Here is a 115,343-nt window from a genome sequence, read left to right on the forward strand (position 1 = left end):
GCACCTCGATCCAGACGACATCCTTGCCCGGTACAAGCTCGTTCACGGTCCAGTTCGGCGTCCAGGTATAGAAAAAGATCGATTCGCCGTTCCCGTAGGCCGCAACCGCATCCGCCATCGAGGCGGAGTAACCGGCCTTGATGGGGTTCACATGGTCGCGCAATTCATAGGCGTCCAGGTGATGCTCGATGTTGATTTCGCAGCCCCAGCCCGGAGGGCAGGCGACCATGTCCGCACGTCCGTCGCCGTCCCGGTCAAAGGCGGCCTTCACCTCGTCGCGCTTGAAATCGTCAAGCGAGGTGATGCCCAGCTCGTCGGCGGTTTTCTTGTCGACGAGATATCCTTCGAGCGCGCCCCCCTTGGCCACCGCACCGACGATTTCCGCCTTGCCCTCGAAGGTCGGGCGATAGGTGTTGTGCAGCGGGAACCACCCATCCACCCAAAGCGCGACATCCCCATAGGCGACGGATTCGTAGAACACCGGGTTGTCCAGCGTCAGCGTGTCCGACACAGCATATCCCAGTTCCTCGATCATCTGGCGATAGATCTCGGTATGAAACCAGCCGGTGTCCCAGGTCGGGCGCGCCATCTTCAGCGTGACCCCCTCGCCGGGCGCGTCCTGAGCCGCGGCGGCCCCGGCGATGACCATAAGCGCTGCGCCGATGGCGCCTGCGGCGACGGTCGTCTTGAATTTCTTCATGATCAGTCTCTCCCTCTGATATGGTGCTTGGCAGGTGTGGTTCAGCCGGCCTTTGCCCCGTCAGCCCGTGATGCGGCGCGAAAGAACCCGGCCAAGGTGCGCGTCAGCGACGGCGCGGCCCCAAAGCCCTTTTCGCCCAGGCCTTGCGTGATCCGGTCAAGGACGATGGCAAGGATGACGATCCCGATGCCGCCCGAGGTGGCCTCGCCCACATTCAACCGTCCAAGGCCCGTGTTGACGACCAGGCCCAGCCCGCCCGCACCGATCAGGGCCGCAATGACGACCATCGACAAGGCCAGCATCAGGGTCTGGTTCAGCCCGGCAAGGATGGTGCGCATCGCCATGGGCAACTGCAAGTCCCAGAGCATCTGCCAGCGGGTCGAGCCGAAGGACTGCGCCGCCTCTATCAGGTCATGGCGGACGCCCCGGATGCCCAGGTTGGTCAGGCGCACGATGGGCGGGATGGCAAAGATGATCGTCGCGATGATCCCCGGAGTCATCCCGACCCCGAAAAGCATCACGATGGGGACCAGATAGACGAAGGACGGAATGGTTTGCATGATGTCGAGGACAGGCCGGATGGCGCGCCATGCCAGGTCGCTTCGGGCGGCAAGGATGCCCAGCGGGATGCCGATGACCGCGCAGAACAGGACCGAGGTCACGATCATCGCAAGGGTGGTCATGGTTTCCGGCCAATAGCCGATCATGTCGATGAAGGCGAAACCGACCAGCGTGAAGATTGCCGTGCCCTTGCCCGCCCATCGCCACGCGGCCAGCGCAAAGCCAAGGGTGGTCACCAGCATCGGCACCCATAGCATGAAGGCGTTCAGCGTGTTCAGCACGGAGGAGATCGGCACCTGCGCGGCGCGGAAGAACGGGCGGAAGTTCGGCACCAGCCAGCCGCGCACGAAGCTGTTCATCCAGTCGTCGAAGGGGATGGTGACAAGGTCAGCCGGGCTGAGCATCCAGACGCTCCATCTGCTGATATTGCGTGGGCATCGGTCCGCCGGCAAGGCAGGCGAAAAGGTCGTCCAGCTCGACAACGCCGGCAAGCGCGCCGCCATCGTCAAGCATCGCGATGGGAAGCCCCTGCGCCGCAGACGCGTAAAGCTCGTGCAGCTTCACCCCCCGCGCGGTGCTGGGAAACGGCCGAAGCAGCTCGCGCGGCGCCCCGCTGTCACGGACCAGATCCTCGTGGCGAACGATGCCCGCGATGCGGTCCGCTTCCAGCACGAAAAGCGCGTTGCGGCCAAGCTGCTGCATCCGGTCCAGGGCGCGCTGGCGACTGTCGTCCAGGTGCAGCACCTCGGGCGGGCGGGCAATGTCGGCCGCACGGAAGACGCGGCCGCGGTCGATGTCGCCGACAAAGGCGGCAACATAATCATCGGCCGGATTTGCCACGATCTCTTGCGGGGCGCCGACTTGGACAAAGCGGCCGTCGCGCATGATCGCGATGCGGTCGCCCAGCAGCAATGCCTCGTTCAGGTCGTGGGTGATGAAGACGATGGTCTTCTTCAGCGTCTTCTGCAGGATCACAAGCTCGTCCTGCATCTCGCGGCGGATCAGCGGGTCGAGGGCACCGAAAGGCTCGTCCATGAGCAGGATCTGCGGCCCCGTGGCCAGGGCGCGCGCCAGTCCCACGCGCTGCTGCATCCCGCCCGAAAGCTGCGGCGGCAGGGCGTCCGCCCAGGCAGCAAGGCCGACCTGATCCAGTGTTTCCAGCGCCGTCGCGCGCCTTTGCGCAGCGGGTATCCCCTTGACCTTGAGACCATAGGCCACATTTTCCGTGATGGTCCAGTGCGGGAACAGCGCGAAATGCTGAAACACCATCGCGATCTTCTCGCGCCGGATGGCCCGCAGCCGGTCGGGGGCGCAGCTTGCCACGTCCTCTCCATCGATGCAGATTTCACCTGCCGTGGGGGGAATAAGCCCGTTCAGCATTCGCACCAGTGTGGACTTGCCAGAGCCGGAAAGCCCCATCACCACGAAGATTTCGCCCTCGGACACGTCGAAGCTGGTGTCCTGCACGCCCACCGTGGCGCCGGTTTCGCGAAGAATTTGCTCCTTGCCCTGGCCCTGCCGCAGCCGGGCGAGCGCTTCCCCAGCCGCTGCACCGAAAACCTTGAACACATGACGAACGGAAAGTTTCGAAGACATCATTCCCCTGCTTTCGGTCGCGGCGGGCCTGACGCGCAGCGATGTGGCGCCTGATGAAAACCCCTCCGCTTCTGGCCAAGGATGCCCATTGATGCGTCAAGCCTAGGCCGGGCGTCCCGGCAATTCAACAAATTGACGGCGGATTGCCTCGAAAGACCGATGGCTGCTGCAGGGGACTGTTCCGCACGCGTTCGGTGTCCGGCGGCCGGGACATCGGCTGTCGCCTCAACAGCGGGCGGTGCCTTTGCGGACCGTGTGCCGCATGACTTGGCGGTGCCAGGCCTCATGGTCTTACAGATCCTTCATCAGCCGCAGGGCGTCATAGACGGCAGCATGGGTGTTGCGGGCGGCCACCGCGTCACCGATGCGGAACAGGCGGAAGCGGCCTCCCGGGTTGTGCGCGACGGATTGAACGCCGCCCGCCGTCAACGCGTCGTAGTCGACCTCGCCCAGGTTCCGCGACAACGGCTTCAGATCGAAGTAAAGCTGGTCCAAGGGCCGGGTGCCGTGGTTGACCACCACCTGATCGACCAGCCGCTGGCGGCTCATGTCGCCGTAATCGCTGCCAAGCGTGGCGCGCAGCTTGTTGCCCTCGCGCGTTACCGACAGCAGGCGCCACGTCACCGTGAAGGTCACGTCGCGGCGTTGCAGGCTGCGCATATAGGGCACCAGGTTCATCGCCATGACCTCGGGTGCAAAGCTGCGGTCGGGGGTCACGATCTCGACGGCGGCGCCCGTCGCGGCGATGGCATCGGCTGCCTGCAATGCCGCATGATCGCCCGCGTCGTCAAAGATCAGGACGTCTTGGCACGGCTTCACGTCGCCCCCGATGATGTCCCAGGCGGAACAGACCAGATCGTTGCCCTGCGACAGCACCTCGGTATGGGGAAGGCCGCCGGTGGCGATGACGACATCGTCGGGATCGGTCGCCAGCACGTCGCCGGCCTCGGCCAGGGTATTGAAGCGGAAGCGCACGCCGCGCTTTTCGCACATCGCCATCCGCCATGAAATGATCGAGATCATCTCGCGCCGGCGGTCCTGCCGGGCCGTCAGGCGGACCTGCCCGCCGGGTTCATCGGCGGCCTCGAAGACGGTCACGTCATGTCCGCGCTCGGCCGCCACGCGGGCGGCTTCCAGCCCTGCCGGTCCTGCGCCGACGATCGTGACGCGGCGCCTTTCGGCCGCGCGCGGAACATCATGCGGCATCGTTTCCTCGCGCCCGGTGGCGGCGTTGTGCAGGCAGAAGGCCAGCCCGCCCTGATAGATCCGGTCCAGGCAATAGTTGGCACCGACGCAGGGGCGGATATCGTCCTCGCGCCCCTCCATGATCTTGCGGACCAGGTGCGGGTCGGCCATGTGGGCCCGCGTCATGCCGACCATGTCCAGAAGCCCCGCGGCGATGGCATGGCGCGCCGTCGGCACGTCCGGGATCTTGGCGGCGTGAAAGGTTGGAAAGCCGGTCGCCTTGCGGATCTCACCGGCGAAATCCAGGTGCGGCGCGTTCCGCATCCCCTGAACGGGAATCACGTCCGTCAGGCCGGCATCGGTGTCGATATGGCCCCGCACGACGTTCAGGAAGTCGACAAGCCCGCTGTCCTTCAGCATATGCGAGACCTGGAAGCCTTCGTCGCGCGTCATCCCGCCCGGCAGCACCTGATCGCCCGTATAGCGCAGCCCGACGATGAAATCCTCGCCACAGCGTTTTCGGATCGCGGCCAGCACCTCCATCGTGAAGCGGAGGCGGTTTTCCAGGCTGCCGCCATAGGGGGCTTCCAGATCATTGGCCAGGGGCGACCAGAACTGTTCCAGAAGATGGCCATAGGCTTCCAGCTCGATCCCGTCGACACCGGCGGCCTTCATCCGTTCGGCCGCACCGGCAAAGTCGCCGATGATGCGGGCGATGTCCCAATCCTCCATCCGCTTGGGAAAGGCGCGATGCGCGGCCTCTCGTTCATGGCTTGGGGCCAGGACCGGCAGCCAGTCTCCCTTGTCCCACCGCGTCCGGCGCCCCAGGTGGGTCAGCTGGATCATCACCGCCGCGCCGTGGTCGTGGCACTCATCCACCAACTGCTTCATCCAGCCGACGACCTCGTCCTTGTAGGCCAGGATGTTGTTGAAGACGGGCGGGCTGTCCCTGGACACCGCCGCCGATCCGGCGGTCATGGTCAGGGCGACACCGGCCTTTGCACGCTCCGCATGATAAGCGCGGTAACGGCCCTTGGGCATCCCGTCCTCGGGATAGGCAGGTTCATGGCTGGTGATCATGATCCGGTTCCGAAGCGTCAGGTGCTTCAACCGGTAGGGCTGAAGAAGCGGGTCGTTGGACATCACGGGCCTTCAGGCAATTGCGGGTTTGACCATCAGGCCCAAACTGTTCACATATGTCAATATTTATTACTACTATGTTCAATCTGGCGCCAGTTATGAACAAATCGATTGCCTTGCGCGGCCCAAGGTCGATAACCTGACACCATGAACGAAAACGCGACCAATGCGTCCGGGTGGCGGGGCTCTCGTGCCGGATGGCTGGAGGCGGGCTATCAGGCCCTGATCGAAAACGGGGTCGATGGCGTGAAGATCATGCCCCTGGCCAAGCGGCTCAACCTGTCGCGGACCAGTTTCTATTGGTTTTTCGACGACCGAGAAGCCTTGCTGGCCGCCCTGCTGGAGGGATGGGGGGCCCGCACCACAGAGCCCCTGATTGCGGCCACGCGGCAATATGCGGAAACGCAGGCAGAGGCGATGCTGAACGTGATCGGCTGCTTCCTGTCCTGTCAGACCTTCGATTCAAGGCTGGAGTTCGCCGTCCGCAGCTGGGCGCTCCGCGAGGAGTCGGTGGCATTGCGGATCAAGGAGGCGGATGAAGCCCGCCTTACTGCCCTAACGGCTATGATGCAGCATTGGGGGCACGATCCGGTGGCTGCGGATGTGCGGGCGCGGACCATCTATCTGGTCCAGATCGGATACATCTCGATGCAGGCCGCCGAAGACCTGCAAACCCGTCTGGACCGCATTCCGACCTATGTCGAAATCTACACGGGCAGCCGTCCCGAGCCGCGCGAGATCGCCCGCTTCAACGCCCGTTTCCGGGATCGCACTGCTCCATGAGCATCGGGATTGCCGCTGCAAGCGGGACAGCATCCGATCCCTGCCGCATACCCGAACGCCTATGGCGGCCCGGTTATCTCTGCATCCAGTTCTTCTTGGGAAATATCAGGTTGCAAGCGACAGCCCGCCATGACGGCTGATCTCGGCTTCGATGCTGGCAATCAGGCCATCAAGGGCCGGGTTTCGCGTCTTGCGGGCGCGGCGGACGACATAGGCCAGTTCCGGCGGCGGGGGCAGCCGGGTGCCGATGATATCCATGTCGTGGCGCAGGTGCCGGTCATTCAGAAGGGCGACTCCCAGCCCCGCCGTCACCGCCGCAACAATGCCAGCCGCACTGGTGCAGTCGAAGACCGCTTCCAGCAGCACTCCGCCATCCTGCCCGATATCAAGCGCCCATTGCCGATAGAAACAGTGCTCGTCAAAGGAAAGAAAGGGGATCGCGCCCTCGTCGGGCAGCACGAAGTCCCGTGATTTCACCCAGTGCAGGTCCTCGCGGAACAGCACCAGATCGGTGGGCCGCACCTCGTGGGAAAAGACCTGCACGATGGCCGCGTCCAGTTCACCCCGTTCAAGCATCGCCCGCAGCACAAGGCTCATCCTGACCCGCGTGCGGACCGCGACCTGCGGGTGCAGGCGGCGGAACCGGCCGAGGATCCGCGACAAGTCCGAACAGGTGGTATCCTCGGTCAGCCCCAACTGGATGCGGCCCGCAAGATCCGTTCTCGTCAGGCTCAGAAGCGCTTCATCATGCAGCCCGAGGATACGGGAAGCATAGCTCAGAAGCTCGTCTCCGGCCAAGGTGAACAGGGGCGCACCGGGCCGGCGGGCCAGGAGATCGCAATCGAGGCTGGTTTCCAGGCGCTTGATCTTGTGGCTGACCGCTGACTGCGTCAGCCCGAGCACCTGGGCAGCGCGGGTAATTCCGCCATGCTGGTGGATGGCGCGCAGCGCCCTCAGCGCCTCGATGTCGAGTCGGCGAGATGAAAGGTCAGTCATGCGTGTGCCCGTCATTCAGTTTCCCCGATAATGACCATCCCTACTTTTCGTGGCAAGAAAGCATATCCGCTGACTCATGTTTCTCATGTCTGGATCGAAATTTGTCATGTGCGGCTTGCCGCCCGTCTTGCTATGCCATGTTCATGCCATCCGCCGCGAGCCTGTCATGACCAATGCGTCCCTTCCCGCAAGCTCCTGGACGCGGCATCGCCTTCTCTGGCCGGCGATGGCCATCATGCTGATCGTCGGCTGGAGTTCGGGATTCATCGGCATCCGCTATGCCAATGAGGAGGCAAGCGTCTTCCTGCTGCTGTTCTGGCGGATGCTGCTGGCGGGGCTGATCCTTTTGCCCTTCGCCCTGACCCTTGGTCCGCGTCCTTCCCTTTGGGCGGTCTTGTGGCAGGTGGGGTTCGGGGTGATGGCCATGTTCCTCTACCTGGGCGGCTTTGCCCTGGCCATCGAGCAGCGCGTGCCGACAGGGCTTGTCGCGCTGATCTCGGATCTGCTGCCCTTGGCGATTGCTGTCCTGTCGCGGCCCGTCCTTGGCGCCCGATTGAGCCCGCAGCAATGGCTGGGTACGGGGATCGCTGTCGCGGGCGTGCTGATCGTGTCCTCTGACAGCCTGTCGATCGGGACGGCGCCGATCTGGGCCTATGGGCTGACAGTCGGCTCGATGCTGGTCTTCGCGATGGCCTCGGTCCTGCTCAAGCGGCGGCAGGAATTGCATATCCCGATCCACCAAAGCCTTTGCATCCAATCCCTCACCGGATCGGTCCTGTTCGGACTGTGCTCGTGGGCTGCGGGCGACGGTCTTGCGCCGCCGGTCACGTGGAACTTCGCCATTGCGATGGCCTGGCTGGTGCTGGTCGCGACCTTCGCCGCCTATTCGGTCTATTACACGGCCTTGCGGATCTATCCGGCGGCAAAGGTCAGCGCGGCGATCTATCTCAGTCCGCCCGTCACGATGCTGTGGGCTTGGGCGCTGTTCGACGAGCCCCTGACCACAATCATGTTCATGGGCCTTGTCGTGACGCTCGCAGGCGTCTGGCTGACGATGCGGGACGACCGGAACGGAGCAGGCGGCCTGGAAGCCTGAATCCATCCCGATGATCCATCCACCTGTGGCATGCACCCGGCCTGAAGGCTGCGGTGGCCGTGCCGCTCTGCTTGACGACCACCGTGCGAAGCAACCTGGACGCTGCTGATCGCCTTCGTTGCGCGGCGGTCGTGCGTCGGCATCGGGGAATGCCGGTTTGCAGTGTCCCGTCTGCTCGTCCGGCTGCCAGGTGCCGCTTTTACCCCTCGACCAGTTGCCAGAACCCGTATTTCCGCCCGTGCCTCTGCTTGAGGGCTGAGACGAATTGTTCATGCGTGGGAAAGCCCGCGTAATCGTCGATGGCTGGATAGGATGACCGGCATTCCGCAAGATGGCGGGCTGCATGGCGATAGCGGGTCGCTTTGGCACCGTCCAGGCTGTCCTCGATCATGGCCCGGCGCATCAGCGTGGCGGCAAGCGGGTGCTTGGCCTCCAGGGCGTCGGCTGCGTCCGAAAGCAGGTGATAGGCATTGCCGTCCAGCTCGTCCGCCCGCGCCGTCACAATCCGTGCCGCGCGGTCGTGACGGGGCCAGCCAACAAGGAAGCTGATCGCGGCACCCAGGTGGGGATGGCCCTCGGCAATCCCGATGGCCTTGTCCTCGGCCTCGATGTCATCGAAGTCCGCAAGAAGCTTCAGGTATGTGCGAAGGCTGCGGGCGCTCAGGCTTGCCTCGAACCTGCTCCACAGGTGCGTCTTGAGGTCATCGAGCTTGCCCAGCGTCTCGAGGCAGTCCTCGTAGACCTCATCAAGGTCATCCTGGAACATCCTGAACGACTTGCCCTCATCGGCGGCTCGGGCGCCATTGACGATGTCGAAGGCCTCTTGGGCGCGGCCGGCATCAAGCAGTCGTCGCGCAACGCCTGGGGCAATCGTGCCATAGGTCAGCTGTTCGGGCAAATAGCGGGCCATGTAGGCGTCAACGTCACCTTGCGCGTCGGCGACATCCGCCAGGATGATGGACCCTGTGCTTTGCTTGTGTCGCCGAACGCTGTCCGCCGGGGAGGACGACAGGCCGATGCCCTCGTATCGGGACAGTTCGTGGTCCCTGGGAGCCGCCGCCGCCCAGGCTTCGGTGATCTGCTTGAGATGCTCGAGGCCCTCCTGGCCGAGCGCTTCGGCCATTGCCGGGATGATCCCGTCGAACTCACCATAGCCCGCAGCGGCGACGGCATCGAGGATCCGCTCTGCCAGGGATGGGGGGTTCATGGAAATCCGGGGCGCCAGCCTCGAGATGAGGTCCACGGCATCCCGCAGAACCTCGCCCACCGCGCCGTTGCTGTCGTCGGTACGCTGATGGATCGAAGGGGCCAGTTGCAGGAATGACCAGAGTAGGTCGAACGCTTCATCGGCATCCTGTGGCGCGATGGCGGTCTCGATCATTCCCAGCAGGCTTCCGAGATCCTTGACGAGCATCCTCTGCTTGCTCCAGCCGACAAAACCGGTGGAGCGTCGAAGCGACGCGAACCGCTTGCGGATATCGGCGGCAATGTCCTTGGGGCCTTGGGCCGCGCTGAGCTCCATCCGCGCTCGGCGCTGCAGGGCGGCACTTCCCGCCACCAGGTCCATGACCAACCCGGCAAGCTTCTCCGCGCCCAGCTTTTCGAGGTTTGCCTTGTTCAGGGTCTTCTTGGACATAACCGTCGGGTCTCAGCAGGGATCCAGCGCCGCATTCCCGAGACTGCCCCACAGGGAATGCCGTAACAAGCAGGGATGCCGGAATCCGAGAAGCTGCTCTGCGGCCGCTGGACCTTGCCGCGGATGGTGCCAGGGGCAGGTTGGCCAAGGCGGATAAGCCCGCAGCCGCCACTCAACACAGTTCAAGTCCCGCCGCCGTCAGCCGACTTCGTTTTCCAGCGGGATGGAGCGATAAGTGCCCACTGTGTGTCGGTCAAGGTCGTGCGGATCAAGGTTGCCTCCCATTTGGCAGCCTTGAATCAGCCAGCGATCAGTTTGGAAATCCTCAAACGTCAACACGCCCTAGAAATGTCGATTTCCACCCAGAACTGAGCTGGCATTGGAGTGAGCGCCTCGGCTGGACCACATCGCGCCATCTGATCCAAGCCGCCCTCCGGGCGAACAGGGTTTCGAATTCCTCGGAGACTCGGTAGCCGAAGGCTGAGTGCAGTCTTCGTGCCTGCGTGACCAAGCGCCGCATCTCGGACGGCACCATGAGCGCTGATGGCCGCCTGGCACGCGACGTCATGCTCGGGCTGGTGAAGACCTGCAGCAAACTTGGCGTCTCCTTCTTCGCCTATTTGGTGATCGGCTCAGCCTCAAAGGGCTCACTGGCTGTATCCCTTTTGTTCCAGAGCTTGTCGCCGTTCGGCCTGCCTGAACCGAGTTGCCCGGAAATCTGCCCCAGTTACCCTTTCGATGTAACTGGGGCAGATTTCCGGGCATGATCGTTGCGCCTGTGGCAGATGTCTGATTCAACACGGCATGAGCCCGCTTTCGGACGATGGATCTGAGACGCTGCCGCCCGACGCCTTGCGCCGGCTTGTTGTCGATCTGTCGCAGCGGCTTGGAGCACTTGAGGCGCAGGTGGCCGAGCTGCGGGACGAGCTCGAAAAGACCGAAATGGCTCGTGCTACTCTGCAGGCGGAGAACCAGGACTTGCGCGACGAGATCGCGCGCTTGAAGAACCTGCCGCCCCGGCCGCCGTTCAAACCGTCTGGCATGGAAAAGGCGACGAACCGCGAACCCGGCAAGCCAAGCGGGAAACGTCGGCCAAGGGGCCCCAAGCGAGACACGGACCGCGTCACCCGCGAGGAGGTGCTGATAGCTAAGGTTCCAGCAGGATCGCGCTTCAAGGGCTATGAAACTTGTTTGGTCCGCGAACTGGTAATCTCGGCCGAGCTTGTCCGCTATCGACGCGAACGCTGGCTGACCCCGGAAGGCAAGACGATCATTGCGCCCTTGCCGGAGGGACTGCTGGGTGGCTTTGGCGCCAACCTGCGGCGGTTCTGTCTCGCGCTGCATGCCCAAGGGCAGGTCACGACGGAGCGGCTGACCGCGATCCTGAACGGGATCGGCATGGACATCTCCAAGCGCCAGGTGGTGCGGATCCTGACCTCCGATCTGGATGGGTTTGTGGCAGAGGATCAGGCGATCCTGCGGAGCGGCCTGGCCACTGCGCCTTATATCAGCGTGGATGACACCGGTGCCCGACATGCTCACCGTGATGGCATCACCACGCAGATCGGCGGCACGCGCTTCAGCGTCTTTCGCACAGGCCGCTCGAAGTCACGGCTGAACTTTCTGTCACTCCTACGGGCCGGGGGCGAGGACTATGTGATCAACGATGCGGCGCTTGACTACATGCGCCAGCGAAAGGTGGCGCCGGATGTCATCGGCAAGCTTGCCGCTCATCCCGAGACCTCATTTGCCTCGCAGATGGCCTGGTATGATCATCTGGTGAGGCTGCGCCTGGATGTCTTCGACCGCACCCTGGTGCGCGAGATCACCGGGGCGGCCCTCTGGGGCGCGGTGCGCCACCATGGATTGATGGGCAACACAGTGGTCGTGTCCGACGATGCCGGGCAGTTCCGCATCCCCAATCACGCCCTGTGTTGGGTTCATGCAGAGCGGCTGCTGCAAAAGCTGATGCCGAAAACACCTGAACAGACGCGCAAGCTGGAAACGGTCCCTGTAAGTGGGGCAAATTCCAGGGCAGTGTGCCTCAGACACATTGCTCGGCAACTGTTTCAGATAGCAGGGGCTAGAACCAGCCTATCGTCTGTAGACCAGCTGCCCCGCAATCTGCCCCAGTTACCCGGTCCCTACCCTCCTCACAACCAACGATGTAAGTTCTGTTGTTCTCATATCCGCGATTACTGCATGAATTGCCGTTTACACCTTCATTTTTTAAGCAGTGCTGCCATTCGGAAAAGACGTCCTCATCTTGCGCAGGCAACCTGCGGCAGGATCCAGAGGCTGGAAGGCCCACAAACAACAGCAGCGCGAGGAAATGCTACATCTTTCGCCTACCCTGATTTCGGATGAATCTGCCATGAAGCCATTATCAAACGGCCGTTTTATAGAACCATCCGAAACTGTATTTCACGAGGATCAGAGTAAGCTTCTGAGCGAGCTATGAAGGCTCCATGACGGTAGTTTAGGTGATCTCACACCACCGAACCTTTGGCACCTTTCAGGCCAACGAGAAGATCTTGGTAGCTGTTGATCGTCCTCGGACATTTACGTCTGCCAGGAAGCGTAGCCCTCCATCCCGACCAATGGCCGCCGCGGTCCCCTCGCCAGCGATCAAAGGCACGCCTTGGTCCTTTGTCATGCCTTCCAGCCGTGCCGCCAGATTGACGGCATCTCCGATTGCAGAATAGTCAAAGCGCGCGCCCGATCCCATGTTGCCCACGATGCAGGTTCCGGTGTTGATACCGATCCCGATGGACAGCGGGGCTATGCCCTCGCGCGCGAAATCCTCGTTCAGGGCAGCGACGGCTGCGATCATGCGGCGGCCTGCGGCGACTGCGCGGGCCGCGTGGTCGGGAACGTCCAGGGGTGCGTTCCAGAAGGCCATCAGGCAATCGCCGATATATTTGTCAATGGTGCCGTTCTCGGCCAGGACGGCCTGGGACAAGGGCTCCATCAGACGGTGGAGGATCATGGTCAACCGCTCGGGCTGGGCCTGCAGATGCTCAGCCAAGGTGGTAAAGCCGCGAATGTCGCAGAAAAGGACCGTGATCTCGCGGCTTTCGCCCCCCAGCCGCAAGGCGCCTGGGTCGGCTGCCAGGCGTTCGACAAGCGCGGGGGCAAGGTAATGGGAAAAGGCGCGCGTTAGCCCTGCCCGCAGGCGCCGTTCGGCGGCAAAGTCGCGCAGGGTTTGTCCCACTGCGGTCACGGCGAAAGCCGCCATCGGCGCGAGCGGCGGCAACCACAGGCGCCCCAGCCGCAATGCCAGCCAGCAGGCCAGCGGCAGAACCGCAAGCCCAAGGACCAGCGACAGGATATGCCACCGCCGCGTCCCCGACCACAGCAGAGCCATCGCCAGCATCGCTGCCAGGAAGATTTCGCTGAGGCGTGAAGACAGGCTTGCCGCCTGGATCCAGTCCCCGGCGACAAGGTTCGCGACCAGAGTGGCATGGATTTCCGCCCCCGCTACCAAGGTCCCGGATCGTACCGTCGCTGGGGTCGTGAAGGCATCGCCACCTCCCTGGTCGGCTGTAGGAGCAGCCTGAAGGCTGAAGCCGACGATGACATTACGCCCCATGAAAAGCCCAGGTGGGAGAAAACCTTCGGGATCAAGCGCCTGGTAATAGGATACGGTCGGGGTGCTGCGTGCCGGGCCATAGAATTGGATCAATGCCCTTGGCGGCGTGACCGGAACCGCCAGGCTCCGCCGCTCAAGCAATGCGCGGGCAAGGCTGTCCGGCTGCTGCGGAAAGCGGCGCACGGTGCCGTCGCGGTCCAGAGGGATAGTTGACACGCCCGCGACCGCACCGGCTTCAAGAAGTGTCGGAAGCGGATCGGTCCGCAGAAGCTGAATGGCTTGCGGCATCTCGAGGATACGTTCGTCGGCGGCCAAGACTGTGTCCGGCCCGACCGCAGCGGCCAAGGCAGCATCGGCCCCAGGCTCTGACGGATCGGCAAAGACCAGATCCAGTGCGATGGTCCTCGCCCCAGCGTCGCGCAACGCCGTCACCAGCCGCGCATGGATGTCGCGGGACCAAGGCCATTGCTGGCCTATTTCCGAAAACGACGGCTCGTCGATGGCGACGACCAGCGGGGTATCGGCGGGCCTGGGCGGCGGAGCGATCATGGAAAGGTGATCAAAGGCCCGCGCCTCGAGGAGCTGCCAGGCGGGCAGTTGCGACAGGACACTGGCTGCCGCAGCCACGGAGATCGCCAAGAGCGCGAGGCCTGCACGACGCTTTCGTCTGTCGGCAGGGCCGGTGCCGCCGCGCAGGTCTTTCCACCAGGGGCGGGACTGGGCTGCCATGATACTCTTGTCAGAACCTGATCCTGAGCGACGCCTCTATGGTCCGGCCCGCGCCCTTTATCCCTGGCGCGACCTCGAACGGCTCGTCCAGCAGATTCCACACGTTCAGTTCTGCCAGGAAACGCTGGTTCCGGGATTCCCAGACCGCTTCAAGATCGGCGGTCCAGGCACCTTGGACACGTCCGCCCGTTTCGTCAGCGATCCGGGGGCCAATCCAGTTGGCCGCCAAGCTGGCCCGGATGTTCGCCGGATGGACCCAGGTCAGACCCAATCGCGCGGCGTCGTCGGGCACAAAGGGCAGGCTTTCGCCAAAGGTCGCACTTGCCGGGTCGCGGTTCTTGCTGGCGTTTCGCACCACGGTTGCAAAAAGACCAAGGCCTTGCGGCAGTTTATAGTTCACCGTGGCCGAGAGCCGGTCCAGCCGCCCATCCACGACGTCGATCCAGTCAAGGCCGGTCGGAACGGGAACGGAAATGCCGGTAAATTCCTGCCGCTGCACATCCACCGAGGTGAACAGGCTGTCGCTCCATTCCGCATCCCATCGCAAGATGGCGGTCCTCGAAAGACCACCGGGGTCCAAGGGCATCCGGCTGGCCTGCAAGGCCACGGTGCCGATCGGCGCCAGGGTCGTGTCCCCGGTGCCGGTCGTCTCGGCGATCCATGCCGCGCGCAGCCAATGTCGCTCTGCCGGCCGCCACGAGACGCCGATGCGCGGATCCAGCCTGGAAAGTGAAACGTCGCCGTCAAAGCGCAAGGCGACGGCGCCTGCTTCGATGGCAAGGCGGGGGCTGACCTCGTAGTTCACGTTGGCCCAAGCGCGTGCCACATTGAAGCCCAGGCTCCGTTCCTCGCTTGTGACGATGGGCACCGGACCAGAAACCGTAGTATCTCTCTGCGCACGCGATGCCTTCACGCGGCCAATTTCCGCACCGGTGCGCAACACCCAGGGGCCACGACCGTAGCGCCAGCCCAAGGCAGCCATGCGCGTGCTTTGCGATGTATCGGCCTCAAGGTTGCGCAGCCCCAGAATCCCGCCTGAGGCCAGAGAGGCAAGCAGGCCGGTTTCCTCGGTCTGCTGGACGGCCCTTGTTCCGAAGACCGCCGCCTCGACCACGTTGTGCCAACCGAAGCTGTGGCTCCAGCCAAGGCCCGCGCGATTCAGTCTCGCTTCACGCTGGCGGTTAAAAAGGATAGCGTCGAAGGGCAGAAGTGGTTCGTCCAGAAGGATCAGGCCATTGTCGATCTGTGATCGGACACGTGCGGTCTGCGCATAGAACACGATGTGGTCATCGGGTGTGACGCTGGCAGTCGCATAGGCAAGGCCCGATGTTACCCGATCGTCCAGGTCGAATTCCGCCAAGGGAACCTGCGATCCGGGTTCGCGCCAGCTGCGGCTGTCCGCAAATCCTTCCTGTTCCAGCAGAAGATAACCGCTGACGGGAACGGGGCGATGGCCGAAGCCCTGCAGTTCAAGACTGCGCGTGCTGCGGGCTTCCGCATCGGTCACGACCCTCCCGAAGCCCAGTGCTGCTTCGACAAAGGGGCGGCGAAGCACGTCATTGCCACGTTCACGCCCCGTGAGAATAGCGGGGGACAGCAAAAGCCCTTGAAACAGGCCTGAAAAACTCGCGGCGTCGGGGATGGAGTCGACGACGTTCTCGCCATAGCCAAGGCTGGACGCCACGGGCGATGCGCTGCCCGCCACGGCCTGGTCGATCAGGCTCGCACCGTCGAAGGGATCGAACACCGCGTCGCCATAGGATCGGCCCCAGGCATCCAGGCCCTGCAGCCGGAAAGCCTGGTTCAGCAGCGACCCCTCGGTCCGGTTGGCCCCGGCCCCTGCAAAATCGCCGCCGCGCGCGCGGGCGCGTCGCATGGCCGATTGCGCGGCGGCGATGGCACGGTCGGCCTCGTATTCGTCGATGGCAAGCGAGGCGGCGGCTTGTGCTGTAACGGGATCGTTTGGATCCAGCCGGTCCGCATTGTCCAGCGCCTGCTGGGCCAGTTCACCTTCTCCGGCGGCGATATAGGCAGCTGCCAGCAGCAGGAGGCCCTGGGAATAGGCCGGGTTGGCCGTGGAGCCTGCAAGCAGGTCGTCCTGTGCGGCGGCGACGTCGCCCCGCTGAAGGTTCCAGCGGCCCCGCGCGAACAAAGCCACATCGAACGACGGATCCAAGGCGAAAGCCCGGCCGATCAGCGGCTTGGCTTCGTCCGGCCTGTCCTGATCCAGGTAAAGGAAGGCAAGATTGACATAGGCGACGGGGTCCATCGGCTGCAGGGCGATGGCGTGCCGCAGGGCCGCCTCGGCCTCGCGGTTCGCGCCCAGCGTGGACTGCACCGCCCCGATCTGGTTCCACAGCGACGACATGCCCGGGGCTTCGGCAACCGCGCGGTTCAGCACCGACAGGGCATCAGCATGGCGGCCTTCGAAATCCGAAAGAAAGACGGCCTGCGCCTCCAATGCGCTTGGGTCGTCGGGGTCGATGGCAAGCGCGCGTGCAATCGCGGCTCGCGCCTGGTTGCGGTCGTCGACCAGCATCGCCAGTTGCGCCCGTGCAGCAGGCAGGATTGCCTGGTCCGGGAAGCGCGTTTCGGCCACCGCGAGTTCACGAAGCGCAGCAGGGATGTCCAGCAGGACTGCCTGGGCATAGGCATGGGCAAGCGCGCCTGACGATGTGGCGAAACTTGGGGGAGGCGGTTCCGCCCGGCCGGGATCGGCCAGGGCGCGGGCAAAATAGCTCGCATGATCGGCCACGGCCCTGCGATCCGCATCCAGACGCGGCGCTGCCGCCGCAAGCAGCCGTTGCGCGTCGTCATAGCGTCGCTGGTCCGCGGCGATAAGCCCTGCGACCAGATCGAGCCGCGCCACCAGGTCTGGTTGAATGACCCGCGCCCGTGCCTGCGCCACCCTGCCCCGCGCCGCCTCGGCACCCTCAAGCGCGAAGGCCACCTCGGCCGCGGTCACAAGATCGGCCGAGCTGCGTGCATTTGTGGGCACATTTTCAAGACGCGCGCGCTCGGCTCTCAGGACGGCACTGGGAAAGGGCGACGGGGCAAGCGCGGAAAAGGCCGAACGCAGGGACAGATAGGTCAGCATCTGTTCCCGGTCGGACGGGTCGGTGATGATGATCTTGGTCGGCGCCTCGCCTATCCGGGCGGCAGCGGCTTCGCCCTGACGGACGGTGACCGACCCTTGCGGGTTGCTGAGGCTGACGATTCCTTCCAGCACCGTCAGCGATGTCCGGTCGCCGTCCACACTAAGAGAAAAGTCCGTTCCTCGGATTGCCGCCGCTGCTGCCGGGGTTTCCACCATCAGCCCTTGTCCGCCGCGCGCCGCCCTGCCCCACAGCGTGCCCCGCTGCAGTTCGAACACGCTGTCTGAGGCCGCACCCACCTTCTTCACGATCATCGTGGTGTTTCGTGCCAGCCGCATCTGCGTTCGGTCCGCAAACATCACCGCAAGATTGCCGATGGCATTGGTTCGCAACACATCGCCTGCCAACAGATCCTGTGCCAGTTCGACGGCTGTCCAACCTGACAGGTCGATGAACTGAACCTCTTCGCCCGACCTGCGGGCGATCACTGATCCCGCCGGGGTTTCATTGCGCATCAGGGGTTCCGCGCATGCCGGGCTGACCAGCAGACAGACCACGGCCAGGTGCCAAGGAAGTCGGAGACACATGAACAGAAAACCCGAAAAAAGGCCTCACGGCTCTGTTATCCGACGGCCCGGACAGTGGGTCAAGCTGTCCGTCTGACAGTCGGATTAAGTTGTCGCACTCTCCAGCTGCATGATAAGCATCATGTAAAGTTGTTGCGTTTTTTAGCAGGTATTGTGGTGAAATCCGAACCCATGCCCGACGCTCCGGGACCGGACGCACCTAGCGTCGAAAATCTGCCAGAAGCTCCTGCCGGAAATGATCCCTATTGGGAGCATCTCAAGAAGGTCAACGATGTCTTCTATGACCAGATAAAGACAGCGGATCAGAAGGCCGCCTATCTGTTCACCTTCATGGTCGCCTTCCTGCTGGCCTCGGCAGAGGGGCGGGATATCTTTTCCTTGGCCGCCTATCGCACCGCCACTCCCCTGCAGGCAGCAGTCACGGCGGTGATGGCAGGGGCGGTCCTGCTGACACTGTTTTCAGCCCTTGGCGTGGTGCTGCCGCGCAAGCTTGCAAAGGGGACGTCGTTGTTCTGGGGCGCTTGGCCGGACCAGGGCCAGCGGATGCTGTCCGCGCGCGAGAACGGCGATGCGGCCTTCCTGTTCGACGAATACGCCCGCAATGTGGAAAACCTGGCCACCCTTGCCAAACGCAAGTTCCGCCTTGTCGGCATCGCCTTTCGGGGCCTGATGATTTGGCTCGGCTGCTATGTGCTGTTGCTGGCCGTGAGTCCGCCAAGCTGATGCGTAGTCCTTACAACAAGTCTGTAATCAGACATAAGCGTCTCAGGCTCCTGTTCAGCCTCCGATTGCGCTGCGGCTGACGCATCGACCAAAGCACAGGTCACAAGAGCCGCTCGGCTGATGGGGTGGTTATGCCCTTCATTGACGCGTCAGTAGATTTGTCCAAATGGACAACTTTCGGTTGTGAAAGTCCCATAGCGCTTACGGTCATGATTTACGGACCAGCTCGGACGCCGCCCAACCGCAGAGAAAGGTATCTACCTATATTTGTAAGTTAATTTAATTAGTCCTGCCTGAATAACCTCTACCGCGTTGACTTTACCTGCTGAAGCTTCGGTTTTGTTCGCTTTGAATTGCAGGGTTTCGTATGCTTTGTGCAGAAACCCTGCAAATTCCGGTCGCCGATGAAGCCCCATTCCCGCGCCCCTGAACAGGATGACCTGCTCCGCCCCCGGCTGGTCGATATGATCGATGCCCGCCACGAACTGGTGAAGCTCGCAGGGCTGATCGATTGGGAGTTTTTCGAACGCGAATGGGCGACCTTCTTCCCGTCGTACCAGGGTCGCCCGGCAACGTCGCTGCGCCTGGTGGCCGGGCTCATGTATCTCCAGCATGCCTTCAAGCTGTCGGACGAGGCCGTCGTCGCCCGGTGGGTCGAAAACCCCTACTATCAACACTTCACCGGTGAGACGTTCTTTCAGCACCGCCCGCCAATCGACCCGTCGTCCTTGACCCGCTGGCGCAAGCGGATCGGCGGGGAAGGGGTGGAGTGGCTACTGACCAAGACGATCGAAGCAGGTCGGGCTTCTGGCGCGGTCACCGACAAGGTGAGACGTTCTTTCAGCACCGCCCGCCAATCGACCCGTCGTCCTTGACCCGCTGGCGCAAGCGGATCGGCGGGGAAGGGGTGGAGTGGCTACTGACCAAGACGATCGAAGCAGGTCGGGCTTCTGGCGCGGTCACCGACAAGAGCCTGAAGCGGGTGGTTGTGGATACGACCGTGATGGAAAAGACCATCGCTCATCCGACGGTTGCGCGGCTTTACGAGCGCGCCCGCGCCTTGCTGGCGGGTTTGGCGAAAGAAGCCGGGGTCGAGTTGCGCCAGAGCTACGCGCGGCTTGCGCCGCGGCTGACCATCCAGGTCGGGCGCTATGCCCACGCCCGACAGTTCAAGCGCATGCGCAAGGCCCTGCTCCAGCTCAAGGGCTATGTTGGCCGGGTGCGCCGGGACCTGCGCCGCCATTTGCAGGACATCCCCGAAGGTCCGCTGCGCCAAAAGGTGCTGGAGGCGCTCTGGTTGGTCGGTCGCCTGCTTGAGCAAACGCCCAAGAGCAAGAACAAGATCTACTCCCTGCATGAGCCCTAGGTCGACTGCATCTCCAAGGGCAAGGCGCGCATCCGCTATGAGTTCGGCACCAAGGTCAGCCTTGCCACCACCCTCGACGGAGGCTTCGTCGTCGGCGCCCGTAGCTTTCCGGGCAATCCCTATGATGGCCACACCCTGGTGCCTGCGCTCGAGCAGGTCGCCATCCTGACTGACCAGGTGCCGGATCTGGCTGTGGTCGACCGCGGCTATCGCGGCCATGGCGTGGAGACCACCAAGGTCCTGATCAGCGGGCACAAGACGTGGCATCACCCCGCTCCTGGCAAAGCTCCTCAGGCGACGAAGCGCCATCACGCCGGAGATCGGGCACATGAAAAGCGACGGTCGCCTGGCCAGATGCCCGCTGAAGGGCCGCACCGCCGACGCAATCTTTGCCGTCCTCTGCGCCTGCGGTCACAATATCCGCAAGATACTCGCCCATCTCAGGACTTTTTGCTTCCTGTTGCTTCACCTGATTGCGGCGATGATCCAGCCCAAAACGCCCCAACAACGCGAAGCATTGGCCGCCTGATACGGTTGTTCAGAACCAACTAGCCCGGATTATTCGTGAGGGGTTGGTGAGGCTGGCTTAACCAGTTGAAGAACTGTAGTTTTATGGTTCCTACGCCAAAAACCGCAGTTTATCAGGATGCCGCGCCTCACCATGGATGTTTTCACGAGCCTCATGAGGGTCATCATACCCAAGGGCGGCAATGTGTATTCTTCGGCTAAGGTCAGGCTCGCCTCGCCCAGCACCCGGGCCCGGTCGAAGTCCGAGTGCCAGCCGAGCAGGTTCGCCAGTGGCGCGGCAACCCGTTCGGCCATGGCCAGCGCGCCTGTCTTTCGGGCGAAATGGTTGACGATGACCACGCTTCCGCCAGGCCGTACCACCCGAGCGATCTCGGACATGACTCGCTCGGGATCGGGCACGACCGAGATCACATGCATAACCGCGACATGGTCGAAACTCGCGTCCGGGAAATCAAGCTTCCGGGCATCCATTCGCTGCAGCGCGGCCAGATTGGTGAGTCCCTCTGCGTTCACCTTGGCACGGGCCTTCTCCAGCATGGCGGCGCTGTAATCGACGCCCGTGACGGTGACGCGCCGATCATAGTGCGGCAGGGCAAGGCCGGTGCCCACGCCCACCTCCAGGACGGACCCGCCCAGTTCGCTCAGAAGCGCAGTGGCCCGGCGGCGCCCGACATTCGTCACCGCTCCAAAGGTGCGGTCATAGGTTGGCGCCCAACGGGCGTACGACCTCTCGACTGCCTGAATTTCCATTTACTTGTCCTTTCGTGCGGGCGTCCGCCGGGAACGGATCCAGCTCACCGTCAGCAGCAGCAGATAGCCAAGGTCCACAAGCACCAGCGTCAGCCAGGGATAGGTGAGCAGAGATGCCCCGAGGGCGACCGCTGTAAGGATGAGCAGGCGCGCTTGGTCGGGCCGGACCCGGACCGGCCGGAAGGCTGGGGTGGGCAGGCGGCTGACCATCAGTGCCGCGACCACCATCATCCAGAGCGCGCAGGCCAGCCCCGGCATGTCCGCACCGGGTATGAGATTGGCGATGAAGATCGGCAGAAGGACCAGCATCGCTCCAGCAGGCGAGGGCACCCCCGTGAAGGCCGTCTTGGGTGTGGCCAAAGCAAGGGGATCACGGCTGCCGATATTGAACCGAGCCAGCCGCAGCGCGCAGGCTACCGCGTAGACCAGCGCGGCAATCCAGCCCAAGCCGCCAGCGCCTCCATAAGCCCAAAGGTGAAGCACCAGAACCGGTGCCACGCCAAAATTGACGAAGTCGCACAGTGAGTCGAGTTCCGCGCCCATGGCGCTGACGCTCCGCAGCCTGCGGGCCAGCCGCCCATCCAGGCCGTCCAGCACTGCCGCAAGGAGGATCAGGGCTGCCGCCCTGTCGAACTCCTCCAAGACGGCCATGCGGATCGCCGTAAGCCCGGCGCAAAGCGCCGCCAGCGTCAGGACATTCGGCAGAAGTTGCATCACGGACAGTCGGAAGCGGTGGTCCGGATGCGCGTTCATGTTCAGTCCACCAGAGCCGGACGAGCGATCCCGCCACGGCCAAGTTCGGCGATCACGGTCTCGCCCGCAACCATCGTCTGTCCGACCGCGACCAGCGGCACCACACCGGGTGGCAGGTAGACATCGAGCCGCGAACCAAAGCGGATCAACCCAAAGCGCTCACCTGTTCTCAGGCTCTGGCCCTGCTTGGTCCAACACAGGATACGCCGCGCCACCAGGCCGGCGATCTGCACCACCGCAAGCTGCCGCCCGTCGGCCAGTTCCAGGCAGAGCCCGTTGCGTTCATTGTCCTCGCTGGCCTTGTCGAGCGAGGCGTTGAAGAACTTGCCGGGCCGGTAGGCTACCGCCAACACGTGCCCCGCCACCGGGGCACGGTTCACGTGGCAATTGAAGACTGACATGAAGACGCTGACACGTGTTAGGGCCACTGGCTCCATTCCAAGCTCGGCGGGCGGCACTGCCGGTTCGATCAGCGAGACGACGCCATCTGCAGGACTGACAACCAGCTCCTCTCCTTGCGGAACGGCACGGCGTGGATCGCGGAAGAAGTAGTAACACCAGACCGTCAGCCCCAGCCCGAGCCAACCGAGCGGCTCCCAGACGAAGAAGAGGACAAGCGTGACAAGGGCGAAGACGGTCAGGAACCGGTAGCCCTCCGGGTGCATCGGCTTGAGAAAGGTGCCCCACATCGTCATGCGTCAGTATTCCTGTCCCCTCACCGGTGCGCCGCCATAGCAGTCTCGCGAAAGGGGGTCAAACAAAGGCGACCCTTTTTCGCTCTTCTGCGACGTCGCCGACCCTGGTGCTGTCGCACACGGTGCGAGAGGGACAAATGGCCGGTGATGCGCGGGTTTGGCAGCAACACCGGATGCGCCGATCTTGCATCTTGCCCTTGAGGCGGAGGGCAGGATGCCCGGTGCAGGCCTGGCAGCCACGCTCTGGGATGGGGATGTGCCACAGCAGCAGCACCTCGGAGGCGCAGATTTTCACGGACAATGGAGCGAGTGGTCGCCAAAGGCGGCAGCTCCGGCGGCCTACCCGCTTGCTACGTGAGCGACTGCTGGGGGCTCTTGGTGTCGAGCGGAGGTGTCAGGTCGATCGTTGCCCACCGCTTGAGAACGATGAATAGAGCCGGCCCATTCCGGCCTGTCGGTCCTTGTCAGGCGCTGCGGTGCAGCTTCCCAGTACCGAGCATTGGCGTTCAGTGCAGCAAGATTGGCTTTCGCGCGTCCGCCGTAGCAAGACGCCGTGTCTACTATTGCGACCTATCGCGTTCCATCGTCACGTATTGTTGCAGCCATTCGTGAAAGCTTCGTGGCCCATCAGTTCAGTGGCACTATAGCCGGCACCGCATTTACGGTGGCACCGCCGCGGTCAGAGGAGCCGGCGAGAGATGTCAGACATTGTCGATTCAGCTAGTCCGTGAATCTGTGCCGGATCGCTTTTCCGTGAGATTGTGCTGCCCCTCATTTACCCTAAGCTTCGCCAGGTGCGCCCGGAGGGCGAACTTGAAGCCACCCGGCAGGTAGTCGATCTGAGGAACCTCCCCCAGCTCGTCCGCAAGCGCCAGGATCAAGCGCGTCCCGTAGCCTGGGCGCGAGGGCGGGGTCACGAGAGGGCCACCGTCTTCTTGCCAGATCAGCTCGAGGATATCGTCAGACACGTCCCAGCAAATGCGTATCTGTCCCCGTTCGCTGGCAAGGGCACCATACTTCATCGCGTTGGTATTGAGTTCGTGCAGGATCAATGTCAGGGCCACTGTCGCACTGGAGTTGATCGTGACCTCTGGCCCATCAACGGTTATTCGCTCTTTGTATCCCTCTAAATCCAAAGCGCCTCTGATCAGAGCGGAAAGTGGCGCGTCGGCATGGTTAGATTGCGTCAGCAGATCATGCGCGCGGCCTAGAGCTGCAATCTGCGTGTGCATGATGGCTGCGAGGTCATCTTTACTAACAGCCCGTCGCACCGACTGGTTCACGATCGACTGCACGACGGCAAGCGTGTTCTTCATCCGATGTTTCAGTTCGCCCATCAGCAATTCGCTGCGGGCTTCAGCCTTGAGCTGACCCGTAGTTTCGACGACCGTCAGGAAGATCCCCCTTACAGTGCCGGTGTCATCCCAGATCGGGCTATGGCTGTGGGTGAAATAGGCGTCCTTCGATGCGCCGTCTCGGTCAGGCGTATAGCGCGCGTTCTCGGTGTAATAACTTTCGCCCGCTAGAACTTTCTGAAAGAAAGGTTCCAGCTGATCCCACATCTCGGACCACCAGTCATACGCCGGTTGCCCCAGGTGACCGGGGTGCTTCCGCCCGAGCCTGGCCGCATAGACATCATTGTAGAACGTGTGGTGGTCGGATCCCCAATGCACCATCGTGGCGAATTTGGACGTGAGGCAGGTCCGCACGGCTGTTTTCAACTCCGCTGGCCAACCCGCCGGCTCACCCAACGGATGGTCCGACCATTTCAGGGCGTTCAAGATCGCAGAGCATTCGCCCCCGCTGGCAGGAAATGGTCTCTTGTGAGGAATAGGTGTGCTCATACCGGCAAATTAGAAGCAGCCGCAAAGCTGCGCAATGCGAGAGTCGCCTCAGATGGGCGGGATTGTTCTATCAATACGGGTGCCAGTCCGCTGTCGAAGGTCGAACAGAACAACTGCGCTGAATCCATTCGCCCTTCGGCGCGGTTAGATGTGCCGCACGGCGCATGGCGCCCGTAGCCGGCCCATAGCCGCCGGTCGGCCGCGCAACGTGCTGCCCTGCAGCTTTCGCAAAACGGCCATTCATATTCGCGGCAGAAAAGCAGGGTGGCGGAGGAGGCTGCGCTCGCGATGCAGACGAAGCGGTCAATCAGTGTAAGCGCAAACGACTTTCATCCCTCAGTCACGTCGCTGCGCACTACAGCTACGGTCAGACGGTCGCAGAAGCCGCTGCTCTATCGATCCGCACGTCCGCCCTCCCGGAAACTCCGCCGGTAATCCGATGGCGCCGTTCCCAGTTGCGCGGCGAACTGCTGGCGCAGCGTCAGGGCTGTGCCGAAGCCGACCTCGTGGGCGATGCGCTCGACGGGCAGGTCGGTTGTTTCCAGCAGCTGCTGTGCACGGGCCACCCGCTGCGTGTTCAGCCAGCGGGTGACGGTCATCCCGGTCGCGTCGCGGAAATGGCGCGTGAACGACCGGCGGCTCATATGCGCGACCTCAGCCAGCCGGTCGAGCGTCAGCTGCTCGGAGAGGTGCGCCACCGCCCATTCCAGCACGTCGGGCAGCCGGTGCTGGCAGGGATACTGCAGGACCGGCCGCTCGACATATTGCGCCTGCCCGCCATGCCGGTGCGGGGGCGTGACGAGGATGCGGGCGACGCGGTTCGCCTCTTCGGCACCCAGGGTCTCGCGGATCAGGTTTAGGCAGCAGTCGATCGCCGCGACGTTGCCGGCCGAGGTGACGATGTTGCCATCCTCGACATACAGAACGTCCGGCCGAAACACAGCGGCGGGGAACCGGCGGGCGAAGATCTCGCGTGCCATCCAGTGCGTCGTCGCCTGCCGCCCGTCGAGCAGCCCGGCGTCGCCGAGGACGAAGGCGCCGAGACAGAGGCCAACCACGGGCTTGCCGTGGGCGTGGGCCGCGCGAAGTGCCTGGGTCACCGGGTCTGGGGCGGGGGCCTCCGGGTGGCTCCACGCCGGGACCACGACAATGTCGGCGCGGGAAAGGGCATCGAGCCCGTCCTCGACCCGCAGCTCGACACCGCTGTCAGTGCAGACCATGCCCGGCTCCGCTGCGCAATGGGACACGGTGTAGGCGGTCGAGCCGTCGGGGTTGCGTGCGCCGCCGAACACCTTGCTCGGGACGGCCAAGTGAAAAAGGCTCGCGCCGTCGAAGGCGAGCACGGCGACGCGCTGCGGAGGTGTGGCGGTCATGGCCCTGGTCGCTGCTGTTGACGGGTCCCCTTGCACCCACGGCGGGCACCAGGTCAAGCCACCCTTGGCCCGAAACCTTCCCTAATTGGCCAGCGGGCCACTTTCCCCGAAGCCGGGCGCGGCCCAGATTGCCCTCATCACCAATCCAGACGGAGCAGCCCGATGCCACCTAAGACAATCCTCCTTGCCCTCTCGCTTGTCCTCGGCGCGACCGGCGCGACAGCACAGACCGCCACGACCGAGCCGCTGCAGATGCAGCACATCCGCAACGCCACGACCAAGGTGACCTATGCCGGCCGGACCTTCCTCGTCGATCCGATGCTGGCGGCGAAGAATGCCTACTCGGGCTTCGAGGGCACCTTCCACAGCGAGCGGCAAAACCCAATGGTGGACCTGCCGATGCAGGCCGAGAAGGTGATGGAGGGCGTGGACGCCGTGATCGTCACCCACACGCACCTCGACCATTGGGACGGCGGCGAGCACCAGTTCATTCGCAAGGACGTGCCGCTCTTCGTCCAGCACGAGGCCGATGCCACGCTGATCCGCGGCCAAGGCTACACCGATGTCCGCGTCCTGGGCGAAGGCACGACTTTCGAAGGGGTCACCCTGACGAAAACCGGCGGTCAGCACGGCACCGATGAAATGTATGCAGCGCCCCCCGTGGCGGAAACGCTGGCTAAGGCGATGGGCGTCGTCTTCCAGGCCGCCGACGCTCCCACGGTCTATTTCGTCGGCGACACGATCTGGCGCCCAGAGGTCAACGCCGCCTTGGACAGCTTCGCCCCCGATGTCGTGGTCCTGAACACCGGCGAGGCACGGCTGCCGGGCTTCACCGGCTCAATTATTATGAGCAAGGATGACGTGCTGCACGCCACCCAAGCCGTGCCCGATGCGACCGTCGTCACTGTTCACATGGACGCGATTAACCACATGAACCTGAGCCGCGAGCAGCTGCGCGATTTCGTCGAGCAGAACGGGATCGAGGACAAGGTCCGCATCCCCGCTGACGGTGAGGTGGTGAAGTTCTAACGACGGCGTCCAAGAATGCCAGAGCCAGCGGCGGATCTCCTGCCGCCGGCATGACGGTGTCCGTCCAACTATAATCCCAAGGAACCCATGAAGATCCGCCAGGTGCGCAACGCTACATTTCTGCTGACCTAAAGGGACAGCCGTTTCTTGATGGACCCCTTTCTTGCCGACCAAGGGACCTACCCGGCCTTCTCCGGCACCGAGGATTCGCACCTGCGCAACCCGCTCGTGCCGCTGAAGACGCCGATGGACCGGATCCTCGACGTAGATGCGGTGATCGTCACCCATCTGCACATCGACCACTGGGACGAGGCCGCGGTGCGGCTCGTCCGCAAGGAGATGCCGATCTTCGTCCAAAACTATTCGGACGCGCAGGTGCTCGCCTTGCAGGGCTTCGGCAGGGTCGCGCCCCTGATCGGCGCGACGCGGTTCGGAACTGTGACGATGACGCGCACCTGCAGGCAGCACGGGTCCGACACGGCACTCGAGGCGGCCGGCGGCCCTCTGGGCAGCGTCTGCGGTGCGGCTTTCCAGGCCGGGGGCGAGCCGACGCTGTATCTCGCCGGCGACACTGTGTGGAACGACATGGTCCGGCGCAACCTCGACACATTCCGCCCCGAGGCTGTGGTGCTGAATGCGGGCGACGCGCGGATCAAGGGGCTGGGCTCAATCATTATGGGCAAGGAGGACGTCCGGCGCGTCTTCGACGCCACCGACTCCCAGATCGTCGCCTCGCACTTGGAAGCGGCCAACCATTGCCGGCTGAGCCGTGCCTAGAGCGTATCTCAGCCATCAAGATTCAGGATTCCCAGCCTGCCGATGATGTGATTCCCTTCTGCTGAGGCAGATGGAGATGTCAGATGGGCAAGCCACATCCAGTAGAGCTTCGTAGCCGGGTTATCGGCTACGTGGACGAAGGTCACGGACACCGTCAGGCGGCTCGGCATTTTCGGGTATCGCCGAAGTTCGTCAATGATCTGGTGAAGCTGCGACGCGAGACCGGATGTTTGACCCCGAGGCGACAAGGCAATGGCGGCGGACATGGCAAGCTGGTGGACGTGACCGGTTGGCTCGAAGCCCGCGTCACGGCCAAAAGCGGGATCACGCTTGATGAACTCGTAGCCGAGTTGGCTGAAACCCATGGCATCGACGTCCACCGCGCCACCGTCTGGCGCGTTCTGCGCGGGCTCGGACTGAGCCATAAAAAAAACTCTGCAGGCGCTTGAACAAAAGCGAAAGGACGTAGCCGCTCTGCGCCAGGTCTGGATCGCGAGACGCCAGCCTTTCATGGCTAACCACCTGGAGCGGCTGGCGTTTGTTGATGAGACCGGGGTCAAGACGAACATGGCCAAGACCACAGGATGGGCACCCTGTGGGCAGCGCCTCGTTGATCATGCGCCGTTCGGACATTGGCGCACCCAGACCTTTGTCGCGGCCCTGCGCCATGACCGGTTGGACGCGCCCTGGGTAATCGACGGCGCGATGAACGCCGAAATGTTCGATCTCTACACCAAAACCCAGTTGGTCCCGACACTTCGGCCCGGCGATGTCGTCATTCTGGATAATCTCTCCAGCCACAAGAGCCCTGCCGCTGCGGCAACCCTGCGCGACATGGGCGCCTGGTTCCTGTTCCTGCCGCCATACAGCCCCGACCTCAACCCGATCGAAATGGCCTTCTCCAAACTCAAGGCATTGATCAGAAAAGCCGCCGCCCGCACCTACGATCAGCTTTGGGCTGCAGTCGGCCAAGTCTGCGATCTCTTCTCCGACGAGGAATGCTACAACTACTTCAAAGCCGCAGGATACGAGGCCGATTGAGTGCAACCGGCTCTAACTGCGCGATTTTGCCGCTGCAAACGGCATGGAAGGGCGCCTTTCAGTCCCTGAGGACGACGAGATTCTGGAATTCTAAGCGATACGGCACGAAGGGGTCGAGGCTAACGCAGAGGTCGGCGGGAGAGTTTGAGCCGCAGCAGCTGCACCCCGGTCGATTTCCGAGTTTGCTTGAACGTAACCACCCGGTTTGCACCGCGGCCATTTTGCGTTGACGGGCGTTGATGATGTTGTGTCTCGCGCTACGGCTCTCCGTGGTAGGCTCAGTCCATGGAGATTGATCGGGACAAGATCGACGAGGCTGTTCTGGCGCTGCTGTGGTTGACGCTGCATGACGAGCGGCGGGCGTGGAAAGGCTTCGACTGGGATGCCCTGGAGCGGTTGCATGCGAGGGGCCTGATCGCCGATCCGGTCAACAAGGCGAAGTCGGTTATCCTGACCGATGAGGGCCTGCGGCAGTCCGAGGAACTCTTCCGAGCGCTGTTTACGCCGCCTCGGTCTTGACCGTCCCCATTGGCGCCCAGTTCCAGGGCAGCAATTCGCCGAGACGGTTGTTCATGTGATCGTGGATGCGGTCCAGGATATCGGCAAGATAGGCCTGCGGATCGAGCCCGTTCATCTTTGCCGTTTCGATGACCGTCAGGGCGCGGGCGAGCGTTTCGCCGCCTGCGTCCGAGCCCGCGAATAACCAGTTCCGTCTGCCGACACCAATTGGCCTCAGGGCACGCTCGGCCGCATTGTTGTCGATGGCCACGCGCCCGTCCTCGAGAAACAGCGTGAGGGCAGACCAGCGGCTCAGCCCGTAGCGGAAGGCCTTGGCCAGATCGCTTTTCCCGGGGATGCGCGTCAGCTGCTTTTCGGCCCAGTCCCGGAAGGCGTCGATCTTGGGCCTGGTTTCCTTCTGTCGAACCGCCAGCCGCAGCTCGGCAGGCTTGCCGCTGATGGCACGCTCGATATCGTAGAACTTGCCGATCCGGTCGAGCGCCTCGCGCGCGACTTCGGACTTCGTCGCAGCCCAGACATCATGGAAGTCACGGCGCAAATGCGCCCAGCAGGCGGCCTCGCGGAACTGGCTCTTGCCCTCCGGATCGGGGGCATAGAGCTTGGCATAGCCCTTGTAACCATCTGCCGCGACTTCGGACTTCGTCGCAGCCCAGACATCATGGAAGTCACGGCGCAAATGCGCCCAGCAGGCGGCCTCGCGGAACTGGCTCTTGCCCTCCGGATCGGGGGCATAGAGCTTGGCATAGCCCTTGTAACCATCTGCTTGAAGAATGCGGCCGGCCTGGCTCAGATGGCCGAGGACATGGTCTTCCTTCCAGTCCGGGGCGAACTGATACACCGCGCCGGGCGGGGCCTGGCCTGCCCAAGGGCGCTGATGGCGGACGTAAGCCCAGATCCTGCCCTTTCTCACGCCCTTGCCGAGCCCCTTGTTGCTCTTGCTGCGATCGAGAACCCGGATGGGCGTGTCATCGGCATGGAGCAGATCGCTGGCCATGATCTCGGCCTCGATCTTTTCGATCAGCGGGACCAAGGCTTTCATCGCCCCGCCGCACCAGTCCACGAGCGTCGTGTCGGCGATATCGGCGCCCATCCGGGCAAAGATCTCGTTCTGCCTGTAGAGCGGCACATGGTCATCGAACTTCGAGACCAGGACATAGGCGAGCAGGTTCGGTCCCGCCATGCTCCGCGGGATCGGTCGGCTGGGTGCCGGGGCCTGGACGATCTTCTCACAGCGTCGGCAGGACTTCTTGATGCGCGCGATCTCGATAACCTTCAACTGCGCGGCGATCATGTCGATCAATTCGCTGACATCCTCACCGATCACCCGCAGATCGCCACCGCAATCGGGGCAATTCTTGCCAGGGTCATATTCGCGACGTTCGCGCGGCGTGTCCTTCGAGACCTTCGGGCGGCGGCGGTTGGTTTCCTGGGGTTCAGCCCGCTCCGGGGCCCGTGCTTCCGTGTCGGGCCCCTCCTCGGAAGCGGGCAACGGGTCATTCTGTCAACGTCGGTGCAAAACCCGGCCACGCGGCGGCGTAAAACCAGGCCAGGTGGCGGTGGCCTGCGCCATGGCGCGCGCGCTTACCATAGAGCTGGCGCGTGCCATGGCGCATTGGCCCCGAGGCGGCTGATGTCTGCGGCTCTTTCGGCCCGATCCACAGCCTCGGTGAGGGCAAGTGTATCCCGGCGATCGAGGGCATAGAAGAACAAGCCGGCGACGTGGGACAAAATGAAACTGGCAATGATGATAACGGCCGTCTGAAACCGCATGCTGGCGTGAAGGGCCATCAGGCCGCGTCCGGTGTGAACAGATAGCCGTCGCCCCAGATCGTCTTGATGATGCGCGGCTCGCGCGGGTCGTCGCCCAGCTTGCGCCGCAGCCGGCTGACCTGGATATCGATGCTGCGATCCGATATGACGGCCGAGCGGCCATGGGTGGCGTCCAGAAGCTTTTCACGCGACAGGACCACCTGTGGCCAGGTGAGAAAGGCGATCAGCAGTTCGTATTCGGCACTGCTCAGTTGGACAACGATCTCGTCTTCGGAAATCAGCTCTCGCTTGCCGGTATCGAGACGCCATCCATCGAAGGAAATGAACCTGGACGCTGGCTCCTGGGGCGCCGGGCTTGGGCTGGTGCTCCGCCGCAGGACGGCCTTGATCCGGGCCAGCAGTTCGCGCCCGTGGAAGGGCTTCGGAAGATAATCGTCGGCTCCCATTTCGAGACCCAGGATGCGGTCGAAGTCGTCTCCTTTCGCAGTCAGCATGATGATCGGCGTCGTGATGCCGGTTGCTCGCAACTCGCGGCAGAAGGTCAGCCCGTCCTTGCCTGGCAGCATGAGATCAAGGACCATGAGGTCCACCGAGCCTTCTTCAAGCAAGCGCTGCGCTGATCGCACATTCGGCGCCTGGCTGGCCTGATAGCCATCTGCCGAGATGACTTGTGACACGAGATCGCGGATCTCTGGATCATCATCGACAATCAGAATGTGATGGTTCGACATCTCTCCCGCCCTCCTTCTATCCCGCTGCTCCATTTTTTCCCAAGTATGCAGCCACTGCTCGAAGAATTCTCAGGAAAGTGGTGACAGAATGTGTCTGGGGGTTCCGCCTGTCACAGCCTGTCACAGCCTCGACAAACATACCGCGAATTCCAAACGCCGGTTCGGGTTAAACAGGGTGCATGAACACCAGCACAAGGAAATTGCGGGAGCATTGAGCAGAGCAGGCCGAGGTGTTTCGGCTTCTGTGTCTTTGTCCGCACATCTTCCTTGCACGAGCCCTGGTGAAAGCCAACACAGGAGACACTTCCATGCGTGCAACACAGATGAGACTTCTTATGGCGGCCTCCGCCCTCGTATCGGGGCTCGCCAGTATGGCAGCAGCCCAGGAGGCGAAGATCGAGGCCGATATCGTTCCGCTGGCGGACTGGCGGTATGATGAACTCTACACGGACGGCATCAGCGTCGATGACATGATCGGTTCCGACGTAAAGGGTCCCACGGGCGATGACATCGGTGACGTGGAGAACGTCTTGATCGGCCAGGACGGGCAGGTCCTATCGGTTGTGGCCGAGGTGGGGGGCTTTTTCGAGCTGGGCGACACCCATGTGAACATTCCATGGGACATGGTTGAAGCGTCCAAGTGGGATGACGGCATCGAGATCCCGTTCACACAAGACACGATCGAAGACTTCACGCTCTTCACAGATGAGGTGGTCACCGCCAGCGATGCCACCTCGGAAGTGGAAGAAGTCGAGGGCGACGGAGCGGATGTCGTCGATACCGGACGCCGCGTCTGGCGCGCGGGCGAGCTTATCGGGGACTACGCGCGCCTGAAGGACGGCGATGGCTTTGCCAACTACGGCTATATCGACGACCTGATCGTCCGAGATGGAAAGGTCGCGGCCGTGGTGGTGAGCCCGGATGTAGGTTGGGGCGGCGGAGGCTACTACGCCTATCCCTATTATGGCTATGATCATGGCTGGAATCCGGGTCGCGAGTTCTACGATCTGCCCTATGAGCGCACCGAGGTCGAGGCGCTCGAGCCCCTGGACAGGGAACAGATCGGCGACTGAATCCACGATCAGGCGGCTCGCCCTGGCGGGCCGCTTCCCGCAAAGGAGGAAGGAAGAATGCTCAGTGAGGGCGGCTTCTTGGCGACGATGCGTCGGGGGTCAGGCGCCGGTCTGATGTGGACAAAGGAGGCCGAGAGTAATGCTTGGTCTTGCTTCCCTTGCCTTCCTGGGGCTGTTGGTTCTGGTCCACGTTGTCACGCCAGGGCTCAGGTTCCTGGATGGCACCCCGCGCAGCATCTGGCTATCGCTCGCAGGAGGCGTGTCGGTGGCCTATGTCTTTGTCCACTTCATGCCCGAACTCGCAGCAAGCCAGGAGAAAGTCGCCGAGGCGGTTGGCGGGGAGGGCACCCTGATCCCGGCCGAGCGGCACGTCTTTCTGATCGCACTGGCAGGGCTTCTCACCTTTTACGGGCTTCACCGCCTTGCCCAGACTTCGCGCTCGAAGCGCGCGGGCGAACAGGTAAACGGCGGGCGCGGATCACACACGGAGGCGGCCACCAGTTCACGGGTGTTCTGGATCCACATGGCCTCCTTCGCGGTCTACAACCTCTTGGTGGGCTACCTGCTCCTGCACCGCGAGGAGATGACACTGGACGGCCTGGCGTTCTTCGCGGCCGCCATGGCGCTGCACTTCGTGGTGACCGATTACGGGCTCCACGAGGACCACAAGGCGTCCTACCGCCAGATCGGGCGGTGGATACTTGCTGCAGCGGTCATCGGAGGCTGGCTCCTTGGCCTCGTCACCGAGGTGCACGAGGCGGCCATAGCGACGCTTACCGCCTTTCTCGGCGGCGGAGTCGTGCTCAACGTGCTCAAGGAAGAGGTGCCGAGTGAGCGGCAAAGCCGCTTCTGGGCCTTCGCGGCCGGAGCCGCAGGTTACGCCGCACTGTTGCTGATGCTTTGATGAAGTGGTCGGCGGCAGCATGTTTCCAGGTGGGCAGTGAGTAGACGATCCCGACGCACGCCGTCGCCGGCCCAACGACGGCCTGCACGACAGCGGCGTGCTGCAAGATCCAGTTCCACGTCTCGCTGAACGGGCAATGGCTGGGGTTTGGTTGCGTCTCGGAAAGCCGTACCAAAGATCAGCGCCAGGCAGGCATCCGCTATGGCTACAAGAGCAAGGCTGCCTGACATGAACAGCGAGCCGAACCGAAACTGATGCCGGCTTCGCATCACCAAGACGATGGGGAGCCCCGCGGGACGAAAGGAGCTCACTCCTGTTCTCTGGCAGCGGGTATGACCTCGGCGCATTCTGGTGACAGGGCTGGGGCCTGTGCAGGACTGATCCTGCTTCTGCGAATGACCGGCAAGCGCATGCTGGCGAAGATGACCCAAAGGGGGGCCGGGACTCTGGACGGGTTCGCAAACCAGAGAAGCGCAAGAACGTCACGCGCCGTCACGGCTTGGACATCGACTTGGGCGCCGCTTGTCTGGTGCCTCGAAACAGGGGAATACGAATGCACGCCACTGCGCAGGGACGTACCATAGCCTGGGGCTTCGCGGCGCTTCTGCTTGCGGCCAATGTGGCGGGCTACGCCTTCGACCTTTATGCCGCGTTCTGGTGGTTTGACCGGGTGCTGCATGCCGCCACGCTTTTCGCGCTGACGCTGTGGCTTGCGCTTTTCGTCTGCCCGCCGGTCCTGCGCCCAGGGCAGCCCCTGCTCTTCATCCTGCTGGTTGCCAGCCTCGGCGTCGCCATCGGCGCCTGGTGGGAGGTTGCCGAATGGGGCTTCGACCAGTTGGCGCCGGGCGATGTCATCAAGGGCAAGCATGACACCGTCATCGACATCGTCATGGATACGCTCGGTGCCGTCCTTGCCGCCTCCCTGGCCCCGCGGTTTCTAGTGCCGGGTCCAGCGGCTGCGAGGGGTCCCTTCAGGAGGTGATCTGTCACAACTGCCGGAAAGGGGGGTCTGATGCTGTCGCATCTCGCCCCTGGCGGGCCGCTCCCTCTGAACAGGAAGGTGGCTGGTTGCAACCAACCCATTCGGCTCAGCAAGCCAGCACGAGGCGTGGGCTCTGGAAAGGACCGGGAACCCTGGCATGGCAGGAGCGTTCGCCCCATGACCGGCACGGCGCAGATCCCGCTCCACTTGGGTTGCAAGTGAGTCTCCGACAGTCGGGAGTATGTCTTGGAAACAGCAGCTTCAAAGGCTTACGAATGCTTTGGCCTGGCAGGTCAGGTTGCGATTGTGACTGGCGCAGCCTCCGGCATCGGACGGGGTTGCGCGCTGGCCTTGGTCAAGGCCGGGTGCCGCGTTGTTGTCAACCATCTTCCCGGCGATGAGGATGATGCAAGGGAACTTGTCAAGGAACTGGAGACCGAGGGCGGCCAGGCTTTTTCCTTTGCTGCAGATGTCAGTCAAGGCGATCACGTCGAGGCGATGTTTGCCGAAGCCTGCAGGCGCTTTGGAACCGTCCACATCCTGGTCAACAATGCCGGGATCCAATCGGGCGCGCCCTTTCAGGACATGACATTCGAACAATGGCGCAAGGTGATGGCGGTCAACCTTGACGGCCAGTTTCTTTGCGCCCGAGCCGCAGTCCGCGAGTTCCTGCGGCGCGGCCCGCAACCTCAAGTCTCGTCGGCCACGGGGAAGATCATCTGCATGAGTTCGGTTCATCAAGAAATCCCCTGGGCGTTGGAGGCAAACTATGCTGCGTCCAAGGGCGGTGTGATGCTGCTCATGCAGTCCCTCGCACAGGAGCTGGCGATCCACCGTATCCGGGTCAATGCCATTGCACCGGGGGCGATCCAGACGGCCATCAACCGTGCTGCCTGGGACGAACCCGAGGCACTGGACGAGCTTCTCAAGCTGATCCCATACGGGCGCATCGGCCAGTCACAGGATATTGCGAACGGGGTGCTTTTTCTCGCGTCGGACCTTTCCGACTACGTCACGGGCACCACGCTTGTGGTGGATGGCGGCATGATGCTCTACCCCGCCTTTCGTGGCGCAGGATAAGCGCATGAGCCGTCCAATCGAGGATTATGGTTTTATCGGCAACATGTTGTCCTGTGCGTTGGTTGCGCGCGATGGCTCCATAGACTGGCTTTGCCTTCCGCGCTTCGACTCGGACGCCTGCTTCGCAGCCCTTCTTGGCACACAGGAACACGGCCGCTGGAAGATCGCACCGGCAGGCAAGATCCTGCATGTGAGCCGCCGCTATCGTCCGGGCACGACCATTCTGGAAACCAGCTTCGAAACACCGGAAGGGGCGGTGACGATCATCGACTTCATGCCGCTGGCCGAGGACGAGGACCATGTCGATCTGGTCCGTATCGTGCGCGGCGAGTGGGGCCGGGTCGAGATGGACATGGACCTGGTTCTGCGGTTCGATTACGGCCGAACCACCCCCTGGGTGCGCCGGACCGATCATGGGTTGCGCGCCGTGGCAGGACCGGATGCGGTGGAACTGTCCACTCCGGTCGGCCTGCAGGGAAAGGACATGCACACGGTTGCAACCTTCAGCATCGGAGCTGGCGCCGAGGTGCCCTTCACGCTGAGCTGGCACCCGTCCTATCTGCCGGCATCCCGCCGGTGGGACCCGGCGGCGCAGTTGCACGAGACGGAAAGATGGTGGCAGGAATGGTCCGGCGCTTGCACCTTTGCCCTCGAAAAACAGCACCCCTGGCACGAGGCTGTCACACGCTCGCTCATCACGCTCAAGGCACTCACGTTTCAGCCGACCGGCGGCATTGTTGCGGCGGCGACCACATCCTTGCCGGAAACGATCGGCGGCGAGCGCAACTGGGATTACCGGTATTGCTGGATCCGCGATGCCACGCTGACGCTGCTGGCCCTGGTGAGTTCCGGCTACAGGTCCGAGGCCCGGGACTGGCGGGAATGGCTGCTTCGCGCCGCCGCCGGCCACCCGAAGCAGCTGCAGATCATGTATGGGCTTGCGGGGGAGCGGCGGCTGACCGAGACCGAGCTGCCGTGGCTGCCCGGATACGAGGGTTCAAAGCCCGTGCGGGTCGGCAACGCCGCCTACGATCAATTGCAGATCGATGTTTATGGCGAACTCATGGATGCCCTTCATGTCGGGCGAAAGTTCATGCTTGAACCATCCGAGGCAAGCTGGCGCTTCCAGAAGCTGTTGCTTGCCGATCTCGAGGGAAAGTGGAACGAGCCTGACGAAGGCATCTGGGAGGTGCGAGGCGGGCGGCGGCACTTCACCCATTCGCGTCTCATGGCCTGGGTTGCCTATGACCGCGGCATCAAGGCGGTGGAGGATTTCGGACTTTCCGGCCCGGTGGACCGCTGGCGGACACTGCGCGACACGATCCGCAACGACATCCTTTCCAACGGCTGGAGTGCCAAACAGAACAGCTTTGTTCAATACTATGGTGGAGAGGCCCTTGATGCCTCGCTGCTGCTCATCCCGTCCGTCGGGTTCCTGCCGCCAGAGGATGCCCGCGTCATCGCCACCGTCGAAGCGGTCCAGCGGGAGCTGGTGGAGGACGGGCTGGTTCTCCGCTATCGGCCGGACGACACTCCTGACGGCCTCAGGGGGGCGGAAGGCACGTTCCTCGTCTGCAGCTTCTGGCTTGTCGACGCCCTGACAATGATCGGGCGGCTGGAAGAAGCGGAGGCTCTATTCGAGCGCCTGCTGTCCCTGCGCAACGATGTGGGGCTGCTCGCCGAGGAATACGACCCGCGCGGGAAGCGGCAGCTGGGCAACTTCCCGCAGGCGTTTTCGCATGTGGGACTTGTGAACGCCGCACATAACCTGATCGCTACCCAGGGACCCGCAGAGCAGCGCGCAGACCGGACGGACCGCCCGGCCTGCGATCGCCAGGATAGTGACCGCCTCAGGAAACCTATCATGCCCGAGCGACAACAGGGGTAAAAAGCCTTTGCTGCTCCAAGGCGCAAGCGCAGGATCAAATAGACGGCAGCCCCATCCGGGAAGGTCGCCGCAAGGGGCGCCGAAAACCGCGCCGCTTAATTAGGCCGCCTCACCCAAATTCCCGCATAGCTCACACAGCTATGAAGGGGAACCCAATAGACACCGCCGTCGAGAATGGTTCCATGACCAAAACCGAAAGCAGAACGGAATGCGAATCGAATAAAGACTCGCACATGGATAAATACGCTTACGAGTGGGTGCAAGCTGTGCAGATGCTTCCGCGCTTGGCCAGGATTTTGTAAAAGCTAGAAAAGGGGTCTCTGTCTTAGGGCAGGCAGGTCCCGCCAACAGCCTGCACCAGACTTCCGAGACAGCGCAGCAGGGCGCTGCAAAATGGTTGACTTAAAAACTCGGCATCCGTAGGGGCGCGGCATCGTCTGGAGGCCATTCCCTGTGTTCACCCTTTCTCATCTGGCCGTGTTTGCAGACAATCCCTGCCTGGTCCACGGTGACCGTGTTCTGAGCTATGGCAACCTCGCCGCTGCGGCCCAGCGGTTCGCGCAACGCATTCCGGGTTCTCGTGGCCTGATTGCTATCGAGATGGCCTCGACTCCGACCGCTATCGCTGCCTATGTCGGGGCCTTGTCTGCTGGCCATGCCGTTCTGCCTTTGCCGCAGGACCAGCCAGATAGCGCGCGGCGCCTGGAACAGCGGTTCCGCCCGCGCGCCAGCTACCGCCGGATCGGAGATCGCTGGCGACTGCTGTTTCACGAACACCCGGCGCCTCTTCACGAGGATCTGTCGCTGCTTTTGCAGACTTCGGGCAGCACGGGGCAGGGGCGTGGCGTGCGCCTGTCTGCGACGGCCCTTGATGCCAACGCCCAGGCAATTGGCAATTATCTGCAGATCGGACCGCAGGACCGGGCCGCGCTGATCCTGCCGCTGCATTATTCGTATGGCCTGTCGGTCCTGCATTCGCATCTGGCGCGTGGCGCAAGCCTCTGGCTCGCCGATCGCGCGGTGCTTGATCCGGGTTTTCCTGCGGCACTGGCCGCCTCAGGGGCCACGAGCCTTGCGGGGGTGCCGCACCACTTTTCCTTGCTGGAAAGCATTGACCTGGACAGAGACCTACCCAACTGCGTGACCTGCCTGACCGTCGCTGGCGGCGCGATGAAGCCGGGGGCGGTGCGGCACTGGGCAAAGGTCATGGACGCACGGGATGGCCGCTTCGTGGTCATGTATGGGCAAACCGAGGCAACGGCGCGCATTGCTTGGCTGCCGCCCGGGCGGGCGCGGGTGGCGCCGGACGCGATCGGGCAAGCAATTCCTGGCGGCGCCCTGTCGCTGTGCGATGAGGCGGGTCGGACATTGACCGATCCGGAGGCGGAAGGGGAACTGGTTTACCGGGGCCCGAACGTGATGATGGGCTATGCCGACACGGCCGAGGACCTGGCACGTGGGCCAGAGGTAAGCGAACTTGCCACGGGCGACCTCGCCCGACGCGGCGCTGATGGGCTTTACCGGATCGTCGGACGACGGTCGCGCATGTCCAAGATCGCCGGATTGCGCATCGGTCACGACGCGTTGGAACGTGCCCTGGCCGAGGCTGGGCACGACGTTGCTGTTTGGGGCGATGACGCCACGATCTGCGTAGCCAGCCCTGACCCGTCTGGCGAGCTAATCGCCTTGACGGCAAGGTTGGCAGGCATTCGCCCGCAACATATCGCGGCGCTCGCCTGTCCAGAATTCCCGCGCCATCCCAACGGCAAGATCGACTATCCAGCCCTGCGACGGCTGGCAGCCCCGAGAGGGGGCGGCACAGTGCATGATATCTTTGCCCGCAGCTTCGCCCCACATCCAGTGCGCCCCGAAGACAGCTTCACCGGTCTCGGGGGCGACTCGCTGCGGCATGTGGAGATCTCGCTGCAGCTTGACCGTCACCTGGGTGGCTTGCCCGAACGGTGGGAGCAACTGAGCATCGCCGCCTTGGAACAGCGCCCAGCCCCCCAAGACAGCCGTTTGCCTATGCCTCTCCTGGCGCGGGCCTTGGCGATCTTGGCAGTGGTCGTCTCGCACCAGACCTTGTGGCCCGTCTATGGCGGCGCGGCGGCCATGGTTGTCCTGCTGGGGATGAGCGTCGCCCAGCACCGGCGTGAAGCACTCAGCACAAGGGATGCTTGGCGCTTCCTCGCGCCCATGTTGGGCGTCTTGCTGCCCTATGGGCTGATCGTGGCGGGGTATTCACTGGCATGGCAGCAGGTGCCCTGGGCTTCGGTATTTCTCGTGGGAAACATGGCGCTCACCACGCCCGAGACGCATCTGATGCTGCCCTATCTTTATTGGTTTGTCGAAGCCTACGTACAGATGAACCTGCTTTTGCTGGGTTTTTTCTTTATATGTCCTGCGCGTGACTTTCTGAGCCGCGCGCCCTTTGCGGTTGGGCTGTGCCTGCTAGGCCTGGGTGTACTGTTCCGTGTCACACTGCCGGAGTTCTGGCCACTGCCAAACGGACGGACCCAGTTCTCTGTCCCCTGGGTCTTCTATCTTTTTGCCGTGGGCTGGTGCATCGCCACCGCAACAGATGGTCGCCAGCGTCTGTTGGTTGTGATTGCTGCCAGCGTGGTCCTGCCAGGGGCCGCTTGGCTTGGTGGCAACTGGTATGGCAGCTGGATCAAGTATCTCAGCCTCTTGGGCCTGGTTGTCGTGCTGCTCTATGTGGCGCATATTCCTGCGCCCCGTTTTCTGGTTCGGAGCGTGATGTATCTGGCGCGGGCGGCCTTCCCGATCTACCTGCTGCACCGCGTCGTCCCCGAAGTGCTGATGCCGCTGTCCGGAGTTGATTGGACTGCGAATGCCGCGAACTTCATCGCCATTGCTGGGGGCATCGCTTTGGGCCTGCTGGCTGCATGGCTGCAGCCGGGGCTTGTATCGCTCGCGTCGCGCCTGCAGAGTATTGGATCATTGTCATGGGCTGTGCCTTCGGCGAACGGGCTTGCTCCCAGCGAAGCGCGCGCCTCTCGTCCGCATCCTGGGGAGAGTGCTCAGTCGAGGACCCCCGTCGGATAGCAAGGTAGGGAAGGCAGTTCTGCCAACTTGTATATCCTGCACACCAAGCCGCAGGTGATCCAAGCGATGGCGTAAGCCATGCGGGATAGCCTTGGCGACCTCGAGCCGAGCCTCGACGACTCTCCCGGTCGTGCGGCGCCCGTGATCCGAAAGACGTCCGACGGACGGGAACTGGCATGACTGACCTGGGTATGCCGACGCCACTGCTGTTCTGATGGTGAAGGAAGCGCCCGACACCGGCTTGGTCCCCCTCTGCAAACCCGCATTGGCTTTGCTGGTCTTATGTCGAGAACCGCTGGCCGGTGCGGACGACTGCCTTCTCAGAATATGGCTCATGCCTGAACCAACTATGGGCCGCTCCGAGGCGCTTCGCCGCGCCATGGTTGACCTAATGGATGACCCTCGCCAGGAGGACAACCCGCATCCCTCCATCTGGGCACCGTTCTCCCTCGTCGGCGAAGGAGCTCATAAATTGGCTTATGACTTCTATGATAAGGGCCACCCGGAGCGGTGATCGGCCCACAGCGGCGATGCGCAGTTACCTCCAGGGTATCCGTCCGGCGTGACTGCCGTTGATTTTCAGGTTTTCTGCCAATTCCAGGGCAGGAGTTCGTCGATGCGATTGATCTTGTGATCGGCGATGTGGGTCAGCACCCAGGTCAGCCATGCCTCGGGGTCGGCGCCGTTCATCCGGCAGGTTTCGATAAGCGTGTAGGCAATGGCTGCGGCCTTGCCGCCGCCTTCTGAACCCATGAAGAGGTAGTTTTTTCTTCCGAGAGTCACAGGCCTGATCGACCGCTCGCAAATGTTGTTATCCAGCTCCAACTGGCCGTTTTCGAGATAGGCTCGCGCCTTTGGCATGCGGCCAAGCGCGTAACGAATGGCTTCCGCCAGCTTGGTCTTGCCCGATATTTTCGGCAGTTGCAGCGCCAGCCAGGTTTCCAGCTCGTCGAAGATGGGCTTTGCCCGCGTCTGTCTCAGAGTGACACGCTCTTCTGGCGTCCTGTATCGCGCTTCCTTTTCGACGGCATAGAGCCGGGCGATCCGTTCGATGGTTTCCCTGGCGATGGCCGATCCCTCGCGTTCGAAGGCATCCACGAACTTGCGGCGGACATGGACCATGCAGGCCTGCTCGCTGGCCAGGCCCGGGCCGAACAGTCCGTTGAAGCCGGTGAACCCGTCTGCATGCACGATGCCTGTGTAGCCCTTGATGTGGGTCGCGGGGTGGGCGCCCTTGCGGTCCGTGCTGAACTGATACCAGGCACAAGGCGGTGCTTGCCCGCACCATGCTCGTTCATCGCGAACATAGCTCCACAGCCGTGCGGTATGGGCCTTTCCGGTCTTGCCCGACCTCTGCATCTTGACCGGCGTGTCATCGGCGAACAAAGCCGGACCCGCGCGCACCAGCTTGCCGATGTGATCGGCCAGCGGCGCAAGCAAGGCGGTCGAGCGGCCGACCCAGTCGGTCAGCGTCGAACGATGCAGATCGATCTTCTCGCGGGCGTAGATCTCGGAGTGCGGGGAGAGCGGAAGATGGTCGCAATACTTGCCAACCAGCACATGCGCCAGCAGACCGGGACCCGCGCGACCGCGGTTGATGGGACGGCTTGGCAATGGTGCTTGCGCAAAGCGCTCACAACAGGAGCAGGCTGTGCGCGGGCGAATGATCTCGCGGACGACAAAGCGCCCGGGAATGTATTCAAGCTCCTGTGTCACGTCCTGGCCAAGCACGCGCAGAGCTCCACCGCATGAGGGGCAGGCCTCACCTGGCGACAGCAACTCGGCTTGTCGTTCCAGGTGATCGGGAAGCGGTGCTCGACTGTGCTGGCGTTTCCGCCGCTTGTCGTTGCCGGCTCCTTCATCCTGGCCGGTTTCATCCTGCTGGGCCGAGGCCGCTGCCGCGATCTCCTTGTCCTCCTGCAGATCGAAGGCCAGCTGCTGGAGGCTTTCGGATTTCGACCCGAAGCGCGCTTTGCGATGGCCTGCGAGCTGTCCTCGCAGATCTTCGATCTTCAGCGTCAGCGCTTTGATTTCCTCGCCCATCAGCGTGACCAAGCCCTTCAGGTCTTGGGAGTCGTCAGGCAGGGGATCAAGGCTTTCCAACATGCCAAAACCATTTGATTTCCTCGCCCATCAGCGTGACCAAGCCCTTCAGGTCTTGGGAGTCGTCAGGCAGGGGATCAAGGCTTTCCAACATGCCAAAACCATACCCGCCCTATCGCTCCAAAGAAACGATAAACCGCTGTAATGGCGTGTTTAATATCCTATCCTGTCTGCGTGGGGCGCCATGTCTTTTGGGGCATTCGCCAGTCGATCCCTTCCACGAGCATGGAGAGCTGAGCGGGGCTGAGACTGACTTTCCCTTCCTTGGCGGCAGGCCAGACAAAGCGCCCACGCTCGAGACGCTTCAAAAAGAGACATCCGCCCTGCGAATCCCACCAAATGATCTTCAAAAGATCACCCCGACGACCGCGGAACACAAACAGATGACCGGAATAGGGATCCTCCTCCAAAACCTTCTCGGCCTGCGCCGCCAGCGTGTTGAACCCCCGCCGCATGTCCGTGACGCCGGCCGCCAGCCAGATCCGCGTGTTGCTCGGCACAGGGATCATGGCAGCAGCCCCTGAACCAGCCCCAGAACCGCCGCCAGGCTCGTCGGGCCTTCCACCAGGATCCGCCGGCCGTCGGAAAGCGTGATGTCGACGCGATGCGCAAGCGGCTGGGCTTCCACTGATCGGTGTGTCCCAGCGACGCCATTCGTCGAATGTGAGGCGGTAGCCGAAGCGGAGATTTCCACCGGCAGGAAGAGAGTGCCATCGTGGACACCGTCGGGGGACTTGGCGCCCCCGGGAGAAAACCGCGAGTCCCGCAGCCAGGTGAAAAGCAGGTTCGAGTTCATCGAATAGCGCCGCGCCACCTGTGCAACAGATACGCCGGACGCCCGTGTCTGCATGCAGATCGAGCGTTTCTCCTCACCAGACCAGAACCGCTTCTTCTGCCCCTTCCTGCCCGCCATCGAGTGCCTCAAGATGTCCACTATTGAACATGGACATTATCAACCGCCGGCTTTCACCGTCAGAGCAGGCACACCGGACGGATACCCTCCAGGAACAAATCAGGCGCCTGGACCCAGTCGTAGCATCGCCTCATTATCGCCAGAGAAGGTTCGACGGTAGGCCCATTCCCTCCGCCATATCATCCTGCTATGTGATTGATAACGGCGATAATATTCACTTTGAGCCCGCGTTCTTCCCCCATGGCTTCCCCCTTTTCATGCTGGAACATGCAGGGCAAGTAACAGTAAGGGCAGGGGGCCAGTCCAGTTTTCCTATGACGCCAAAGCCGCCGACCCGTCGCCTTCTCATGCCGAGATTTTGTTGCGACCTTTGATTTCGGCGCCTCCTTGCTGCGGGCAGCAGGAAAATTTGTCACGGTTTAGCGAAAGCGGGTGATGCTACCGGTCCCGTTTGCGATCGATTGCTGAGATTAGACCAACCCCCCCCGCTTTATCTGAATTGAGGATACGCGCACGTTCCGATGGCGCCGGTCCTTGGGGACGTCGCGTCTCACTTTCCGCCCGCCCCTCCCCGTCCATCTTAAAGCCTCCGGTTTCTGCTGCCGACCCGTCGGGGGTAATTCATTCTTAGACTCCCGCGTCGAGGCCATCCGGTAGGGACGCCGCCTTGCACGGCGGCCTGTACAAAGCCGGTTCAGCAGGGCGGTGGAGGCGGCATCTTTCCTTGCTCACCGACCCTGAATGACAATCCTCGCTCTATGGTTGCCAACCTGCGCCGCTTTCACCGGGACGTGCGGGCTTCCACCATGCCATATCCTCACAGGGCCGTGAAATGGCTCTTGATTCGTCAGTTCAGGTAGGAGTCTACATTGAGTATCAGAGCATTATGCGCGGGGGCTGCTGTGGCGGTTAGCGTGGGACAAGCAGAGGCAGCGGTCTATAACTACGGTGTTTCGTATGATTCGACGACGCTCTATGATGTCACTGTCATCACACAAGATGACGACGGAGGCCTGAGCGATTACTACTTCGACAGCCTCAACGCGGAAGGGCCGGACTTTCAGCTGCCCCTGCAAACTCCCGGGCTGCGTTCCGACAAAGTATATCGCCTTCGCGTCGTGACAGACGGCACCGATGTTGTGTCTTGCGAACTCGCAGGATTTGACTGCGGTGTATCAAAAGATGACTATTATTCGTTTCAGGAAAGCCCTCTTTCCTTCAGTGATGAATACAGACAGTTGGCATTCTCCGCACCGGCAGCGATTGGCGTATCCTTCTCCTTTTCCGACTGGAACGGCCAGGCATCGTCAGGTGTTTCATTTTCAGGTGAGGGTTACTATGGCTGGGCAGATTTTCGAGAAACCAAGTTCACGGTGGTAGATATGGCTCCCGTCCCCCTGCCAGCTACCGCAGCCCTTCTGCCCATGGGGCTTGGCGCTCTCGCGCTGGTGCGGCGGCGGCGCCCGAAGGCATCTTGAGCGCAGGCTCTCTAACACGACGCTTGACGCAGTGCAGATGCGCCTTGGCTTGCGCATACGGAGGCGGGTGGCTGTAGTAGCACCCGCCTTTGGCATTTTAGCAACCAAACTTCGAGCGCTCGTCCTTGATGGGCGACGGCTCCTGCATTGCAATTTGTGTTTATAATACTGGGCTACGCCTTTGTAATGGAAGAGTTTTCGCGTGCAGATTGATTATGTGCGTGATTATTCTCCGAGACTCACGCCGCCGTGATGCTGATCATTTCGTCAGCCGCGCATCGTGACGGTGATTCGGTTTTCAAGGGTGAATTATGGATATCAGAGCATTGTGCGCGGCTGCTGCGGTGGCAGTTGGGGTGGGGCAGGCTGCGGAGGCGGCAACGCTCGATGTGACGTTTGAAATTACGTCGCTAGAACTGTTTTGCGAGACAGGCGGCGACTGTTCCGATGAGGTTGAACCAGTCGTCACCGACTTTATGGGGATGCCCCTGTTTACTTTGATGACAGGTGTTTTGACCCTGCCCGATCCGATAGCCTCTCCCTCGGGTGTTCCGTTTGCCGAAGGGTTGATTTCCTTCCTGACGCAAGGCATCAGCTATGAGCTCGGATATTTCATCCAAGAAGATGAGGATAAGGTTTACCGGGAGGAATTCCCGTTCTGGGACTATCGGATTACATTTCAGGATGGGATAGGAGAGCTGTTCTATCGTGATGACGACTACCCTTTCTCCGTTGGAGTGGAAGGGGTATTCACTCCGATTGAACTAGCCCCCGTCCCACTGCCAGCGACTGCTGCCCTGTTGCCAATGGGTCTGGGCGCCCTCGCTATGATGCGAAGGCGCCGCCGCACGTAGTTTCATTCCAAGTTTGGTAGGTAGTCACAGCATTCCCTGACAAGCGCGCCAATTTGCGCGCGCAACGTCACCGCCTCGCGCGACCGTCCACCGTGCCGCCAGTTCGGATGCGCGGGGCCGGGCGGTTGCCCGCCGCCCGCGCCATGCACTCGGCAGACGCCCCATCCGGAGACTGCCGGGGCGCGACAGGGTTGGCCGGTGCGCTTGGCCGTGGCGTGGCACCTGGGCGCGGCGTTGGCGCGGCTTATGGGGTTAGCGTCACTCTTGCCCATCCGCCCGCCCCCCGTGCTGCACATGGCCGACAACCGCTTGCCCGCCGTTTTCGACGTTCACCCGCTCCACCCGGACGATTTGCTGCCCCTTGCTGCGATACCGCTTCAAGCTGTCCATCTGGGCGCTGTAGGTCCGGGCCAGCTTGTTCAACGCCCGTTCGGCGGCGTCCTGCTGGCGCAAGTTCTCGACGTGGTTCAGCCGCCGCGCCATCATCATGGTGGCCTGATGAATTGCCGCCATCTGGGCCAAGAGCAGGGTTTCCGCCGCATCGCGCGGGGCCATGCTATCAACAAACCCCAGCGCAAAGCTGGAGGCAGCAGCATCTATGCGCTGGCCGTGCGAGCCTAGAACGGCGACTTGCTTCACCAGCCCATCCGCCACCTGGGCATCGCCTGCCCCATGGTTGATCCGGCCATAGTCGCCCGCTATCTCGATCCTTAGCGCGTCGCCGGCATCCCAATGCAGCGCGACGGACGGACCAGCGCGGCGGCTTGCCTCGGCAGGCGCTGGGGGCTTGTGTCGTTGCTTGGTCATCGCCGCAACTCGCCTTGCCTTGTCACCCCCGGCCGCACCGATTGAAACGACAGCCTATGGCTTAGATGTAGATATGGCTCAGATTTTGCGCCGCAACTGGCACGAAAACCGCCCAAAGCGGCCCAAATATTGCGCCGCTTCGTGCCTTTTGGGCTGGTCGCAGCGCTAAAGCGGCTCAAATATTGCGCCGCCTTGCTCAAATTTTGCGCGGGGCTTCTGTTTTTGCCCGCCAGGACATGTAGGCTTTTGTGGCCGGTTTGCCGTCGCATTGTTCTTCCTCCAGGGCGTAGGTGCTGGCCTGCCCGATACCGGACGGGCCAAGGTGATGGTCGCAGGTCTTGCGGATGAAGCCGCGCGCTTCCAGGTCGTGAAACCAGCGCGCAACGGTGTTTCGGGTCACGTTCAGCGCTTGGGCCGCGTCACGATGCGACAGGTAAAGGCTGCCGTTGTTCGTGCCGGTAAAGCGCCGCTTCAACTCGACATAAAGCGCACGTGGGCCGGGCTGCATGGTCGCCCATGCCTCGCTGGCCTGCATGTATTCCATAAGCTGCACAAAGCGCCCCGTGCCGCGCTTGTGGTGCTTGTATCGCCTAGCCGCCACGCGGCACCCCCACAGCGCCCCGCAGGCGCCCGCTGGCGGCATGGAACACCTCTGGACAGTCCAGCCGCCGCCCGGTCAGCACCGACCAGCGCAGCGCCCATGCCAGCGCCTCGGATCGGTTGGCCGACCGATAGACCAGCCGGGCGCGGTCGCCGGTTTCGGTCAGGTCATAGACCGCAAAGCCGTGGCCGGTGCGCGCCATGACAGCGCGCACCTCCACCCAGCCGCGCGGCGTATCGTGCCGCGCTGGGGTCATTTTAGTTCCCCCCAGGCCATGTGAGCGACCAGCGCCGCACGTTCGGGCGACAGGCCATAGCGGGCGCGCAGAAAGGCAATGCGAAAGGCGGTCATGCCTCACCCCCTGCCAGCCTGTCGGCCAATGCCTGGGCGCTGGGTGGGAAGCGCAGCCGGGCCAGATCGGTGCCGGGGGCCAGTCGGTAATGCGCGACGTTCTCAGACCCGCGCCGCTCCGCCAGGATCGGCCAGCCATAGGCGGTCTTGAGGCGGTGGATGATTGCCCCCAGCCGCCAGCCGTTCACCTCGCGGATTTCCGTCTTGTGCGAGATGGTGCGCCCGCGTGTCAGTGCATCGCAGCACCAGAAGACCTGCGTCGGATTAGAATACCAGTGTTCAGACTGTGCCAATGTCTCGGCCTCTATGATTGCGGGCCGGGGCGCTGGGCGCTATGTTCGGAATACCACTAGACCGAAACACAAGCCGCTGCCCCGAAACCCAGGGTGGCGGCTTGCTTATGCGGCGGTGCTGCGGCTGTTTAGCCAGTCGGAGATGGCGCTTTCGGGCCAGCCGACCGCCTTTCCGGTCAGCTTGACGGGGCGCGGAAACTGCCCCTTGCCCATCATGTCGTAGATCGTGCTTCGGCTCAGGCCGGTGATTTCTTCAACGGCGCGGCGGCGAAGGTGCTTTTCTGCCATGTCGGCTTTCCTCTGGATAGCGCTGGGACACAGAGGAAGATGGCGAAAAGTTACGGCATATCAAAATGGTATAAATGGAAAGTATTGTGACGGCGTTTCTCCCTCATTCTTTCCTTATTTTTTCCTTCAGCATCACCAAACCAGCCTTGATCGTCTTTTGACTGACACCCAATTCATCTTCGATTTCTTTCCAGATTTTATTTTTGACTTCGTGGCCATGTGGATAAAGTGCTAGGTATCGTTTCGCTGCATCTGGCGCAATTAACGGCCTCCCTGCCGTGGTAACCTTCACCGGAATATTGGGGGTCTACAGCTTAACAAGAGCATCCTCTGAAATGTTGACCTCATCGGCGCGAAAGCAGACGCTCCAGCCATCTAGGTGGGAAAAGAGTGAAAGCGCCTCCTCCTGCCAGCGCTGGCCATCGATAAATTCACTCCAACGATCCATTCGTGTTGCCACACCATGCAGATCGACTAATCCTACCGTGATATCGACGTAGAGAAGGTCAGGATGTCGTCGGAAGCGCTCCTCATAAGAATACCAGTGATTGTATATAGGTGGCCGCATCAGCACGCGACTTATTCTGAAAAGTTGTCCTGAAGGCGAACACGCTACGGCTTTGTTAGCGTTAAAATGCAAAAAATTTTCGATGAGTTTTCCATGAACAACGAACTGAAGGTCCCATGTGGGGATGCTTGCATCGTCGGACTTGTCTTCATTGGCTGGAAAGATATCAGCCAGTTCCTGCATTTCCCGGACAATGATATTTGATGCAATTTCGCATTTCTCTACCAACTCCACTATCGAGAAGTGGTCAACAGGACACCACCCCATCACCCGATCCTCACGACATTGGCGCTGTCCTGCGCCAAGAACGCCGACCACGCGCCCATCATCTTGCGCCGCTTGTCGAACACGTCGCTGCGCGCATAAGCCCGCTCCACCGCATCGCCCGTTAAGTGCGCCAGCGCAGCCTCTGCTACCTCGCGGGGATAGGACGTGCGTTCCTGCGCCCAGGTGCGGAAGGACGTGCGGAAGCCATGAACATCGGCGGCAAAGCCCAATTCCTTGACCAGCTTGGACAGCGTCATGTCGGACAGCGGGCGCCCTTTCTTGGTGCCGGGGAACACCAGCCCGGATCCATCGTCCAGAGACTTGGCCTGCTTGAGAATGGCGATGGCGCGCGGAGATAGCGGCACCCGATGCGGGCGTTTCATCTTCATGCGTTGCGAGGGGATTTCCCAAACCTCGGCGGCGAGGTCCATTTCATCCCAGCGCGCTTCCCGCACCTCACCCGACCGCGCGGCGGTCAGCACCAGAAACTCCAGCGCCAGTTTCGTGGCAAGCCCCGCGCCCGATGCCTGCACTGCCGCAATGCAGCCTGCCACCTCGGCATAGGGCAGCGCCTTGCGATGGTCCTGCGCCTTGGAAACCTTGGGAAGCGCCCGGCTGATGTTCTCGGCGGGATTGTCTTGCCGCCAGCCCTGCGCAATCGCCCATTTCATCACCGCGCCGATGCGCTGGCGCACGCGGCGGGCGGTTTCCGGTATTTGCGTCCAGATCGGCATGAGGACGGCCAGAACATCGGCGGTGGAAATGTCTTGCACCTTCAACTTGCCCAGCCGGGGGAAGGCATAAGTTTCCAGCGTGGCGAGAAATTGCGCCGCGTGCTTTTCGTTCCTCCAGGTCGGCTTGTGCAGCGCATGAACCTTGCGGGTGGCTTCCTCGAAGGTCAGCACCGCCTGCGCCTCGCGCTTGGCTTGCAAGGGGTCGGCGCCCATCCGGGCCAGCTTGCGGTTCTCCAGCGCCCTTGCCCGCGCCTCGGCCAGCGACACCAGCGACGGCGCCCCCAAGCCAAGTTCGCACCGCTTCCCGCGAATGGTGATGCGCTGCACCCAGAAGCGCGACCCGTTCCCATCGACCCGTAGATAGAGGCCATGCCCATCGAAATACTTGCCCGGTGCTGTGGCGGCTTTCACCGCCTGGGCGGTCAGCGCCTTTTCGGGCCTACGCGTCAGGTGACTTGCCATAGCTTCCCCCCTGCCTTCCCCCAATATAGCGGGGAACAGGGTGGACTATGCCGGACGGTAACGGCTATGGGAAGCCTGTAAATGTCTGAAATTGCTAGCCGTTGGGGAACGGGCCGGAACAGGGCAGAAGGTGCAAGGGCAGACTCACTGTCCGCCATTTTTCCTGAGCGAACTAATCTCCGGATCCGAATCTAGCCGGATTTTCTCGTTGTTTTCGAGGGTTATGCAAGCGGAGCTGTTCACCAGCCCCGGCGCACGGAAGCCTTAAATCCCTCTCTAACGCCCGTGTTTCTCCAGAGCTGATGACTGCGCGGAAACGGTGAACAGCCGATAAGGCGATGAAATGTTACTAAATTCTGTAAGCTCTTTGTGGCGTTAGATCTGAGGGTTTTTCAAAGCTAAAGGACCTGCTGTCAACGTCGGTGCAAAACCCGGCCACGCGGCGGCGTAAAACCAGGCCAGGTGGCGGTGGCCTGCGCCATGGCGCGCGCGCTTACCATAGAGCTGGCGCGTGCCATGGCGCATTGGCCCCGCTGCCGCTGGTTCTCAACGTTTAGCTCAAGGCCGCGCGCTTTGGAGACGGCGTTGAGGTCTGCCTTGACCCATTCCCGCTCCTGCCAGGCGTTCGCCGCCGGGTGCTCGAGCCGCCGCTCCACCGTGGGCCTGTCGATGCCAATGGCCTCGGCCGCCTCCATGACCGCAATCCGCACCTCATGGGCAGCAGACCGGGACAGGGTCTTCGTGACGGTCCCGCGGGTGATGACGCTGTCTCCAAGCTCGGTCTGGTAGAGCGCCGAGCGGGGCGGCTCCATCACCAGTTCAGCGCCGCGCGCATCGCCCAGATCACGCAGGATCGCGGTGGTGACCTCGGCCAGCTCGGTGCGCAGTTCGCGCCGGTCCTTTGGTCCCAGCGTGGCAATCTCGCCCTCGACCCGCTCGAGCCAGGTGGCAAACACCCGGTCCAGGCTCTGCCGGGTGTGCGGGACGTCTGTTGTTTGCAAATCCATCATCTCACCCTCCAGGGTTTTCGCACTCAGGATGCCGCCCGCGTCCAGGATCTGGGCAGCCCGCTCCATGCGCAGCTTCACCTCCTTCAGCCGGGCAAGGCTGGCGATCCCCGCCAGCAGCCGCAGCGTGGCGGCACTGCGGGTGACCACCGCCAGTCCCTCCTCAAGCGCGGGGCCCTGCAGCGCCCGCTCGCGCACCGGGCGATTCTCGCGCGCCGCCCCCTCGATCTCGGCACGGCTCGGCCCATAGGTCAGGATGCCCCGCTCGAGACGTGACGAGGCGTCCAGTTCCACGCCCATTCCACTCGCGATCTCGACCAGACGCTCCTTCATGGTGGCCAGGTTGAAGGCATGCTCCTTCGCCATGAAGAACCACTCGCCCTGCTCAAGGCCGCGGTTGTTCACCACGATATGGACATGCGGATGCGAGCGGTCTGTATGCAGCGCCGCCACATAGGCCCATTCATCCTGCATATGGGTGCCTGACTGGAACATCTCGAAGGCCCAGGCCTCGGCAATCCGCAGCGCCTTCTTGGGCGAAAGATCATAAGGAAAGGAGATCAGCAGATGCGTGGTATGGCCGTTCTTCGGATCACCCCGCCAGCCGTCCGACCAGTCGAGCGCGATGGCCTTGCGCTGATCGGCCGTGAGCACCTCCGCCTCGGGATCAAGCCCGATCGTGTTGCCAAACAGAGCATGGGACTTCGTGAAGAGATACTTGAGCTGCGCCCTGAGCCGGACCGGAGTCTGCGTGCCGCCGCGCGCGATCCGCTTCAGCACCGCCGCGTTCGAGCCCTGGCCCACCCGCCACAGATCGCGTGCCCGCGCCGAGAAGGAGGACCCCCTTGCCCCTGACCTGCGCGCCCTCGTCTTGCCAAGCCCGCTGTCGCGCGGCGCCCTGCCGCCGACGCGGCGCAGCCGGATCTCGCCGATCAGATCATCCGCGAGGCTCGCCACCTTCGGCCTCCCGCCATGCGGCAAAAAGCCGGATGCCACGCCGGCGCTGCTCGTCCACCACCGCCCGCAGATACGAGCGCATCTCCGGCAGGGCCTGACGCAGAGCACTGAGCGCCGCCCATTGCTCACGGCTCGGGTCGATCCGGCCCTGGCCCGCCGCCAGGGCAATCGCGTTCACGCTGACGCCGATCTCGTGCAACTCGCTCCGGAGTGCCTCAAGCCCGCCTGCGGTTGCCGGGTCCGCTTCCAGCATCCCGGAGGCGGCCCGCACCAGGGCCCGCAGCGCGTCCGAGTTCGAGCCAAAGCCATGCCGCGCCTTCAGTGCCTCGAGCGCCTCCCCCTCGGCGGGTGACAGCCGCGCCGAGACGGACCGGCCCCCTGTGGTGGCCGTCTCCCGGCTGCGACGAGGACGGCCCGGGCTCGTCGCAGCGGCTGGTTTGGAACGAACGTGCGGCTTGGCGGTCACCGGGGCGTCATCGCCAGGGCGCGTTGGATCTGCTGGGGTCTGGGGCGTGTCTCGAAGGGCCATGGGCGCTCCATCCACTGATGTAGACATTCGGCATTTCCTGCCATCTCTACAGCTTCTACTCTCTCACATTTCTATGGATCTGTCACGATCTTTGTCCCGCGAGGATGAGATTTCTCCTCCAACGCTGGCAGGGTGTCGGGCAGGGCCTCACCCGGGCGTCAGTCGTTAGCTGGTTGGCTTGGTAACAACAACCCGACACCCGACACTGAACCAGGCGACGGGCACTGGCTTCGCCGCCGAGAGGGTGACGGCAACGCCCAGCGTAGGCATCTGCATAAAGAACGGAGAGCCATAAAGACAGTCAGAACGGAAAGGCCGCCCCTTGCAGCAGCCTTGGTCCAAAGCTGCTGCCCTGTCCTGCCCGAAAGAACAGCTTCCCTGAAGGCAAGGCGCAGACATAAATGTCTTATCAGCCGAGCGGGTGTGTGTGGTTGGTTTTTAGTGTTCCCGCCCGGCTGAGAAATCCACTGTCCTGCAGAACTCGTTGTTGTCAGCGCCTGGGGGATAGAAATGGTTGATCCAGCAATGACGCGCGGTGACATGCTCAGCCGTGCCGCCGTCACCGGTCGTGCTGTCACGTTGCGCTGTCAGACAGAGTACAGCTCCGCTGTGGCGCGGGTGCCTTCCGGCGGCGCGTCCTGATGAACGAGGCGGCTTGTTTTCCTCGGACCTGCCAAGCTCCAGGATCATAGACCCGCTCGTCGCTCGACAAGGGTAGCAGACCGGTCTTGACCAGGCACAGCATCACAGCCGTGATCGACGCTGACAGATTGGTCTGCAACGCGCCGGAGGTTTTGCATAAGACATCGGTTTCGAGAAGCGGTAAACAGAGCCGGATCAACATGCCGATGGTATGCAGAATGCGGCGCCGAGCGGCGAACGTGCTGCTCTTGGACTGCCGTCTGCTCTCTCAGATCGGCTGCAGGTCGACCGCGCTTGTCTTGCCGCTGCGGTTTGTTTCCACCTCATAGGACAGTTTCTGTCCATCCGAGAGCGACCGCAGCCCGGCGCGCTCGACCGCACTGATGTGCACGAACACATCCCCGCCGCCCGCATCGGGGGCAATGAAGCCATAGCCCTTCTCAGAGTTGAACCACTTGACGGTGCCTTGTGCCATGAATGGCCTCCCCTGCAACAAGGCCTCTTGCGTGGCACGGGGTGCGGCCAGGCGGCAAGGTATTTTTGATGAGGATATCGCGCCCGATGGTCGAGGGTCGGACCGGGAACTGAGTGAACGCCTCCACAGCGCCGGCCATCAGCACCGACGCGTTTATGATAGTCTCCCAATACCCAGCACCCAGCCTGCTGTTTGGTTGACCGCTCGCCGGAACGACTGGACCCGGGGTCCGTACCGCGAGAGCGGCCCCGGCGCGGGTAGCGCCAGACCCGTCGCGCCGTGGCCCACATGGCTGCGGTGCGACGGGTCACTCTTTCTGCCATAGGCCGGATCTGGTTCTGCCGTGCCCCACGGCGCGCGGGGAAGTGAGACATTGTAGCGGCCCCTGTGTCAGGGCCGCCGCCGTGGGATCAGTATTCATCAGGAAGGCAAAGGGTCAGGACGCGGATGGTTTGCTCTGGATCGCTTTCTACCTCCGGTCCCATCAGCGCGTCATTGTCGTAAAGGTCGATCTTCCAGTAGATGCGGATGGCGTGGTCGTCATGCGGCACGTCCGGCATGCCGAAGCTGCGGACGCCACCAGCGCCATGATCGTCCATGAAGGCGGTGTCGCTGCGGACATGGGCCAACGCCGCTGCCACGAAGTCCGGCCCCAAGGACAGGATGCCGCGCGTGACGACAACCCGGCCACGCAAGGTTTGGCCGTTCCAGTCGGCGGGACCAAGGGCCCTGCGGAACAGGTCATTCTGCGCGCCGATGATCTGCGCCTCGGCGCGGCTCGCCTCGTAGCGGTCGAGATCGAAGACCGGCCCGCCGCAATCGCGACAAGCGTCCGGCTCGTTGTCCCCGGTGGTCTGGATGGCCTCGCAGGAAATGCATTGATACCGCGCCATGATGAAACCCCCTTCTGATCTGGCGGTCCCTTCCCAGCACGGCCCTTCTTCAAAATGGGGCTGACCGGGAAGGCGAGCCGCGCCTCGGGCGCGTCTCACCTTCCTGGGCTGCCTCCCGGCGAGGGCGGGAGGGGGGGCCCGGCAACAGGAAAATCCAGGCCCAAGGGTCGGGGGCCCCGTCTGCACAAGCCGCCGCCAGGCGGCGCGGAAGATGGGGGTGCCCCCTTGGGACGCCGCATTTTGCTGTTGACGGGGGAACCGGCGGTTCCCCTCTTCCTTCTCTTGCCGTTGTCGCCACCCGTGCGAGATCGGCTTGCAGGGGGCGTTCGGCTTGACCGAATCCCCCCTGCACGGCACACCGCTTGCCGCCTGACCTTTTGCCCCGCCCTGACTAGCGGCACTACCAGCCGTGTCCGCTGGCAATCCTTTGACGGGCTGCGGACGTCAAGAAAGCGGCGCTTACGCGCCGCCCTCGATCTTCATCACGGGGATGCCCAGCTTGCGGGCCTTGTCCGCGAGGTTCTCCTGGATGCCGGTGCCGGGAAACACCAGGACGCCCACCGGCAGGACATCGAGCATGGCGTCGTTGCGCTTGAAGGGGGCAGCCTTGCCGTGCTTGGTCCAGTCGGGCCGGAAGGCCACCTGCGGCACGGTGCGGTGATCGGCCCAGCGGGAGGCGATCAGTTCGGCCCCCTTGGGAGAGCCACCATGCAGGAGCACCATGTCGGGGTGCTTGGCATGGACTTGGTCGAGCCTGGCCCAGATCAGCCGGTGATCGTTGAAGTCCGTGCCGCCGCTCAGGGCGACCTTTGGACCGACGGGCAGCATCACCTCCGTCTCGGCCCGGCGCTTCGCCGACAGGAAGTCGCGGCTGTCGATCATCGCGGCGGTCAGGTGGCGATGGTTGACCATGGAACCGGTGCGTGGCCGCCAGGCGCTGCCCGTGTGGTGCTCGAAGGCCTCGGCGGCAAGGTCGCGGAAGAGCTCCATGCTGGCGCGCCGTTCGATCAAGGTCTGCCCTTCGGCGGTCAGACGTTCCAGCTCGACCGACTTCACCTCGCTGCCATCCTGTTCGCGCTGCAAGCGGCGCTGCCCCTGTTCGTTGGTGTCGAGGTCGCGTTCTACCCGGGCAGCGGCCCGATGGAAGAGGTTGACCGTTCCCCAGAGCAGTTCCTCGAGATCGGGCTCGAGACGGGTGTCGCTGAGCGTGGCAACCAGGGCGTCAAAGATGTCGGTGACGGCGGTGCCGACGATGTTGCCATCGGGCAGCGGCCGGGGATCGGGTTCGTCCTGGAAGGGACGCCAGCCGTAAAGCTGGAGTTCGACAAGGGCGTGATCGGTCTGGGAGGAGGTATGGACCGGCTCGTCGCCTGCATCATTGGTATCGCGTGTCATGGGGATGCGTCCTTCGGTTTTGGGGCGACCGCGCCCATCGCGGCCTTCGCAGGGCATCGACGCGCAGGGGCCGGGACGGACAGGCAGCCCTCGCGCGCGAGGGCCTTGATGGCCAAGGCCGGCTCTTTTGCTTCGCGATGCAAAGGCGGGGCACCCTGCCCCGCCGGCGGAAAAGAGTTGGCCGCCGCCATTGCCGGCCCGGCCCGGCTCTGCGCCGATTGCCCCCTCGGAAGGCCGTGGACGCGGGACTATCCTCGAAGAAGGATGCCGTTGCCGGTGACGAGAGGCCCAAACCAGCAGGCGACAAAGCCTGTCCGCGCCTCCCTCTCCCGTCCTATTCTCACCTCTCCAGGAAGCGGGTGACATCCTCGGGATGCAGCTGATCCTTGAGGCCGTCGCGGAGAGCATCGACACCGAAGCGTCGCAGATCGTCGTTGAAGTCGCCCTCAACCGGCGTGAGGACCCTCGCCTCGATCCCCAGGGTGGCTGCGCGGGCAAGCAGGCTGTCGCGTGCCCCGTCGCCGGCGGGATCGCGATCCTGGATGACATAAAGCCGGCGCAGCGTGGGCGGGAACAGGACAGCGGCCATGTGGGCGGCCGAGAGTGCCGCCAGCATCGGCATGCGGGGCAGAACCTGGTGGGGCGACAGCACGGTCTCGATGCCCTCGCCCACGGCGAGCACGTCACCCGCCGTTCCAAAGCGCACGCCATGGCCGAGAAGCTCTCCCAGCGCCCGCCGGGGGGTTTCCACAGCAGCCTTGCTGGACCCGTCTGGAGCAAGCCAGGTGCGATGCGCGCCGGTCTGATGGCCGGCAAGATCGGTGACCGCCGCGATCATCGCAGGCCTGACTTCGGTAAGCGAATGCTCGTCCCGCCGGTAATAGCACCGGGGATGGTAGCGCAGCGCGGCGGTGCCGGAGAGGGACGTGATTGCCCTGCCACGCAGGTACGTGTCCACGAGCGTGCCGGGGATCGGCTTCGCCATGGCGAACAGGCGCCGCGCCGCGTAGGGCGAACCGGGTGCTGAACAGGACGTCCTGCCAGCAGAGGTTGCTGCTGGTTCCGGCTCGGGACGGGGCAACGACAGGAAATGGCGCGCTTCCTCCGCCACGTCCTTGAAGTCGGCAAGACCGAGCGCCGCGCGGATGATGTCGAGAAGATCGCCATGCTCCCCGGTCGATGCGTCGGTCCACTTGCCCGCTGCACCCTTGCCGGTTTCCGGTCCACTCACGCGCACGAACATCGAACGGCCGGGTGTGTTGTGCACGTCGCCCACCAGCCAGTAGTTCCCGGCACGATAGCCCGACGATAGATAATGGCGGCAAACTGCCTCGGCCTGCTGTCCCAAGCGGATCGCCAGGTCTGATGCGTCATGACGAGACATCAGATGGCCTCCCGTTTGCCAGGGCGCCTGACGCAATGCGGCAGGGACAGTAGGAAACCGATCAGGGCTAAGACAGCGGCCGCTGCGCTGCTGAAGGTGGAGATCGTGATCATCGGGAACTCCTCGGGAGAGCGGAGAAGAAAACCGAGCCCGTGGCGCTCTCTCGACTGCACCGGCTCATCCCTCGGCCGGACCTCCCTCTGCCTTTCCCGCTGTCTCCCGATCAGCGCCACGGAAAGACAACGGGTCACCACTGCCCCTCCCCGGATGCCAAGCCCCCTTGTTTGTCGACGTTTGCGCAGTCCGGGACCCTCTAGGCTTTTGACTGCATCAAGGCGCACCCCGGCCGAGGCGCCACACGCTCTGCAACTGCCCTTGGTCTTTTCCGAGGGTATCGCTGCGGCAGCGCCTTCGCCCGGAATGACGAGATAGGCAGACCTGTGATGACCATCAGCGCTTGCGTGACGGGGGAACAATGCGCGGCGATTTATAGCCGTAGCTCTTCACCTTCTCTCGCAAGGCCGCAATCTGATCATCAATGGTGGGTGTGGATCGCTGACGCTCGATCTCGTTCCGGAGGGCCAGGCGCACCGCGTCGGCCTTGCTGACGCCCAGCATCTCCGCAAGGATTTGTGCCAGATCATCCAGGCCGTCATCGCGGATCGGGAGTTTATCCATCGGTTGTTCCGCCTTGTCTGCACGGCATGCATAATCCGGTATGCACAAGGCAGGCTGCTCGGCAAGACAGCAGGAGATTGCAGCCTTGGCCCTGACAGGGTTCGCCTTGGTAGACGCCCGTCTGCTGATCGTACTGCCCTCTGCCACGAATGGCGATCCGTTGGGCATCTTCCCCACGGCTCTGGATCGGGGCATGGCTGCGACGAGGGTTCTCTCGCTTGCCGCCTGCTGCCGTCCGGTGTGCATTCTCTTCCCCGACGCCGTGGCGACCACCAGCATGAGAAAGGCGCCCGGCCGTGAGGCCGGACGCTCACCGGGTTCAGTCGATGGCCTGGAAGATCTCGAGCGCTTCGGGATGTTCCGCAGCATAGGCGTAAAGGCGGGTAAAACCTTCCGAGAGTTCGACCGCATCGTGACGGAACGACAGGTGGGAAAAGGCAAATAGCGTCGCGATGATGCCAGCCGCATCTGCAGAGACCTCGCCCTCGTAGCCGTTACCGTCCCAGGACAGGTGGAAACGGGGTCTTGAGGTCGGTGCGAGATAGAGCGGCTCGCCCTCGAGCGCATAGAAGTCCCACAACCCGCCGTTATAGTCGGCAGGACTCAGCTGCTCCATGAAGCCAAAGACCGCATGCTCGCCGATGAGGAACAGGCGGGGTCCGAACAGCCGGGGCAAGAACGCCATACGGCGCTCCTCGGGGACAGGGGTAGCACGCAGAGGTGTTGTCGTGACAGGGCACATGATAGGGATCTCCGGAATGAGGGATGGAACGCACCGTCCGCAGGCACTCTTGCCCCCGAACAGGCGCAGCCTCTTCCGGCCTGCCTCTACCTCTGCGGCAGCGGGCGATAAGCCAGCGCAGTTGATGTACCCGGCCTGAACGCCGACCCTTGGCTGGTCATGATGACCGAGACATCCACCAGGTCCGCTCTCGGAGCGCAGGTCCACTCAGCAGACGCTTCTGAATAAGCTGCGCCCCTGACAAACGCTATGAAGGGTTACCTTGGCCGTTGAGGCGAGAGCGAGCACCCTCGTGTAAGAGCGTTTATGCGAACGGCAATCGGCGATTGGCGATTGGCCGTAAAAAACCAAGCGGGCGCTTTCACAGAAACACATCGTGGCGTATCGAAGCGCCACGCAATAAGGAGAATGCCTGCAATGGACATCGACTATAACGCCCTGTCGCTCGATCAACTGAAAGAGATCAACAAAAAGTCGGCTGCGGCGATTGCCAGTTACGAGAACCGTAAGCGAAAACAGGCTGTTTCCCAGGCAACCGAAATTGCCAAAGCGGCGGGGTTTTCCTCGCTTGAAGAGATGATGGCCAGCCAGCCAGCTAAAGCGGCCAAAGCTGAGCCCAAATACCGCCATCCGGAAAACCCGGAGATGACCTGGTCTGGCCGTGGACGAAAGCCGTCCTGGATTGTCGAGGCCCTGGAGGCCGGGAAAACGCTCGACGACTTCGCGATCTGATTGACGCGTGCCGACTTGCGACGGGGATCGATGCCCGAAGGAGGGGAGCCTGGATGCAGCTCCCGTCCAGGGGACCACATGCCGACCCGGGTCTTGCTGGAAAACATCGAAGTGGATCTGGCCTGACAAACGATCGCGCTCGATTTTCATTGACGCATAGGCATCACGATCCTTCGCGATAACGGAGCAAGACATCCCCTAATCAGCTCCAACAAAGCAGAAACGGTGTGTTCCGCATCTGCATGGGAGAAATAACGCCCGGCCCCGCTGATTTTTTCGAGGTTCATTCGCGTCTTTACTCGTCCTTAAAGGCTTCGAGTCACAGTGGCAGTATGGAACTCGTCAAAACACTTCAAACGTCAGACCCCCGGATCACCAAGGGATCGCATGACACCCTTTACTGCTGGCCAGGCACCCTGGCGGTGTCTTTACTCGTCCTTAAAGGCTTCGAGTCACAGTGGCAGTATGGAACTCGTCAAAACACTTCAAACGTCAGACCCCCGGATCACCAAGGGATCGCATGACACCCTTTACTGCTGGCCAGGCACCCTGGCGGTGATCGTCCACAAAGATCAGACCTTGGGCCCGTTTGCCACGACTGGCCCCTGGTCACAAACCGACGTGACCCACGCCATGACCGATTATCTTCGCTCAGCCCGTGGTCTTCCAACACCGGTGAGACAACGGGAACCGCTTCATCTGGTCCGAGACAAAGGCCCCGGTCCGGCGACCGGAGCCTCCCTGGTCTAGCCTGGCGTCAGTCAGTCCGGCGGGCGGGACGGGGCCTGGGGGTCCAGTGTCGCCGGCCACCGAAGGGGTCAGAGGCGGGCGCAATCCTTTGCCACGCGCGGGAGTTCGTCCCTGCGACAAACGGTGGTTTCGATCACCTCAGGCATGGCGGTTGCCTTCGGGACAGCCGATCGCGGCGGGGACAGGACCTGTGATCGGCTCCATCTTCCCGGTTCGCCCCATCCAACATCCATGGTGAGGCGCGGCATCCTGATAAACTGCGGTTTTTGGCGTAGGAACCATAAAACTACAGTTCTTCAACTGGTTAAGCCAGCCTCACCAACCCCTCACGAATAATCCGGGCTAAGATTGCGCCCGTCCCAAAGCCGAGGTTGCAATGATGATCGTTGACAAGTTCCGGGCATGGCAGCCGGATTGTCCGGCCCTGCCAGCACCATTTTCACCATCGAACCCAATGCTGCGGCGGATCTGCCGGTTTTGACCATGGCGATCAACGTGGCAAAGTCCGGTGCCCTGCGGATGACGATGGCCGATGGCAGCATCGGCACGCTGTTTCTGGCGGCGGGCAGCCTGACCGGGTTGCGCATGCGCCGGATCTGGGCAACCGGCACCCCGGCCGAGGGGGTCTGCGGGTTGAGCTGACGCCCTAGCGTGGCCGCCCCGGCTGCAATCCCAACAAGGGCCGCAGGGCCAATGCCCAGAAATCGCTAAAGAAGTTCAAGGGCGCGGCCGGCTGCTGCCCCCTGATCCGGGACAAGGGCAGGTTCAGCCCCGCCCCCGCCAGCCAGGCCAGGGCCACGCCAAGCGCGCCCGCCCGCCCATGGTTACTGCGGAAATAATGCCGCCAGGATTCGTACCAATAGGCAGGCTTGCGAACACGTTCGGCCCGGGCGCTGCGCACGTCAGTCGAGGCGCCCTCGACATGGAGGATGCGCGCTTGGGCCACGTGCCAGCATTCCCATCCGGCCCTTGCTGCGCGGCGCATCAGGTCGACTTCCTCGTAATACAGAAAATAGGCGGGATCGAAGAAGCCCAGGTCGCGCCAGACATCGAACCGGGCCAGCACCGCCGCGCCCGACACCCAATCGACTTGGGCGGTGGCCAGATCGCCGCCAAACGCCACCTGCGATCCCTGCATCAGCCGCGCCACCGGCCCGAAATTCAGGGCCGATGCGAAATGGCTGGCCGCGCCCGGAAACCGGAAGGCGGCAGGCACCGGCGCATCGCCGCCCGGATTGCGGGCCTGCGCGCCGGCCATGGCGGCCTTGGGATGTGCTTGCAGGAAATCGGCCAGGATCGCGATCGCCTCATTTTCCAGCTGCGCGTCGGGGTTCAGCAGGAACACGAAATCGGGCGGATCCCCGCCTTGGGCCAGGCGTTCCAGCACCAGGTTGTTGCCGCGCCCGAAGCCATGGTTTTCGCCTTCAAGATAAAGCGTCACCTGCGCGCCCCAGCCGCGCGCCCTGGCCGTTTCGGCGAAAACCGCGCCATCGCCATCGGGCGAGGCATTGTCCACCAGGTGGATATCGACTTGGTGGCCCCCGTGGCCCCGCGCCCGGACGCTTTCCACCGCCGCGACGGCCAGATCGACGGCATTGTAATTCACGATGATGACAGCGATACGGGCCATGAAAAGCTCTTGATGATGCGAAACTCCTGTCTGTTGCGGTATCACGCCGTGTGGGCAGGGGGTCAAGCGCCGGGCAAGACAAAACATATTAACCAAGAAGCCACGGATCGCAGAGTATTCCTTGCTTTCAGGAACATTTTTGATGATGAGGTGGGCGAGGTCGATGAACAGCAGGTACCGATCGGGATGATTTTCTCGGAAGCGAATTTCTGGCTGTTCTTCGCCATCGTATTTGGGCTTTATCTTGTTTTTTCCCACCGCTGGCAGAACCGGATGCTGCTGGTGGCCAGCTATGTCTTTTATGGCGCCTGGGACTGGCGCTTTCTGGGGCTGATCCTTCTTTCGACCGGGGTCGATTATCTGATTGCCTTGAAGATGGACCGCGAGATGGTTCAGCAGCGCAGAAAGATGCTGCTGATGGTATCACTGGTTGGAAACTTAGGGATGCTGGCCATCTTCAAGTATCTGGGGTTTTTCGTCACCAGCTTTGCCGAACTGCTGACCCATATTGGCCTGAGTTCGAACCCGGTGATCCTGAACATCGTCCTGCCGGTGGGCATCTCCTTTTATACCTTTCAAACGCTCAGCTATACAATCGACGTTTACCGGCGCGAGATTCCGGCAGAGCGGAACCTTGTGGACTTTGCCCTGTTCGTCGCCTTCTTTCCGCAACTGGTTGCCGGACCCATCGAGCGTGCCACGCAACTGCTGCCGAGAATCGTCAATCCGCGCCAGATCACCTGGGACGGACTTTCGCGCGGCGCCGTTCTCTGCCTTGTCGGGCTGATCAAGAAGATCGTCATTGCCGACGGAGTGGCTGCAAGCGTGAATGCCGTCTATGCTAACCCTTCGCCCTCTGGACTTGATGTCCTGGTAGGGACCTGGCTGTTCGCGATCCAGATCTATTGCGATTTTTCTGGCTATACCGATATCGCACGCGGCATATCGAAGATGTTGGGCTTTGATCTAATGCGAAACTTTGCCCAGCCCTATCTTGCGGTAAATCCGCAGGAATTCTGGCACCGCTGGCATATTAGCCTGTCGACCTGGTTGCGCGATTACCTTTACATCTCGCTTGGCGGCAATCGCCATGGGCGATGGAAAACCTATCGCAACCTGATGCTGACCATGCTGTTGGGCGGGCTTTGGCATGGAGCGGCGTGGAATTTCGTGCTGTGGGGAGCCTATCAGGGGGGGCTTTTGTCCGTCCATCGGGCACTTAGCGGGCGCCAGGACCATTGTGAAGGCGCGCGCCGTTCCCTGGGGGACTGGATGTGGCGCTTCGTTAAGATTGTCCTGTTCTTTCAGGTGGTCTGCTATGGCTGGTTGCTGTTCCGGGCGCAGTCTTTTGCGCAGATTCGGGACTTTACTCTGCGGTTGTTCGATATCAGCGCACCGGGATGGTCCGATCTGACGGTTGCGCCTGTGCCGCAGGCGGCAATGGCCGGGATCATGCTGCTGTTTGTCTGGGACATGTGCATTGAAGTGACCGGAAAAAACCGCTTCTACGAAGCGATGCCGCCGCCCGCGCGGGCAATGATGTGGTCCGCAATGCTGTATTTCCTGGCCTTCGGCCTGACGACCACGACCTCGGCCTTTATTTATTTCCAGTTCTGAGATGCGGGACATGAAACGATATCTCGCGATCCCTGGAATGGTCCTAGTCTTTCTCCTCCTGATGGATCTGGGCGTGGCTGCCGTGCTGGGATTCGCCCAGGATCGGGGCGCAGTGCCGTCCTTGCAGCGCTATTTTGAATATGGCCGTTCAGTTCCAGGAAAGCTGGACCGCTGGATCGACAATCCCGATCTTCCCGAGAACCTGTTCAAGGTAGGGTGGATTTCCGACACCGCCGCCCAGTCGGAACAGCTGTTTGCTTCGGAAAACCCTGCGCCCGGCACACTGCGGGGATACGGCATGTCGTTTCTGGCGCAGATGATGCAATCTGCGGGCGAACAGGATCCCGCGCTGCGGATCGACCTGCATGGCGGTCCTGCCGCGCCGCCGAACTTGGCCTATGCGCTGTTCCTGAACGATCGGCCAAACCGGCGTTCTGGGGACGTGGCAGATCTGGCAATCCTGTCATCGTCCCTGCCGGCCATGGCGGCACTGTCGAACCGAAGCTGGGCCTTCGAACAGCCCGCACCCACGACTTATCCGGTGTTCTGGCCCGACAGAAATGGCGGGTTGCAAGCAATAGAACCCCTGGTGACAACCGCCGGGCAGGAACGCGCGCTGCGCCAAGATCCGGTGGCCGCCGCCGCTTGGCAGGCGCAGCTTGCGCAACAGGACGCGTTTTATTCGCCGGTGTCTTTCGGCTATCAGATCCTGGATCATTCCCCCTTTCTTCGGCTGGTCCGGCGATCCTGGGCCATGCAGATGATCGCCAGCCGCGAGGCGAAGATCCTTGATGGCAGTGCGGGCTATCCCTTGGCCGAGGTGTTGCAAACCATGGTTGCCGAGTTTTCCCGCATCGCACGCGAGGATGGGCAAGTCCCCGTTGTTTATCTGATCCAGGGGCGAGATCCGGGCGACGCGAATGTCCTGAAGCTGGTGCGGCCCGTTCTTCAGGACCATAGAATCCCTTATCTTGCCACCGAAGACCTGGCCGACCCGCGCAATCCGGCGAACTACGTGGCCGATGGCCATTTCAAAGCCCCTGTGAACCAGGCTTTCGGCGCAGCCTTTCGGCAGTTGCTGCCGACCACCGGCTGGATGCAAACCGTGGAAACAGAAAGATCAGAAAGCAAGCTGCTGATCTTCAAGAAAAAGCCTGTGTCCGCACGCCCATGATGCAGCAGCAAGGATAGCCATGAAATATCGTCCTGAGATCGATGGCCTGCGTTCGGTTGCAGTCCTGCCGGTGATCCTGTTCCATGCGGGCCTGGGCGTCTTTTCGGGCGGCTATGTCGGTGTGGATATCTTCTTTGTCATCTCAGGCTATCTGATCACCACCATCATCCTGGGGCAGATTGCTGGGGGGGGCTTTTCGCTGCTGGATTTCTATGCGCGCCGCTCGCGACGGATCCTGCCCGCGCTGTTTCTGGTCATGGCCTGCACCATCCCGCCCGCGTTTCTCTTGATGCTGCCCAGCCAGTTCAAGGATTTCAGCCAAAGCGTTGCGGCCGTCAGCATCTTTTCCTCGAACATCCTGTTCTGGCTGGAAAGCGGCTATTTCGCCGCCGCCGCCGAACTGAAGCCCTTGCTGCACACCTGGTCCCTGGCGGTCGAGGAGCAGTATTACGTCCTGTTCCCCCTGCTGCTGCTGGGCCTGTGGCGACTGGGAGCAAGGCCTGCGCTGATGGTCCTGGGGGCGATCTTCGCGACCAGCCTGATCGCCAGCCAGTTCCTGGCAACCCGCACGCCGGGGGCGAATTTCTTCCTGCTGCCCAGCCGGGCCTGGGAATTGCTGGCAGGATCCTTGTGTGCGATCTGGATCATGAGGCGTGGCCGGTCTGGCAACACAGCTGCGTCCACCCTGGGGCTGGGGTTGATCGTGGCGTCGATCTTTCTTTATGACGCGAACACGCCCTTTCCGTCGCTTTACGCCTTGGCGCCGGTGGGCGGCGCGGCGCTGATCATCCTGTTCGCCGACGGGCACACCCCGGTCGGGCGGCTTTTGTCAATGCGGGCGCTGGTCTTTATCGGCATGATCAGCTATTCCGCCTATCTGTGGCACCAGCCGTTGTTCGCCTTTGCCCGGCTAGCCCATGCGCACAAGCCGCCGATGGCATTGATGATGGGCTTGGCGGCAGGGTCAATCGGGCTGGCATTTCTCAGCTGGAAATATGTCGAACAGCCCGCGCGGCATTATCCCTGGCCCATCCGGCGGGTGCTGGGGGCAACGGTCGCGGGATCGGTGCTGATCGCCTCGGTCGGGCTGGGGCTGAGCTATTCGGGTGCCCAGGGGGCATATTTCACCGCCAGTCTGCCGCCGCAGAACCGTCCCCTGCTGGGCCGGATCACGCAGATGGCAGAGATGGACCATTTCGCCACTGACAACAGCGGCCCTTGCCGCTTTTTCGTGGCCGATTACGCCGGGGCGGTCGATGCGCGGGTCGAGGAATGCTTTGCCCGGCACGGCCCGGCCCTGGCGATCCTGGGCGATTCTCATGCCCTGGATGCGTGGAAGGCGATGGAAGTGGCGTCTGACACGCGGTTCCTTCTGGGCCTGCCGCAACAGGAATGCCGCCCGCATATCGCCGGAACAGATTGCGCCACGACCGGCCTGCCGCGCTTTCTGGAACGCCATGCCGGCCAGATCGGGTCGGCCGTCTATGTCCAGGCGGGCTTCTGGCTGCTGACAGACAAGGATGGCCAACGCCAGGACCGCCGCCTGTTCACCGATAACGGCGATCTGGACCCCCGGCTTTACGACGCCGCCATCGACCGCACCTTTGCGGTGCTGAAGGAATGGAACGCCATTGTTCCCGTCACCTGGTTCGGCCCTATGATCGAGCCTCATGTCTCGTCCGAGGCCATGCTGTCGATCGCTTGCGACCGCGCCCCCGACCTGCTGGAACTGCGCCCCGCTCACCAGGAGATTTTCGAACAACTGGAGGACCGGCTGGCGGCCCAGGCGGCCGACAACGGTATCGGCTATATCCGGGCTCTGCCCGTCCTAAATTTCTATATCGGCCGCGATCTTTATGATTGCGACCACCTTTACTGGTCGGACGGCGATCACTGGAGTCCCGACGGAGAGGCCCACTTCGGCGCCCGCATGGCCCCGGCCATCGACGCGACGATGCCTCCCATCCGAGAAGAGGCCCGCCATGCTCCGTGAAGCCCCGGGCTCCGCGGCGCCCCAGGATTGGGCCTTGGTAATCGCCACAAAGGACCGGATCGAGGCGTTGGGTGTCTGCATCGCGCTGGCCTTGGATCAGACCCGGCCGCCTGCCGAGGTGATTGTCGTCGACGCCAGCGAGAACTGGCGGGATCACGCGGACCGGATCGGCCAGCTCATAGCTGGGCGTCCCGAGATCCGGTTCAGCTATCTGCAAGCGGTGCTGCCGTCGCTGACCGTGCAGCGCAACCAGGGCATCGCCCAGGCACAGGCGGCGATCCTGTTCCTGCTGGACGACGATTCCTTCATGTATCCCGATTGCGCTGAGCGGATCATGGCGGTCTATGACGCCGATGCGGACGGCCTGGTCGGCGGTATCCAGACCGGTGTCGCGGCGCTGCCGCCTCCAGCCGCAACAAATGGGGGGGCACAGAAGAAAAGGGGCAGCCGGGCGGTCGGCGCAGGCAGCGAAAAGGATCGCGGCCGGGTCGGACGCTGGCTGATGCAACGGCTGTTCTTGATGAACAAGGACGCGCTGTTCATCCCCTATGACGCATCGCCGCCGCTTGTGTCCCTGCCTGCCATCCTTGACGGGTACGAAGTGATGCCCGTCCGGCTGTTCCAGGGCTACCGCATGACCTTCCGCCGCCGGGCGGTGCTGGAGGAACCCTTTGACGCGCTGCTGCGCTTTTACTGCCCGGGCGAGGATATCGACGCTAGCTATCGCGTTTCGCGCCGGTATCTTCTGCTGACCGCACCCCAGGCACGGTTGCATCACTTCACCGCCGCAGGAGGGCGGATGGACCGGCTCCATACCACCGTCCTGTCAGCGCTGAACCAGGCGGTGCTGCTGCGCTGCCACGCAGCCGACCAGGCAGCCGCCCGGCGCCGTTATTTTGCGCTGATGCGACGCAGGCTGCTGGCCGAGACGCTGAAGGACGTGCTGTCGCGGCGCTTCGATCTGCCCCAGGCGCGCGGCATTCTGCATGGCAGCGCCAAGGCACGGCGCATCTTCGACATGACCTCTGGAGAACTGGCTGAGTGGTATCCGACCGAACAGGAACGGCTGGTGTGGGGCTGAATCGTCAAAGCCGCCAGTTATACCAACCGCCTTAACCATTGACCGCTTTAGCGTATTTGCGCGTAGCAATGGATCGGACGCGCTCGGGGTCGCCTGCGAAGGCGTTCCATGCGTCGCAGCATCGGTCGACGATGTTGTCGTAGGTGTCGAAGACGGAGATGGCGAGGCGGTTTGCCCGTAGGTAAGCCCAGATGTTCTCGACCGGGTTCAACTCCGGTGCATAGGGCGGGAGCGTCACGATGGTGATGTTGTCGGGGATGCGCAGCGCGCTGGAGCCATGCCAGCCGGCGCCGTCCATCACGAGCACGGCATGGGCGCCTGGCGCGACGGTCTTTGCGATTTCGACAAGGTGGGCGTTCATGGCCGAGGTGTCGGCACGCGGCATGACCAGAGCCGCGGTTGTGGCGCGCGCCGGGCAGACGGCGCCAAAGATATAGGCCCATGTGTAGCGGGTATCGCGCGGCGCGCGGGGGCGGGTTCCCCGCTCGGCCCAAGTCCGGGTGAGCGTCCCCTGCTGGCCCACTCTGGCCTCATCTTTACATGAGGGTTCAGCAGTCAAGCGGTCATTTTCGTTCCCTTCGATCCGTTAGGCAGCGCTTTGTTCCTGTCGATAAGGTCCGGGGTCGATCGCTTTCACAGCCGCGGCTGCATCACTTTACATACGGTCGGGTCTTCACCCGCACCACGATGCCTCATTCACGAGGCCTTCCCCGGCGAGACGCGACCAACCTGGAACTCGGCGGTCTGAACCGGCCGCCAATGACGAAAACGGTCGCGCTCCCCTCTCGACGCCAGCCGGTGTCCCGCCGCCGTCGATCCTCTTACGCCTTGAGTTTCATACCCTCGGGCAGCACACCCGCCTCGACGTAGCGCCACAATGCGACGAGCAGTTTGCGCGCCATGGCGACGATTGCGATGCGTCGGCTGCGTCCGGCCAAGGCGCCAACACGCGCACGGAACCAGGCGGCCAGCCCGCTGTCCGGCTGGTAGCGCAGCCAGAGCCAGGCAAGTTGTATCAGCGTTGTCCGTGCTCGAGCGTTCCCTGCACGTCCGATCCCATGGTCCCGATCCATGGCCCCGCTCTGATGCGGTATCGGTGCAATGCCGACATAGCTCGCAAGCTGCCGGCGGTTGTCGAAATGGCGATAGAAGACCTCACGCGTGAGCACGGCTGCGAAGGTGTCGCCCACGCCTCGAATGCGCGACAACGCTGCGACCTTGCAAGAGGTGTCATCGGAGGGCGCCGTCGCCAGCATTGTTGATCGCTCTGCCTCGATCTCCCGGATCAACTCCATGGTCAGCGTGAGCCGGCGCTTCAACCTGTCAATCTCCGCACGAAGAAGCGGCGGCAGGGCGCGACCGTCCGCTGTCCGCAAAGCGTCCATCTCGGCGTCCCAATAACGCAGGGAGGGGCGCTTGCGAATGCCCTGGGTAAGCAGAAGGGCCTCTATGCGGTTCTCGATCCGGACGCGCTCTTGCACGAGACGCTCACGTTCCCGATGCGGCCGCTTGGCGTCTTCCTCCTCGGGAGTGGGAACGCGCAGGACGCTGCAGATCTGGTGGTCGCCGCGATGGCGGGCCATCAGCACGCGCAGCAGCCCTTGCGCATCAAGCCGGTTCGTCTTTGCGCGTCGCGATCTGCGGCTGATGAGGATGCTGGTGGGCTCCACGATGACGTTGTCGATACCGTTCGCGACCAGAAGCCGATGCAGCCAGAAGCCGTCCGGCCCCGCCTCAAAGCAGGAGGCGACCGCGACGGATGCGCCAAGGCTCGCTTCCGTACGTGTGCGATGCGCCGCGACAAAGGCGAGCAGTGCTACCGTGTCGCCCGCCTCCAGGCGATGAAACACGAGTTTCTCGACGTCAGGAAGGCGCACGGCGACAAGCCAGATCGCCCGACTGAGTTCGAGCGCAACATAGACAGTCGTGTCGGCGGTATTGTCGATGGGTCGCATGATCAGCTCCATGGGCATGAGGGACCCCGTCACTATCCGCGAAGCCCGGCCTCATAGCATCTGGAACCACACCTCCAGAGGCTTGCCGCATGCTGCATCCGGCAGGGCGGCCTTTACCGTAGCGGCAAAGTTTTATGGGATGGCCCGCCCCTCTCGGAGCGCATCAGCTAAGATGCTGGTGCATGTTTGTGAGAAAGGAGCGGACCATGACGATCGTTACCCTCGGAATTGACCTGGGCAAGACCCTTTGCACCCTTCGGCTTCGGCCGCTCCCTTGGCAGAAGCGGCGCAATGGCCTCCCACAAATCATTAGGTACAAGGGGCTTGCTCATGGTCCTTCAACGCATGAACAAGGGTTTTGTTAGACGCTCTAAGCGCCTCGTCATAGCATTTTGGTTGATCGACAAGAACGACATCTTATATGGGTGATCGTGACGCAACTTTGAGTTGTAAAAAGTTCCCTTCTTCACACTTTATTTTCCAATGTAGGCGAATGTTTGCCTGCCTGCTCAATTGTGGAGTGACTGCCATGCGAAGGACGATGACGGCGACGATGCTTCGGGACTACCTTGCCTCGGCCCACACCACGCTTCTGCTTTGCCGTGCTCATGCCGATCAGTTCGCGCTAACCAGGGAAGAGGCCCAGGATGTCTCGCAACGTATCTCCCTCAGCATGGCCGAACTTGAGGACCTGCATCAGGATATCGATCGGCAGCTAGCGTCCGCCTGAGCCTATGCACCGTCGCGTCGGCTTACCCGCGACAGTGCTTGTGGGACACCTGACGGACTGACATAGGCTCAAGCTGTGTGGTTACTGCTTTTCGGTCTCTGTCATTTTTGGTTTCTCGCTGAACAGAACAGGCCTGCAGGGCGCTCCCAAGGGTTATCATTGTCATGAAGCGCGTGGTTCTGACCGATACAAAGACCAGGGACATACGCATCTTCGAAAGCCCGCCCTGGTACCTGAAGGCCATCGTCCCTGCTGCGGGGTCCACCTTCGATATCGCCCTGGCCCATGACAACGGTGCAAGCCTGTTGCTTAATGTCCAAGCCGACTACAACTCGCTCTTGAAGCGGTTTGTCGGCTGGTGATCAGGACCGTTCGGCGTAAAGCTGCAGGGTTCACCGACTTGCAGTAGAATAAATTGGTTAATGCTCAACTTCAGGTTATAAAGAAGGTGCTCTCTTAGCTTCAGGTGCATCCATGTTCAGCTCTGAACACACCTTCGCGTTTCGTCCTGCCATCTCCTCCGGCGACTGGACGATGATCCTTTCTGCCATCCGCGCCTATTCCCACAACGCAGAGTATCGCGAGCTACTCGATCGCCTGGAACGTCAGGCAAGGATCAACGGGCTTGCGCCGCCTACGACGCGATCAGCCTGAACCAGCCAAACAATCTGTGGCAGACATCATGTGCCACCTTCCCGGTCTGCATTTCTCCCGTGCCCTGCTCCTGCCTAGTCGGCTCCCCTGTCGAGAGGCTCGGGCCGACGACCTTCGGGCAGGATCTTGCGAAGGTGGTCAAGAACGACGTCGGCCGTGAAGGGCTGCTGATGAACTCTGCACCATCCGGCATGTCGCCCGGGCCTGGTCTCCTGCCTCCCGATGCCACCAGAATGCCAATCTCCGGCCAGTCCTGGGCGCACCTGCGCGCCAGGTCGAACCCTGTCATCGCGCTTGGCGGCATCTCGACATCGGTGAAGAGCAGCTGCACATTCTGGCCGAACTTGTCCAGAACCTCGATCGCCTTGTCCGCAGTCGCCGCCTCATAGCAGCGAAAGCCTGCGTCCTTCAGGATGTTGCAGGCATCCATCCTGATCAAAGCATCGTCGTCCGCGACCAGGGCATAGGGACTGAACCGATCCATGTGATCTTTTACTCCATTGTTCGGGATCAAGGTTAACGAGCTCTGGATGGTTCCTGAGCCGCAGGACGATGCTTGACGACCATGCGCAGCCCGGTCATGGCTGCTGCATGTCCCAGCTCCTTGCCATCCTTTACCGTAGCGAAGCTCTCGTGCCTCAAGGCGGGGTCAAGGAGCGGCAGATGCTCGATCTCTCCAGATCCGACAATATCCCTCGGCAGGTCACCGGATTTCTGCATCGGGAACACGACATCTACTATCAGTGGATCGAAGGTCCCAAGATTGAGGTGGATGCGCTTTTTGCCAAGATCATGGCTGACACCCGACACAGCCGCATCAAGGTCCTGAGCCGCCACGAGGTCACCGAACGCAGCTTTCCAGGCTGGTCGATGGGATATGGGAACGCCGCAGGATGTTCGTTGTTCGACTGGGCGGCACGACATGACATGCCCCTGCACCCGCCCCGGCCGGAAGATATTCTGGCCTTTATGAAGCTCTGTTTGAGCCTGAAGGCGTAAAGACCAAGGCTGGGGATCGTGTAAGACCTACCTGGGCTCTCGAACGGGTTTCAGCATCCCAACGCGCCTCAGGCGACCGGTCAGGATCATCCGACCGCAACCACATTCGCCAAAATGGTGAAGGGCGCAAAGGCCGAGCGGCTTGAAGCCTTGTTCCGGGGCGACGGGGATCTGCGCAGCGCCCTTGCCGTCACCGAGGAACAGGCCGCGAAGATCGCGGCATGGCTTCCCGAAGGCATGAGGTGACACCAGGCGGCAGGGCGTTCGCGGCCTGCCTCGCCGCCGCATCGTTGCTCAGGAAACATTAGGCTGTATCCGGCGAAGGGTAATCTCGCATCCACCCTCTTCCGTTGCCCTGTAATTGGTGAGGACCACCCGCTCGGCCTCCCCGTCGATCACGAGTTCTCCTTCATGCGGGCCGTTGATCTGATTTTCGTCTAGCCCGTCCGATGCCGTAAACCGGGCATAATCGCCGCCAGTTTCCACGTCGCCGCTGATCTCGTTCATGCCCTCAAGGGTCAGGGTGGCCTTTGTCATGATCAGCCTCTCATCTGATGGTCCGGTGCATAACAGCCCAGCAGCAGAAAGAGTTGCAATGCGTGGGAACCATCCCGCCGCTGCGACACCGAGGCGGCTTGGTCAGCTGTCCGGGGCAGCCTCGATCAAGTCAACGATGTTCCCGGCCCAATCGTGCGAACGCTGGACCACGTCGGTGAGCAGCTCGCTGGCATCCGGGGCCACGACCTCGCCCACCTGCACATTGAGCGCGCGTCCGTGGATCTCGGCCACACAGAAGGTGTAGCCAAGCTCACCCACCCGGGACGCCAGACATTCCATCTCCGAGCCGCCCGGGCTTTGAACGGTTTCGCGGGTGACAGGGATCTCACCGCCGGCCATGTAGGAGGCTGCACGTTCGACATTACCCTCGATGCCGCGCTCATCCAGCGGATAAAGCAGCACCTGCACATTCCGGTCGTCCTCGGGCGTGCCGTAGGTCGCCATGATCCGGCCTTCCTGCGGGCGGCTCTGGATAGAGGAACGTTTCAGGCCATCATGTTCTTCCGGGAACCCTGGCACGAAGGCATTGGTGACGTGGCCCGCGACCTCATTGGGAGGGCCGTCCTGCGCCATGGCTTGGCTCGTCACAGAAAGGATGACGCCCGCTGCGACGGCGCAAGCGACAAGACGGGTCTGGTAAAGGGCGGGGGGCATGCTGCTCTCCTCGGTCGGTTCATATTCGGGCTCGACAGGGGCGACTTCCTTGATCCCCCCTTGGTGGGACAACGGCTATCAGGACGGGGAGTTTACCCCTACCGGCGCATCTCCCCCGCCTTCAGCCCGACGAGATGGCGCTGATCTGAAGGACCCATCATCTCTGATGCTGGCTTTGGCCCGCCAAGAATGAGACCGGAGGTTGATTAACGCAGCTCCTGCTCTCACTCTCTGTAGGGGCTGCTTCTCCAGAAATCCTTGTCGTGAGGATGGCACTGGCCCTGCATCACGCAGGGCCTTTTCTTTTGTCCAGGCGCAGCTCCCCAAGGTCGGCCGTGGCGGCTGGACTATGCCCCGCCGCCACGGCCCCGCGCTGTTCGCGCGGAACCGCTGCGCGGAAAAGGAAAGCGCGGCGGGTGTCGCGCTTGCGTCAATAAAGCGGGTTTTCCAGGCGCAGCTCCCCAAGGTCGGCCGTGGCGGCTGGACTATGCCCCGCCGCCACGGCCCCGCGCTGTTCGCGCGGAACCGCTGCGCGGAAAAGGAAAGCGCGGCGGGTGTCGCGCTTGCGTCAATAAAGCGGGTTTCCGCCTCTTTTGGAGGTTGCTCCGATAAGACATTGAACAGCAAAAGATCGTTGTGGCATAGCCCTGTTTCCCTGTTGATGAGTGCGCCGGGGTGGGGTCGTAGTTGTCTGCGCCCCGGCAGTTTGCCCCTTGAGGCCGAAGCAGGCGTCGACAGCATCGGAAGATTGTTCTAGCCGGATCCCGGCTTGTGCCGGCACCGGGCTCCAGACTGCGTCCGGCTAGCGCCGGCCTTCGCCCAAGCCTGGACTCTTGCCCTTCTTTGCGGCTTTTCTCACGCCGTCCGTCTCGTCCCGAGCCAGCCTGCTCGGAGCCACAATAGTTGGTCCAGCAGCCCAAGCCCGGCCCTTCCGGTTATGATCGCTTGCGGGTAGCATGTGGTCACCAATCGTCAAAATAAGGGCTCCACCGAGCTTCATCATTTGGTCCTGCAAGCAACCTGAATGGCTGGACGCTCACAGCACCATCATGAAGCTGTGGCTTCGAAGGCCTAGGCATCTCTAGGTCACCATGAAAGGTGGAGATACATGATCCAAAGCAACCTTGCGATCGTAGCGCTTGGCATGTGGATGATGGGCGCGGCTGCACAGGCGGAACCCTTGACGGATCGCATGCAGATCCAGGTGTGGCCGGATACGCCCGTGGGGTCCGCCACCTTTGAGGAGCCGCAAGAGATCCGCGAGCGGTCGGAAGACCCTGCCGTGAAGGACCGCGCCGCGTTCAACATCACGACGCCCGACCTTATGGTCTACCTGCCCGAGAACCCGAACGGTTCCGCAATGCTGGTGACACCGGGCGGCGCTTATGCGCGGGTTGTTTACGACAAGGAGGCCGATGAGATCACGCCAGCCCTGAACGAGGCCGGGATCACGGTGTTCCGACTGCTTTACCGGCTCCCTGGCGGCGGGCAGTCAACCAATGCGCCAATCGCAGACGCGCAGAGGGCGATGCGGCTGATCCGCACCAATGCGGCCGAGTGGGGTCTGGATGCCTCGCGTGTGGGCGTGTTGGGGTTCTCGGCCGGCGGGCACTTGGCGGCCTGGCTTTCAGCCACGCCCACCTTCGACGCCTACGAGCCTGTCGACGAGACGGATACCGCATCTGCCCGCCCTGACTTCCTCGCTCTTGGATACCCCGTCATCAGCATGGAGGAGGGCATTACTCACCAGCAGTCGCGTGAGGAGCTGCTCGGCACCACACCTGATGATGCCACAGTCAACGCCCACTCAATCGACAAGCTCGTCACAGCAGAGATGCCGCCGACCTTCATTTTCGGGGCCAATGACGACGATGCGGTTATTCCGGAGAACACCTTTCGCCTTGTAGCTGCACTAAGGGAGGCTGGCGTTCCGGTCGAAATGCACCAGTTCGAACAAGGTGGGCACGGGTTCTCGTTACGCATGGTTCGCGATATGCCGGCCGAGGCATGGCCCGATCTCCTCGTGGAGTGGCTGGGTTCTAAGGGTATGCTCGACTGAACCTGGCACCGGCAAAGGAAAGTGACGTTCTTGCTCTGCGTCTCGATCTATCATTCATGCTTAGCATACACGGCCTTCAAAGAGGGTCTGTCAGCACCGAGAACGTCATCATCTTCGTAACCGTATCACGGGAAATGTTGAAGGCCTTAGCAGCCTGACGCTGGCTCATGCCCTCCGCGCAGGCTTGGCGAACCTTGAGATATAGTTCCACGCTGACAATCCTCGCGCCATTCCTGCTGCAGAAAGGGAAAGGGTAGACGACTTTTGCGCCGTTGCAGCCGCTCCATGCCGCCGCTTCCGTGGCCTAATTTCTCGCCGCCGTTCTCAACCTGAGCTTGTCCTAGCCCCTGCATGAAAAAAGAAAAGGCGAAATCATGCAAAGGACATGCATCGCACCCTCATACCCCTGGATCAGTCGGCCCCCCGGTCCCTGCAGGCTCGGCGGGGGCAGGCCTTCGGTATCCGGATTGCGGCCCTGCTTGCGATCCAGAAGGCGCATGACCGGCGTCACCGTCAGCCCGTGCATCAGAACAGACAAAAGAACCACAAGACCCAGAATGGCCCACAGGCGCTCGGCACCAGCAACCTCCATGTGGTTCAGCCCATAGGATAGATAGTAGAACGACCCCACCCCGCGGATGCCGAAAAAGGCAATGATCAGCTTCTCGCCAAGAGCGGCGCGAAAGCCCCAAAGGCCGATCAGCCCCGTCAGGGGCCGGATCACCAGCAGGATCACGACGGCCGCTGCGACATCCCACCAGGACAGCCCTTCCAGCAGGCCTCGGGCCAGAGCACCACCGAAGAGCAGCAAGAGCACCATCATCGCCAGGCGTTCGACCTGCTCGGTGACATCGTGCATCTCGCGGTGGAAATCATGGCTGCGATGGGCATGGCGGAAGGTCAGGGCGGTGACGAAGACCGACAGGAAGCCATAGGAATGGATCATCTCGGTCAGGCCATAGGACACGAAGGTCGCCGCCAAGGCGATCAGCCCGTCGCCTGTCTGCGCGAGCTTCGTCTCAGCCGGGATGCGGAAGGTGACCCAGCCGAAGGCGCGGCCGATCAGGTATCCGCCCGCAACGCCCGCGCCGATTTCCCACAGGACGTTGTAGGTCAGCCACCTCATGGCCCAGGGCTCGCCCGTTGCGGCGACAAGGGACAACGCAATCGCCAGGTGAGCAAAGGGAAAAGCCGCGCCATCGTTCATGCCCGCCTCGGAGGTAAGGCCGAAGCGGACCTCATCCTCCTCTCCGGTCTTCGGGGGCCGACCTGCACGTCGGCGGCCAGGACCGGATCGGTCGGCGCCAGGGACGCGCCCAGCAGGAGCGCCACGGGCCAGGCCAGGCCCATCCATGTCCCGGCCAAAGCGGTGATCGCCGCGATGCTAAGGGGAAGGGTCACAAGGATCAGCCGCCAGGTCACCTGCCAGCGGTGCAGTCCGAAGACCCGGTCCAGCTTCAGCCCCGCCCCCATCAGCGCGATGATGACCACGAACTCCGTGAACCGCTCAGTTGCCACCCTGCGTGACCGGCTGGTTGCCATCAGCCTTTACTTCTTCGACCTAGCGGTGGCGAACGAGACGGCCTTCCGCATCTATCTTGGCCTGAACCTGCAGGCGAGCGCGCAATCGCAGGGCGGCAGAACACCGCGTCGTGGCGCTCGCCGCATTCATGCCTTCCTGCGCGCCCTGGAAAACGAAACAAACATCCGCCCCGAACAGGCACGCTCCCTTCCCGCCGCGCTCGGCATGGCGACCGGGGCCGAGGCCATGATCGCGCTGTTCGATGTGGCAAGCCTGTCCGCAGAGGAGGCTCGCGTGCTTGTGGCAGAAACAGCCGAGGCACTGTGCGACCGGATGCTGCCGTAAGACAGCCACCCGGCCAAGCCTCGGGATGCGGGTTTGGAACCAACGGGTGTTATGGTGCAGCGCCGGCCCTGTCTTGCAGCCTGGACACGGGCCCCAACGCTCGCCCATGTCGCACGGACTCGCTCCTCTTCATCAGAGTCGAAAAACTCCTGCTTCAAACGGGCGGTGGTTTCTTGAAGATACAGGCGCCCGTCTCGACTGCCTTCCCATGCAAGGTGCGAGCCGCCGTCCTATGTCGTGCAAGTTCTGGCACGTCATGCGCGACGGGGCCAGGTGTGAGCAGCGCTTCAGTTCAAGGGGCTCTCGCATATCCGCGTATAGTCCTCTGCGGCCATTATCCGGCAATTCCAGAGCCTGTCCTCATCATCCATATCGCATATCCACCAGTGCCTCTTCGGGATAAGGGCGACCTGGACCAGATGACGGCCCAGGGCGGAATAGCGGATCCCGGTCTTGAAGCCACTCTCGTCCTCTGCACTGCGCACGGCACGGATGAGCTTCTCATCCTTCATCCGGGCAGCTTCGACATGGGTAATCATGTTTCAGCTCCGTCAGGTGTTGCTGGCATGGTGAACTCAACTCCCACGGGTCATTCCTGTTCCGTTTGACGCTTGGCGGATGGCAGTCGAATGCGCGGGCTTCACGCCCAGCCGGCAAGGCGGACATGTTCAGAAAGCATGAGACCATGTCGTAAACACTGCCGAGGATGTGGCGCGTCGTTGAAGGAGCACTGTGGTCCCGCAATCCCGCGCTGACATTTACCCCCCGCATGCTTGATTGCCGTCCAGCAAGGTAGGCGGGAGGGAGCAACGGGCCGAAAGCCTTCATTGTTGCGCTGGAAGGCGCCGAAAGCTTTATGCAGGAAGCCTGACCAAGATCCTGTCTTTTCGCCACATTGGATCATGGAATACTTGTTTCGTGTGGGGGTGCGGCTCACAGTAATTGCGCAAATGGATTAGCCTGCCCTCCAGGGCATCATCATATTCCGAGGTGGTCATGATCATTCCGAATGACGAGTTGCAGCTTGCCGCGAAATTGAAGCACTTGGCTCAGGCCACAGAGTCGGTGTTGATCTTCAAATTCCGCAAGCAGCTGAAATAAAGGTTTAAAGCGTTTCGATAAAAGCGTGAACCGCGGAGGGATTCCCAAAAAGCATTGTCTGTTATCCTCTTGTTTGGGAGGATGGATCATGTCAGCACCTTTGCCGACTGCGCTCCGGAGCGCCAGGCCGTCCTGAACGGGGTCATCGATCCAAGCCGCTGCGCAGGTAACGATGGTCTAAGGCGCGGAACTCAGGCTACCGCGCACTTGTTAACCATGTTGGCGGCTGTCGCCTGCATCTCTTCTCAGGACGCTGAATGCCGCATCGGATTATGATCGTCGAGGACGAGGCGATCCTTGCTCTCGACCTGTCCTGGCTTCTTGTTGATGCGGGCTATGAGGTTGCGGGTATCGCCCGGAACATGGAGGCCGCGCTGCGGCTGGCGACAGAAGGATCCGTTGACCTTGCGACCATGGACATCCGGCTTGCTGGCGGAACGAACGGCGTCGATACGGCTCTGAAACTCTGGCAAGACCATGAGGTCCGGTGCCTGTTTGTCAGCGCATCGCTTGACGAGGAAACGAGGTTCCAGGCACAGCCGGCACAGCCGATCGGCTTCGTTGAAAAGCCGATCCGCGAGCAAGAGATTATTGCATCTCTGAATGCTCATTTCAGCCGAGCCGCCTGACAACTCAGCTGTCGGATCAAGAGGCCATCGCGCGTCCCGGGACATCAAGATACGTCCCATGTCTGCCTGCGCAGGACAGGTAGAGCCGCCTTCTGTTTCCAAAAAGCTTCCTGCGTGTCAACGTCGGTGCAAAACCCGGCCACGCGGCGGCGTAAAACCAGGCCAGGTGGCGGTGGCCTGCGCCATGGCGCGCGCGCTTACCATAGAGCTGGCGCGTGCCATGGCGCATTGGCGCTGAAAATCCTCGCGCCCTCCCTGCTGCCGCAGAAAGGGAAAAGGTGGACGACTTTTACGCCGCCCGCAGCAGCTCCATGCCGCCGCTTCCGTGGACTAGTTTCTCACCGCCGTTCTCAGCCTGGGCTTCGGCAATCTGCTGATCAATGGTACGTGCCATTTTTGTAATCCCCCGTTCGTCTAATAGTTGCCAGACTGATCCCAGAGCGGTTACGGTTCAAGACACGAAGTGCCCACTTATACAAACGCTGCGCGTTTGTGTGGGCAAAGGGGCTGTTGCACTCCCCTTTGAACCCCTGGCTTGAGCGCGACACGAGTATGGCGATCTATCACCTCCGAGCCACGATGATTTCCCGCTCGGCTGGGCGCAGCGCCACGGCGGCGGCAGCCTATCGCAGCGCTGAGCGTATCCACGATCATCGCACAGGGCTTTCCTTCGACTACCGGGCGCGCAGTGGCGTCGAGCATGTCGAGATCCTTGCTCCCGAGCGTTCGCCCGCGTGGGTCCAGGATCGCGCCGCGCTGTGGAATGCTGTCGAGCAGGCCGAGACGCGCAAGAACAGCCAGGTCGCCCGCGAGATCCGCGTGGCGCTGCCGGCCGAGCTGGATCGCGATGAGCGCATCGAACTGGTGCGCAACTTCTGCCAGCGGTCCTTCGTGGACCGCGGCATGGTCGCGGACATCGCCCTGCACGCACCGGGGCGGGAAGGCGACGAGCGCAATCACCATGCGCATATCCTGCTCACCACCCGCGAGATCGGCTCTGAAGGCTTCACCGCCAAGAACCGCAACTGGAACGCCAAGGAGATGCTAGAGGACTGGCGCGAGGTCTGGGCGCGGGACAGCAACCACGCCCTGGAGCGTTGCGGCCATGAAGTGCGGATCGACCATCGGACACTGGAGGCGCAGCGTGAGGCGGCCCTGGAGCGCTCTCTGCAGGCGCGGGAGCGGGGCGACGAGGCCTTGGCCCTGCGCGAGACAGTGCGGGCCGTGGAGCTGGACCGGGCGCCCTTGCCGCAGCTGTCCGTTGGCGCCTGGCAGATGAAGGAGCGCGGCATCGAGGTCGCGGCGGTGCAGCTGTGGCGCGAGGTCAAGGCGCAGGCCGTCGAGGTTGCACGGATCGCCCAGGAGCTGTCCGGGCAGGTGCGGGACTGGCTCGGGCGGACGCTGGAACGCCTGGCACCGGGGCATGAACTGGCGCATGCCGGAGGCGGGCGGCACCGGGAACGGTTGGATATCGCCACGCGGCTGCAAGAGATCCTAGGCCGGGACGCAGACCGGGATATCGGGACAGGATTGTACGCGCTTCGGGAGGTGCAGCGGGATCATCCCGCCACCGAGCTTGGCCAGGCATGGGAGCCGGACACCAGGAGCCTAGCCGAGCGGTTGCGGGAGGCGGCGCGCGGGATAGACCGGGATGGGCTAGCCGAGCGCGCCGCAAGCTTGCAGCAGGAGCGCCTGGCCGAGGAACACCAGCGGGCGCTAGAGGCCGAGCGCGTCATGGAGCAGGAACGGGTCCGCGAACGGGAGCGGAAAGGGCATGATCGCGATTTGGGCGATGACCACAGCCTTTAGCCTTGGTTTCTCTCAAGTGTATGAATATCGATGTTGTGATCTGTTGTAGTACAGGAGCAAGCGGGTTGAAGCGCGCGTTGCTGACATAGGCTGCGAACAATACCCCTAAGGAAGCAATGAAATATAACCTGCGCGATATCATTAACGCTGTTCCATCACGGTTGGGTTGTTCATCCGTAACAAATTCATATCCCTGTACACCTAACCAGGAACGATATCTTCTTGCTTCATTGGGAGGCTCGCAAAGCTATTATTTGCCTCTCACCTTCGTTTTGCCATCTGAAGTTTCCGTTTCGCGCCTGCGTCACTCGGTGGAGCGTATAATTACGGAGACTCCTGCACTTGGTGCAGCCTTCAGCCACTTAGGCATCGGACGATTTACCTGGCACCCCGTAGGGGTGCGCGCTTTGGGAATACGCCAGGTTTCCGTGCATAGCGAAATAGAAGCAGTGGGCGACGCAACAGCCTTTATCCATGGAGGTCCTGGCCCGCTCAAGGAGCCGCCCTGTAAGTTGCACATCGCACGCTTGCCTACTGGAAGCCATCTTCTAACATTGGCCTTGCACCATGCCGTGGCTGATGCTGTGAGCCTCGGCCTCGTGGTTGATCGGATTTCGGATAATTACACCATACGCCACCACAGTAGAATTCTTGGCTCCTTTACCACTGCCACGAAAAATGATGATCTTGGGCAACACGGGGGCCTAGCCTTCGAAAATGGCATCGAGCGGTCAGATCAGTCGGATCGTACCTATTGGCAGCATGCTTTGGCAAACGCCGCTGCTGCCGGACCGCTGCCACTTCTGAAGCCTTCATCGAACGGTGAAGCAACTACTCGGGACGAAGTAATCAAGCGGCTCGGCCCAGATGCGTTGCGCCGCCTAACCGCTGCAGCGCGAGCGGCAGGTGTGACGACCTTCGAAGCTACATTTGCCGCTTATCTACTGGTTCTCAGCCGGCAGACGGGCCGATCTGCCAGCTGCGCAACGTTCCAGAGTTCAGGCCGTCGGGCTCACCCCGAACGAGAAAACGTCATCGGCGTATTTTCGAATGCCTTGCCGGTTCTTGCGGTTCCCAACCCCGATAAGAGTTTTGCTGATCATGCTCGTGTTGTGCGTTGTGCCGTTCGTGCGAGCCTACGTCATGAAACGCTACCTTACCATGAGATCATCCGCGAGACGGGCGTCCATCCCCGCTTCGGCATTAACTGGTACCCAGGCCTAGAAACTCTAGATCTCGATGGCTTCCGCATTCCGGGCGACCGACGAGTTGGCTGGCAGTCCGATTTTGATCTTAATTTTCATATCTTGCAGACAGAAGGGAGACTGGATCTTAGCCTTTCTTATCCTGTAAAGCGCCTACACGCGTGGCGCGCAGAGATAGTTCTCGACCATATCACTGCCCTTCTTTCCAGCGATATTCTTAATGATGTACGTCCGATACGCGACATAAGCCTGTCGGGAACACATCCTGCTGTGGTCACCTCTGCTATTAGAACCAGAGAACCAGAGCCCGATACCTCAATAAGCGCTCGCGTGGCGCAGATTGCCAAAGAGGATCCAGAGAGAACTGCAATTGTCGCCTCGACCGGAACGCTCAGCTACAATGTATTGAAGCACGATGTAGACATTTTGGCGGAAGCGCTTATTGCGCGCGGTGCCGGACCAGGAAATGCACTGGCGATCGAGTTGCCCCGTGGTTTGGCTACCGCCACGGCTATTCTTGCTGCCGACCGTGTAGGAGCAGTTTTTGCCGTCTACGATCCCGATTATCCCCCAAATCGGCGCTGCGCGATGGACAATGCTCTGCGCCCTATCCTGCGATTAAGGGCAGCCGCATCGGAGTTTGCCACAGCGTATAGATCAGATCCGGACGCTGGGAGGGGCAATGGCACCCATCATAAAGATCGAGATATGGGATCTCCTTCTGTAATCAATCTCGCTTCGGGGGCACTAGTTTTGCTCAACACCGGGATTGAGACGCCCTTGGTGCCATTGCCGGGCGCTGCACGTTATGCGCTTTTCACCTCTGGAACCACAGGCCGTCCCAAATGCGTTCTCGCAGACGGCCGAGGACTTTGCCGCTTCCTTGAACGCACTCGTATGGATCGCGCGATTACAGCCGACGATCGCTTTGCCCTTCTCGGAGGACTAGGTCATGATCCTATGCTGCGCGATGTACTACTGCCGCTGACATCTGGCGCCATGCTACATGTACCTTCGGAAGATACGCGGCGTGATCCTTATGCACTCTTCGAATGGCTTTCTTCCGTTCGTCCAACGATGCTGCACCTCACGCCGCAACTCGCCCGTTTCCTCGCATTCGGCGCACGCGGCAGAACACTGCCGACCCTGCGGCATGCGACGTTCGGTGGCGACATGTTGACTGCGGATGCTATCGCTGTTTTCCAAGCTATTGCGCCGAAGGCGGCAATCTCCAACCTTTATGGTGCTACTGAGACACCACAGGCGGCTAGCCTTTATGACCTCGCTCCCGGGGAGATGGAAGATCAAGAAAGTGGGGACGGAAAAGCCGCCGCTCGCCATTGGGACATATGCCCTGTGGGCCACAGTGCAGGGTCGCGAAGGTTGGTGCTGGAGTTCGATGGACGTGCCGCCGCAATAGGGGAACCCGCAGAAATCGTTGTGGAGGGAGACGATCTGGCCTTGGGCTACTACGACGCTGCGGATGATAAGGTGCAATTGGGTCGTGGAAGTACCGGTCTGCCCCTGCGCCATCGTACAGGCGACTTGGGTTTACGAATGCCTTCCGGCGATGTGTTGGTGCTAGGCCGGGCAGACGATCAAGTTAAAATTCGCGGGTTCCGTGTTGAGCCTGCTGAAGTCTCTCGCCACCTCGAAAGTCGTGCAGACATCGCGCAGGCCCTGACCATCGCTCGACCTGGCGCAGACGGGGAAACTGAACTCGTGGCTTATGCGGTAGCTAAAACTGGCAGCGGCACCGTTGGGACCGATACTCCAGTTAACAGTGAGATGCTGCTGGAAAGCTGCCGCCAGAATCTTCCTGCTGCCATGGTGCCCCGTGTGGTAGTTCTCCTTGATCGTCTTCCCTTAACAGCTAACGGAAAAATTGACCGAGCTGCCCTTCCAGATCCTGACAGTATTCTGAAGCAGGATCTGCTTAATGAGCGGGGTGTAAACGGGAGCAGCCAGACCCATAGAAGCGACCGGTCTGGTATGATTACGCCAGAAGCCGCTGCGCTGGCAGGGGCTGTGGCTGATGTTCTGGGACGCGCATCGGTGTCTCCAACCTCCTGTGTACGTGACCTCGGAGTCGACTCTCTCAGCTACCTTTCAGTTTCGCTCGCGTTAGAGGCGCGCTTGGGTTCGCTTCCCAGGCAATGGGATACCCTTCCCTTGAGTTCCCTTGCCGAACTTGGGGCAGCATCTTCCAACAATACTGAAAGCGGCCTGCAGAGTGCAGAGTGGTTCCGTCATATCCGTCTGGTGGAGACGCCCGTTCTTATGCGTGCTGTCTCAATCGCTGCCGTGGTTGCGGGCCATTTCGGGTTGATTGCATATGGCGGCGCGACTTCTGCACTCTTCTTCATCGCTGGACATAGTTTTGGACGTTTTCAAATACCCGCCGTTTTACGACAAAATAGCATTGTACCAATCCTCAACCTTGTCGCTCTAATTGTAATACCAACAATACTTTATTCTATTCTAATTCAAACTGCCTTCGCCAAACCCGAGCCACTGACGCTATTAATGCTAGGCAACCTGCTCGGGCCAAATGCGGTCGGTGGCTTGACTTACTGGTTTGTGGACGTATTAGTGCAATGCCTACTCGTACTAGCTGCAGTATTAGCTTTTCCGCCTGTTCGACAGGCGATACGTGAACGACCTTTCGAATGCGCATGTTTCTCTGTATGTGCCAGCGTTTTTATATGCTATGCGATTGGAGCAGTATGGAATACAGATTATCTTTACGACCGCGTTGTTCATGAGAAGCTTTGGATTTTCACGTTAGGTTGGTGTCTTGCGCAAGCAATATCACGGTTACAAAGGATTCTTGCTACGTTGCTTACACTTGCTGTGCTAAGCCTAAACTTTGTGATGGTAGACGGCGCTCCCCAGTTCCTGACGGCATTGGCCTTCATTGTAATTCTTGCTGTGCCGCGCCTACCTTTCCCTAAAATTGCAGCGATTCCAATAACCCGTGTAGCCGCTGCATCACTGTTTATATATCTCACGCACTTTCAGTTTAGATCGGTGGCGAAGTACTTGCCAGAACCCCTTAATCTAAACCTATTAGCTTTTATAATTGCTTTGGTAGGAGGAGTAATATTGCACCGCATCTGGGATCGAATTTATCTAATCTGGAGGAAAAACAGTCACAGATTTGGTTTCAAAGAGGAAAGAATAGATTCCATGGCGGTGAATAAGACGGAACCTGAAGAAAGCACTTTCTGACAGCACCTATGCAACCCTTCCTGCTTCCGGCCATAATCCTCATACAGACTGGAGCAACGCTTGAAGGTAAGGGGGGGCAGTCAGTGATCGTTTCATGCCTTATCATCGAACTCGATATCCAATCTACCTCTCTCACGCCCTCCCTCCGTTCAACCTCTAGCTGCACACCTTCCCGTAATTGTTTCATTTAATTGTTTCCGCCCCCTCGGAGTTCAATTAACTCTGCATGCGCATATCCTGCTGACCACCTGCGATATCGATCCCGAGCGCTTCACTACCAAGAGGCAGCGTGTCCTAAGGGCGGTGTAGAGACATTGTGGATGTCCTCTTGCAAGGGCGGCATCGTCGCTTCGATCGCCGGGGTCATGCGGACGCCGAACCGAGCCTCGCCTTCCGGGCTCCAGTGATCGCCGTCCGACCAGTAGAGATGCTCGCAGTCGTAAAGATCACGGCCAATGTCGAAGTTCAGCACCGGCAGCACCCGGATATAGCCGATGCCGCTGTCGGCCGCCTGATCGGCCAAACGGCCCTCGAGTCGCTCGAAGATTTCCTGATGGGCGGGGCGCAGGCGCAGAAGGTCGGACGAGCGGTCGCAGGCGATCGACAGCATGGTTTCGGGTGCGACATGCGGCTCTATCCTAGGCCCGAACCAAGTGACGGGCACGACGGCGTTGAAATGTTCTAGCACCGCGAAGACCTGATTTATGGCGGCCTCGTCAAGCTGCGGCCGCAGGTCGCTGCCATCGGTGAACAGGTGACGGGCGCGCGGCTCGCCGTTCTGATCGGTCAGCAGCCAGAAGCCTGCCTGCACATAGACGGCCGAGCCGATCCGGTTGGCATGTCGTTCCAGGAACCGTGGCAAATTGGTCGTGGTGCAGTCAGTTCCAGCGACATGGGGGCGGCACTCCTGCTGGGATAGGCCCAGCAGGAAAGGACGATCCGAGGCGGCATACATTGCTGACCAGGTGTCGAGAGCATGGGAATCGCCAAAGATCGCCAGGGCCGGACCATGTTCGGCAGAGCAGCGCAAAACGCGGGCATCCGTCGCTGCATTGTAGTCGCTGACAAAGAAACGGCAGGGATCGCTGTCGTCTGTGGCAAAATGATCCATCTCGGCCATCCGGGTGATCTGGTCCAAAAGGGGGCGGTTCTGCGGCGACAGGCTGGCAGTGGAATAGGCCTGCTGGGCGCCCGTATAGTTCAGCGCTAATCCCACTGAAGCGATCAGGACAGAGGCAGCGACTGTCGTGCCCAAAATGCGCCGGACCGGCCAGGGATAGTGCCGGGTCGGCTGCTCCGACAGGCTGGCAGTGGAATAGGCCTGCTGGGCGCCCGTATAGTTCAGCGCTAATCCCACTGAAGCGATCAGGACAGAGGCAGCGACTGTCGTGCCCAAAATGCGCCGGACCGGCCAGGGATAGTGCCGGGTCGGCTGCTCGACATATTTCCAGCTGAGAAAAGCCAGCCCGATCGACAGCGCCGCCAGAGCCATCATCACGGCCATCGGTGGGTGATCCGGGCTGGCCAGCCGGGCCAGGGCGAACAGCGGCTGGTGCCACAGGTAGGCGGAATAGCTGATCAAGCCGATGAAGACCGGCCCGCGCATCGCCAGCAGCCGGCCGACCGGGGTGCCCCCGTCCGCAAAGAGGATGATCAGCGCCGTGCCCGCCACCGGGGCCAAGGCATAGACCGAGGGAAAGGGCGTGTCGCCATCATAGAGAAAGATTGACGCCAGGATCAGTCCTAGCCCCAGGGTCGAGGCCAGGGCATGGCCGGACCGGCCGCGCTTGAGGATCCAGATGGCGCAGAGCGATCCGGCCAGCAGTTCCCAGGCGCGGCTGAGCAGCAGGAAGAAATTGGCGTCGGGAGCGCGGGTGGACAAGAACTGGCTAGCGATCAGGCTGGCGCCAAAAATTACCCCCAGCACCATCAGTGCCGGGCGTGCGCCCAGCCGCCACAGGCCCAGCAGCAGCAGGGGGAAGAGGACGTAATACTGCTCCTCGACCGCCAGAGACCAGGTGTGTAGAAGCGGCTTCAGTTCGGCAGCGGCGGCGAAATAGCCGCTTTCCTTCCAGAACAGGATGTTCGAGGCGAAGATAGTGACGGCCGCTACGCTCTGGCTGAAGTCATTGAACTGGCTGGGCAGCATCAGGAGGAAAGCCAGCGGGATGGTGCAGGCGATGACCAGAAACAGCGCCGGCAGGATCCGGCGCGAACGGCGCGAATAGAATTCGAGCAGCGAAAATCGTCCGGCGATGATCTGGCTTAGGATGATGGTGGTGATCAGATAACCCGAGATGACGAAGAAGATGTCGACGCCGACATAGCCGCCCGAAAAGATCCCCAGCCCGGCATGGAACAGGATCACCGGCAGCACCGCCACCGACCGCAGGCCATCGATTTCGGGACGGTATTTCATCGGCTCTGATCCTAGATGTGCGGCATGCCCAGAATGCGGCTGACCTGGGGGGCGTCGTTGGTGGCAGCCTGCACCTTGGCCGGGGTCCAGCCGGTGGTCGGCAACAGTTGCCGGAAAGCGGCGCCAAAGGCCTCGTTCATGGGGTGGGTGAAATGGCCGTCCGGCGCGAAATTGGCAGGGCTGCGCGGATCGGCCAGATCCTGGGTTGCCAGATATAGGGATCCGCTGGTCCCGCAGAACCGGCCCGGTGATCCCAAGCAGATCGGCATCGTCCCGTTCAATGGGCTCGCCCTAGGGTAAAAAACGATGAAACAGAATGCCGAACTCTGAGTCTTAAGCTGCCCTGCGCACACAGGCACCTTAGTCCATTCAGAGACCCAAAATGGTGCTTTGCGAGATGGCGCTGATGTGTCGTCATCGATGCATGAACCTCATCAAATAAGCTGCGGTCTTGCTTATTAGCCAAGAACCAAAATACAAAAAGAAAGTTTTTCTAGTAAATTTAATAGACTCTTAGGGATAAATAGATAGCTAACCTTTAGGACAGCTATAGCACTACCTGTGGTTCCTACGTCGTGCGCTTTTCGGTAGATAGGCAGCCCGGACCGGCTGACACCCCTTGCAGGGAACCCCGTCAGCCTACGCCAGCACCAAGCGAAGAAGCTTTAGGCTGATGAACGCTGCCAAATCACATATCCTGCTCCCTACAGTCCGCCCCTGCCTGTCATGCGCATCAAGATCGCCGTGAATGGGGACAGCACCTACGACGGCGCCCAGCTTGGACGCCTCCTGGCTGTCCGGGGTATTCGCGCCGGCCCTCTTTCGGTTGAATATGACCGCGCAGGCGGCCTGCGTCGCTATACGCTTCTGGCCTCGGCCTATGATCTCGACATCGACGTGGAACGTCTCGCGCGGGCGATACGGGACAACGCTCCGGTTCAGGAACTGTCGATCATCCCGCTGGAAAACGAAGTCGGCTGACGGCGGCGGGACTTGAACTGTGTTGAGTGGCGGCTGCGGGCTTATCCGCCTTGGCCAACCTGCCCCTGGCACCATCCGCGGCAAGGTCCAGCGGCCGTTTGATAGGTCAGTCAGGGCCTAACGGGCAGAGTTTCCGCCGAAGAAGACGAGACCTCAATAAGGAGAGAGGATACACAGCAAGGCGTTGGGGAATGAACAACGACAACATTGCCGAGTCTTCGAAACCTAAATACAAAATTCCTCAGACTCAGAACAAAGGGGTTTTCATTGGCTGGCACGTCACACAAGGTCAAGGTTGCCTATGTTACCGACAAAGGCTTTCTGAGGCCAACGCTGCTGTCAGTCTGGAGCTTGCTGCAACATCTGGATAGCCCCGCCGAATTGCACATATGGGGAAATGGTCTTGAACCTGCGGACTGGGCGGATGTCCGGAACGTCGTCTCGGAAAACCCTTTGATCAAGCTGATCTGCAAGGACATCAGCAACGGGTATCTTGATGGCGCGCATGGCCCGCAAAGCTATATTTCTGCAGCCACGATGGGTCGCCTGTTCATTCCCCGCATGATCGACGGTTATGTGCTTTACATTGACGGCGACACGCTGGTGACAGGTGATGTCGCTAGGGCGTTCGAAATCGACCTGGGCGATGCCTATGCCGGGGTGGTTCGTGACTATACGATAGCTCATTGGCTCGCTAATCCGGATGAAAACTCGCTCGAGCGCAAGGCTCGACTGGCAGAAATCCAGCAGTTCATGAAGCCTGCGTCCTCGCAAGACTATTTCAACGCTGGAGTTCTTTTGTTGAATTGCGACAGGCTGCGCGCTGAGCCAAAGTTGCTCGCTCGTATCGAGGACGTTGTGGCGGCATCTGCTTGTAGTCATGGCGATCAGGATCACCTGAATGCCTTGTTCAACGGCAACGTGGTGCAACTGGATTTGGGATGGAATGCGTCCTGGGGCCGAGTCCGTAAACACCGGAAGTTTCTTGCACGATCGGGAACTCCCACAGAAGGGGTCATGCTGGGAGCCCCTTTCATCCTACACTATCATGGCCCTGAAAAGCCTTGGCGGCGTGTGCAATGGGATATCTGGTCTTCGCGTGGCCGGGCCACCTTGATCTATCAGCGGACCTTGCGGCGTTTTCTGCAAAAGCACCCTCATTTAATGCCTGTCTGACCAAGGCAGTTTGCGCCAAGGTGGATGCACGGCGCATTTCAGGAGCGAGATTGAGATGACGCGCCTTTCAAGCCCAACAGAGCGAAACGTTTCCCGGGCGCTTCTTGTCGGCCACTTTTCGACGGTAGGGGATGTCGAGGTCCTGCGGCAGATCGAGAGCAGGCTGGACGCACTAGGAATAAATTACGATGTTTCTCCATATACTGACGCGAGCCTGTCCGTGGACGCAACGTGGTTGGACAAACATACTTTGGAGCCTGCGCGCTATACGCATCTGGTCGTGATCTGCGGGCCCTTTACCCCAGAAATGGCAGTGCAGCATGACGCCATTTTCGGACGGTTTCAGCACTGCGTCCATATCGGCGTGAACCTGACGATGGTGAAGAGCATCCAGGACTTCAATCCGTTTGAGGTTCTGCTGGAGCGTGACAGTGACCGTATGGTTAGAGCCGATCTGAGTTTTCGGGAGGTCTCCGCTCGCATCCCTGTGGTCGGTTTGTGTCTTGCGAGCGCGCAGCGGGAATATGGCGGACGACGCAGAGGCGACCTCGCGGCCGAGAAGTTGCGCCGCCTTATTCAGAACACAGGTGCAGCTTTCATCGAGATGGATACATCCGTGCCAGTCGAGATCAATCGGTTCGGCTTGTCCAACGGATCTCAGTTCGAGGCGATTTGCAATCGGCTCGATGTCATGCTGACGACAAGGCTTCACGGCATGGTCCTGGCCCTGAAGAACGGCGTTCCGGTCGTTGCAATCGACCCTGTCGCCGGAGGCGACAAGGTCATGCGGCAAGCGCGCCACTTAGGTTGGGACGAGGTGTTCGATGCGGACCTTGCGAGCGAGGAGGATCTTTCCGCCGCTCTTGAACGATGCCTCTCAAAGGAGGCTAGAGAAAAGGCGGCGTCGATCAAGGATGCGGCAATCCTGTCTCTTTCAGATTTCGACAAGGAGTTCGCCCTTGCCTTGACAGTTCCAGCCGAGCCGGAACTGCGCGCCCACCTCGTTCCGCCAGATAGCAGGATACGAGCGTGGCGCAAAAGCTTCAAATCGTGGAAACGCAAACGTCGAAAGGGGAAGCTTTCGTAGACCAATGATGATCCGCAGAAATAGCGTCTCCAGCAGAACTTCGCACCCCAAAGCGCCTGTGGAATAGCTGAACGACATTTTCTGCAGGGCACACGAACGTCTGCTTTGCCGCCCTTCACCGACGTTCGATGTCCCTGGCTCATGCCTTGGGATGCAGTCATCAGACCGCCTCCACCACGACCCGCGCCCTTTCACCGCCCAAGGCGGCAAAGGCCCGCTGGCGGCAGGTCAGGACGAGGATCTGCTGGTCCTGCGCCACGCGGTGGAGCGCGGTGAACATCGCCTCGATCCGGTCGTCGTCGCTGTGGACCAGGGCGTCGTCCAGGATCACCGGCACCTGAGTGCCCCTGCGGGCGAACAGACGCGCGAAGGCCAGGCGGGTCAGGATCGCCACCTGTTCCCGTGTGCCGCCCGACAGGATGTCCAGTGTCTCGGCCTGGCCGTCTCGGGTCAGCGCCGAGGGCAGCAGGGTCTGGTCGTCGATCTGCAGCGTGGCGCCGGGATGGATGACGGACAACAGCGGCTGCAGTTCGCGCAGCACCGGCCCCAGATAGGCGTCCCGCGCCTGCCGCCGGGCCTCGTCAAGCGCCTGGCGCAGGCGGAACAGGACCTGCACCTCGGTCCCGTATCGCGCGGCGCGGGTTCCTGCCTCGGCAAGCCTGCCGCGCACCTCGTCCAGATGCTCCTCGATGCCTTCCTCGGCCAGGGTGCCGATGGACCCGTTCAGCATCGCCAGATCCTCGCGCAGCCGGTCGCGCTGCGCCTTCGCCTGGTCCGCCACCGCCTGCGCCCGCGAAAGGGCGGCGCGGGCCATGTCGAGATCGGGGGCCGCCTGTTCCAGCCGCGCGCATTCGACCTGTGCATCGGTCAGGCGCGCCTGATGGCCGGTGCCCGCTTCGCGCAGACCCTGCAGCCGCGCAGTCAGGTCCGCAGGATCGCCCGCCTCAGCTGCGGCCGCATCATGGGCGCGCAGGGCGGCGGCAAGGGTGGCGCTTGCGCCCGCCCGCGCCTCGGCCGCGACCTGCAGGGCGGCCTGCGCCTCGGTGGCGGCGGCGCGGCAGCGGTCCTCGGCAAGGACGGCCTCTGCCAGCTCGACCTCCAGGGAGGCGGGATCCTCGGCCTCGTCCACCGCCACTCCAGCCTCGGCCAAGCCCTGGGCATGGGCCTGGCGCAGCGCGTCCAGACCATCGGGGGCAAGCTGGGCCAGCAGGCCTTGGGTGCTGCGCAGCGTGTCGTCCAGGCGTTGCGCCTCGAACAGCCTGGCACGCGCCTGGGCGAGATCCTCGGCCCCGCAGGCAGCCAGCCGCTGGGCCAAGGCCGCCGCCGCCTTGTCCAGCTGCGCCTCGTCGCCGGTGGCGCGGGTGCCGGGGTCGATGCGCATGGTGCCGATGCCCGGCAGGTCGAAGTCGCGCGGGCCGGTCATGCGGTGCGGCCCCTCGGGCAGGTCCATGCCATCGGCACGGACCCGGGTGGCGCCGGCATAGCCGAAGCTGACACTGACCGACTGCGCGGCAAGGTGGGCCTCGGCGCGGTTCAATGCGTCGCTGGCCTGTTCGGCGGCGGCAAGCGCCTGGGGCGTCACCACCAGCAGGCCGCGCTGCGCCCGCTCAGTCTCAATGGCGGCGCGCAGGCGTTCGGCCTCGGCCAGGGTGCGGGCCATCTGTTCGGCCCGGTCCTGTGCCGCACGGGCCAGGCGCGACCGCTGCGCCAGGGCCAGGCGGTCGCGCAGCGCGCGCGTGCGCCCCTCGGCCTCGCGCAGGGCGGCAGCCGCGTCGCGGTCGATTTCGGCCAAGCCGGTGGCCCGGGCCTCGTGGCGGGCGGCGTCGTCCCGCGCGGCGGCAAGGGCTTGTCCGGCGCCGGTCGCGCGGTCAGCCAGCGTTTCCAGCCGCTCGATCCCGGCGCGGGTATTGTCATCGGTGGCGCGTGCCAGGGCCAGGGCACGCTGCGCCGCCCCCAGCCGGTCGGCATGAGCCTCGGCATCGGCCAGGGCAGTGCGGGCTGCGGCCAAGGCCTCGGCGCGACGCTGATCCTCGGACGGGTTGTCCAGCGTGGCAAGCTGGCGCTGCGCCTCGCTGCGGCGCGCCAGATCGCCCGACAGGCGCGCGGCCTTGGCAGCAAGCTCGGCCTCCTCGGCGCGCAGGGCATCCGCCTCGGCCTCGGCCCGCGCCCATTCGCCGCCCGCCTTGGGACGGCCGGTCGAGGTGGCCAGCCGGGCAAGCGCATCGCCCACCCGCGCCACGACCCCGTCCAGCCTGCGCCCGCCGGTCATCATCTCGATCTCGCCCGCGACCGAGGACAAGAGGTTCCGCCGCGCCGACAACGCCCGTTCCCGATCGGACTTGTCGCTCGCTGAACTGCCTTCCGGCTCCAGTCCCAGAAGGCCCTGGCGCACCCAGAGAAGACCCGAGGGCGCCGACAGGCCGCCACCCAGCAGGGCGTCAATCCAGGCCTCGGCCTCATCGTCCTGCACCAGGAGCCGTCCGTCGTGCATCACCCTGGCCCCTGCGCGCGACAGCCACCGCTTCTCGATGCGAAAGGGACCCTCGGGCAGCTCGATCTCTATCGCCACCTCGGGGGCGCCGCCCGCATGGGGTTGCAGCGCCTTGACCGCAGACTTGGTGGCGCGGTGACGTTCGAAGAACAGCGCATGAATGGCGTCGAAGAAGGTGGACTTGCCGAATTCATTGGGCTCGCAGAGCACGGTGATACCGTCGCCAATCCCCTCGATCCGGGCGGTCCGTCCGGCAAACCGCCGCACGTTGGTCAGCTGAAGGGCGCGGATCTTCATGCCTGCACCTCTTGGGCCAGGCCGTAGAGCCGCGCCAGAGCCGATGCCGCGATGTCGCGTTCCGCCGCGCCCAGGGCGGGATCCTGCGCCTCGGCCAGCAGCGCCTCGGCGGCCCGCCGCAGGGCGCCCGCCCGGTCGATCCCGTCCAGGTCGTCGGGACGTGCCTCGGTCGCCAGAGCCGACAGGTCATGTCTGAACCAGCCGAAGTCGGGGCCTGCCGCTTGGGCGGCTGCGTCAAGCGCGGCACGGTCGGCCAGCGGCAGCCGCCCGGTCGCCACCAGCCGCACCAGCAGGTTGCGGCGCAGGCTCAGTGGGGGCAGGGCGGCATCCAGCCGCGCCAGGGGCTCGTCGCCCGGCAGCAGGTCCAGGCTCACCACCTGCCAGCCCATGCTGCCGGTTTCCACCGGGCGCACGTCGGCCGTGCCATCCAGCGTGACCAACAGGGCGCCGCAGGGGGCGGCATGCTTGAAGCCGTCGGCCTCGGGTGTGCCGGAATACCAGGTGGCGGCGTTCACCTGCATCTGCCCGTGCCAGTCGCCAAGGGCCAGATAATCCAGGCCCGCCAGCCGTGCCCGATCCGGGGCGATGATGCCTGCCGCGCCTTCCTCGCCCGAGAAATCGGCAATGGCGCCATGGCCCAGGCCGATGCGCAGGCAGCCGTCCGGGGTGGGGGCGGCCATGGCCTCGGTCAGGTCGCGGCCGGGGCGGCGCTGCGTGCAGGGGGCGGGCAGGATCACCACGCCGGGGGCGAGGTCCACCGGATCGGAACTGGTGATCGCCCGCAGGTTCGCAGGCGCGTCCGAGGCAATGCGGCGCCACAGTTCCGTCGCGGCCAGGCTGTCGTGGTTGCCGGGCAGCAGCACCCAGGTGATGTCGGCCTCGGCCGCCATGGCGCGCAAGGCGTGGCGCAGGGTGTCGGGCGCCGGGGTCTCGGCATCGAAGGTATCGCCCGCCAGCAGCACAACACCCGCGCCGCCGTCGCGCGCCGCCTGCGCCAGCCGCGCGATGGCGCCGTGGCGGGCCTCGCGCAGGCGGTTGCGGATCCCCTCGGGATAGCCGCCGAAGGCCTTGCCCAGGTGCAGATCGGAGGAGTGCAGGAAGCGGAACATCGGGGGCAGGGGTCCTTCAAGTCGGCAAAGAGTGCGGACCGAGAACAAACCACGCACCTTGCGAGCTCGGCAACCCCCAAGAGGCGTGGAAATCCTGCTTTTGCTTGCAGTCTGCCCCCTTCACCTGCGCTGCCTGTGCTTGAGAGGCAGAGACCTGCCGGGTGTTTTGTGACGGGTTGAGAGCAGGAGGAGAGGCCTCCAGCGCCTGTCGGAGGACATCCCGATGCCCAGACACAATCGCACTACCCAGCCCGACGCCTTCCGCAAGCTGTGGCGATCCTGTGGGTTCGTGGCCCTTCCCGGGAGCCGTCACGAAGTCTCCCGGCGTAAAGCCCGGAGCGCGTGCCGATGTTTACACGCGGGTCACGGCCGAGATCATCGCGGCCATTGAGCAAGGGGCAGGGGAGTGGCATGCGCCATGGTTCCACAACGGAACCAGTGCCGCCCGGCCGACCAACGTCGCGTCCGGCAGGCGTTACCGTGGCATCAACACCGTGGCGCTGTGGGCGGCTGCCATGACGGACGGTTACAACGATGGTCTGTGGGGCACCTATCTGCGCTCGGTGCGCAGGTGCGCAAGGGCGAATGCTCGACCACCGTCGTGCTGTGGAGGCCAGGTCGCCTCATCCGACGCCGCAGATGACGATGACGATGACGATGACAACAGCAGCCGTGTCCGGATGTTTGCCAAAGCCTTCTCGGTGTTCAATGTCGCACAGGTGGACGGATACGAACGTCCCCCGACATGCCTCCTGTCTGAAGACGAGCGTATGGCGCAGGCGGAGACCTTTATCGCCAACCTGGGGATCAGGACCGTCTTCGGGGGTTCAGAAGCCTGTTACTGTTCATCGTCGGACACAGTGTTCATGCCGGACTTTGCGGCGTTCAGGGATGCACCATCGTTTTACGGTGTCTGGCTACACGAGAACGGCCATGAACCGCCCCGGGTTTGCCGGAGAGTAAAACACTCAAAGGATGAGCCCTATGTCAAAGCCGAGATTTACCCCCGCCTATCCGGCCGAGCTTCGCGAACGCGGTGTTCGGCTTTTCCGAGAGAACCGTGGCGACTATGCCAGCGACGCGGCCGCCTACAGGGCGATCGCGCGTGAGGCTTGGCTGTTCGCCCGATAGCCTACGCGTGTGGTGCCAGCAGGCCGAACGTGATGCCGGTCAGCGCGGCGGACCGACGAGCGCCGAGAAGGACAGGATCAAGGAACTGGAGCGCGAGGTCCGTGAATTGCGCCAGGCCAATGAGATCCTGAAGAAGGCCAGCGCATATTTCGCAGCGGCGGAGCTCGACCGCCCGTTCCGCAGATGATCGCGTTTATCGATGATCACCGTTGTGTCCATGGTGTCGGGCCGATCTGCCGGGTTCTGGGGATCGCACCATCGACATTCTACAGCTTCAAGGCTGGGGAGCGAGACCCCGCCCTGGCATCGGATCGGGCCAAACAGGATGGCCTCGACCTGGCTGCCCTCAAGGAGGCCTTCGATGACAGCGGGGGCCGTTATGGCGCGTGCAAGGTTTGGCACCGTTCGGGCTGCCCTTGAACCGATGACGGGCTTGCCCTCACCGCCGCGAAGGACGCGAGATTGCCCGGCTCGCACCGTCGAGCGGCTGATGAAGACGATGGGATTGCAAGGCGTTGTGCGCGGCAAGAAGGTGGTCACGACCAATCCCGATATTGCCCAGCCATGCCCGGACGACAAGGTGAACCAGGCCTTCAAGGCAGACATGCCGAACCAGCTCTGGGTCAGCGACTTCACCTATGTCTCAAGCTGGCAAGGGATGGTGTATGTCGCCATTCGTCGGGAAAACAGTCCACTGGACTGTTTTCTGACCCTCCTCATTCCTCGACGTCTTCGCCCGGAAGATCGTTGGCTGGCGCGTCTCAACCTCGATGACGACCGGTTTTGTTCTCGATGCCCTGAACCAGGCCATCTGCCAGAGGGCACCATCCGAGGACTGTTTTCTGACCCTCCTCATTCCTCGACGTCTTCGCCCGGAAGATCGTTGGCTGGCGCGTCTCAACCTCGATGACGACCGGTTTTGTTCTCGATGCCCTGAACCAGGCCATCTGCCAGAGGGCACCATCCGAAGCTGACAAGCTGATCCATCATTCGGACCGCAGCAGCCAAGGCGTATTTAACCGGTTGTCGCAACACCCTGAACTTGGAGGTGTAGATGACGACAGGAAGCCGAAAATCCAAACGATCCACGCGGCGCAAATTGTCCTCGCCAGGACGGCCGCCCATCTGGCAGCGTGAGCATCTGTGTCGGTTCTGGCAGGAGATCGCGGCAGGCCTCTCCAGTGAAGAGGCAGGTATTGTAGCCGGTGTCTCTGCTCCTGTCGGAAGCCGCTGGTTTCGGAGTTCTGGCGGAATGCCTCCCACACATCTGGCCCCATCTTCACCGCAGCCGAAAAGCCGCAATCTTTCCTTTTCTGAGCGTGAGGAAATAGCCTTGGAATGTGCTCGGATGACCGGGGTGTCTGACGTCAGCGCCCATGGGACAGATTAGGCAGATTGCGTGATGGAGGGTTTTTGGCTCATCGTAGCCCTTATGGAGCGAAGATGAGCAAGAAACCCATGACGACGAAAGCCGAGGCCAAAGGAGTCTCTTCGACGCACTCGACATCAAAAAGCCCGCCTGAACCCTCGTGTTGTGGCAAATCCGCTAATCCGGGGTAGCAATATCAGGGGCTTAAGATTTTAACTGTCGAAGATGGGTGGCCATGATTCAGGCTCCGCAGATCGAGACCGCCGCGAAGATGCTTGGCGTCTACGCCGCGCTCGACCCAAGTCGCGCCTCGGTGGTGGCGCTTCCCGGGCCGGCGAAGCTCGAGGACGCAATCAGGTAAGCTTCGCCGTGGCCAAGTACCAAATGGGCGGTTCGGCGGCGACCGACTTCATTCCGTCGCAGTGCAGGTGGGATAAGCAGATGGCGGCACGCCCCTCGGACGTGCTACCATCACGACGTTCATGCGATTGCATGCGGGCGTTCATCCGGAGCATGTCAAATGAAAGGACGTGGAAGCTTCGATACCACTCTTTTCCGTAAAGTGCTAAGTCTTGCTCTGTTATTCGCGGCTGTAATGATTCAACCGATTGTCCCAGCAAGAGCAGCCGAATGTCAGAGCGAGTTTCTGGCGAGCAATTGGTCGCAGAAGATTGGGGCACTGAAGGATGAAAAACAGGTCAATATGCTGGCGGACTTACTCGCATTTGCCCATTCAAACAGTTGTCCTGGCTGTTACTTCGCTGCCTTTAATCTGACGTTTGGCAATGATGCTACGCTAAGATCCCTAATTGAGGCTTGCTCGGATGAGCAGTTGCTGGCGATCGGCACGGAAGTCATCACTCCCTATTTGGGAGCGGACTGAAATGTCGTCAAACCGAGATCAAGTGCGTCGACCATTCAACCATGATTAGGCTACATGCGCATTTCATGTCACGGTTCATACAATGCGTTTCCATTGCCAGCGATGGCGAATGGCGCCCAGTAGTGTGGGTGAGAAAACAGCTCGTCCGTGTGCGCCACGGCAAGGGCGGCTTCGTTCAGCGCATCTCCAAATGATCGTGAGGTGCCCTTGTGCAGCCGAGCGGCGGCCATCGTCACAATCGCTGCCGAGGCCTGCGCGTTTACGTCCCAGTAGGAAGCCACAACTGAACGCGCGCCGGCCAGAAAAAAGGCCTTCGCGAGTCCGGCGAAGGCCTCAGCCCCGCGATCGTCACCGCCACTGGCGGTACTGCAAGCTATCAGAAGCACAACGTTCGCCTCGAACCGCAGAGATTCGATTTCGCTTGCGGTAAGCAATCCATCGTCGGCCGACGTTTGGCACCCGCCTTGCTCCGGAGGAGAAAGAATGAGGGCCGGCTCAGCAACAATTGGAAGCGTCGAGTACTTGTCTACCGAAATCCCGTGCGTAGCGAGGACGATGGTACGGAATCGCTTTAGGGGTTGGCGACGGAACGCGAACTCGGTCGCCTGCCCACCTTCAACGATGAAGGGCCAGTTCGAGCCCAACCCAAGAGCTCTTGCTGTCTGCGGTAGAAGCGGGCGCAAGATATCGTCAATCGGCGGAAGTTGAGCGATGGCGTCGCAGTTGGCCACACCGCCGACCTGCGACAAAATTACCGGCGTAGAGCCGGGGGCCTGGCGATGATCTCCCAGTTGAGGATTTCCAAATCCCAGAAGTTCTAGATCCGCTCGGTTGTTCGGAGTACGGCCGGCGACCAGCGCAAGCGAACTCGCCGAAGGAAGGACCGAAACAGCGTAACGGCTCGCCAGCCAATCAATTTCCCGATAATCGCCACTCTTCCAATTTTCGTTAGGAGCAGCGGACTTGACAAATACTCCGATTGGGATCGTTTGAAGTATCCCATCGGGCACCAAATAGACGTGGTCAACTTCACCTAGATTCTCCATCAGCGGCGCAATCAACAGGTCGTGGGCCGCGTGCGCCAGATTGACATCAAAAGCGGAAGGCTCCGGCGCGCTCAAGGATGCTCGAAGCGGCGACAGCAGCGGAGCAAGGATATCTTCGGTCTCGGGAAGTAGTTTGAATTGTGCTTCATTGCTGCGCACAACCCAAGCGCCGGTCCCGCCGCGGTCTATTAAATAAAGAACTAGAGCCTCCCCCGGTCTCAGCAACTTCTGAACCGTAGTGATGGGCAGAGGAGGAGGGTTGAGCACACTTTCTCGGCTACGCGGATCCTCGCCCAAGATCGCGCGAACTTCGGCAATTCGCACGCTCGCAGACGCTATCTTAGTACGTACCGTGGTTTCAGCTGTTTTGTTCCTTTCCGCCTCTGGAAGCCGTACCATTCGGAGGACGTCCTGTTCCAGTTGTGCCAGAGTATGCAATAAGTCGCGGTGTTCCCGATGCAGACCGACAAGCTTCGCGTCGGTTTGGTTTCGCTCGATGCTCTGCAGAAGCAACGCCTCCGAGGGAGTGGTCGCGCGGACAAGTTGCGCCATCTCAAAAGAAGGTGAAAGATAGGTACCTACAGTCGTTGAGTCATCTGCCATGCGCCGCATGAGGTACGCCAAATAGGTCTTGAAGGCCTCCTGCGCGCTTTGAAATTCTCCAGCAGTCTCGCCCTGTTCGTCGAGTCCCAGCAACCAACCACGGTTCCTGAAGGTCTGAACAGCTTGCCGAAGGGGAGCTTCCGCCTCCGCGGTTCTCCGCGCGGCTAAATAGTAAGCGCCCAATGAAAGTTCCAGGCGCGCGATCCCAGGATGGTCGTCAGACAACTGCGCCTTCGCAATTGCTATCGCTTCCTTTAGTTTGGCTTCGCCGTCGTCAAACACGCCGAGCCCCATATTGGCAACAACGAGAAGTTGGAGCGCTTCTGCCGCATGAAGCGATGATTTCGAGCCAATTCGTGAAAGGTCGTCTAACGCTTTTACAAGCCACTCTTTGGCATCGACGAACTCACCACTACCTACTAAGATCTCTGCAAAGGCCAACTCGAACTCGGCAAGGTCAGCAATGTCCGATGGGTTCCCAGTCGCACGCACATCGGCGATGAGCTCTTGCATATTTTCAATGGCTGAGGCCGTGTTGCCCTGATCAAGCAAAATGCGCGCGGCGAGGAGGCGGGCACTTCGTGCCAGTGAAGTGCGGGCCGGACTGTCATCTTTCGTTTGTCCCAGACGCTCGCGGATTCTGCGTACGATCGGTAGCGCCTCCTCGCCTCGGCCTAAATCAAGCAGCAGACGGGCGCGGTTTAACTCAACCGTAAGAGAGTCAAGTTCATCCAGCGGGGCAGTCCCCTTCATCTCCTCAACTGCTTGCTCCAAGTAACCTAATGCCTCTGCAAAACGCCCTTGGCAGATGTAGGCAAATGCCAAGTCATTGTGGAGCGTACATGTACCTGGGCAAGAACCGGGAAATTCCCTTTCAATTATTTTGATCTGAGCGCTAAGTAACTCCAAAACCTCGCCACACTCACCTTTATCGCGGAGAATTTCGCTAAGTTGACGGAGCGCCGTAACATACTCAATGCTGACTTCTCCTGCTAACTCGTACGCCGATATTGTCATTCGCAGCAGGCGCTCAGCGTCGTCGGTGCGGTCCATCCGCATGTACAATTCGGCTAGGATCTGATGCCCTTCGGCGACGTTAGGGCTCGTATAGATGGCCGCCCGCTCCTGGAGCTGTCGGCCGCGCGGTGTCGGGCGACCAACTGGTGCGATCTTGTCGAAATATCGCTGGTCCCGCTCGACGATTCGGCCAATGTCCCACATATAATTTCTGTGGCTTTTCTGCTGCCTCTCTGCAATATCGATCGCTTTGCGAACGGCCGCTTCAGCGGGGCTGAGGTCAGATTGAGCGGCATAGGCTCTGCCAAGATCACGATTGAATCGATAGTACTCAGGTAATCCGCCAAACAGATCCGTGTTTGATTCTATGAACCTGATCGTCTCAAGGCTTGTATTTATTACGTCCGTCCATCGGCCGAACTTGGCGTAAAGCGAAACTAAAGAGTGCTGCAAATCTATATAAACGTAGTCGCGCCTATCGTTGGGGATCGTTAGTAGAGCAGCTTTTAGTTTAGCCTCGGCACCGACCTGGTCGCCGCGCTCCAAGAGCGTCTTGCCGATCCCTCCCACAGCGCGCGCAAGATCAACAGTATCGCCGTCTGGCTTTCGCGCAAGATCCTCTGCTTTTGTGTAGGCTGCAATCGCATCGTCGAAGCGTCGCAGCCCCCTTAGAGTATCCCCGTAGCCCGAGTAAGCATCGGAGAGACGCGTACGTGCATACCAACCAGCCGGCATGCTTTCCATGCACTGAATCGTGTCTGGGAAGTCCGCCGCAGCGGCGTTATAATCTTCCGCCTGAAGGGACAACTGCGCGACGATCTTCAAACCTGACCAATCGCAATCGGCAGGCTCCTCGGCCGTTGCGACCGACCGAACCCACGGCAGCATGGTAGCATCTATGATGCCAATTGAGGTGATTAAGGCTAGACAAAGGGGTAGCGATTTTGGCCTAGGCCAACCTCTCACCACGTGGAACATTAGGGCTCACCCGTTCCGATCGCGCCGTTGAAAAATTCCGCAAGAAGCGGCAGCTGAAGGGGGCGATTCTCGGGATCGAATTCCATCCACTGATGACCAACAACCGCCTCGGCGGGAGGGTCAACTCCTAGGGTCTTGCTAGTGCGCGTCTCATAGATCACTGCAGGTGTCACGGCCACAACGACTGGAGCTTTGCTCTTCAGCATAACGCTTTTTTGCTGACCCCCGCTGGCTTGGACGTCAAAGCTCGCCCCGGCGGCGGCAAGGATCTGGTTCACCACCACCCCCGCGTCAGCATTTGCAACCAATCCGAAGAAGATCGTGGGCTTGGCTATGTAGGTCCCACTCACGATAAGGAGGGGGCGTATCGGTTGGTCAATCTTGACAAACCGGCTGAGCAACGGTGCCTCCGCTTCTGGGCAAGCGGTAGTGTCCAAGGCCTTGAGCAGTTCCCTGGGTGAGACCTGCGCAAATGTTGCGTCCTCGTATTTCAGAATTCCCAACTGCTGAAAGTCAGCTTTCAGGCTCGCCTTACCCAATCCCCAACTAAAGCCAGTCTGGACATCAGCCTTCGAGAGCCGCACTTCCTGCAAGAATTCGGCGGGTCCCGGCTGTGGAGCGACTAGGCTAGGAAAGCAGTCTTGGGAGCGGTACAGCAGGGCAGCTGGGGGTTTCAAGTCGTAGATGTCGCCGATCTGAATGCCGCGGGGAACCGAAACGGCGATCGCACCCTGATCCAGGAACACACGGGAGATCGCCTCCTCGTAGGTCGCACGAGGATCAAATGCCTGGGCCTGGGCGAGGCACATCGAACTCTCGAGAAGCATGGCGGCCACAATCGTGGGAAGGCCCAACCATTTCACCGGCCGCATTGTTTCCTCCAAGTTCACCGGAGCGTGTTCCGATCATCGTTTCGACGGTGGACGCGCAACATGCTCGTTGGGCCATAAAAATATGCAATGTAAAGAGCACGGCGCATGGAAGCTCTCGCACACTTATGGAATCAACATTACATTCAACTACTCCGCAGCAGGGGCGTCAAGCCGGCAATCAGCGCCGCTACCTCGCGGTGCTATAGCCGCCGGCGTCGACTGCGTAGACATCGGTGGTGCAGCGTACCTTCCTGTGCCGGTACGCGCCCTACGTGCAGGCGGGCCGGCGAGCGCTGCCTGACCATACTGACAACGTCGGGTCAGTGCCGCGCTCTACGCGGCTTCCTGTCTGACCCGACTCAAACTGGGTAGGGTGATCAGCGCTCCGACACGTTGCGGCGTATTCAACCAGAGCGGGCCGAGAACGGCGAGTGCAGAAAAGGGCACAAAATGGCGGAGGGAACGGAACGGGCCCTGGATTGTCGCTGAATTATCAATTCGTTATATTGTATGGGGAACCTGGATTCAAACCAGGACTAACGAAGTCAGAGTCCGCTGCCGGATCGAAGTAATACCAATGGCCTTAACTATTGACCGCCTTTGGGTACTCTTGAGTAAGCAATTTTTCCGACGCGTTTGGGATGGTCTGCGAAGGCGCCATATGCGTTGCGGCATCGCTCGACGATGTATTCTCGGAGGTTTCGAAAACCGAAATGGCGAGGCGGTCAATGGTTAAGGCCGTTGGTTCTCTACATGGGGCTGCTGCGTCAAGTCTGTTTTTCGGCCTTGCGCGCGACAATAGCGGTCTGCGGGTCCTGGTTCTCTTCGGCGTCAGCACGCGGGCCGCGCCACTATCCCGGTCTTTCCACATTCCGAACCTTCTGGGCGGCGCACTGTATTAAACGCAGCTTGTGCTGCAACCAACGGTCCCGCGCTCATCCCTCGGGTTCGACCTCTGCCGCACTCGGCTTGGCCGAAACTTGTTTCCCGACCTCAGGCCGGGCGAAGCGATCCTCCCTTTTCCGCGTCGAAGTGGCTTTCCTCTTTCCACAGGCGCAGCAACAGACAAGCGAGCTTGCGTGCTACCGCCACGCGGGCTTTCTTCGCGCCGACGCGCCGCATCAGGCCGAGCCCCCAGCTTTTGAGCGGGCTGGTTCCGCGCCAGCTCGTCAGGAGGCAATTGGCGGCTTCGTAGAGATAGTGCCGCGCTGCCCCATCGCCTTGCCGGCTGATCGCCCCGGACACATCCTTTTCTCCGGATTGGTACCGCTTTGGCGTCAGCCCGAGATATCCTCCCACATCACGTGTGCGTCGGAACCGCCCGGGATCCTCGATCGCCGCCATAAAGGCCAGCGCCGTAACCGGGCCCACTCCGGGGACCGACATCAGCCGCCAGCATGTTTCGGAGCGCTGCGTGAGAGCTTGCACCTGGCGATCCAAGGCGGCAATCTGCATCTCGATGGCCGCCAGAGCCTCCAACAATGCATTGACGCATGCGTAAAGCAGATCATCCTGGCAGACCGCTGAGCGCGCCGCCTCGTCGAACCGTTTTGTGCCCTGCCGTGAGGCCAGCCTGATCCCGAACGGACGCAAGAGGCCCCGGATCTGACCAAAAAATGTTCGCTTGTTCCGAACCAGCTGATCGCGCGCTGACAACAGCGCCTTGATCCGATGGCTGTCCTCCGATTTGACGAAAACTTCCGTGTACCAGCCCGTGCGGAGCATCTCTGCCAAGGCCCGAGCATCCGCAACATCAGTCTTCATTACGCGTGCCTTCAAGGCATCTGCCGCACGACGGGCATCCATCACCACCACTGGCAAACCAAGGGCCTTCAAGCCTCGGGCCAGCCAAGGCGTCGTCGAGCCTGTCTCCAGACCAACTCGCTCCAGAGAACCGCGCCAACGGTCCAGGGCCTCACCAATCATTCCGGGATGTGTGTCCGAACTTCCCCGCCAGACAACCCGTCCATCGGCGTCAAGAACGCAGATTGCCGTGCGCTTGAGGCTCACATCCAGTCCAACATAATACCCCATCGCTGCTCTCCTTTCAGCGTTAACCGCCTCAAGCATCGAAGCTCAGCGGCGGAGCAGCAACCGATCATGTATGGGATGTATAAAACATCCGCAGTAAGGTGTCAGAGCAAACCGGCTGGAGCGGAGCACACCGGCCACGTAGCATCTACCGATGAGCAAGCGCGGTCCGCTCCGGTACCTCAGGACGTGACCCGAGATCATTCGCCCCAACCAGCGCGCCTGAGGTGTCGTGCAAGGGAGTGGGATAGAGGATAAAGGGCACGCGCGTGCCGTCCGGTCGCTCAGCAATCGCTTCCATGCCCCGGATTGGTCGATCCTCTTTCAGGGCCATCGCCATTGGGCACTGGTCGTGTGGGAGCGGCGAGCCATCTGGCCAGTAGTGCTTCCAGGAGCCGCATCACTCATCTTTTCCCAGTTCGGGACGGTGGCCCCAGAGGTCCACAGCAGCCTGGTTGTAGAACGTGATCCGTCCAGCAGCATCGGTGATGTACACGGCAGCGGGCAGTGCTCCGAGCAAGTCGCCGAAGCACCATTCCGGCATATTCAAGTTAGTATCGGGCTGCGGGCGAGACGCACTTCGGTCTCGAAAACTGAGCAGCCATCGCGTCTGCTCGGACTGCGTTTCCAGTAACGCGGATCGGTCATCGTCCTGAAACATCGTCCTCACCTAACGTCTGGAGAATTGCAGGCATCTGCGGCGTGCTGTTGACCAGATAGGCAGTTGTGTCAACTTCGGACTGAAATGGGCCATTGCCCGGCGTGATACTGGGCCATGATCGCGGGTGTGGCCTGCGCCTTGGCCCGCGTGGCCCCCCCACGCCGGACACGTGCCAAGGCGCACTGACCGAAGCCTGGTTCATGGGGAGCTGCGCAGTTGTTAGTTCAGGAATTGCGCTTGCGGCCTTGGCGGAGTCTGAAGCTCTCGCCGTTCATCTCGAGGATGTGGACATAGTGGGTCAGCCGGTCGAGGATGACGCCCGTCAGGCGCTCCGAGCCGAAGACCCCGGTCTATTCGCCAAAGGGAAGGTTGAAGGTGGTGATGATCGAGCCGTGCTCGCTATCTCCTTGGGTGACCAAGCGAAGCCCTTTCGCTATTTTCGGATTAGCCCCGAGATCATCCCCCTGAACGTAGTCCTCTAAGTTCGGATCCCCTTGTCCCCCCGAAACGAGGAGGACCTCGGTCTGGGACGGTGGGATTGAGGCGATTCACACAGTCCAGTAGATCCGGCAGAGTCGCAGTCCGCTAAGATCAGCTGCAACGGCGTCGGTCTGGCAAAGAACGTGTTCCAGCTGCACGGGGCGGCGGCGGACGGGCCAGCTGATTGAAGCAAGGTGAGCCACGTTTTTCAGATGCTTATAAAACAATGGGTTAGGGTGGAGAAGGTTCGAGGGCAGGCCCGTTCCCTCCGCCATTATATCTAGATAAACTTGTCTCTGAGTCCTGCTTTTGCCGGATTTTCTTGTTGTTTTGGAGGGTTATGCAAGTGGCCCTGTTCACTAGGGTGTGTTGACGTTCACCGGAGCCGAATGACGGTTGCGGCGAGAGCAATGAAGGCGCTGAAACTTTCATCAGTCTTGCAGCAGCGCATGGCGATGCCTCTGTATTCCTTGAGCCTGCCCCCCGAGGCGGCCTATGCGATGCTGGCCTGCGCGCGGATCGGCGCGATCCATTCCATCGTCTTCGCGGGCTTTTCGCCCGATGCCCTGGCCAACCGCATCAACGACTGCGGCGCCAAGGTGGTCATCACCGCCGACACCGCCCCGCGCGGCGGGCGCCGCACGAACCTGAAATCGAACACCGACGCGGCGCTGCTGCATTGTTCCGACCGGGTGCGCTGCCTGGTGGTCAAGCATACCGGCGACCAGACGACCTGGATCGGGGGCCGCGACGTGGACGTGAAGGCGCTGATGGAAACCGCCAGCCCCGATTGCCCGCCCCGTCCCATGGGGGCCGAGGATCCGCTGTTCATCCTCTATACCTCGGGGTCTACCGGCAAGCCCAAGGGGGTGGTCCATACCACCGGCGGCTATCTGGTCTATGCCGCGATGACGCATCAGTACACCTTCGACTATCATGACGGCGACGTGTTCTGGTGCACGGCGGACGTGGGCTGGGTCACGGGCCACAGCTATATCGTCTATGGCCCGCTGGCCAATGGCGCGACCACCGTGATGTTCGAGGGCGTGCCGACCTATCCCGATGCCGGCCGCTTCTGGGAGGTTTGCGCCAAGCACAAGGTCACGCAGTTCTATACCGCGCCCACCGCGATCCGGTCGCTGATGGCCAAGGGCACCGAGCCGATCGAGAAGCACGACCTGTCCAGCCTGCGCCTGCTGGGCAGCGTGGGCGAGCCGATCAACCCCGAGGCCTGGAACTGGTATAACGAAAACATCGGCAAGGGCCGCTGCCCCATCGTCGATACCTGGTGGCAGACCGAGACCGGCGGCCATCTGATCACGCCGCTGCCCGGCGCGACGGAAACAAAGCCCGGTTCCGCCACGGTCCCCTTCTTCGGCGTCACGCCCGCGATCCTGGAGGCCGAAAGCGGCAAGCTGGTCGAAGGCAACCCGGCCGAGGGCGTGCTCTGCATCGCCGACAGCTGGCCCGGCCAGATGCGCACGCTATGGGGCGACCACCAGCGGTTCATGGAGGCCTATTTCCAGCAATATCCCGGTTACTACTTCACCGGCGACGGCTGCCGCCGGGACGAGGACGGGTACTACTGGATCACCGGCCGGGTGGACGACGTGATCAACGTCAGCGGCCACCGGATGGGCACGGCCGAGGTCGAGAGCGCGCTTGTCGCCCATGAAAAGGTCGCCGAGGCTGCCGTGGTCGGCTATCCGCATCCGCTGAAGGGGCAGGGCATCTATGCCTATGTCACGCTGATGAACGGCGTGCAGCCCTCCGACGAGTTGCGCGGCGAGCTGGAGAAATGGGTCCGCACCGAGATCGGTCCCATTGCCAAGCCCGACGTGATCCAATGGGCGCCCGGCATGCCCAAGACCCGTTCCGGCAAGATCATGCGCCGCATCCTGCGCAAGATCGCCGAGAACGACTATGGCAGCCTGGGCGACATCTCGACCCTGGCCGAACCCGAGGTGGTCGACGACCTGATCGCCAACCGGATGAACAAAGGTTGACAAAAGGATCGGCAACCTCGCTTGCCGATCCTTTCCCAAAATCTTCACTGCGGGCGCATCCTCGCCCGCGGATCGGCTCCGGCTCGGCTTGCGACAGGCCTGCCCGGGCCGCTTCCCACGCGCGGGCGCCGTCCGACGGCCATTCGGCCAAAACGGACGGACTATATGAAATGGAAACGGAGGTACCAGATCCATGGAACAGAGATTGGCCGAGCGGATTGCCGCGAACCCGACCTATCAGGCATTGAAGACAAAGAGATCGCGTTTCGGTTGGACCCTGACCGCTGCCATGTTGGTGGTCTATTACGGCTATATCCTGCTGATCGCCTTCAACAAGGATCTGCTGTCCGCCAGGATCGGCGATGGCGTGATGACCTGGGGGATCCCGATCGGTTTCGGGGTGATCGTTTTTACCATCGTCATCACCAGCATCTATGTCCGCCGCGCGAACAGCGAATTCGACGCGCTGAGCGAACAGATCAAACAGGGGCGCTAACATGATACGCAACCTTTGGGGCGCAGGCACCCTTGCGCTGCTGATGCTGCCGGGCGGGGCCATGGCCGCAGATGTGATCCAGGGCGGGCAGAAGCAGCCGACGAACTGGACCGCCATCCTGATGTTCGCGGTTTTTGTTGCCGGTACGCTCTATATCACCAAATGGGCCGCCTCGAAAACCAAGTCGGCTTCCGACTTCTATACTGCGGGCGGCGGCATCACCGGCTTCCAGAACGGCCTGGCCATTGCCGGCGACTATATGTCAGCGGCCTCCTTCCTGGGGATTTCGGCGGCGGTGATGGCGTCAGGCTATGACGGGCTGATCTATTCGATCGGCTTCCTCGTGGGCTGGCCGATCCTGACCTTCCTGATGGCCGAGCGGCTTCGCAACCTGGGCAAATTCACCTTTGCCGACGTAGCGGCCTTCCGCTTTGCCCAGACCCCGGTGCGCATCTTCGCCGCCTCGGGCACGTTGTTCGTGGTGGCCTTCTACTTGATCGCGCAGATGGTCGGCGCCGGATCGCTGATCCAGCTTTTGTTCGGCCTCGACTACTGGATCGCCGTGATCATCGTTGGCGTGCTGATGATGGTCTACGTGCTGTTCGGCGGCATGACCGCGACGACCTGGGTGCAGATCATCAAGGCCTGCCTGCTGCTGGCCGGGGCGTCCTTCATGTCGTTCATGGTGCTGTGGAAATACGGCTTCTCACCCGAGGCGATGTTCTCGGATGCGGTGCGCGTCAAGACCGAACTGGCAGCCGCCGGGGGCACTGATGGCGAAGCCGCCGCTGCCGCCGGTCAGTCCATCATGGGGCCGGGCACCTTCATCAAGGATCCGATCTCGGCCATCAGCTTCGGCATGGCGCTGATGTTCGGTACCGCTGGCCTGCCGCATATCCTGATGCGCTTCTTCACCGTTCCGAGTGCCAAGGAAGCGCGCAAGTCGGTAATGTGGGCGACCGGCTGGATCGGCTATTTCTACCTGCTGACCTTCGTGATCGGCTTTGGTGCGATCACCTTCGTGCTGACCAATCCCGAGTTCCTGGACGCCGAGGGCAAGCTGGTGGGCGGCAACAACATGGCCGCCGTGCATCTGGCGAAGGCCGTGGGGGGCAACATCTTCCTGGGCTTCATCTCGGCCGTGGCCTTTGCGACCATTCTGGCGGTCGTCGCCGGCCTGACGCTGTCGGGTGCCTCGGCGGTCAGCCACGACCTTTATTCCACGGTAATCAAGAAGGGCAAGGCTGACAGCGCCTCCGAACTGCGCGTGTCGCGGATCACCACACTGTGCCTGGGTGCGCTTGCCGTCATCCTGGGGATCGCCTTCCAGAACCAGAACATCGCTTTCATGGTGTCCCTGGCCTTCGCGGTGGCAGCGTCAGCCAACTTCCCGGTGCTGTTCATGTCGGTCCTGTGGAAGGATTGCACCACCTGGGGTGCGGTGATTGGTGGCTTCGTTGGCCTTGTGCTCTCGGTTGGCCTGACCATAGTCTCGCCCTCTGTCTGGGAGGCAACGCTGGGCAACCCTGTAGGGTCGGCACCGTTCCCCTACACTTCGCCGGCGCTCTTCTCGATGACGGCGGCCTTCTTCACGATCTGGATCGTGTCGAAGCTGGATAAGGGGCAGCGCGCACGCATCGACCGGGCCGGGTTCTTGGCGCAGCAGGTGCGCTCGGAAACCGGGATCGGGGCGGCGGAAGCCTCGGCCCACTGACATGATTTGCCGCGCTCCCTTCATAAGGGGCAGCGCGCACGCATCGACCGGGCCGGGTTCTTGGCGCAGCAGGTGCGCTCGGAAACCGGGATCGGGGCGGCGGAAGCCTCGGCCCACTGACATGATTTGCCGCGCTCCCTTCACGGGGGGCGCGGTCTTTCCTCCTCTTGAGTGGAAGTGCTCCGATGTCGCGGATCGAAGATTTCATCGCAACGATCCATCCCTATGACAGCTTGCCGCAGACCGAACTTGCGCGTGTCGCCAAGTGCTTCAGCCGCAGGATCTGGCCCGCTGGCAGTGTGATCTATCGGCATGGCGACTCATTGCCCGGGATCTATCTGATCGAAAGCGGCGCCGTCCGCATCTCAGACACTGCGGGTGACAGTGTTTCCGAACTGGGCAGCTGCAATTCCTTCGGCGAGCGTGGCCTGCTGCGCAACGGTATGGCGGTCACGACCGCGACGGCCATCCAGGATGCTGCCGTGCTGATGCTGCCGCGTGACGAACTGATGCGGTTGATTGGCAGCCATGCTTCGGTTGCACGCTTCTTTGACCGGACTGGCCAGGTTAGCCTGCGCCAGAACGATCTTGCAATGCTGAAGGTCGGTGCCCTGATCGGGCGCCAAGCCCCGCTGACATGCCCACCAGAAACGCCGGTGGTAGAGGCCGCCCGCGCGATGCGCGACGCCGGCGCCGGCAGCATCGCCGTGCTGGACGGGGCACGGCTGGTCGGCTTGGCGACCGTGCGCGACATGTCGAACCGCGTGGTGGCCGAGGGGCTAGATGTCCAGTCCCCCATAGCGGAGGTGATGACTGCCGATCCGATCACCCTTTCGACTTCGGAACTGGGCTACGACGTGTTGAACATCATGCTGGAACGCCGCATCGGGCATCTGCCAGTCGTCGAGAACGGCCGGTTCGTCGGCATGGTCAGCCAGACCGACCTGACGCGGGTGCAGGCGCTGTCGGCCTCGGCGCTGATCCGGGATATCGCGCAAGCGGCGGATGTTGCGGGAATGGTCCATGTAACGAGGCGAGTTCCCGATTTGCTGGGGCAGATGGTCAACGGCAATTATCGACACGAAATGATCACGCGGATGATCACTGACATCGCCGATGCCGTGACCCGCCGCTTGCTGGCCATGGCATGCGAGAAGCTGGGTCCAGCGCCCGGGTCGTGGCTGTGGGCGGCTTGTGGCAGTCAAGGAAGGCAGGAACAGACCGGCCTGTCGGATCAGGACAACTGCCTGATCCTCGGCGATGATATCGACCCGCAGGAACCGTGGTTCGCGGATCTGGCGCGTTTTGTCAGCAACGGTCTGAACGAATGCGGCTATGCATTTTGTCCTGGCGACATGATGGCCACCAACCCCCGATGGCGGCAGCCTCGTTCGGTCTGGCGTGGTTATTTCCGCAAATGGATCGATCATCCCGATCCCGAGGCGCAGATGCTGGCCTCGGTCATGTTCGACCTGCGGGCGATCGGCGGCAATGCCGCGCTGCTTGCCGGATTGCAGCACACCACCCTGGCTCTCGCGGCAGAGAAGCCAATTTTTCTTCACAACATGATCGCGAACTCGTTAAAGCACCGCCCGCCCCTGAACCTGATCGGCGGCATCGCCACCGCGCGCTCGGGCGAGCATCGCAACCAGATCGACATGAAGCACAACGGCGTCGTGCCGGTAATCGACCTGGCGCGCGTCTATGCGTTGCAGGGGCGGCTAACCCCGGTCAATACGCGCGCCCGACTGATCGAGGCGCAGGCGGCGGGCATCATCTCGGGGCCTGGGGCGGACGATCTGATTGCGGCCTATGACCTTATCCAAACCACGCGGCTGGAAAATCAGGCCGCTCAGATCCGTGCGGGCGAACGGCCCGGGAATCACCTGACCCCTGCCGCCCTGCCCAACTTCGAGCGCAGTCATCTGCGCGACGCCTTTGTGGTGGTGCGCGGGATGCAATCGGCGCTTGGCCAAGGCAAGGGAATGCTGGGATGAGGGGCGCATGAGGGAGACCGGATCGCCGTCGCTTCCCTCGGACCCAGCCCGGCTCGTCGTCTTTGGAGGAAGACGCTGATGGCAGACATTCTTGTGATCGAAGACGAGGAAAATATCGCCATTGCGCTGGATTTCCTGCTGTCGCGGGAAGGCCACCGCCACAGGCGTATCGCCACCGGTTCCGGCGCGGTGGACGAAATCCGCGCCAGCCGACCCGATGTGGTGCTTCTGGATGTAATGCTGCCCGACGTCTCTGGCTATCAGATCGTGCAGGATGTTCGTGCCGATCCGACACTCAAGAAAGTCCGAGTGCTGATGATGACGGCGCGCGGGTCAGCGGCCGAACGGCGCAAAGGGCTGGCGTTAGGCGCGGACGGATTCATCGCCAAACCGTTCGAACTGTCGGAACTGCGCGCGGAACTGGCGCGGCTCTTGGCCGGGCCATGCTGACCGACCTGTCCTTGCGAAAACGCGTCCTGCTGATCTTTGCCGGGCTTGCGGCCGGGGTGCTGGGGCTGGTGGCCTTGGGCCTGTGGATATCCGGTCAAAGCCTCTTGGACCGGGGCGTCGAAGCAGGGGCGATCGTCGACGGCCTCGTGTGGACGGCGCTGATTGGGGGGTCTGGGTCGCTTGCGATCGCCGCCTGGGTCTGGTTCTTGTTTGACCGTAATGTTGCTCGCCCGATCGAACTTCTGGCTGGGGGCCTGCGCACCGGGCAGATGTCCGAGATCCCCGAGGCTCGTTATCTCGCCGATCTGGGGCCTGCCGCAAAGGATGCTGCCGAGGCGCGGGCCCGAACGGCTGAAGCGCTGTCGGCCGCGATGGCCGAACATTCTGCCGACGTGCAGCGGGAAAAAGAAACGCTGGAATCCATCCTGGCCGATATCGGTGCCGGTGCGGTGATGACCGACGAAGACGGGCGGGTGGTCTTCTACAACGCTTCGGCTACGCGACTTCTGCCCGGCATAGCTTTGGATCGTCCCATCGAACGCCAACTGGCTAGTGGCGCGCTGGAAGCCGCAGCAGCGCGGCTGGCGGCGGGTGCGGCCTCGACCGATCTGACATGTCTGACGTCAACGGGTCAGCGGCTGTGGGGACGGATGCGCGGGATCGACGGCGGCACGCTGCTGATGCTTCGCGACCGCCCCGCGCATCGCCCCGCCCCACACGAGACGCTGGAACGGTTGCGCCGCCATGCCGCGACGCTGTTGCCCATGCTCGACGCATTGGACGGGCCGATCCCTCCGGCCTTGGCGCAGGCGATCAAGACCGAAGGGCAGGGGTTGGCGAATTCCATCCGTGATCTGGCCGCTCGGATGACCAGCGACGCCCCCCAGGGCCGGGCAGGTTTGAACGAACTTGCAGCGGGACTGGATCTGTTACCCGATCAGCCGCCTTTGGCACTGCTTGCCGATGCGGCAGGGGTGAACGGGCTTTTGCGACATCTGGACTGGCACCTGCGCGCAGAAGGCATTGCGCCTTACCTCGCCACCGAAGCCGAGGACACCGAGGCGCGGCTTTCGCTGGTCTGGTCGGGATCGCCGGTCCCGGTGGACAGGCTTGAAGCCTGGTTGGCCGAGCCGCCCGACGCGACGCAGCCCGAACTGACCGGCCATGACATCCTTGCGGCTCATGTGACCGGCATCTGGCCCGAGGCGCGGGACGGCATTGCGCGGCTGGTGCTGCCGCTGCCCTTGGCAGCCGGGCGCGGGGACGAGGCCGGCCTGACTTATGACTTTGCCCTGTCGACACGCAACGCGGGCTCGCCAAGGCTGACCGACCTGACCTGCGTAGTCTTCGACACAGAAACCACAGGCCTGGACCTTGCTTCCGACCGGATCGTGCAGATTGCCGGACTACGCATTACCCGTGGCCGGCTTACCGGAGAGTGGTTCGAGACCCTGGTCAATCCCGGAATGAAAATCCCCCCCGAGTCGACTGCCATCCATGGCGTCACAGATGCAATGGTCTCAGACGCGCCCGACATGACGGCCGCGCTGACTGCGTTTCATCACTTTGCCGAGGATTCGGTTCTGGTCGCGCATAATGCCCCCTTTGACATGGGGATGCTGCGGCGCGCCGCACTTGAGACCGAGGTACATTTCGACAACCGTGTGTTGGACACGATCCTGCTTTCGGCCATGGTCTGGGGCCAGTCGGCACCGCATTCACTGGATGCACTGACCGCGCGGCTGGGCATCATCATTCAGTCCGAAGAACGCCACACGGCAATGGGCGATACCCGCGCCACGGCCGAAGCCTTCCTGCGCCTGAGTGCGGCATTGCAGGCCAAGGGTTTGGAACGGTTTGAGGACGTGCTCGCTGAATCCCGCCGCTACAGCCGCCTGATCGAGAGCGCCGACAACTTGGGAAACGGTCGGTAAGGAGCCAGTCAAATTGCCTGTCCCCTTTGCAAGGTCCTCCTTATCCACGCGGCCAGCGGACATAACGCTGAAACAGGAGCAGCTTGAACATGAATTCGATTTTGCGGAACATGCTTCCAAATTCAACATTTCGGCTCGGGGCCGCCTGCCGGTGTACTGAGTTCTATGACCGCGGTCAGAGGTGTCTTCACGGCAGCGTCGCTGTAGGTCTGCTGTCTACCGGGGTTTCCAGTGGGCGACGTAGCCCGGCACATCTCGGGATCAACCCGATCGTCAGCGAGCCGCGGCGCTTTGTCATTGGCTTGCCAGTTCGTCGTGTTGTAGGTCGCGGATATGGGTCTGCTCATGAAGGCCATCTGCCACGCTGCAATCACAACCTGAGTCCCTTTTGGCGGTGCTAACGCTCTGGATTGGCACAAATGTCGTAGGATTGTTCAGCGAACCCTTCGATCCCTACCCATTCATCCTGCTCAATCTGGTGCTCTCCTGTATCGCTGCCCTGCAGGCACCGATCATCATGATGAGCCAGCGCAGGCAGGGTACCAAGGACCGCTTGCGGAGTGAGAACGACTACAGCGTCAACTTAACCGGAACAATTCATGAAGCCGTCGTTTCACAGCGGGTAGGCACGGCTTCGTCCATTCTGGTTTGAATCGCACAACGGACTTTGACGCCCGG

97 protein-coding genes, 11 pseudogenes and 1 other annotated feature (1 of these 109 running past the window's edge) are annotated in these 115,343 nt (G+C 62.0%); of the genes and pseudogenes, 53 read left to right on the plus strand and 55 right to left on the minus strand.

Features of this window, described 5'->3' with window-relative positions; translation table 11 throughout:
• From proX to hpbA, 4 genes are all read right to left on the minus strand, one after another.
• A protein-coding gene (gene proX, locus Q5701_RS20395) for a glycine betaine/L-proline ABC transporter substrate-binding protein ProX (RefSeq protein WP_306752771.1) crosses the window boundary here: on the minus strand, positions 1-700 show its 5' portion. 326 nt of this gene lie to the left of the window's left edge; 700 of the gene's 1,026 nt are visible here — the first part of the coding sequence; its start codon is at positions 698-700; its stop codon lies off the left edge, out of view.
• A 41-nt stretch (positions 701-741) separates the two neighbouring features.
• Positions 742-1,665 carry an ABC transporter permease gene (locus Q5701_RS20400; RefSeq protein ID WP_306752772.1) on the minus strand — a complete coding sequence of 308 codons (924 nt, stop codon included), beginning with the start codon at positions 1,663-1,665 and terminating at the stop codon, positions 742-744.
• Positions 1,649-2,860 carry a quaternary amine ABC transporter ATP-binding protein gene (locus Q5701_RS20405; protein WP_306752773.1) on the minus strand — a complete coding sequence of 404 codons (1,212 nt, stop codon included), beginning with the start codon at positions 2,858-2,860 and terminating at the stop codon, positions 1,649-1,651. The genes Q5701_RS20400 and Q5701_RS20405 overlap by 17 nt, the downstream gene beginning before the upstream one ends.
• A gap of 288 nt (positions 2,861-3,148) precedes the next feature.
• The gene (gene hpbA / locus Q5701_RS20410) at positions 3,149-5,185 is read right to left on the minus strand and encodes an N-methyl-L-proline N-demethylase HpbA (protein WP_306752775.1); all 2,037 of its coding nucleotides are present in this window, start codon (positions 5,183-5,185) and stop codon (positions 3,149-3,151) included.
• A 144-nt stretch (positions 5,186-5,329) separates the two neighbouring features.
• Between hpbA and Q5701_RS20415 the strand changes: the two genes are divergently transcribed.
• The gene (locus tag Q5701_RS20415) at positions 5,330-5,965 is read left to right on the plus strand and encodes a TetR/AcrR family transcriptional regulator (protein WP_306752776.1); all 636 of its coding nucleotides are present in this window, start codon (positions 5,330-5,332) and stop codon (positions 5,963-5,965) included.
• 105 nt (positions 5,966-6,070) lie between these two features.
• Here Q5701_RS20415 and Q5701_RS20420 read toward each other — a convergent pair whose 3' ends face one another.
• Positions 6,071-6,961, minus strand: coding sequence for a LysR family transcriptional regulator (locus Q5701_RS20420; protein WP_306752777.1), 891 nt, complete (start codon positions 6,959-6,961; stop codon positions 6,071-6,073).
• A 226-nt stretch (positions 6,962-7,187) separates the two neighbouring features.
• Between Q5701_RS20420 and Q5701_RS20425 the strand changes: the two genes are divergently transcribed.
• The gene (locus tag Q5701_RS20425; protein WP_306752778.1) at positions 7,188-8,057 is read left to right on the plus strand and encodes a DMT family transporter; all 870 of its coding nucleotides are present in this window, start codon (positions 7,188-7,190) and stop codon (positions 8,055-8,057) included.
• Positions 8,058-8,256: 199 nt separating this feature from the next.
• On the opposite strand, the gene Q5701_RS20430 is transcribed toward Q5701_RS20425, so the two are convergent.
• A complete protein-coding gene (locus Q5701_RS20430) occupies positions 8,257-9,693 on the minus strand; it encodes a DUF6880 family protein (protein WP_306752779.1) in 1,437 nt (478 codons plus the stop codon).
• Between the two features lie 503 nt (positions 9,694-10,196).
• Between Q5701_RS20430 and Q5701_RS20435 the strand changes: the two genes are divergently transcribed.
• Entirely contained in the window at positions 10,197-10,460 is a 264-nt protein-coding gene (locus tag Q5701_RS20435; protein ID WP_306752780.1) for a hypothetical protein, read from the plus strand.
• Between the two features lie 37 nt (positions 10,461-10,497).
• Positions 10,498-12,060 carry a hypothetical protein gene (locus tag Q5701_RS20440; RefSeq protein ID WP_306752781.1) on the plus strand — a complete coding sequence of 521 codons (1,563 nt, stop codon included), beginning with the start codon at positions 10,498-10,500 and terminating at the stop codon, positions 12,058-12,060.
• A gap of 148 nt (positions 12,061-12,208) precedes the next feature.
• On the opposite strand, the gene Q5701_RS20445 is transcribed toward Q5701_RS20440, so the two are convergent.
• Together Q5701_RS20445 and Q5701_RS20450 are read right to left on the minus strand one after the other, a co-directional pair.
• Entirely contained in the window at positions 12,209-14,014 is a 1,806-nt protein-coding gene (locus Q5701_RS20445) for a CHASE2 domain-containing protein (protein ID WP_306752783.1), read from the minus strand.
• Between the two features lie 10 nt (positions 14,015-14,024).
• Positions 14,025-17,624, minus strand: a complete 3,600-nt coding sequence (locus tag Q5701_RS20450; RefSeq protein WP_306752784.1) for a TonB-dependent receptor domain-containing protein — start codon at positions 17,622-17,624, stop codon at positions 14,025-14,027.
• A gap of 228 nt (positions 17,625-17,852) precedes the next feature.
• Here Q5701_RS20450 and Q5701_RS20455 point away from each other — a divergent pair, with 228 nt between their 5' ends.
• Positions 17,853-18,419 carry a Pycsar system effector family protein gene (locus tag Q5701_RS20455; protein WP_306752785.1) on the plus strand — a complete coding sequence of 189 codons (567 nt, stop codon included), beginning with the start codon at positions 17,853-17,855 and terminating at the stop codon, positions 18,417-18,419.
• A 257-nt stretch (positions 18,420-18,676) separates the two neighbouring features.
• Here the strand turns inward: Q5701_RS20455 and Q5701_RS20460 are convergent, their stop codons facing one another.
• Positions 18,677-18,901 (minus strand): hypothetical protein, encoded by a 225-nt coding sequence (locus Q5701_RS20460; protein ID WP_306755518.1) that lies wholly within the window; start codon positions 18,899-18,901, stop codon positions 18,677-18,679.
• Between Q5701_RS20460 and Q5701_RS23110 the strand changes: the two are divergent.
• Positions 18,824-19,120, plus strand: a pseudogene (locus Q5701_RS23110) (transposase); the annotation flags it as partial. The gene Q5701_RS20460 and the pseudogene Q5701_RS23110 sit on opposite strands and share 78 nt — an antisense overlap.
• Positions 19,121-19,236: 116 nt before the next feature.
• Positions 19,237-20,314: pseudogene (locus Q5701_RS20470) on the plus strand (IS5 family transposase); the annotation flags it as partial.
• Positions 20,315-20,343: 29 nt separating this feature from the next.
• Here Q5701_RS20470 and Q5701_RS20475 read toward each other — a convergent pair.
• From Q5701_RS20475 to Q5701_RS20485, 3 genes are read right to left on the minus strand one after another with little or no spacing between them, the layout of a single operon-like run.
• On the minus strand, positions 20,344-21,063 hold the full coding sequence (locus Q5701_RS20475) for a class I SAM-dependent methyltransferase (RefSeq protein WP_306752786.1): 720 nt from the start codon (positions 21,061-21,063) through the stop codon (positions 20,344-20,346).
• On the minus strand, positions 21,064-21,816 hold the full coding sequence (locus Q5701_RS20480; protein ID WP_306752787.1) for a CDP-alcohol phosphatidyltransferase family protein: 753 nt from the start codon (positions 21,814-21,816) through the stop codon (positions 21,064-21,066). It abuts the gene before it with no gap.
• A gap of 2 nt (positions 21,817-21,818) precedes the next feature.
• Positions 21,819-22,511, minus strand: a complete 693-nt coding sequence (locus Q5701_RS20485) for a phosphatidylserine decarboxylase (protein WP_306752788.1) — start codon at positions 22,509-22,511, stop codon at positions 21,819-21,821.
• A gap of 157 nt (positions 22,512-22,668) precedes the next feature.
• On the opposite strand from Q5701_RS20485, the gene Q5701_RS22970 reads away from it, so the two are divergent.
• A complete protein-coding gene (locus Q5701_RS22970) occupies positions 22,669-22,869 on the plus strand; it encodes a DUF2332 family protein (protein ID WP_373568579.1) in 201 nt (66 codons plus the stop codon).
• Positions 22,870-23,227: 358 nt separating this feature from the next.
• On the opposite strand, the gene Q5701_RS20490 is transcribed toward Q5701_RS22970, so the two are convergent.
• Together Q5701_RS20490 and Q5701_RS20495 are read right to left on the minus strand one after the other, a co-directional pair.
• Positions 23,228-24,292, minus strand: coding sequence for a sensor histidine kinase (locus Q5701_RS20490; RefSeq protein ID WP_306752789.1), 1,065 nt, complete (start codon positions 24,290-24,292; stop codon positions 23,228-23,230).
• Between the two features lie 455 nt (positions 24,293-24,747).
• Entirely contained in the window at positions 24,748-25,728 is a 981-nt protein-coding gene (locus Q5701_RS20495; protein ID WP_306752790.1) for a GlxA family transcriptional regulator, read from the minus strand.
• Positions 25,729-25,890: 162 nt separating this feature from the next.
• Here Q5701_RS20495 and Q5701_RS20500 point away from each other — a divergent pair, with 162 nt between their 5' ends.
• The 4 genes from Q5701_RS20500 to Q5701_RS20520 all read left to right on the plus strand — a co-directional run bounded on the left by Q5701_RS20500 (position 25,891) and on the right by Q5701_RS20520 (position 29,094).
• Positions 25,891-26,757, plus strand: a complete 867-nt coding sequence (locus tag Q5701_RS20500; protein WP_306752791.1) for an MBL fold metallo-hydrolase — start codon at positions 25,891-25,893, stop codon at positions 26,755-26,757.
• 150 nt (positions 26,758-26,907) lie between these two features.
• Positions 26,908-27,534, plus strand: a complete 627-nt coding sequence (locus tag Q5701_RS20505; RefSeq protein WP_306755458.1) for an MBL fold metallo-hydrolase — start codon at positions 26,908-26,910, stop codon at positions 27,532-27,534.
• Positions 27,535-27,617: 83 nt separating this feature from the next.
• Positions 27,618-28,575 (plus strand): IS630 family transposase gene (locus Q5701_RS22975; RefSeq protein ID WP_373568580.1). Its coding sequence is split into 2 segments (ribosomal slippage): positions 27,618-27,956 and positions 27,958-28,575, totalling 957 coding nucleotides; the frame shifts between segments, so codons are not numbered across the junction.
• A gap of 285 nt (positions 28,576-28,860) precedes the next feature.
• Complete coding sequence (locus tag Q5701_RS20520; RefSeq protein ID WP_306752794.1) at positions 28,861-29,094, plus strand: DUF6429 family protein; 234 nt, start codon at positions 28,861-28,863, stop codon at positions 29,092-29,094.
• Here Q5701_RS20520 and tnpC (Q5701_RS22980) read toward each other — a convergent pair.
• Together tnpC (Q5701_RS22980) and Q5701_RS20535 are read right to left on the minus strand one after the other, a co-directional pair.
• Positions 29,075-30,514 (minus strand): annotated as a pseudogene (tnpC, locus tag Q5701_RS22980) (IS66 family transposase); the annotation flags it as partial. The gene Q5701_RS20520 and the pseudogene tnpC (Q5701_RS22980) sit on opposite strands and share 20 nt — an antisense overlap.
• A 367-nt stretch (positions 30,515-30,881) precedes the next feature.
• Positions 30,882-31,628, minus strand: coding sequence for a response regulator (locus tag Q5701_RS20535; RefSeq protein WP_306752795.1), 747 nt, complete (start codon positions 31,626-31,628; stop codon positions 30,882-30,884).
• Between the two features lie 338 nt (positions 31,629-31,966).
• Between Q5701_RS20535 and Q5701_RS20540 the strand changes: the two genes are divergently transcribed.
• The 7 genes from Q5701_RS20540 to Q5701_RS20570 all read left to right on the plus strand — a co-directional run bounded on the left by Q5701_RS20540 (position 31,967) and on the right by Q5701_RS20570 (position 41,102).
• A complete protein-coding gene (locus tag Q5701_RS20540; protein ID WP_306752796.1) occupies positions 31,967-32,668 on the plus strand; it encodes a PRC-barrel domain-containing protein in 702 nt (233 codons plus the stop codon).
• 139 nt (positions 32,669-32,807) lie between these two features.
• Positions 32,808-33,572 carry a hypothetical protein gene (locus Q5701_RS20545; RefSeq protein WP_306752797.1) on the plus strand — a complete coding sequence of 255 codons (765 nt, stop codon included), beginning with the start codon at positions 32,808-32,810 and terminating at the stop codon, positions 33,570-33,572.
• A 529-nt stretch (positions 33,573-34,101) separates the two neighbouring features.
• The gene (locus Q5701_RS20550) at positions 34,102-34,554 is read left to right on the plus strand and encodes a DUF2238 domain-containing protein (protein WP_507185104.1); all 453 of its coding nucleotides are present in this window, start codon (positions 34,102-34,104) and stop codon (positions 34,552-34,554) included.
• Positions 34,555-34,860: 306 nt separating this feature from the next.
• Entirely contained in the window at positions 34,861-35,634 is a 774-nt protein-coding gene (locus Q5701_RS20555; protein ID WP_306752799.1) for a glucose 1-dehydrogenase, read from the plus strand.
• The gene (locus tag Q5701_RS20560; protein ID WP_306752800.1) at positions 35,621-37,522 is read left to right on the plus strand and encodes a glycoside hydrolase family 15 protein; all 1,902 of its coding nucleotides are present in this window, start codon (positions 35,621-35,623) and stop codon (positions 37,520-37,522) included. Before Q5701_RS20555 ends, Q5701_RS20560 begins: the two co-directional genes overlap by 14 nt.
• 453 nt (positions 37,523-37,975) lie before the next feature.
• Positions 37,976-40,588: an AMP-binding protein gene (locus tag Q5701_RS20565; protein WP_306752801.1), complete on the plus strand. Its 2,613-nt coding sequence runs from the start codon at positions 37,976-37,978 to the stop codon at positions 40,586-40,588.
• A 214-nt stretch (positions 40,589-40,802) separates the two neighbouring features.
• Complete coding sequence (locus Q5701_RS20570) at positions 40,803-41,102, plus strand: CHAT domain-containing protein (protein ID WP_306752802.1); 300 nt, start codon at positions 40,803-40,805, stop codon at positions 41,100-41,102.
• 65 nt (positions 41,103-41,167) lie between these two features.
• Here the strand turns inward: Q5701_RS20570 and tnpC (Q5701_RS20575) are convergent, their stop codons facing one another.
• From tnpC (Q5701_RS20575) to tnpA, 3 genes are all read right to left on the minus strand, one after another.
• Positions 41,168-42,694, minus strand: a complete 1,527-nt coding sequence (gene tnpC / locus Q5701_RS20575) for an IS66 family transposase (RefSeq protein WP_306752803.1) — start codon at positions 42,692-42,694, stop codon at positions 41,168-41,170.
• Positions 42,695-42,852: 158 nt separating this feature from the next.
• Entirely contained in the window at positions 42,853-43,200 is a 348-nt protein-coding gene (tnpB, locus tag Q5701_RS20580; RefSeq protein WP_306752395.1) for an IS66 family insertion sequence element accessory protein TnpB, read from the minus strand.
• Complete coding sequence (gene tnpA, locus Q5701_RS20585) at positions 43,197-43,604, minus strand: IS66-like element accessory protein TnpA (RefSeq protein ID WP_306752804.1); 408 nt, start codon at positions 43,602-43,604, stop codon at positions 43,197-43,199. Before tnpA ends, tnpB begins: the two co-directional genes overlap by 4 nt.
• Before the next feature lie 869 nt (positions 43,605-44,473).
• Between tnpA and Q5701_RS20590 the strand changes: the two genes are divergently transcribed.
• Both Q5701_RS20590 and Q5701_RS20595 read left to right on the plus strand, forming a co-directional pair.
• The gene (locus Q5701_RS20590) at positions 44,474-45,082 is read left to right on the plus strand and encodes a VPLPA-CTERM sorting domain-containing protein (protein ID WP_306752805.1); all 609 of its coding nucleotides are present in this window, start codon (positions 44,474-44,476) and stop codon (positions 45,080-45,082) included.
• A gap of 311 nt (positions 45,083-45,393) precedes the next feature.
• Complete coding sequence (locus tag Q5701_RS20595; RefSeq protein ID WP_306752806.1) at positions 45,394-45,936, plus strand: hypothetical protein; 543 nt, start codon at positions 45,394-45,396, stop codon at positions 45,934-45,936.
• Positions 45,937-46,194: 258 nt separating this feature from the next.
• On the opposite strand, the gene Q5701_RS20600 is transcribed toward Q5701_RS20595, so the two are convergent.
• From Q5701_RS20600 to Q5701_RS20675, 16 genes are all read right to left on the minus strand, one after another.
• On the minus strand, positions 46,195-46,743 hold the full coding sequence (locus Q5701_RS20600; RefSeq protein ID WP_306752807.1) for a hypothetical protein: 549 nt from the start codon (positions 46,741-46,743) through the stop codon (positions 46,195-46,197).
• Positions 46,744-46,939: 196 nt separating this feature from the next.
• Positions 46,940-47,344 (minus strand): helix-turn-helix domain-containing protein, encoded by a 405-nt coding sequence (locus Q5701_RS20605; RefSeq protein ID WP_306752808.1) that lies wholly within the window; start codon positions 47,342-47,344, stop codon positions 46,940-46,942.
• Positions 47,334-47,600, minus strand: coding sequence for a hypothetical protein (locus Q5701_RS20610; protein ID WP_306752809.1), 267 nt, complete (start codon positions 47,598-47,600; stop codon positions 47,334-47,336). The genes Q5701_RS20605 and Q5701_RS20610 overlap by 11 nt, the downstream gene beginning before the upstream one ends.
• Positions 47,601-47,691: 91 nt before the next feature.
• Entirely contained in the window at positions 47,692-47,988 is a 297-nt protein-coding gene (locus tag Q5701_RS20615) for a hypothetical protein (RefSeq protein WP_306752810.1), read from the minus strand.
• 105 nt (positions 47,989-48,093) lie between these two features.
• The gene (locus tag Q5701_RS20620; RefSeq protein ID WP_306752811.1) at positions 48,094-48,276 is read right to left on the minus strand and encodes a helix-turn-helix transcriptional regulator; all 183 of its coding nucleotides are present in this window, start codon (positions 48,274-48,276) and stop codon (positions 48,094-48,096) included.
• Between the two features lie 103 nt (positions 48,277-48,379).
• Positions 48,380-48,568 carry a hypothetical protein gene (locus tag Q5701_RS20625; protein ID WP_306752812.1) on the minus strand — a complete coding sequence of 63 codons (189 nt, stop codon included), beginning with the start codon at positions 48,566-48,568 and terminating at the stop codon, positions 48,380-48,382.
• 15 nt (positions 48,569-48,583) lie between these two features.
• Positions 48,584-49,162: a hypothetical protein gene (locus Q5701_RS20630; RefSeq protein WP_306752813.1), complete on the minus strand. Its 579-nt coding sequence runs from the start codon at positions 49,160-49,162 to the stop codon at positions 48,584-48,586.
• Positions 49,111-50,307: a tyrosine-type recombinase/integrase gene (locus tag Q5701_RS20635; RefSeq protein ID WP_306752814.1), complete on the minus strand. Its 1,197-nt coding sequence runs from the start codon at positions 50,305-50,307 to the stop codon at positions 49,111-49,113. Before Q5701_RS20635 ends, Q5701_RS20630 begins: the two co-directional genes overlap by 52 nt.
• 413 nt (positions 50,308-50,720) lie before the next feature.
• Complete coding sequence (locus Q5701_RS20640) at positions 50,721-52,271, minus strand: relaxase/mobilization nuclease domain-containing protein (RefSeq protein ID WP_306752815.1); 1,551 nt, start codon at positions 52,269-52,271, stop codon at positions 50,721-50,723.
• Positions 52,252-52,737: a DNA mobilization endonuclease VirD1/MobC family subunit gene (locus Q5701_RS20645; RefSeq protein ID WP_306752816.1), complete on the minus strand. Its 486-nt coding sequence runs from the start codon at positions 52,735-52,737 to the stop codon at positions 52,252-52,254. Before Q5701_RS20645 ends, Q5701_RS20640 begins: the two co-directional genes overlap by 20 nt.
• 973 nt (positions 52,738-53,710) lie before the next feature.
• Positions 53,711-53,917 carry a cold-shock protein gene (locus Q5701_RS20650; protein WP_306752817.1) on the minus strand — a complete coding sequence of 69 codons (207 nt, stop codon included), beginning with the start codon at positions 53,915-53,917 and terminating at the stop codon, positions 53,711-53,713.
• Positions 53,918-54,327: 410 nt separating this feature from the next.
• Positions 54,328-54,810, minus strand: a complete 483-nt coding sequence (locus tag Q5701_RS20655) for a DUF3768 domain-containing protein (RefSeq protein WP_306752818.1) — start codon at positions 54,808-54,810, stop codon at positions 54,328-54,330.
• 459 nt (positions 54,811-55,269) lie between these two features.
• Positions 55,270-56,205, minus strand: a complete 936-nt coding sequence (locus tag Q5701_RS20660) for a DUF2493 domain-containing protein (RefSeq protein WP_306752819.1) — start codon at positions 56,203-56,205, stop codon at positions 55,270-55,272.
• A 340-nt stretch (positions 56,206-56,545) separates the two neighbouring features.
• The gene (locus Q5701_RS20665) at positions 56,546-57,589 is read right to left on the minus strand and encodes a DUF7146 domain-containing protein (RefSeq protein WP_306752820.1); all 1,044 of its coding nucleotides are present in this window, start codon (positions 57,587-57,589) and stop codon (positions 56,546-56,548) included.
• Between the two features lie 450 nt (positions 57,590-58,039).
• Positions 58,040-58,267: a type II toxin-antitoxin system VapB family antitoxin gene (locus tag Q5701_RS20670; protein ID WP_306752821.1), complete on the minus strand. Its 228-nt coding sequence runs from the start codon at positions 58,265-58,267 to the stop codon at positions 58,040-58,042.
• A gap of 319 nt (positions 58,268-58,586) precedes the next feature.
• A complete protein-coding gene (locus tag Q5701_RS20675) occupies positions 58,587-58,952 on the minus strand; it encodes an antirestriction protein (RefSeq protein WP_306752822.1) in 366 nt (121 codons plus the stop codon).
• 474 nt (positions 58,953-59,426) lie between these two features.
• On the opposite strand from Q5701_RS20675, the gene Q5701_RS20680 reads away from it, so the two are divergent.
• Both Q5701_RS20680 and Q5701_RS20685 read left to right on the plus strand, forming a co-directional pair.
• Positions 59,427-59,741 (plus strand): H-NS histone family protein, encoded by a 315-nt coding sequence (locus Q5701_RS20680; RefSeq protein ID WP_306752823.1) that lies wholly within the window; start codon positions 59,427-59,429, stop codon positions 59,739-59,741.
• 1,152 nt (positions 59,742-60,893) lie between these two features.
• The gene (locus Q5701_RS20685; RefSeq protein WP_306752824.1) at positions 60,894-61,133 is read left to right on the plus strand and encodes a spike base protein, RCAP_Rcc01079 family; all 240 of its coding nucleotides are present in this window, start codon (positions 60,894-60,896) and stop codon (positions 61,131-61,133) included.
• A gap of 4 nt (positions 61,134-61,137) precedes the next feature.
• Here Q5701_RS20685 and Q5701_RS20690 read toward each other — a convergent pair whose 3' ends face one another.
• Positions 61,138-62,121: a glycosyltransferase family 2 protein gene (locus Q5701_RS20690; protein ID WP_306752825.1), complete on the minus strand. Its 984-nt coding sequence runs from the start codon at positions 62,119-62,121 to the stop codon at positions 61,138-61,140.
• A 186-nt stretch (positions 62,122-62,307) separates the two neighbouring features.
• On the opposite strand from Q5701_RS20690, the gene Q5701_RS20695 reads away from it, so the two are divergent.
• From Q5701_RS20695 to Q5701_RS20710, 4 genes are read left to right on the plus strand one after another with little or no spacing between them, the layout of a single operon-like run.
• Positions 62,308-63,738, plus strand: coding sequence for an MBOAT family O-acyltransferase (locus Q5701_RS20695; protein WP_306752826.1), 1,431 nt, complete (start codon positions 62,308-62,310; stop codon positions 63,736-63,738).
• A 10-nt stretch (positions 63,739-63,748) separates the two neighbouring features.
• Positions 63,749-64,912, plus strand: a complete 1,164-nt coding sequence (locus Q5701_RS20700; RefSeq protein WP_306752827.1) for a hypothetical protein — start codon at positions 63,749-63,751, stop codon at positions 64,910-64,912.
• 19 nt (positions 64,913-64,931) lie between these two features.
• Positions 64,932-66,905 (plus strand): acyltransferase family protein, encoded by a 1,974-nt coding sequence (locus Q5701_RS20705; RefSeq protein ID WP_306752828.1) that lies wholly within the window; start codon positions 64,932-64,934, stop codon positions 66,903-66,905.
• Positions 66,895-67,986 (plus strand): glycosyltransferase family 2 protein, encoded by a 1,092-nt coding sequence (locus Q5701_RS20710; RefSeq protein ID WP_306752829.1) that lies wholly within the window; start codon positions 66,895-66,897, stop codon positions 67,984-67,986. The genes Q5701_RS20705 and Q5701_RS20710 overlap by 11 nt, the downstream gene beginning before the upstream one ends.
• Before the next feature lie 31 nt (positions 67,987-68,017).
• On the opposite strand, the pseudogene Q5701_RS20715 reads toward Q5701_RS20710, so the two are convergent.
• Both Q5701_RS20715 and Q5701_RS20720 read right to left on the minus strand, forming a co-directional pair.
• Positions 68,018-68,524, minus strand: a pseudogene (locus Q5701_RS20715) (IS630 family transposase); the annotation flags it as partial.
• 283 nt (positions 68,525-68,807) lie between these two features.
• Positions 68,808-69,941: an IS110 family RNA-guided transposase gene (locus Q5701_RS20720; RefSeq protein ID WP_306752830.1), complete on the minus strand. Its 1,134-nt coding sequence runs from the start codon at positions 69,939-69,941 to the stop codon at positions 68,808-68,810.
• Positions 69,942-70,482: 541 nt separating this feature from the next.
• Here Q5701_RS20720 and Q5701_RS20725 point away from each other — a divergent pair.
• On the plus strand, positions 70,483-70,671 hold the full coding sequence (locus tag Q5701_RS20725; protein ID WP_306752831.1) for a hypothetical protein: 189 nt from the start codon (positions 70,483-70,485) through the stop codon (positions 70,669-70,671).
• A gap of 164 nt (positions 70,672-70,835) precedes the next feature.
• Positions 70,836-71,033, plus strand: a complete 198-nt coding sequence (locus tag Q5701_RS20730; protein ID WP_306752833.1) for a hypothetical protein — start codon at positions 70,836-70,838, stop codon at positions 71,031-71,033.
• A gap of 272 nt (positions 71,034-71,305) precedes the next feature.
• Here the strand turns inward: Q5701_RS20730 and Q5701_RS20735 are convergent, their stop codons facing one another.
• Positions 71,306-71,809 carry a response regulator gene (locus Q5701_RS20735; protein ID WP_306752834.1) on the minus strand — a complete coding sequence of 168 codons (504 nt, stop codon included), beginning with the start codon at positions 71,807-71,809 and terminating at the stop codon, positions 71,306-71,308.
• 107 nt (positions 71,810-71,916) lie between these two features.
• On the opposite strand from Q5701_RS20735, the gene Q5701_RS20740 reads away from it, so the two are divergent.
• The gene (locus Q5701_RS20740; RefSeq protein WP_306752835.1) at positions 71,917-72,324 is read left to right on the plus strand and encodes a BLUF domain-containing protein; all 408 of its coding nucleotides are present in this window, start codon (positions 71,917-71,919) and stop codon (positions 72,322-72,324) included.
• A 114-nt stretch (positions 72,325-72,438) separates the two neighbouring features.
• Complete coding sequence (locus tag Q5701_RS20745) at positions 72,439-72,570, plus strand: hypothetical protein (protein ID WP_306752836.1); 132 nt, start codon at positions 72,439-72,441, stop codon at positions 72,568-72,570.
• A 48-nt stretch (positions 72,571-72,618) separates the two neighbouring features.
• Here the strand turns inward: Q5701_RS20745 and Q5701_RS20750 are convergent, their stop codons facing one another.
• Both Q5701_RS20750 and Q5701_RS20755 read right to left on the minus strand, forming a co-directional pair.
• Complete coding sequence (locus Q5701_RS20750; protein ID WP_306752837.1) at positions 72,619-72,861, minus strand: hypothetical protein; 243 nt, start codon at positions 72,859-72,861, stop codon at positions 72,619-72,621.
• A 102-nt stretch (positions 72,862-72,963) separates the two neighbouring features.
• The gene (locus tag Q5701_RS20755; protein WP_306752838.1) at positions 72,964-73,536 is read right to left on the minus strand and encodes a hypothetical protein; all 573 of its coding nucleotides are present in this window, start codon (positions 73,534-73,536) and stop codon (positions 72,964-72,966) included.
• 1,108 nt (positions 73,537-74,644) lie between these two features.
• Here Q5701_RS20755 and Q5701_RS20760 point away from each other — a divergent pair.
• Positions 74,645-75,595, plus strand: coding sequence for an alpha/beta hydrolase (locus tag Q5701_RS20760; protein WP_306752839.1), 951 nt, complete (start codon positions 74,645-74,647; stop codon positions 75,593-75,595).
• 97 nt (positions 75,596-75,692) lie between these two features.
• Here Q5701_RS20760 and Q5701_RS20765 read toward each other — a convergent pair.
• The 3 genes and pseudogenes from Q5701_RS20765 to Q5701_RS20775 form a co-directional block, all read right to left on the minus strand.
• A pseudogene (locus Q5701_RS20765) lies at positions 75,693-75,806 on the minus strand (helix-turn-helix domain-containing protein); the annotation flags it as partial.
• 129 nt (positions 75,807-75,935) lie between these two features.
• Positions 75,936-76,802 carry a cation:proton antiporter domain-containing protein gene (locus Q5701_RS20770; RefSeq protein WP_306752840.1) on the minus strand — a complete coding sequence of 289 codons (867 nt, stop codon included), beginning with the start codon at positions 76,800-76,802 and terminating at the stop codon, positions 75,936-75,938.
• Complete coding sequence (locus tag Q5701_RS20775; protein ID WP_306752841.1) at positions 76,799-77,113, minus strand: cation:proton antiporter domain-containing protein; 315 nt, start codon at positions 77,111-77,113, stop codon at positions 76,799-76,801. The genes Q5701_RS20770 and Q5701_RS20775 overlap by 4 nt, the downstream gene beginning before the upstream one ends.
• On the opposite strand from Q5701_RS20775, the gene Q5701_RS20780 reads away from it, so the two are divergent.
• The gene (locus Q5701_RS20780; protein ID WP_306752842.1) at positions 77,094-77,462 is read left to right on the plus strand and encodes a hypothetical protein; all 369 of its coding nucleotides are present in this window, start codon (positions 77,094-77,096) and stop codon (positions 77,460-77,462) included. The genes Q5701_RS20775 and Q5701_RS20780 overlap by 20 nt on opposite strands.
• Before the next feature lie 287 nt (positions 77,463-77,749).
• On the opposite strand, the gene Q5701_RS20785 is transcribed toward Q5701_RS20780, so the two are convergent.
• Together Q5701_RS20785 and Q5701_RS20790 are read right to left on the minus strand one after the other, a co-directional pair.
• Positions 77,750-78,001, minus strand: a complete 252-nt coding sequence (locus Q5701_RS20785; RefSeq protein WP_306752843.1) for a hypothetical protein — start codon at positions 77,999-78,001, stop codon at positions 77,750-77,752.
• Positions 78,002-78,440: 439 nt separating this feature from the next.
• A complete protein-coding gene (locus Q5701_RS20790; RefSeq protein ID WP_306752844.1) occupies positions 78,441-78,653 on the minus strand; it encodes a hypothetical protein in 213 nt (70 codons plus the stop codon).
• A 182-nt stretch (positions 78,654-78,835) separates the two neighbouring features.
• On the opposite strand from Q5701_RS20790, the gene Q5701_RS20795 reads away from it, so the two are divergent.
• From Q5701_RS20795 to Q5701_RS20805, 3 genes are all read left to right on the plus strand, one after another.
• Positions 78,836-79,192, plus strand: coding sequence for a response regulator (locus Q5701_RS20795; protein ID WP_306752846.1), 357 nt, complete (start codon positions 78,836-78,838; stop codon positions 79,190-79,192).
• A gap of 552 nt (positions 79,193-79,744) precedes the next feature.
• Positions 79,745-81,001, plus strand: coding sequence for a MobQ family relaxase (mobQ, locus tag Q5701_RS20800; RefSeq protein WP_306752847.1), 1,257 nt, complete (start codon positions 79,745-79,747; stop codon positions 80,999-81,001).
• A 116-nt stretch (positions 81,002-81,117) separates the two neighbouring features.
• Complete coding sequence (locus Q5701_RS20805) at positions 81,118-85,437, plus strand: AMP-binding protein (RefSeq protein ID WP_306752848.1); 4,320 nt, start codon at positions 81,118-81,120, stop codon at positions 85,435-85,437.
• 274 nt (positions 85,438-85,711) lie between these two features.
• Here Q5701_RS20805 and Q5701_RS20810 read toward each other — a convergent pair whose 3' ends face one another.
• The gene (locus Q5701_RS20810) at positions 85,712-87,856 is read right to left on the minus strand and encodes an acyltransferase family protein (protein WP_306752849.1); all 2,145 of its coding nucleotides are present in this window, start codon (positions 87,854-87,856) and stop codon (positions 85,712-85,714) included.
• A gap of 11 nt (positions 87,857-87,867) precedes the next feature.
• Complete coding sequence (locus Q5701_RS20815; protein ID WP_306752850.1) at positions 87,868-88,125, minus strand: hypothetical protein; 258 nt, start codon at positions 88,123-88,125, stop codon at positions 87,868-87,870.
• A gap of 457 nt (positions 88,126-88,582) precedes the next feature.
• On the opposite strand from Q5701_RS20815, the gene Q5701_RS20820 reads away from it, so the two are divergent.
• The 3 genes from Q5701_RS20820 (at position 88,583) to Q5701_RS20830 (ending at position 91,100) form a co-directional block, all read left to right on the plus strand.
• Entirely contained in the window at positions 88,583-88,837 is a 255-nt protein-coding gene (locus tag Q5701_RS20820; RefSeq protein WP_306752851.1) for a hypothetical protein, read from the plus strand.
• A gap of 267 nt (positions 88,838-89,104) precedes the next feature.
• Positions 89,105-90,013, plus strand: a complete 909-nt coding sequence (locus Q5701_RS20825) for a glycosyltransferase family 8 protein (RefSeq protein ID WP_306752853.1) — start codon at positions 89,105-89,107, stop codon at positions 90,011-90,013.
• Between the two features lie 55 nt (positions 90,014-90,068).
• Positions 90,069-91,100 (plus strand): polysaccharide pyruvyl transferase family protein, encoded by a 1,032-nt coding sequence (locus tag Q5701_RS20830; RefSeq protein WP_306752854.1) that lies wholly within the window; start codon positions 90,069-90,071, stop codon positions 91,098-91,100.
• A 160-nt stretch (positions 91,101-91,260) separates the two neighbouring features.
• On the opposite strand, the gene Q5701_RS20835 is transcribed toward Q5701_RS20830, so the two are convergent.
• Together Q5701_RS20835 and Q5701_RS20840 are read right to left on the minus strand one after the other, a co-directional pair.
• Positions 91,261-93,888, minus strand: a complete 2,628-nt coding sequence (locus Q5701_RS20835; protein ID WP_306752855.1) for an AAA family ATPase — start codon at positions 93,886-93,888, stop codon at positions 91,261-91,263.
• Positions 93,885-94,997 carry a metallophosphoesterase family protein gene (locus Q5701_RS20840; RefSeq protein WP_306752856.1) on the minus strand — a complete coding sequence of 371 codons (1,113 nt, stop codon included), beginning with the start codon at positions 94,995-94,997 and terminating at the stop codon, positions 93,885-93,887. The genes Q5701_RS20835 and Q5701_RS20840 overlap by 4 nt, the downstream gene beginning before the upstream one ends.
• Positions 94,998-95,278: 281 nt before the next feature.
• On the opposite strand from Q5701_RS20840, the pseudogene Q5701_RS22985 reads away from it, so the two are divergent.
• The 7 genes and pseudogenes from Q5701_RS22985 to Q5701_RS20865 all read left to right on the plus strand — a co-directional run.
• Positions 95,279-95,938, plus strand: a pseudogene (locus Q5701_RS22985) (ArdC-like ssDNA-binding domain-containing protein); the annotation flags it as partial.
• 43 nt (positions 95,939-95,981) lie between these two features.
• Positions 95,982-96,128 carry a hypothetical protein gene (locus tag Q5701_RS20845; RefSeq protein ID WP_306752857.1) on the plus strand — a complete coding sequence of 49 codons (147 nt, stop codon included), beginning with the start codon at positions 95,982-95,984 and terminating at the stop codon, positions 96,126-96,128.
• Between the two features lie 141 nt (positions 96,129-96,269).
• Positions 96,270-96,386 (plus strand) — a sequence feature (AL1L pseudoknot).
• A gap of 185 nt (positions 96,387-96,571) precedes the next feature.
• Positions 96,572-96,804: pseudogene (locus Q5701_RS22990) on the plus strand (IS3 family transposase); the annotation flags it as partial.
• 191 nt (positions 96,805-96,995) lie between these two features.
• A pseudogene (locus tag Q5701_RS22995) lies at positions 96,996-97,265 on the plus strand (DDE-type integrase/transposase/recombinase); the annotation flags it as partial.
• Positions 97,183-97,500: pseudogene (locus tag Q5701_RS23115) on the plus strand (IS30 family transposase); the annotation flags it as partial. The pseudogenes Q5701_RS22995 and Q5701_RS23115, both read left to right, overlap by 83 nt.
• A 232-nt stretch (positions 97,501-97,732) precedes the next feature.
• Positions 97,733-97,858 (plus strand): hypothetical protein, encoded by a 126-nt coding sequence (locus Q5701_RS20860; protein WP_306752859.1) that lies wholly within the window; start codon positions 97,733-97,735, stop codon positions 97,856-97,858.
• A gap of 159 nt (positions 97,859-98,017) precedes the next feature.
• Complete coding sequence (locus Q5701_RS20865; protein ID WP_306752860.1) at positions 98,018-98,380, plus strand: hypothetical protein; 363 nt, start codon at positions 98,018-98,020, stop codon at positions 98,378-98,380.
• Positions 98,381-98,448: 68 nt separating this feature from the next.
• Here the strand turns inward: Q5701_RS20865 and Q5701_RS20870 are convergent, their stop codons facing one another.
• From Q5701_RS20870 to Q5701_RS20890, 5 genes and pseudogenes are all read right to left on the minus strand, one after another.
• Positions 98,449-101,934, minus strand: a complete 3,486-nt coding sequence (locus Q5701_RS20870; RefSeq protein ID WP_306752861.1) for a CHAT domain-containing tetratricopeptide repeat protein — start codon at positions 101,932-101,934, stop codon at positions 98,449-98,451.
• A gap of 89 nt (positions 101,935-102,023) precedes the next feature.
• A complete protein-coding gene (locus Q5701_RS20875) occupies positions 102,024-102,896 on the minus strand; it encodes a hypothetical protein (protein ID WP_306752862.1) in 873 nt (290 codons plus the stop codon).
• Between the two features lie 993 nt (positions 102,897-103,889).
• On the minus strand, positions 103,890-104,930 hold the full coding sequence (locus Q5701_RS20880; RefSeq protein ID WP_306752863.1) for an IS110 family RNA-guided transposase: 1,041 nt from the start codon (positions 104,928-104,930) through the stop codon (positions 103,890-103,892).
• A gap of 397 nt (positions 104,931-105,327) precedes the next feature.
• The gene (locus Q5701_RS20885; protein WP_306752865.1) at positions 105,328-105,588 is read right to left on the minus strand and encodes a PAS domain-containing protein; all 261 of its coding nucleotides are present in this window, start codon (positions 105,586-105,588) and stop codon (positions 105,328-105,330) included.
• A gap of 224 nt (positions 105,589-105,812) precedes the next feature.
• Positions 105,813-105,920: pseudogene (locus tag Q5701_RS20890) on the minus strand (ATP-binding protein); the annotation flags it as partial.
• A gap of 612 nt (positions 105,921-106,532) precedes the next feature.
• On the opposite strand from Q5701_RS20890, the pseudogene acs reads away from it, so the two are divergent.
• From acs to Q5701_RS20925, 7 genes and pseudogenes are all read left to right on the plus strand, one after another.
• Positions 106,533-108,074 (plus strand): annotated as a pseudogene (acs, locus tag Q5701_RS20895) (acetate--CoA ligase); the annotation flags it as partial.
• Positions 108,075-108,267: 193 nt separating this feature from the next.
• Positions 108,268-108,570, plus strand: a complete 303-nt coding sequence (locus Q5701_RS20900) for a DUF485 domain-containing protein (RefSeq protein ID WP_306752866.1) — start codon at positions 108,268-108,270, stop codon at positions 108,568-108,570.
• 1 nt (position 108,571) lies between these two features.
• Positions 108,572-110,284 carry a cation acetate symporter gene (locus tag Q5701_RS20905; RefSeq protein WP_306752867.1) on the plus strand — a complete coding sequence of 571 codons (1,713 nt, stop codon included), beginning with the start codon at positions 108,572-108,574 and terminating at the stop codon, positions 110,282-110,284.
• A 185-nt stretch (positions 110,285-110,469) separates the two neighbouring features.
• Positions 110,470-112,281, plus strand: coding sequence for a DUF294 nucleotidyltransferase-like domain-containing protein (locus Q5701_RS20910; protein ID WP_306752868.1), 1,812 nt, complete (start codon positions 110,470-110,472; stop codon positions 112,279-112,281).
• Positions 112,282-112,359: 78 nt separating this feature from the next.
• Positions 112,360-112,731 (plus strand): response regulator transcription factor, encoded by a 372-nt coding sequence (locus Q5701_RS20915; protein WP_306752869.1) that lies wholly within the window; start codon positions 112,360-112,362, stop codon positions 112,729-112,731.
• An 11-nt stretch (positions 112,732-112,742) separates the two neighbouring features.
• Positions 112,743-114,665 carry a 3'-5' exonuclease gene (locus tag Q5701_RS20920; protein ID WP_306752870.1) on the plus strand — a complete coding sequence of 641 codons (1,923 nt, stop codon included), beginning with the start codon at positions 112,743-112,745 and terminating at the stop codon, positions 114,663-114,665.
• 394 nt (positions 114,666-115,059) lie between these two features.
• The gene (locus tag Q5701_RS20925; RefSeq protein ID WP_373568669.1) at positions 115,060-115,317 is read left to right on the plus strand and encodes a DUF1003 domain-containing protein; all 258 of its coding nucleotides are present in this window, start codon (positions 115,060-115,062) and stop codon (positions 115,315-115,317) included.
• Positions 115,318-115,343: the final 26 nt, after the last annotated feature.

This window comes from Paracoccus actinidiae (genome assembly GCF_030863885.1).
Taxonomy (GTDB): domain Bacteria; phylum Pseudomonadota; class Alphaproteobacteria; order Rhodobacterales; family Rhodobacteraceae; genus Paracoccus; species Paracoccus everestensis.

Bases quoted from the DNA above. Each gene is read 5' to 3' on its own strand.
- Q5701_RS20400 (WP_306752772.1), bottom strand. From the start codon at position 1,665: ATGCTCAGCCCGGCTGACCTTGTCACCATCCCCTTCGACGACTGGATG.
- Q5701_RS20405 (WP_306752773.1), bottom strand. From the start codon at position 2,860: ATGATGTCTTCGAAACTTTCCGTTCGTCATGTGTTCAAGGTTTTCGGT.
- hpbA (WP_306752775.1), bottom strand. From the start codon at position 5,185: ATGTCCAACGACCCGCTTCTTCAGCCCTACCGGTTGAAGCACCTGACG.
- Q5701_RS20415 (WP_306752776.1), top strand. From the start codon at position 5,330: ATGAACGAAAACGCGACCAATGCGTCCGGGTGGCGGGGCTCTCGTGCC.
- Q5701_RS20420 (WP_306752777.1), bottom strand. From the start codon at position 6,961: ATGACTGACCTTTCATCTCGCCGACTCGACATCGAGGCGCTGAGGGCG.
- Q5701_RS20425 (WP_306752778.1), top strand. From the start codon at position 7,188: ATGGCCATCATGCTGATCGTCGGCTGGAGTTCGGGATTCATCGGCATC.
- Q5701_RS20430 (WP_306752779.1), bottom strand. From the start codon at position 9,693: ATGTCCAAGAAGACCCTGAACAAGGCAAACCTCGAAAAGCTGGGCGCG.
- Q5701_RS20440 (WP_306752781.1), top strand. From the start codon at position 10,498: ATGAGCCCGCTTTCGGACGATGGATCTGAGACGCTGCCGCCCGACGCC.
- Q5701_RS20445 (WP_306752783.1), bottom strand. From the start codon at position 14,014: ATGGCAGCCCAGTCCCGCCCCTGGTGGAAAGACCTGCGCGGCGGCACC.
- Q5701_RS20450 (WP_306752784.1), bottom strand. From the start codon at position 17,624: ATGCGCAATGAAACCCCGGCGGGATCAGTGATCGCCCGCAGGTCGGGC.
- Q5701_RS20475 (WP_306752786.1), bottom strand. From the start codon at position 21,063: ATGGAAATTCAGGCAGTCGAGAGGTCGTACGCCCGTTGGGCGCCAACC.
- Q5701_RS20480 (WP_306752787.1), bottom strand. From the start codon at position 21,816: ATGAACGCGCATCCGGACCACCGCTTCCGACTGTCCGTGATGCAACTT.
- Q5701_RS20485 (WP_306752788.1), bottom strand. From the start codon at position 22,511: ATGACGATGTGGGGCACCTTTCTCAAGCCGATGCACCCGGAGGGCTAC.
- Q5701_RS20495 (WP_306752790.1), bottom strand. From the start codon at position 25,728: ATGACCGCCACACCTCCGCAGCGCGTCGCCGTGCTCGCCTTCGACGGC.
- Q5701_RS20500 (WP_306752791.1), top strand. From the start codon at position 25,891: ATGCCACCTAAGACAATCCTCCTTGCCCTCTCGCTTGTCCTCGGCGCG.
- Q5701_RS20505 (WP_306755458.1), top strand. From the start codon at position 26,908: ATGGACCCCTTTCTTGCCGACCAAGGGACCTACCCGGCCTTCTCCGGC.
- Q5701_RS20520 (WP_306752794.1), top strand. From the start codon at position 28,861: ATGGAGATTGATCGGGACAAGATCGACGAGGCTGTTCTGGCGCTGCTG.
- Q5701_RS20535 (WP_306752795.1), bottom strand. From the start codon at position 31,628: ATGGAGCAGCGGGATAGAAGGAGGGCGGGAGAGATGTCGAACCATCAC.
- Q5701_RS20540 (WP_306752796.1), top strand. From the start codon at position 31,967: ATGGCAGCAGCCCAGGAGGCGAAGATCGAGGCCGATATCGTTCCGCTG.
- Q5701_RS20545 (WP_306752797.1), top strand. From the start codon at position 32,808: ATGCTTGGTCTTGCTTCCCTTGCCTTCCTGGGGCTGTTGGTTCTGGTC.
- Q5701_RS20570 (WP_306752802.1), top strand. From the start codon at position 40,803: ATGGTGAAGGAAGCGCCCGACACCGGCTTGGTCCCCCTCTGCAAACCC.
- tnpC (WP_306752803.1), bottom strand. From the start codon at position 42,694: ATGTTGGAAAGCCTTGATCCCCTGCCTGACGACTCCCAAGACCTGAAG.
- tnpB (WP_306752395.1), bottom strand. From the start codon at position 43,200: ATGATCCCTGTGCCGAGCAACACGCGGATCTGGCTGGCGGCCGGCGTC.
- tnpA (WP_306752804.1), bottom strand. From the start codon at position 43,604: ATGGCGGGCAGGAAGGGGCAGAAGAAGCGGTTCTGGTCTGGTGAGGAG.
- Q5701_RS20595 (WP_306752806.1), top strand. From the start codon at position 45,394: ATGGATATCAGAGCATTGTGCGCGGCTGCTGCGGTGGCAGTTGGGGTG.
- Q5701_RS20600 (WP_306752807.1), bottom strand. From the start codon at position 46,743: ATGACCAAGCAACGACACAAGCCCCCAGCGCCTGCCGAGGCAAGCCGC.
- Q5701_RS20610 (WP_306752809.1), bottom strand. From the start codon at position 47,600: ATGACCCCAGCGCGGCACGATACGCCGCGCGGCTGGGTGGAGGTGCGC.
- Q5701_RS20620 (WP_306752811.1), bottom strand. From the start codon at position 48,276: ATGGCAGAAAAGCACCTTCGCCGCCGCGCCGTTGAAGAAATCACCGGC.
- Q5701_RS20635 (WP_306752814.1), bottom strand. From the start codon at position 50,307: ATGGCAAGTCACCTGACGCGTAGGCCCGAAAAGGCGCTGACCGCCCAG.
- Q5701_RS20650 (WP_306752817.1), bottom strand. From the start codon at position 53,917: ATGGCACAAGGCACCGTCAAGTGGTTCAACTCTGAGAAGGGCTATGGC.
- Q5701_RS20655 (WP_306752818.1), bottom strand. From the start codon at position 54,810: ATGGCGCGGTATCAATGCATTTCCTGCGAGGCCATCCAGACCACCGGG.
- Q5701_RS20660 (WP_306752819.1), bottom strand. From the start codon at position 56,205: ATGACACGCGATACCAATGATGCAGGCGACGAGCCGGTCCATACCTCC.
- Q5701_RS20665 (WP_306752820.1), bottom strand. From the start codon at position 57,589: ATGTCTCGTCATGACGCATCAGACCTGGCGATCCGCTTGGGACAGCAG.
- Q5701_RS20670 (WP_306752821.1), bottom strand. From the start codon at position 58,267: ATGGATAAACTCCCGATCCGCGATGACGGCCTGGATGATCTGGCACAA.
- Q5701_RS20675 (WP_306752822.1), bottom strand. From the start codon at position 58,952: ATGGCGTTCTTGCCCCGGCTGTTCGGACCCCGCCTGTTCCTCATCGGC.
- Q5701_RS20680 (WP_306752823.1), top strand. From the start codon at position 59,427: ATGGACATCGACTATAACGCCCTGTCGCTCGATCAACTGAAAGAGATC.
- Q5701_RS20685 (WP_306752824.1), top strand. From the start codon at position 60,894: ATGGCAGCCGGATTGTCCGGCCCTGCCAGCACCATTTTCACCATCGAA.
- Q5701_RS20690 (WP_306752825.1), bottom strand. From the start codon at position 62,121: ATGGCCCGTATCGCTGTCATCATCGTGAATTACAATGCCGTCGATCTG.
- Q5701_RS20695 (WP_306752826.1), top strand. From the start codon at position 62,308: ATGATTTTCTCGGAAGCGAATTTCTGGCTGTTCTTCGCCATCGTATTT.
- Q5701_RS20700 (WP_306752827.1), top strand. From the start codon at position 63,749: ATGAAACGATATCTCGCGATCCCTGGAATGGTCCTAGTCTTTCTCCTC.
- Q5701_RS20705 (WP_306752828.1), top strand. From the start codon at position 64,932: ATGAAATATCGTCCTGAGATCGATGGCCTGCGTTCGGTTGCAGTCCTG.
- Q5701_RS20710 (WP_306752829.1), top strand. From the start codon at position 66,895: ATGCTCCGTGAAGCCCCGGGCTCCGCGGCGCCCCAGGATTGGGCCTTG.
- Q5701_RS20720 (WP_306752830.1), bottom strand. From the start codon at position 69,941: ATGCGACCCATCGACAATACCGCCGACACGACTGTCTATGTTGCGCTC.
- Q5701_RS20725 (WP_306752831.1), top strand. From the start codon at position 70,483: ATGACGGCGACGATGCTTCGGGACTACCTTGCCTCGGCCCACACCACG.
- Q5701_RS20730 (WP_306752833.1), top strand. From the start codon at position 70,836: ATGAAGCGCGTGGTTCTGACCGATACAAAGACCAGGGACATACGCATC.
- Q5701_RS20735 (WP_306752834.1), bottom strand. From the start codon at position 71,809: ATGGATCGGTTCAGTCCCTATGCCCTGGTCGCGGACGACGATGCTTTG.
- Q5701_RS20740 (WP_306752835.1), top strand. From the start codon at position 71,917: ATGTCCCAGCTCCTTGCCATCCTTTACCGTAGCGAAGCTCTCGTGCCT.
- Q5701_RS20745 (WP_306752836.1), top strand. From the start codon at position 72,439: ATGGTGAAGGGCGCAAAGGCCGAGCGGCTTGAAGCCTTGTTCCGGGGC.
- Q5701_RS20750 (WP_306752837.1), bottom strand. From the start codon at position 72,861: ATGACAAAGGCCACCCTGACCCTTGAGGGCATGAACGAGATCAGCGGC.
- Q5701_RS20755 (WP_306752838.1), bottom strand. From the start codon at position 73,536: ATGCCCCCCGCCCTTTACCAGACCCGTCTTGTCGCTTGCGCCGTCGCA.
- Q5701_RS20760 (WP_306752839.1), top strand. From the start codon at position 74,645: ATGATCCAAAGCAACCTTGCGATCGTAGCGCTTGGCATGTGGATGATG.
- Q5701_RS20770 (WP_306752840.1), bottom strand. From the start codon at position 76,802: ATGAACGATGGCGCGGCTTTTCCCTTTGCTCACCTGGCGATTGCGTTG.
- Q5701_RS20785 (WP_306752843.1), bottom strand. From the start codon at position 78,001: ATGATTACCCATGTCGAAGCTGCCCGGATGAAGGATGAGAAGCTCATC.
- Q5701_RS20790 (WP_306752844.1), bottom strand. From the start codon at position 78,653: ATGATCCATCCTCCCAAACAAGAGGATAACAGACAATGCTTTTTGGGA.
- Q5701_RS20795 (WP_306752846.1), top strand. From the start codon at position 78,836: ATGATCGTCGAGGACGAGGCGATCCTTGCTCTCGACCTGTCCTGGCTT.
- mobQ (WP_306752847.1), top strand. From the start codon at position 79,745: ATGGCGATCTATCACCTCCGAGCCACGATGATTTCCCGCTCGGCTGGG.
- Q5701_RS20805 (WP_306752848.1), top strand. From the start codon at position 81,118: ATGAAATATAACCTGCGCGATATCATTAACGCTGTTCCATCACGGTTG.
- Q5701_RS20810 (WP_306752849.1), bottom strand. From the start codon at position 87,856: ATGAAATACCGTCCCGAAATCGATGGCCTGCGGTCGGTGGCGGTGCTG.
- Q5701_RS20815 (WP_306752850.1), bottom strand. From the start codon at position 88,125: ATGCCGATCTGCTTGGGATCACCGGGCCGGTTCTGCGGGACCAGCGGA.
- Q5701_RS20820 (WP_306752851.1), top strand. From the start codon at position 88,583: ATGCGCATCAAGATCGCCGTGAATGGGGACAGCACCTACGACGGCGCC.
- Q5701_RS20830 (WP_306752854.1), top strand. From the start codon at position 90,069: ATGACGCGCCTTTCAAGCCCAACAGAGCGAAACGTTTCCCGGGCGCTT.
- Q5701_RS20835 (WP_306752855.1), bottom strand. From the start codon at position 93,888: ATGAAGATCCGCGCCCTTCAGCTGACCAACGTGCGGCGGTTTGCCGGA.
- Q5701_RS20840 (WP_306752856.1), bottom strand. From the start codon at position 94,997: ATGTTCCGCTTCCTGCACTCCTCCGATCTGCACCTGGGCAAGGCCTTC.
- Q5701_RS20845 (WP_306752857.1), top strand. From the start codon at position 95,982: ATGTCAAAGCCGAGATTTACCCCCGCCTATCCGGCCGAGCTTCGCGAA.
- Q5701_RS20860 (WP_306752859.1), top strand. From the start codon at position 97,733: ATGATTCAGGCTCCGCAGATCGAGACCGCCGCGAAGATGCTTGGCGTC.
- Q5701_RS20865 (WP_306752860.1), top strand. From the start codon at position 98,018: ATGAAAGGACGTGGAAGCTTCGATACCACTCTTTTCCGTAAAGTGCTA.
- Q5701_RS20870 (WP_306752861.1), bottom strand. From the start codon at position 101,934: ATGCTGCCGTGGGTTCGGTCGGTCGCAACGGCCGAGGAGCCTGCCGAT.
- Q5701_RS20875 (WP_306752862.1), bottom strand. From the start codon at position 102,896: ATGCGGCCGGTGAAATGGTTGGGCCTTCCCACGATTGTGGCCGCCATG.
- Q5701_RS20880 (WP_306752863.1), bottom strand. From the start codon at position 104,930: ATGGGGTATTATGTTGGACTGGATGTGAGCCTCAAGCGCACGGCAATC.
- Q5701_RS20885 (WP_306752865.1), bottom strand. From the start codon at position 105,588: ATGTTTCAGGACGATGACCGATCCGCGTTACTGGAAACGCAGTCCGAG.
- Q5701_RS20900 (WP_306752866.1), top strand. From the start codon at position 108,268: ATGGAACAGAGATTGGCCGAGCGGATTGCCGCGAACCCGACCTATCAG.
- Q5701_RS20905 (WP_306752867.1), top strand. From the start codon at position 108,572: ATGATACGCAACCTTTGGGGCGCAGGCACCCTTGCGCTGCTGATGCTG.
- Q5701_RS20910 (WP_306752868.1), top strand. From the start codon at position 110,470: ATGTCGCGGATCGAAGATTTCATCGCAACGATCCATCCCTATGACAGC.
- Q5701_RS20915 (WP_306752869.1), top strand. From the start codon at position 112,360: ATGGCAGACATTCTTGTGATCGAAGACGAGGAAAATATCGCCATTGCG.